A 115,343-nucleotide genomic window follows, 5' to 3' on the forward strand; every position below is an offset into this window, starting at 1 on the left:
TAACAACAATGAGGAAAGCGGTGTGTTCGTGCAGCAGGCTATTGCAATTTTGGATTCCGGCGTGGGGGGACTGACCGTTGTCAAAGAAGTCATGCGTCAGCTTCCGCGCGAGAAAATCATTTACTTCGGAGACACCGCGCGAGCCCCCTACGGCCCACGTCCGGCTGATGAGGTTTTAAAATTCACCGGACAGATCGTTGATTTTCTCATTCAATTTGATCCCAAGGTCATTGTCATTGCCTGTAATACGGCAACGGCAGCGGCGCTTGACGAAATCAGCAGCAGGGTCAGCGTGCCAGTGATCGGAGTCATTCATCCGGGAGCCCGTGCCGCCATCAGCGCTACGAATACAGGCCGTGTGGGAGTCATCGGCACGGTTGGGACCATTCGCAGCGGCGCGTATACCACAGCCTTGAAGCAGCTGTCTCCTTATATTGAGATCGTAAGCTTGGCTTGCCCTTCGCTGGTTCCTATCGTGGAGAGGGGAGAGTTCCGCTCGGAAAACGTTTCTCTGATTGTTCAAGAGTCACTTTCGCCTATGAAAAATTATAATATTGATTGTCTTATTCTCGGGTGTACCCATTATCCTTTTCTGAGGGAGACCATTCAGGAAGTGATGGGGCCTCATGTCAAGCTTATAAGCTCCGCCGATGAGACGGCAAGGGAGACAAGCACAATACTTTATAACAAGGGCAAGCTGGCCTCCGGAGATACATTGCCGATCCATCAGTTTTACTGCTCCGGGGATCCTCTCTTGTTCCGAAGTATTGCGAGACAGTGGCTCGGGGAGCAAATCCGCAACATCCCTGTCTTGTGGCAGGTGACCCGTCTTGGATGACCATAAATGGACGCGCCCGGAAGCTTCAATGCTGCCGTTCCCGCGAGGGGCGGCTTTTTTCACGTTTATAGAAGTAGTTCAAAAAGTCATCTTTTGATCACGAAGGAAGTCAGGAAGTGGACTCGACATCGAATCTTGAATTCAGCCGGGACTAAGCGGATGCTTCCGAAGTATGTTTCCAACGGAAACATTTCAGGTGCTCACGTACCCCAAGTACGCTCCGCTCCTCAGTCCCTAGCTTCATTCAACTCAAGCGTTTTGAAAAAACGCACTTCGGAAGCATAGGCTTCGGTGCTGAAAACCTGACTTTTTGAACACGTACTTATAGAAAAGGTCCCGAATCACGGATTGGGTAGGCTGGCATAAATTGGAGTATAACATCGCATTGAAATTGAAGCAGAGAAACGGAACATGCTGCCGGGAGGAATGGGAATGAAACAGGTTGTTATTCGTTCTGGGAAAACATGGTTGTCCGGGAGTTACGGGTATAAGCATCTAATGCAAGATATCGAGCATTTGCACGAAAAATACAATTTTGTAAAAGTAAGCTGTATAGGTAAAAGTGTGATGGGAAAAAGCATTCCCTGTGTAGAGATTGGTGAAGGGAAACGCAGAATAGCGGTAAATGCGGCGGTCCATGCCAATGAATGGATTACCGCCCCATGTGTGCTGTATTATCTGGAGTGTTATGCCGCGGCAGCGACATCCAGAAGAGCCCTCTATGGACATGATCCGGAGCGCTGGCTGCAGGAGATTACACTAAGCGTAGTGCCTATGGTCAATCCGGACGGTGTGGATCTGGTCCTTGAGGGAGCAGGCGCTTCCCATCTTGAACGGGATAAGGTTCTGGAGTGGAATGAGGGAAACCCTGATTTCAGCTCCTGGAAGGCCAATATTCGCGGAATCGATCTGAACGACCAGTTTCCGGCGTATTGGGAGGATGAATTGCAGCGGCGGGCCACGAAGGGACCGGGTCCGCGCGATTATGGCGGAACAGAGCCGCTCTCCGAGCCTGAAGCGCGTGCCTTGGCCGATTGGACACGCCGTTTGCTGCCGGATATGGTGATCTCTTTTCATACTCAGGGAAGGGAGATTTACTGGAATTACCGGGACAGAGAGCCGGCGGACAGCCTGGCATGGGCGCAGAGGCTGGCCGGTGCCGCGAATTACAGGGCAGTCAGGCTAAGTGACAGTGATGCAGGCTATAAGGATTGGTTCATCCTGGAATTTGGCAGACCGGGCTTTACGGTGGAATTGGGGGAAGGTGTCAATCCGCTGCCGCTGCGTGATTTCGACAGCCTGTGCAGGGATACGGGTCAGGTGCTGTCAGCCGCACTTTCCGGATTGAGCTGCTGAATAGTTGAAACCTTTATGGGAAACAGGCGTAGTTTAACTTGCGGGAAGATCGGCGCTTCCGGAAGGAAGCCTGATTTTTCACCAGCCTTCTTCATTTTCTTGGGAAAAGGGTATGCTATACATGAACAATTATATTTGGCTGCAAAAGATGTGAAATGGAGCTGATATCCATGAAATGGAGAAAATTATGGTCCCTGCGGCAGTGGGCGCATGTACTGCGCCGTCTTCCCCGCCTGCTTGCTTCCTCTCAGGTGCCGCTTGGGGACAAGCTGTTGTTTTTTGTACCTGCACTGCTTTATTGGGTTCTTCCGGACATTATTATTCCGATTCCATTCATGCCTCTTGATGATATCGGTGTAACGATGCTCCTGATGAACTGGTTCGTGACCAGAACGGAGCGCAAGTATCCGCAGCTTGCCGAGCCAGATCGCATCCGGGTAAAATGAACGGTATTCGCATTTTGTCCAAATACCAGTATTGCGATTCTATAAATTATTCATTACAATAGGAATATTGACTTTCAACCATCAGGGATGCGGCAAATCCTGAAATATCATACATTATGCTGCCTAATAGGAGATGAAGCAAATGAAATGCAAAATTACACGCAATGCGGCCAAAGTGCTGAAGCTTGAACTGGATAAACCCGAGAACAGCGGAAAATTGCTGAGAGTGATCGTGACTCACGCGCACGGAGATCATGCGCACTATGGCCTTGACCTCGACACACCGAAAGAAGGAGACATCGTAGTCTCCACAGATAAAGACATCGACGTGATTCTTGAAGAAGGCCAGCCGTTCCTGGACGGTGTCAAAATAGACTATTTGTATTTCCCTGAAGAGGGCTTTGTCATTACGAATCCTTCGATGGGCAACCACGGTGACCATTAAGACCGCATGGAGAGGATGAAATATGGCTAACGATATTCGTGTCTGCGATAAATGTCAGTTCGTCCGGATGAAGTCCATTATTCCGAAGCTGCAGAAAATGGCGCCTGATGCCGAGATCAAAATCGGCTGCAAATCGTATTGCGGACCCTGCGGCAAGCGTGCGTTTGTGTATGTGAACGGACGGTATGTGAGCGCACCGACGGAGGAAGAAGTGCTGGCCAAAGCGGCAGCATTTATCAAACAGCCGAGTGTGAAGGCTTGATCCGGATTTGTAAGATGATAACTTAGGTATATTCAGCCAAAGAACCCCCGGGGCCGCGAAGACGGCAATGGGGGTTCTTTGAATAGTCCTGCCTCCGGCTGTTCATCCTATAGGGCAAATACTTATTAGCACTGCGAAAGGGGAACAGGTAATGTCGCAATACGATTCCAATCTGCAAAACCAGAGTGTTGCCGCCCAAACGCAAAATTCCGTGGACAGGTTTCATAATGCAGTAACACAGGCCATGTCACATCCGAACGAACAGCTGGTGGAGCAGGCTGAGCACTCCCAGGCCCACGCTAGGCACGCCCTTGAACAAGCCAGGGAAAGCCTCGGGGACGATATGGTGGAAGCGGCGGAGGAAATGATGGCTGCCGAGGAACGCAGGCTCGATTCAATTAAAAAGACAGGCCTAAAATAGGAGACGCTCCGAGAACGAACCATTCCTTTAATCGCTGTTGCCCCCAAATTTCCTGTGATTGATTTTTAAGCGGTAGAAATTCGGGGGCAAAGGCGAACGCTCCGCTTTGCCGGAATTGCTTCGTCCTCTCCGCTGCTCCGTGCAAACCCATACTTAAAACACCCAATCGGAAACAGCGAATCTCCTGCGGTTTCTGATTGGGTAAAAAAAGAACGAGAACATGAGCGAAACCCGCCTGTTCTCGTTCTTTTGTGCTTCTTTTAAATAAAAACGGCTGCTTTCTATTTTCCTTTGTTCATGGCGATGAAGATTTCGCGCCGTCAGACGGCTCCGTGCTCATAGCAGCGGGATTCCAACGGCGGATCAGGCCGTAGGTGATAACTTCATCTGATATAGCAATCCGGTTAAGCGTCTCCTGATACCCCGGCCCGCAGGCCTGAATATCGGTCTGTTCTCCCGTCCCCGCGTTGTAGCACGTTCCGTTGACAAAGGTATTGTCCTTGGACGGCATGTAGTATACCTTTCCGTCCGTGAATGCCCCTGAACGAAGGATGACCATCCGCTGCTTGCCGCTGAATAAATTGTTGCCCATAAAATGATAAGGCTCCGAGGAGATGCCCAGCAGATGCAGAACGGAAGGAGCAATATCCAGTTGGCCTGCCGGCTCGTTGTATACGCCCGCGCTTCCTCCATCCGGCAGATGCACAAGCAGGGGCACCTGATTCATGATTTTTTGCATGTCGAGGTCGGACAGGGATTTTCCTAAAAACTTCTCATACATCGCCTTGTCCTGAATGGAATTGTCATGATCCCCGTAGAACATCAGGATGGTGTTGTCCCACATGCCGTTCGATTTCATTTGTGCCATCAGCTCACCGAGAGCCTGATCCACATAATGCACGGATTCCAGATAATCGCCGAACATGGTGCCCTTGAATTCGCCTGTGTCCAGGCCGGTGCCTTCCGGATGAATGTTATACGGATGATGGCTCGACAGGGTGATCATAAAGGCGTAAAACGGATTCCCATTCAGTTCCTCAAGCTTGCTGACAGATTGTCTGAAAAAGGACTTGTCTCCCAGCGACCACCCGAGCGGCTCATCAATGACAAAGTCTTTTTTACTGTAAAAATGGTCATAATTCATAGCCTTGTACATCGTATACCGGTTCCAGAAGCTGCTGTCATAAGCATGAAATACATTGGGGCTGTACCCTTCCCGCTTTAGAATAGTCGGCAGCACATCATAGGCATGATCCGGATAACGAATGAAAACCGATCCCGTCTGCAGCGGGTGCAGAGAGCTCTGTACCGAAAAGTCGGCATCAGAGGTTCGCCCCTGGGCGGTCTGATGATAGAAATTGCTGAAATACATGCTTTCCTTCATCAGCTTGTTGAAATTGGGTGTGATCTCCTGACCGTTAATCTGTTTGCCGATAAAGAAGTTCATAAAGGCCTCGCCCTGAATAATCATGACATTGCTGCCTTTGTATTTGCCATAGGTTTCATTTTCCACATGAATCAGACTCTGATGGTCCTTGAACCAAGCCAGGTCTTTGTCCATTTCTTTCTGACCGAGCACCGGCTGCGGCCCCAAATGATCCATGCCGTAACGATAAATATCGTAGCCGTGAAACCCGAGCAGACCTGTCACATTATAAAGCGCGAGCGACCACCAATTGCCAACAAACAGCCCTTTGGCCCATGTCGAGGTATACATCTTGATCGGCCCGAAGGTCAGGACACAGCCCAAGCCCAAGGCCAGCAAGCCGGTACCAATCCGGAGCATCATTTTTCTGCCTGTCCGGCGTCCATTTTCACTAAAAACGGGGCCTTCAAACCATTGTCCGGGTTGTCTGCGGCGGCGCTTTGTTATCCATATCAAATAAGGAATAAAGAGAATCCAGTCTATAAAGAAGAAGATATCCTGCCAATGAATCAGCGATGCGATGCTTCCTCCAAGCGATTCCACCTGACCGGCCTGAAGCAGCACGGGAATGGTGATAAAATCGCCGAAATACCGGTAATACACCATATCCGAGTAAATCAGCGCAGTCAGCAGCACATTTAATACAGCCAGCGCTGCAAACCGTCCGCGCGAAGGCAGCCAGAAGGTCCAGAAGCTGGCGATCAGCAGTGAACCAAAGGCAATGACATAGTCCAGCGGATTCATATCGATGTTTGGGGCGTGCAGTTGAGAATGGAGCAGCCCCAGCTTATACAGAATCAGTATGGCAAAAATCCAGAACCTTGTATGACGGTTCTGCAGCCAGCTGCCGATCCTTGCTCCGGCGCGAAGAATCATACCGGAATTGTACCTGTTCAATTTACATTTCCCCCTTTGGCAATCTATCCGGTCCCAGAGAATTTAGTATCAGAGAGCTCTATTCTAGAGGTAGTTCAAAAAGTCATCTTTTGATCACGAAGGAAGTCAGGAAGCGGACTCGACATCGAATCTTGAATTCAGCCGGGCCTAAGCATATGCTTTCGAAGCATGTTTCCTGCGGAAACATTTCAGGTGCTCACGTACCCCAAGTACGCTCCGCTCCTCAGTCCCTAGCTTCATCCAACCTTCTCGGTGCTGAAAACCTGACTTTTTGAACACACATTTCTATTGTTTTGTAAACGGAATGTGATCTCTGTGTAAAAACCGGATTTGCCTTTACTTATTATATCCTGCTGGCGTCTCTTTTCAACACGAAGGGGAAATGAAAGAGAGAGCAGGCCCCGCGGGGCCCGCTCTCTCTGCATGATCGAGATTATTTAATTTTCGGTTTGAGCTTCCCTGCGCCGCGGGGGCAGAGGGCCCAGGTATTGATAGTATTGACATTCAATCCGGCCGTTGAACAGCTTGCGCCGTTTGTCTGCCTTGCGGCCCCAATAATGCTCAAACTGCTTGGTAGGGCTGATGGTAAAGAACGACCATGTCGGCATGCCTGCGGCAGTACGTCCCAGGCTGCGGATCAGCTTTTCCACCTCCGGCTCGTCGCTCAGGCGTTCGCCGTAAGGCGGATTGGTGATCAGGCAGCCGTATTCGCCTTCCGGTCTGATTTTGGCGGCAGGCATGACATCAAGCCTGATTTCTCCCGCCAGTCCTGCCGCTTTGACGGCGGCTTGTGCGACCTCAATGGCCTTGGGATCGATGTCGCTGCCTGCGATCTGGAATTCCACATCGTCCCGCACCAGATCCATGGCCTCATTGCGGGCTTCTTCCCACAGATGCTCGCCGATCACGGGCCAATGCTCGGAGTTGAAGGAGCGGCGCAGGCCCGGAGCAAGGTTCCAGGCAAGCATGGCCGCTTCAATCAGCAGCGTCCCCGATCCGCAGCATGGATCGTAGAACGGCCGGTTCGGTGTCCAGCGGCTAAGCTGGATCATGGCCGAAGCCAGCGTCTCCTTCAGCGGTGCTTCGGTAACGAGCTTGCGGTAACCCCTTTTGTGGAGCCCCGGTCCGGTGGTGTCCAATGTAAGCAGGGCCCGGTCCTTCAGTAAAATCACTTCAATGACATAGCGCGGCCCGTTCTCGGGGAACCATTCCGTGTGATAGGTTTCCTTCAGCTTTTCAACAATCGCCTTTTTTACAATTCCCTGGCAGGCAGGCACGCTGCTAAGCTGGGATTTATGTGAGCGTCCTTCCACAGGAAACTCGCCATTGGCAGGAATCCAGTCCTGCCAGGACACGGCTTTGGTGCCTTCAAACAATTCGTCAAAGGTCGTAGCCTCAAATTCGGCCATCTTGACGAGAATACGATCCGAGCTGCGCAGCCATAAATTGCAGCGGCAGATATCGATGAAATCACCGGTGAAAACAACACGGCCGTTCTCAACGATCTGATCGTGGTATCCGAGTTCCTTCAGTTCACGCGCTACGATGGCTTCCAGCCCCATCGGCGCAGTTGCAATCAATTGCAGTTGGGCCATGTAAACAATTCACTCCATCTTGATTGTACGGCACTTGCATAAGGCCGCCTTGTCTAATGCCTTGTGGCAATTCTCCAAAAACAATACAATCTATATTATGGTCTCAGGAAAATAAACCGAACATGCAAGGCAAGGTTCATTCGTATAGTATAGGCGATTATATTCCTGGAGACAAACCGTAAATATACATACCGGGTCACACCGGTTCGGCAAGGATCGCGCTTATGCTGAAGCTGAACATTTTTTGAGGAGGAGTACATTTGAACACAGCACCTGAAGATTATATAGAGCAGCTGTTCCGGGAGGACGAGCTGTTATTGAAGGTCAAGGAAACGATTCGGGAAAAAGGGATGCCCGAGGTATCCGTGGCGGCGGCATACGGACGGCTGTTGACGATGCTCATCCGCATCTCGGGGGCTCGGCACGCTCTGGAAATCGGGGCATTGGGTGGATACAGCGGGATATGCCTGGCCAGAGGGTTAGGGGAGGAAGGAAAACTGACGTCTCTTGAGTTGAAGGAAGAATATGCTGCGCTTGCTGGCAAGCATCTGGCGGAAGCCGGATTTGCCGACCGTGTCGAATACCGTATCGGGCCCGCGTTGGACAGCCTTGAGAAGCTGAAGCGGGAAGGGCGCAAATTTGATTTCTTCTTCATTGACGCGGACAAGGAGAATTACCCGCTGTATCTGGAATATGCAATCGAGCTTGGCAATCCGGGGGCTGTTATCGCAGGAGATAACTGCTTTCTGCGCGGCCGTACACTGAATTCGGAGAAGAACGGTCCATCCGTACAGGCGATGAGACGTTTTAATCAGATGATAGCCGAGGATGAACGGCTGGAGAGCACGCTGCTCCCGTCCTATGACGGCCTGGCGCTGGCCCGTATCCGGTAGCGGCGGGACGCGTTTAAGTCGGAGTTTAAGCGAAGAGGAAGGGAGACACAGGATGGCCTATCAAGTTGAAGTCAGGTTTGCAGAGGTTTATGAGTTTCTAAGCAGCTTACATACATTTATTTGCAGGCCGTCCCACAAGAAAATAGATCTGACTCCTGCATGGGCAGCTGCTGTAGGTGAGACGCTGTCCCCCGAATTGAAGGCCGGTCTTGCACCGCTCGTCATAGGTGCCGAATGGAAGCTGGTATATCTGCTGGCAATCTTATGTCCGAATCCGGATTCTGTGCCTTCATTCCTGCAATGGGTAGAGGATCAAAGCAACGAAGACCTGCGCGAACTGACATCCGGCTATGCTGTAACGATGCCTGAGGACTGGGCTTTTTTTCGCTCTGTCTATCTCTCGGTGCTGCCCGGATGGTATGAGGAGTATTTTCGATTGGTTGATCCAGCCATTCCGGCAGCACTTCAGCAGGAAACCGCTATAAGATTGGAAGAGCAGCCGCTGTGGGATGCTGACGAATTTGTGGATCGAACCACGGGTGGTATGCGGTTCCGCCCGACCGATGCCATGGAGCAGCTGCTCCTTGTGCCGCAATATCATTTTCAGCCGGTGAATGTCGTTTATGACTACGGCGTGTTCATGATATGTCACTACTCGTCCCGGATCGATCTTGCTCCAGCGGAGGTCTTCCCAAATCCAGACTTGCGGCTGATCCGGGCACTGGGGGAACGCAGCAGGCTCAAAATATTGCGCTATTTGCATGAGGGTCCGCGAGCCTTTATCGAAATTGTCAGGCATCTGAAGCTGTCCAAAGGCATTACACATGACCATATCTTCAAGCTGAGGAGTTCGGGGCTGATCTGCGCTCATTTTGAAGGAGAGACGCTGGTGGAATATTCCTTACGAAGCCTATCCATTATGGAACTTCAGCAGACGCTGATGTCGTATATTACAGGCTCGCCCCAGCTGGCTTCGACAACTGAATCCAAATGACAAACCGCTTTATCCAGTAACTTTCGTCCGGATACTCTGGATCGAAAGTTACGTAACCCCGGTCCATGTATTTCGGATCTAAGGTCATGTAACCTTCGTCCCAATACACTGGATCGAAGGTTACATGACCTTCGTCCCGTACAGCGAATCGAGGGTCATAAAACTGGATAAGGCGGTTTTTTTGTGGAATTTTTTGTGGTTCTCCCTTTACAGAACCGGACATGGTTCCTATAATATGAATTGTCGATCAAAAAAACATAGTTAGCGGATCGGAATTATAAATATAACTACGATCTTCAGATCGCTCACATTCAAGGGAGGTTTACCATGAAAAAAAGAACCTATGTATTGTCTGCCCTATTCCTGTCCGGTGCCCTGCTGCTGTCTGCATGCACGGAGGACAATACGGCTGCGCCGACAACAGGCCAAACCGCCGCAAGTGAAAATGCCCAGACAGCGGCAGTTGGAGGCTTGACTGAGCCAATCAAGGCATCCGATTTATCCAAGCTCCCGACTGCAGCCAAGGAACGAACCGATACGGTCATTGTGGGACTCACGGATCCAAGCGGCTCCTTTACTCCTTATTTTGCCCAAAGCGGTTACGACGGGAATGTCACCTCGCTTCTGTTCGCCCCGTTGGTGAGCGTGAATAAGGAGGGCCTCCCGTACGCCGACCTTGCCGAGAAATATGAGGTCTCCGACGACCAGCTTACATACACCTTCCACCTGCGCCCGGATTCGAAATTCAGCGACGGCTCGCCTTTGACGGCGGATGATGTTGCTTTTACATGGACCCTGCTGCATGACAAGTCCTACGACGGCGATTTTGATATCACGGAAGCCCATGTGAAGGGTGGAGAAGCTTATAAGGAAGGCAAGGCTTCGTCGATCGAGGGGATCAAGGTCATTGATCCGCAGACGATTTCCGCTACATTGGAGAAGCCTAACGCAACAGCTCTCCTGCTGTTGGGCAGTGACGTTTTGTCCAAAGCCTACTACGGAAAGGATTACAAATTTGGCCAGCTGGATTATATCAAGAACCTTCACTCCAATCCGCTTGGCAACGGCGCATATAAGCTGGAGAAATTCATCCCTGGACAGGAAGTGCGTTTTATAGCGAACGAGTACTACTATAAAGGCAAACCAAAGCTGGAGCATTTTATCTATAAAACAACGGATGGTGATACATGGCAGTTCCTGGAGACCGGGGAGCAGGACTATGCTTCCTTCCCTGCAACGACGGACAATATCGAGAAGCTGAAAAATCTTGGATTTGTCAATCTTACGCCATACACAGCGAGCAATTACGGCTATCTGCGCCTGAACTTTGAGCATGAGGCCATCAAGGACAAGAGGGTCAGACAGGCGCTGACCTATGGGCTTGACCGTCAGACGATCTATGTGGATTCCAACCAAGGGGCAGCGACGGTAGCCAACATTCCGACTTCGCCAATTTCTTGGACTTATACGGAAGAAGGCATCAATCCTTATAAATACGATCCGGAGAAAGCAAACCAGCTGCTGGATGAAGCTGGCTGGACCATGGGAGCCGACGGCATCCGGGAGAAAGACGGCAAGCCGCTTACCATTCACTTCATTGGCTCCAAAAAACAGGCTACCGACATCTTCATCGCGGTTGCTTCTGAAAACTACAAGGCGATCGGGGTCAAATTCGAACCGGAGCAATTTGCGGATTTCAATTCCCAGCTTGCCAAGCTGGAAAGCGGAGACTATGACATGGCTGCATTCTCGACCTCTCTCATGACCGACCCTGCGGACGGTGTGCGCGACTTCGTCAGCGGTGAAATTTCCGGTTATGATAACCCGGAAGTGAAAAAGCTGTATGAGCAGGCTTTGGCAACATCGGATACGGAGGAGCGCAAAAAGATTTATCATGAGCTCTACAAAGTTGTGAACGATGATCTGCCATACATCTTCACCAGCAATAACAAGTTGGTGGTGGCTACGAACGGCCGGCTTGAAGGGTTAGAGATCAATCCGTTCTGGGGCATTTCCACCAGCCTGCCGAATTGGACCCTGAAGTAAAAAAGACAGCCGCCCGCTGCCCGCATGGGAATCAGCGGGCGGCTCAGTTAAAAGGAGCCGGTCATGAGCACATATCTGCTGCGAAGATTGATATATATGGTTGTCATACTTCTGGCGGCCTCATTGTTTATATTCTGTCTGTACGCACTGACACCGGGAGATTTCATAACAAACAACCTGAAGCTCAGTCCTGAACGCAAAGCGGAGCTGCGGGAGATTTATGGCTTCAACAAGCCGCTGATCGACCGTTATCTGAACTGGATGGGACGGGCGCTGCATGGGGATTTCGGATTCTCGCTAGCCCAGCAGAAGCCTGTGCTGACGCTGTTTAATGAGTATGTCTGGAACTCGTTTCTGCTCGCGATCACCTCGACCTTCTTCACCTGGGTTATTGCCGTCATCATTGGTGTTGTTTCAGCTTACAGGCAGTATTCCTGGTTTGACTCCCTGGTGATGGTGCTGATTTTTGCGGCCATGTCGATCCCGTCCTTCTTCATCGGTCTGTTCCTGATCAAGCTGTTTGCGGTGGATCTCAGATGGCTCCCGCCGGGCGGCATGACAACGACCGGAAGCAATGCGGCCGGGTGGGCTTACGTGCTTGAGGTTCTTCATCACATGACCCTGCCGGTAATCGTCATGGTGCTGCTCGGCGTCGGATCACTGACCCGCTATTTTCGCAGCAACATGCTGGATGTTATCCGTCAGGATTATATCCGCACCGCAAGAGCCAAAGGGATAAAGGAGCGGACGGTGCTGTTTCGCCACGCGTTGCGCAATGCCATGCTCCCGGCAATCACACTGGTCGGTTTCGAGCTGCCGGGTCTATTTGGCGGATCACTCATTATTGAGAAGATTTTCAACTGGCCGGGGATCGGACAGCTGTATATGCAGTCTTTTACCGTCAGGGATTACCCTTTGTTAATGGGATTCACAATGTTCATTGCGGTGCTGACCGTCATCGGTACGCTGCTTTCGGACATTCTCTATCATGTGGCTGACCCGCGGGTCAGACTTTAGGGATCATTCAGTTACAGTAGACATTCTTGTACCGATTATCCTATATGGCAAGGGGGGAGCTCCATGTCTTCCATCGGCGGAGGAGTGGCGGAGATAAAGAAGGCCAAGCGGGAAGCCCCACGCTCATCTTTGTGGAGGCAGTCGTTTCATCGAATCTTGAAGAACAAGCTGGCTGTATTCGGCTTTGGGTATATTGTATTCATGTTTATCATCTGCTTTATCGGCCCAATGCTGTCGCCTTATGCAAGCGGCAAAATCAATATGGCAGTGTCCTACAAAGCACCCGATCTTAATCACTGGCTGGGAACGGACCTGCTGGGAAGAGACGTGCTTACGCGACTGCTGCAGGCCGGACGAATTTCGTTGACCGTGGGGATCGCCTCAATGGCCCTGTCGGTTTTTATCGGTTCTATTTTGGGTGCGATTGCCGGTTATTACCGGGGAATTGTCGACCAGATCATTATGCGTGTCGCGGATTTGCTGTTGACGGTGCCGAGTCTGCCAATCCTGTTTATCATGGGGGCGCTGCTCTCGGACTGGAAGGTGCCGACTTCTTACCGCATGTATATTGTCATGCTGATGCTGAGCTTTGTCGGCTGGCCGGGGCTTGCGCGGCTAGTCAGGGGGCAGATACTCAGTTTGCGTGAACGTGAATTTATGTTGGCTGCAACGGTGCTGGGACTGCGCGATCGCCGCAAGCTGTTCCATCATCTGCTGCCGAATCTGGTGCCGCTGCTGATCGTGGTGGCAACGCTGAATATCGGGGGCGCCATTCTGAGCGAATCGGTGCTCAGCTTCTTCGGGCTAGGCGTAATGCCGCCGACAGCTACCTGGGGCAATATGATTGACTCGGCCAACAACCTGATTGATTTCGAGAAGCATCCGTGGTTATGGATTCCACCGGGAGTTGCTATTTTTACGACGGTTATATCAATTAATATTTTCGGCGATGGACTCCGGGACGCTCTGGATCCCAAACTGAAAAAGTAGGTGGGAAGTACCATGAACAACGTGCTTGAAATTAACGATTTACGCACCCATTTTCAAACCGAAGAAGGTGTAGTCAAGGCGGTGGATGGAGTCAGCTTGCGGGTACGTCAGGGCGAGACAGTCTGTATCGTGGGGGAATCGGGCTCCGGGAAAAGTATTACCGCGATGTCCGTCATGGGACTGGTCGAAGGGCCGGCGGGCCGGATCGTCGGCGGCAGCATTGAGTTTGCCGGCAGAAATTTACCGGATCTGGGCAAAAATGAACTAAGAACGATTCGTGGCCGCGATATCGCGATGATTTTCCAGGAGCCGATGTCTTCCCTGAACCCTGTGCTCAAGATTGGTCAGCAGATTATGGAGCCGCTCATGGAACATCTGAAGCTGAGCAGGAAGGAAGCCTATTCCCGGGCGATCGAGTTGATTGGTCAGGTCGGCATTTCACGACCGGAACAAATTGCAGAGTCCTATCCGCACGAGCTTAGCGGGGGCATGCTGCAGCGCATCATGATTGCCATAGCCATCTCCTGCGATCCGAAGCTGCTGATTGCCGATGAACCGACGACGGCGCTGGATGTGACGATCCAGGCGCAAATTCTCGACATGCTGCGCCAGATCAAGGAGCGGTCGAACATGTCCATCCTGCTGATTACTCATGACCTGGGTGTTGTAGCCGAAATGGCGGATTATGTCATTGTTATGTATGCAGGGAAAGTGGTGGAAGAAGGAGAGGTTGTTGAGCTGTTCCAGAGCCCCAAGCATCCGTATACCCAGGGGCTTCTTCGCTCCAAACCCATTCTTGGTCAGCGTGAGGAGGAGCTGTATTTCATTCCTGGGCAGGTGCCGAATCCGCTGGAGCTGACTGAATCATGTTATTTTCACGAACGGTGTGCTCAATGCATGGATATCTGCCGGACCAGAGAACCGGTGCTCAAGCAGGAAGGTGAGCGGCAGAAGGTGGCTTGCTGGCTGTATGAGGAGGTAGCGTCCCATGCATGAACCATTGGTGGAGGTTAATCACCTCAAAAAGTATTTTCCCGTCAAAGCAGGGCTCCTGAATCGTACCGTCGCTCATGTAAGAGCCGTTGATGATATCAGCTTTGCCATCCAGCCGGGAGAGACCTTCGGGCTGGTTGGGGAATCCGGCAGCGGCAAAAGCACGGTAGGCCGGACGATTCTGCGTCTGACGGACAAGACGGCAGGTGAAATCCGCTTCAAGGGCAAGGACCTCTATCGGGTCTCCAAGGAGGAGATGCGCCGTCTGCGGCCGCAAATGCAGCTGATCTTCCAGGATCCCTACAGCTCATTAAATCCCCGTGTCCGTGTCGGGGATGCCATCGGCGAAGCGTTAATTGACCATGGCATGGCAGCCAAGGACGAGATTCGCGATGTAGTTGAAGAATTGCTTGTGTCCTGCGGACTGTCGTCGTACCATTATTACCGCTTCCCGCATGAATTTTCGGGCGGGCAGCGGCAGCGGATCGGTATCGCGCGGGCCCTGGCGCTGAGACCCGACCTGATTATCGCTGACGAGCCGGTGTCGGCACTGGACGTGTCGATCCAGGCGCAAATCATCAATCTCTTCCGTAAGCTGCAGGATTCTCGCGGCCTGACATATCTGTTTATTTCGCATGATTTGAGTGTGGTTGAACACTTATGCTCCCGCATCGGAGTAATGTATCTGGGCTCCATGATGGAGGTGGCCAGCCGGGACGAGTTGTTCCGGAATCCGCTGCACCCTTATACGAAGGCGCTGCTCTCCGCTGTACCGCTACCCATTCCGAAGCTGAAACGGGAGCGGATTGTGCTGAAGGGAGACATCCCGAATCCGTCCAACCCGCCGCAGGGCTGCAAATTTCACACCAGATGTCCATTCGCGAAGGAGATATGCACACAGCAGGTTCCGGAATTCCGCGATGCTGGAGCCGGACACTACGTGGCTTGTCATTTGGTATGAATATAGCTATAGATAAAAAGACAGCAGGTCTTCTTCCAAGAAGAATCTGCTGTCTTTTTAGATGTTATTGCATTCTACCGGAAATCATGAGCCTGTCCGCTGCGGCGGCCGTACAGCTTGATCCTTACCCATACCATATTGATCAGCAGCATCACGCCTGACATGATAAACAGGCCTTCAATGCCTATAAAGCCTGATAGCAGTCCGCCGATCACGGCACCCAGCATATTGCCGAGCGCAAGGGCGCTTGTGTTGAAACCAAATGCGCGGCTTTCCATGCCCGTGGGTGTATAAGAGCGGATCAGGGCATTCACGCTCGGCAGAAGACCGCCCATGAACACGCCCATCAGGAAGCGCACGATGACAAGCTCCCACACGGTCTGGACAAAGGCCTGCGGAATAAGCGTGAGTGCTGCTCCGACCAGAGCGTAGGTCAATATCCGGTGCGCTCCGACGCGATCGCTGAGCCTGCCCAGAACCGGCGATGAAATCATGTTGGACAAGCCGGTTACAGCGGTGACAAAGCCTGCAATGAGAGCAATGCCTTCAGCAGAGCCGTACAGGTCCTGCACATACAGTGGCAGCAGGGACACCGTGCTGATCATCGCGAACTGGAGCAGGAACGTTACAGTAAACAGCGCGGGCAGCTGCGGCGTATGGCTCAGCTCACGCAGTCCTGCCAGTACGGAGGTCTGGGGAGCCTTGGCGGCTTCAGCGCGGTTGAAGTTCTCTTTGACGAGAAATAGCGCGAGCAGGGTCCCGGAGAAGATCAGCCCTCCCGTAATGAAGAAGATTGGTCTGAAGCCGAGCCAGTCCGCCATAAATCCGCCCATCAACGGGCCCAGAATCGTGCCTGCCATTTGCCCGGACTGCATGATGCCCATTGCAAAGCCCATCCGCTCCTTAGGAGTGGTGCTGGATACGAGCGAGATGGAGGCCGGATTAAATCCGGAGATCGTGCCGTTCAGCAAACGCAGCGCCAGCAGCTGCCACGGGTGATTGACAAAGCCCATGCAGCCGATCACCAGCGCCATACCAAAGCCGGAGCGCAGCAGCATGATTTTGCGTCCATATTGATCCGCCAGCTTGCCCCACAGCGGCTGAAAAATGAAAGAGGTCAAAAAGTTCGCGGCAAAAATCACACCTGCCCATAAGCCGATCTCATGCTCACCCTTGACATGCAAATCCTGTGCAAGATAAAGCGACAGAAAAGGGGTAATCATGGTCATGCCGGCATTGGCCAAAAATTGGCCGAACCAGAGAACGATGAGGTTCACCTGCCACGTTTTCATGGTGCTCACATCCTTTCCGGCCGTGGAGAGGTAATTCGGGTATTCATCTTTAGTCCGGGAAACCAGAAAAAAACAGTTCTTTTTAGTATAGCACACTTCATTGAAACTTTATCCAACTGTCATCGGATTGTCATCGTTCGTCCATGCTGCCCGGTTGTTACACACTTTTAAAAAGGGCATAATGAATGTATAGGTTTTACATTCGAACTGGGGGCTCAAGCCAATGACTTACAATGATAATTTTATCCGCGCCTGCTTCATGGAGGATGTGGATCACATTCCCGTCTGGTACATGAGGCAAGCAGGAAGGTACGATCCCGAGTACCGGAAAATCAAAGAGAAATACTCCCTGCTGGAAATATGCCGCCAACCCGAGCTGGCAGCTGAAGTGTCGATGATGCCTGTCCGGAAGCTGGGTGTCGACGCTGCTATTTTATATTCCGATATTATGAATCCCGTCGCTTCCCTTGGCGTGGACTTTGATATAGTCAAAAACATCGGTCCGGTCATAGACCATCCCATCCGCACGGCAGCCGATGTGGAGCGTCTCAAGCCGATCGACGTGGAGAAAGATCTTTCTCATATTTTAGAGACGATTCGCATTCTTGACCGGCAGCTTGAGGTTCCGCTCATCACGTTTGCAGGAGCGCCGTTTACGATTGCGAGCTATCTGATTGAGGGACGTCCGTCCAAGAGCTATATTCATACCAAAACACTTATGTACAGCGAGCCCCGGGTATGGTTCCAACTGATGGACAAACTGGGCGATATGGTAATAACCTATCTTCGCTCTCATGTGGCCAGCGGCGGCAAGGCGTTCCAGCTGTTTGACAGCTGGGTCGGGGCACTGGCCCCGCGGGATTTTGAGGTATTCGTGCTCCCTACGATCAAACGGATTTTTCATGAGCTGTCCGATCTGAAGGTGCCGAAGATTTATTTCCCGGGGGTCAGCTCAGGCGAATTGCTGCCGCTTTTGCGCACACTGAAGGCTGATGTCGTGGGGCTGGATTGGCGTGTATCCATTCCGGAAGGCCGCCGGCGGCTGAACGGCGGATTTGCAATTCAGGGTAATCTGGATCCTTATGTGCTTACTGCACCTATGGATGTGATTAAACAGCATGCCAAAGAAATCATCGATGCGGGTGTTCAGGAGCCTGGTTATATTTTCAACTTGGGGCATGGACTCTTTCCAGAAGCCTCGCTTGAGAAGCTTAGAGAACTGACCCAATATGTGCATGAATATTCGGCTACAGTGATCAAGCGGCGGGTAAGTCAGCACAACTTGTAATTTGTTATTATAAATATTAACTCGCAGAATCATACAGCAGAATCATATAGAGGTGATTATAAAAGTGAAGGAAACCGTAGGCGTATTGGTCATGTCGTATGGCACCCCGGAAAGCTTGGAGCAGGTAGAGGCGTATTATACGCATATCCGGCGCGGCAGCGCGCCTTCTCCCGAGCAGCTTAAGGAACTGAAGGACAGATATGAAGCCATCGTAGGAGGCGTATTTCCCCTTCGTGAAAATACGGACCGGCAGGTACACAACTTGCAGGAGACATTGAATCGTGAAAACCGGAATCCCGATGTCGAGTTTGTGTGTTATCAGGGATTAAAGCACGCCCGCCCCTTTATCGAGGACGGAGTCGGGCAAATGGCGGCGGACGGCATTAAGAAGGCGATCGGGATTGTGCTCGCTCCGCACTATTCTTCCATGAGCGTGGCAGGTTATATCAAACGGGCACAGGAAAAAGCGGCTGAACTCGGGCTGAAAATGACATTTATCGAAAGCTACCATCTGCACCCGAAATTGATCAAGGCTCTGTCCGAAAGAGTGTCGGCCAAGCTGGATCTGTTCGAGGAAGCAGGCGCCGACCGCGGTTCGGTGCAGGTCCTGTTCAGCGCGCACAGCTTGCCTGAACGTATTCTCTCCATCGGTGATCCTTATGTCGATCAGCTCATGGAAACCTCCAAAGCAGTGGCCGAAAGCGCCGGCGTGACCCGCTGGCAGTTTACCTGGCAAAGCGCGGGTCGCACGTCTGAACCATGGCTTGGGCCCGATATTTTGGACACGCTCCATACGCTGAGCGAGAAACAGGTAAAAGACGTGCTGGTTGCTCCTGTAGGCTTCGTATCCGATCATCTGGAAGTGCTGTACGATCTGGATATTGAAGCTCAGGCGGTGGCAAGGGAGCTGGATATGCGGCTGATGCGCATCGAATCCTTGAACAGTGACCCTCTCTATATGGAGACTTTGAGCGATGTCATTATAGACAAGTGGAAACAGTTTGATTAAAAGATGACTTTTTGAACTACCTCTAAAAGAGCAGCAGGGACCCCCGCCGTGTGAAGTAACCGGCGGGGGTTCTCTTTGCAGAGAGTCCTGATATATAATGAAGAAGTCTGTGAGACAATGAAATAACAAGGAGGAGTTATGCCCCCCTCAAGAGTGGAGGAGCGAAATGCTCTGCAGAAACGGCGGCGACGGAGCCGGATAAGGGCCGTGACCGCAATCAATCTTATACTATTGTTTATGATTTTCGCAATTATTGGTTATTATTACATAACGGAAGGGAATGAACAGATTAGCAGGCAGATGACAGCCGGCTCCGATCCTGGAAAGCCGAGTGACGATACCGATCCCGGAACGTCTGATGACGCTTCAGTTCCCGGGCCAGCAGCGCAGGCGCAGCAGGAGTCGGAAAAGGAAACGGTTCCGGAGGCCGAGCCGGATATAAGTGCTCCGGAGCCGGTCGAGACGGAGACGGCTCCGAATCCGGTCCAGGAGGAGACCGGCTCGGAAGAGGGCGTCGATACGTCAGATGGAGCAGGGGAATCTGCTGCTCAGGCTGAAGATGAAGATACAGAAGGAGCAGCGGCACCTGAAACAAAGGGGCCTGAATTAGAGAAGCCTGAAGCAGAGGACGCTCCTGCTGCGCATACCACCGGATCGGACAGTGTCATTTTAAACTTCGTAGGTGACATGCAATTTTCCGGCAAAGTGGAGCAGCTTCTGCAGGAGCAGGGCTATGACTATCCGTACAAGAGGCTGGGCAGCCTGTTCAAATCGGATGATTTGACGGTAGGCAATCTGGAGACCCCCGTAACAGACGGGGGTACAGGGGCAGCGAATAAAACCTATGTATATAAGTCCTCCCCCGATGCCCTTCCCGAGCTGGCGGCAGCCGGGATGGATGTGGTGAATGTGGCCAATAATCATATTTTGGACCAGGGCGTCTCGGGACTGAAGGATACACTGACTTATCTGCGTCAATACGGGATTTTGTATATGGGGGCTGGCAAGAATGCGGAGGAAGCTTATGCTCCCGTATATGTGAAACGAAACGGAATGACGATCGCCCTGCTGGGATTCAGCCGCGTCATCCCCGAAGTCAGCTGGTATGCCGGTGCGAAAAGCGCCGGGGTGGCGGGAGTCTACGATCCTGCAGCGGCTCTGCAGGCAATCCGGCAGGCAAGCAAAAAGGCGGATCTGGTGATTGTCACGGCGCATTGGGGCAAGGAACGTGCTTCCGTCCTTGAGGACCATCAGACTGAGCTGGCCCATGCATTTATAGACGCGGGAGCGGATATTGTCATTGGAAGCCACCCCCATGTTCTGCAGGGTCTTGAGATGTACAAGGGCAAATGGATAGCTTACAGCACAGGCAATTTTATTTTTTCCAAATCATTGACAGAAGCTACCTGGGATACAGCTGTTTTTCAGGCATCCTGCACAAAAGATGGCGCGTGCGGCATGAAGCTGATTCCGTGCAGGGCAGAGCTTGGGCAGCCTATACCTCTGTCCGGAGAGAAGGCTGCGAACATTCTCAAGAAGGTCGAGAACATGTCTTCTCCCAATGTAAGTATCGACAGCACGGGCAGAGCGGCGGCAGGCTGATAACACTTCAAATAACGATGATGGAGGGCGAGCAGGATGCATAACCTCTGTGTGGCTCACCGCGGCTCTTCCCATGCGGCGCCTGAGAACACGCTGGCTGCGTTCAAGCAGGCGATGGCATTTCCGTTTGTGAAGTGGATAGAGCTGGACGTCCAGCTATCACGGGACGGGGTTCCTGTTGTGATCCATGACTTTCGGCTGGAGCGCACGACCAATGGGTCAGGGCTGGTCAAGGACAGGTCATGGGATGAGCTGCGCAGGCTGGATGCGGGCTCCTGGAAGAGCCCGCGTTACCGCGGTGAACCCATTCCATCGTTAGCTGAGGTGCTTGATCTGTGCCGCGGCAAGGTTCGGCTGAATATTGAGCTAAAAACATCGGGAGACATGTATCCTGGACTGGAAAGTGCGGTGCTCCGTCAGATTGTTGCACGCGGTATGGAGCAGGAGATCGTATTGACATCGTTCGACCAGCAGGCACTGCGCAAAGTGAAGGAGCTTATGCCGGAGGTATGCACGGGCCTGATTACTGATATCAGGCCAGCAGATCTGTCGGGGAGGCTTTCAGCGCTGGGCTGCTCCTTTCTGTCCATGGCCTACCCGAAGATTGATGCCAGGCTGATGGCCGAAATGTCGGAGCAGGGCATAACGGTGATGGCCTGGACTGTGGATCAGGTTGGGATTATACGCAGTCTTGCCTCCCTCCACCCGGACCTGATGATCTGCACCAACCGGCCTGAGGCATGGGAGCAGGCGATGAAGAGGAAAAGCTTGATTGGCAATACCATATTAACCGTAAAGAGGTGGCTGATTCGATGAACAGAGAAATTCGCAATGTTTACTGTGTGGGACGCAATTATAAGCTGCACGCGGAAGAGCTGGGCAATGCCGTGCCTGAAAAGCCGATGATTTTCCTTAAGCCGTCTCATGCGGTTGTGCCCATGAATGGAGAAACCCTTCAGCTGCCTTTGGACCAGGGAGAGCTGCACTATGAAGCCGAGCTCGTTGTGAGATTGGGGCGAAGCTATGAACGGGGCATGAAGGTGGATGAATGCATCGAGGCGTTTGCGTTTGGCATCGACTTTACACTCCGTGACGTGCAGTCTGTCATCAAGCAAAAAGGCCATCCCTGGACGGCGGCCAAAGCCTTCAAAAACTCGGCTCCCCTGACTCCGTTTTTGTCGTTCGCAGGAGAAGCCGCTCTCCTGAACCATGACTTCTCCCTGCGTAAAAATGAGGTGGAGGTACAGCGCGGCAACGTGAAGGACATGATCTTTTCCCTGCAGGAAATTGCGGATTATATTGCCGACCATTACGGCCTGGGCAAGGGGGATCTGATCTTTACCGGAACTCCGGCCGGAGTCGGGCCAGTGGTCAAAGGCGATGTACTGGAGCTCCGCTGGGCGGACGAAATACAGGGAGCATGTACGATCGGTTAAAGGAATCATTCTACAGTCGCAATCCGGGGTATCCCATTAGGTCTGTTGACCTGGGATTCCCTTTTTTTGTGTTCTGGGACGCTTCGTGCATATTCTTAAATCGCTGTTTTCCCCGGGTGACAGGCAGCATGGTATAATCATAAACAGAGCCTGCGAAAGGGTCATGCCAGCAGGCGTGGATGGATTTGACGGGAGGGTATATGGTGGACTGGTTGATTGGAGCGGCGGGAGCCCTTCTTGTGGGCGGTGCCGCATACAGGAGGAAATCGCTGACTTTATCCGGTTTTGCAGCGGCATTTGTAATGGGCACGGTCTATTACGGAGCCGGTGATCTGTTCTGGTTTGGCATTTTGCTGATGTTTTTTATAACATCCACACTGCTTTCGAAGTACAAGCAGGAGCGCAAGGCGGAGCTTGAGAAATCCTATGCCAAAACAGGCAACCGGGATGCCGGCCAGGTATTTGCCAATGGTGGGCTAGGCATGCTGCTGTGTGCAGGTTATGCGGTATGGCCGCATCCGGCATGGGTCTTTCTTTTTATCGGCGTCATGGCGACGGTCACTGCAGATACCTGGGCGACCGAGATTGGCAGCTTGAGCCGTCAGGCTCCGCGTTCCGTGCTGAACGGGCGCCAGCTTCCGCCTGGAACCAGCGGTGGCGTATCCGCTTTAGGGACAAGCGCGGCTGTAGCAGGTGGCGTTCTGATTGGCTTGAGCGCCTGGTTGTTCCAATCCATCCTTGACGGGAGCACGCTCCCATGGTGGGCCTGGATTGTGTCTGGAGGCGTTGCGGGCGCGGCAGGTGCTTTTGCAGACTCCTATCTAGGAGCGACGGTGCAGTACATGAGCCGCTGCCGGGTTTGCGGACGTGAAGTGGAGGTTGGCAGCCATTGCGGTCAGGCGACGGAGAAGGCACGGGGATGGGCCTGGATGAGCAATGACGCAGTGAATCTGATCAGTTCCGCAGCAGGCGGAGTAGTCGCTTTGGCCCTGGGATATCTATGGATGTGAGGAGTATATATAGATGAACATATTAACGGTTGAAAATCTATCAAAAAGCTATGGGGAAAAAATACTGTTCCGGGACGCTTCCTTCGGCATGGATGAACTCGACAAAATCGGTGTCGTGGGTGTCAACGGTACGGGGAAATCGACCTTTTTGCGGGTGATCGCAGGGCTTGAAACGCCGGACAGCGGGCAGGTTGCCGTCAACAATGATGTCCGGATTCAATATTTGGCGCAAAATCCCGATTTTGATCCGGATGTGACGGTGCTGCAGCAGATTTTTCAAGGGACGCTTCCGGAAATGAGGGCGGTAAGGGAGTACATGGAGGTAATGGAGCTGCTGGAGCTGAATCCTGGCAGTGAGGAGCTTCAAAGACGCCTGCTGTCTGCCAATCAGCAGATGGATGCTCTGGGGGTATGGCAGCTGGAGAGCGATGCCAAGAGCGTGCTTACGAAGCTCGGCATTACCCAGTTTGATGCCAAAATGGGGACGCTCTCCGGCGGGCAGCGCAAACGGGTAGCGCTGGCGGCGGCGCTGATTCAGCCCTGCGAGCTGCTGATCCTGGATGAGCCCACCAACCATATCGATAATGATTCTGTTGCATGGCTGGAGCAGTATTTGCAGAAAAGACGCGGTGCCTTGCTGATGATTACCCATGACCGCTATTTTCTGGACAGGGTGGCTACGGTCATGCTGGAGCTGGATCATGGCCGCTTGTACCGTTACGAGGCAAACTACAGCAAATTTCTGGAGCTGAAGGCCGAGCGTGAGGAGAGGGAGGCAGCCTCCGAGCAGAAGCGGCAAAACCTGCTGCGCAATGAGCTTGCCTGGATCCGGCGCGGCGCCAAGGCTCGCACGACAAAGCAGAAGGCAAGAATCGAGCGCTTCGAAAAGCTGATGGAGCAGCAGCCCGAGCAGCGCGGGGGCGCCATGGATGTGTCTGTCGCTTCAACCAGGCTGGGCAAAAAAATACTGGAAATCGACGGCCTGTCCAAATCGGTTGAAGGGCGCACGCTGATTGAGCATCTGGATTACACGGCGGTGCCTGGCGACCGGATCGGCATCGTCGGACCGAATGGAAGCGGCAAATCCACGCTGCTGAATATGATTGCCGGCCAGATTGAGCCAGACCGCGGACAGGTTGTGCTGGGAGCTACAGTGAAGCTGGGTTATTTCACCCAGGAGCATCAGGAGATGAACCCGAATCAGCGGGTGATTGAATATATCAAGGAAGGGGCGGAGGTCATCCGCACCGATGACGGCAGCACCATTACAGCTGCTCAGATGCTGGAGCGTTTCCTGTTCCCGCCGAACATGCAGTGGTCCATGATTTCCCGCTTGTCCGGAGGCGAGAAGCGGCGTTTGTATCTGCTGCGTGTTCTGATGGAAGCGCCGAATGTGCTGCTGCTGGATGAGCCTACGAATGATCTAGATATTCAGACGCTGGGCGTGCTGGAGGATTATCTGGACGATTTTCCGGGTGTGGTTATCACCGTTTCCCATGACCGCTTCTTCCTGGACCGGACGGCAGACAAAATATTTGCTTTTGAGGGCGGCGGACAGGTTCGAGTGCATGTAGGCAACTATACGGAATATGCCGAATGGATCGCCCGCAATGCACCAGCCAAACAGCAGGCTTCTGCACCCTCGGGTGAAAAATCCGGTCAAACGAAAAAAGAGAAGGCTGCGGACACTGCGAAGGCACCGGTGAAAGAGAAGCTGAAATTCAGCTATAAAGAGCAGAGAGAATTTGAGCAAATCGATGAAATGATAGAGAAGGCGGAGCAGCGCCTCGCCCGGATCGCTGCAGACATGGAACAGGCATTTAGCGATTCGGCCCGGCTGCAGGAGCTGATGGTGCAGCAAGCCGAAGCGGAGCAGGAGCTGGAGCATCTGATGGAGCGGTGGGCCTATCTGAACGAACTGGCTGAAAAAATTGAACAAAGCAAGGGCTCATAAATAGAGCGGATACTATAAAGGCCTCCTGGAAGACCGCATGATTGCGATTCCGGGAGGCCTTTTAGCCGTAATGCATTATTGCTTTAAGTCAGGATATATGCAGCGAGCAGACGGGAAGTATTCAGCACAGCCTGCTTATGGGTGCGCTCCATCGCATGGGAGGCATGAACGCCTGGGCCGACCAGTGCAGCGCGGATATTGCTGCCGCCCTTGAGCGCTGCGGACGCATCCGAGCCGTACTGCGGATAGATGTCGACGGCATAAGGGATCTCAAGCTGGCGGGCAAGCTCGATCAGCCTGCTTGTCATGTCATAGTCATACGGACCTGACGAGTCCTTGGCGCAGATGGAAACGTCCGTTTCCTTGCAGCTCAGATCATCACCGATTGCTCCCATATCCACCGCGATCATCTCGCGGATGTCGGCAGGGATATAAGAAGCGCCGTGGCCAACCTCTTCGTAATTGGAAATCAGCAGCTTGACATTGCGCTTTGGCGTCCATTGCTCGCGTCGGCATGATTCCAGCAGCCCGAACAGCGCCGCTACGCTGGCCTTATCATCCAGGTGGCGTGATTTAACATATCCGCTTGGCGTCACGACGGCACGGGCGTCGAAAGAAATAAAATCCCCTACGGCAATACCCAACTTCAGCACATCCTCTTTGGTATCCACCAATTCGTCGATTCGTACCTCCATATTGCTTTCCTTGCGCTCAAAGGTGCGTGCATCCGCATAGACGTGAACGGAAGGATGAGCGGACAGAATGGTGCCTGTATAGATTTTTCCGCTCCGGGTATGTATTTGGCAGTATTCATTCTCGATGCTGTTCATCATGAATCCGCCGACGGAAGTGATGCGCAGTGTCCCGTGGGGCGTTACAGAACGCACCATTGCACCGAGCGTATCCACATGAGCGCTCAGGGCTATCGTGTGATCCGCGTTTTCGCCCTGCAGCGTAATGATGGCGCCGCCTTTGGCATTCCATTCCACGGGAAATCCGAGCTTCTCCGCTTCATCACGCACAATTTCCATTACTTTACGGGTGTACCCGCTTGGGCTGGGGGTGTCCAGCAATTTCTTAAGTAAAGAAATAATGTAATCTTCATTTGGTTGAATATTCACGAAAACAGGTTCCTCCTTATTTAACCGGCAGGTCTGCCCCCTCAACGGAAGAGACTTCGGTCGAAGCGGCCTTCCCGGCATCTCCGGGTGTATGCTCCTCCAGTGGCTCTGCTCCGGAAGCCTGGGGTGGCTGCTGTAGTAGCTCCACCTGGCGCTTGAGGCGTTTAATTTCGCGCTGCAGCTTGAATTGGCGGAATATACCCAGGGAGCCTACGATCAGGCCTCCGAGCAGTGTACAGCCCAAAATCAACAAAATCAGCGGAATTTCGACAACCTGGAACAACAGGTTTACCTTAACCGTATTGACGTTGATGACAGCGAAGATTGCGGTCAGCAAAGCGATAATTAATGCAGAGATCAGAGACCATTGTAATCTCATCAGGGCCACCTCCTTGGCATGATAAGTATAAAATCCCTTGTCTATGAAAGGCAAGGGATTTTATGACAGCACCAATTCGACACCTTTTTGCAGAACTCTGCTCTACAGGAATCAGCTTAGCTCAGGAGAGCTTTTCCATCTCCTCAATCAGTTCCTTGAACACGCTCATAGCCTCGCGAATCGGCTGTGGCGAAGACATGTCTACGCCTGCTTTTTTCAGAATGTTGATGGAGTAATCGCTGCCCCCGCTTTTGAGGAAGCCGAGATAACGGTCCACCGCAGGCTGGCCTTCCTCCAGAATTTGCTTGGAAAAGCTCGTGGCCGCAGAGAAGCCTGTCGCATATTTGTACACATAGAAGCTGTTGTAAAAATGCGGGATACGCGCCCATTCCATAGCAATATCCTTATCCACGTGCATATCCGGTCCATGGTACTTCACATTCAGATCATAATAGATATCCGACAGCACCTGCGGTGTCAGGGATTCACCCTGTTCAGCCCGTTCATGAATGATCTTCTCGAACTCGGCAAACATCGTTTGCCGGAATACCGTCGTACGGAACTGGTCGGCATAATAGGTGAGCAGATACATTTTTTCCTTCGGGTCCTGCGATTTTTTCAGCAGGTAATCCATCAGCAAGGCCTCATTCGTCGTTGAAGCCACTTCCGCGAGGAAAATGGTATACTGGGCGTCACGGTAAGGCAGCGCGTTATCCGAATAATAGGAATGCAGCGCGTGGCCCATTTCATGTGCCAGCGTAAACATGCTGTTCAGATTGTCCTTATGGTTCAGGAGCACATAGGGATGGGTGCCGTAGGCTCCCCAGCTGTAGGCGCCTGTGCGTTTGTTCTCATTCTCATAAACGTCGATCCAGCGATCGGTGTAGCCTTTTTTCAGCGCGGCCAGATAATCCTCGCCGAGAGGTTTGAGTCCTTCCAGCGTAGTGTCCTTGGCTTCGTCATAGGTGATGTCCATCTTGTATTCATCCACCAGCGGGGCGAACAAGTCATACATATGAAGCTCATCTACACCGAGCAGCTTTTTTCTCAGCTTCATATAACGGTGCAGGAGAGGAAGGCTTTCATGGATTGTGTCGACCAGGTTCGTGTACACTTCCTTTGGAATGTTGTCACCATAAAGGGACATTTCCAACACGGAAGGGTACTTGCGGACTCTGGAATAAAAAATATTTTTCGTTACATTGGCGCTCAGCGCGGCAGCGATCGTATTTTTGTTGGCAGCATACGTATCATATACGGCTTTGAAGGCCCGTTCGCGAACTTCACGGTTGGGGTTCTCCAGGAACTGGATGTAGCTGCCGTGCGTCAGTTCAACCTCGTTGCCGTTCTCGTCCTTGATGCGCGGAAATTTCAGATCCGCATTGTTGAGCATGCCGAAGATCGTCTGCGGGGCCTGGGAAAGATTGCCGACTTGGGCAAGCAGTGCTTCTTCGGGTTTGCTCAGAATATGCGCCTTCTCGCGCTTCATCTCCTGCAGCGTGAATTTGTAAGGAGCAAGCTCCGGAGCGGCGATAAACTCATCCAGCTTGCCTTCAGGCAGGGATAAAATTTCAGGAGTAATAAAAGAGAGCGCTTCGCTGACTTCCACGCTGAGCTTTTTCGCTTTTTGCGACAAAGCCTGGTATGTAGGCTCCGCAGTATCTTCATCATGATGGAGATGGGCGTATACGTATACCCGTTCTGTTTTAAGCGATAATTCATCTTCAAGCTTGAAGCAGTCGCGAACTGCTTCGGCACGATCCAGCTTGCCCTGGAAGAAGGAGGCTTTCTTTGTTAATTGCTTGATTTCCTCGTATTCCTTGTCCCAGGCCTGTTGATTCGGGAACAGATCTTCCAGCTTCCAGCTGTTTTCCGATGCTACTTCTTCACGCTTCAATACTTTACTCATAGGGGGCCTCCTTTGTTCTTTCATCTGCGATGTGCGGGTTACGGTTTTGGCGTCTGCAGGCACCAGCGGAGAGAGCAGGCTGATGGCGAGCAGGACGGCTAGTGGTTTGGCAGGCCGCAAACATGCATCCTCCTTTTACCATGACATATAAGTCATAGTATGGCCTCAGGGGGATGCAAATATAATTTGCCGCTTTTAGCCGGAACCACCCAGCATCAAACCGTATACAATAAGGAAAAAGGCAAAACAGATCATAACGACAGCCGCCAGAGCCATCCATTTCTTGAGCTGGGCGGGGATGCTGTCACGCATCATCAGGAGCACGGCTCCCAGAGTAAAGGCCAGGATAATAAAAATAATGGAACTGCTCGTATCCATGGGCGTCTTATACCTGCTTGAAAGCGTTCATGATACGCTCCCATTCTTCCTCGTTGCCTTGAAACTCTTCCTTCGGGAAGCGGTTGTTGGCCCAGTGCATCATGGCTGGGCGGCTCAGAAAAGTATGTGCTTCCTCTCCCCAGTCGTCGGAAATTTCCCGCAGGACGATGTAGCGGCCCTGGACCTCGACTGTCATCATGTTCCATTTGTCTTTTTTGTATATTTCATGCTTTTTCATCATATGCATATCTCCGTAAGTGTTTTGGTCCATAATACCGCAGACGGCAGGGAAAAACAAATCATTCCAGCGACCCAAAACATCAATTGCAATGTTGAAAATGATGGAGTATAATATGGATATTCGCCATAGATGGCGGTATTTTTAGGAGGTTGTTCACTTGAAGGGTACAGTTAAATGGTTTAACGCAGAGAAAGGCTATGGCTTTATCTCCACTGAAGGCGGCGAAGACGTTTTCGTACATTTCTCCGCAATCCAAGGCGAAGGCTTCAAAACTTTGGATGAAGGTCAAGAAGTAGAATTCGAAATCACGGAAGGTAACCGTGGACCTCAAGCAGCTAACGTAACTAAATTGTAAGAATATTTCCGGTAAACGGATCTCTTATAAAGTTCGGCTGAACGTCATAAAAGCGCAGTTTTCCCGTTGGGAGCTGCGCTTTTTTGCTTCCACTGGTTTAACTGGTGTTAAATATACATAATGACCACAACTTTGACTATTAGAGGAGCTGATTGTCATGGCTATGGCCGCTGCGCGGACCGGTCCGTCTCTTACGGAAGGGCCAATTGCGAAAACGCTTTTTTTCTTCTCTCTCCCCATGCTGCTGGGTAATGTGCTGCAGACGCTGAACGGTACCATCAATTCCATTTGGGTGGGCAAATTTCTCGGTGAAGCGGCCCTGACCGCGGCCTCCAACGGCAACATTATTTTATTTTTTCTGATCAGCTCCATTTTCGGCGTCACCATGGCTGCCACGATTCTGATCGGCCAGAGCATCGGGGCAAAGGATATCGCCAAGGCGAAACGGATTGTCGGCACGAGCGCCGTCTTTTTTCTTTTGCTGGCATTGCTGATTGGCGCTGCGGGTATTTTGCTTTCGCCTTCGATTCTGACGGCTTTGAATACGCCTGCGGAATCCCTTGAAATGGCGATCATCTATACAAGGATTATTTTTGCAGGCATCCCGTTTATGTTCGGATTCAACTACATTATGACGGTGCTGCGGGGATCGGGCGACTCGAAAACGCCTTTTTACTTTCTGATTTTATGCGTTGTGCTGGACGTTGCTCTTAATCCGGTGTTCATCTTCGGGCTCGGTCCCGTACCCGAGCTCGGAATCGGCGGTTCGGCGCTGGCAACGGTCATCGCGAATTTGATCAGCTTTCTATGCATGATGATCTATCTGTATCGTATGAAATATTTTTTGCGCATTACTAAGGATGAATTGCACCTGCTGCGGATGGACCTCGGTATCATTTGGACACTCATCCGCAAAGGGGTGCCGATGGGGCTGCAAATGATCGTCGTTACCACCAGTGCAATCATGCTGATGTATCTTGTCAACAGCTTTGGCGTTGATGCGGCTGCAGCCTATACGGCGGCGAACAATTTGTCCAGCTATGTCCAGATGCCGGCGATGGCGCTGGGAGCTGCGGTGTCTTCCTTCGCCGCCCAGAATATCGGCGCCCGGCGCTGGGACCGCGTCCACCGTACAACCTGGATCGGCGTTCTGTTCAATCTGCTCATGACAGGGGGCCTGGTTGTGGTGATCCATATCTTTAACCGGGAGGCGTTGCTGCTGTTTCTGCCGTCCTCCGGCCAGGCGCTGGAGATCGGGATGAGGATTAATGAAATTACACTGTGGAGCTTTGTGCTGTTTGGCGTCATGAATGTAATTACAGGGGTTGTCCGTTCCACGGGAGCCGTCATTGTGCCGCTGCTGATCACTACGCTGGCATTGTGGGGGATACGGATTCCGCTGGCTTATCTGCTGGTGGATGACTTTGGACTGAACGCAGTATGGTGGAGCTTTCCCATTGGCTTTGCCGTCGCGATGACTGCCGGAATCCTGTATTATGTGTCTGGAAAATGGCAGAACGCATCCATGGATGGCGCCCGGGAAAAGCAGCCGGAACCTGTCGAAAAGTGACTTTCTTTATTTGTGCAAACTGGGCGATCATATTATAATAAGCTTGTTTGGATAGGTTGCGAAAAACGTAGACACATTGTGGAGGCACCGTCATTTGAATGATATTGAGCTAAGACAATTTCAGGCTCCGCGCGGTCCCTTCGGGTTGATGAAACGAATGTACAGATACATCATTCCCGAGACACAGCGTACCCTGGAATATTGGCGCCAGACGGCTGAACAAATTCCGGATACCGAATTAAAGAAGCAGGCGCTTGCAAGCATATCAGGCAAGGCGTTTCATTGTATCGGCGGCTCGGTCTATGCGGCGGTTAATCTGCCGGTCCGCCATACGCTGATCCAATTGATCGTCGCTTATCAGACGATCAGCGACTATCTCGATAATTTGTGTGACCGAAGCACGTCTTTGGACCCGGATGATTTCAGACTGCTGCACCAGTCCATGCTCGATGCGGTTAATCCGGCGGCGGAACCTGTTCATTATTATGCTTTACGGGACGAACAGGAAGATGGAGGATACCTGCTTCACCTGGTGGAGACTTGTCAGTCATGCATACGCAAGCTTCCGGGTTATGAAGCCGCCATGCCTTATATTCTTGATCTGGCAAGGCTTTATACCGATCTGCAGGTATACAAGCATATCAAGCCGGAGCTCCGGGAAGCAGCATTAATGGATTGGTGGAACCTTCATAAAGAGCGGACACCGGAATTGCGATGGAATGAATTTGCGGCGGCGACGGGTTCAACGCTGGGCGTGTTTATGCTGTTTCTGGCTGCCAGCGACCCCCATCTGACCGATTCGGGGGCAGCCGCAATTCACCGCTCGTATTTTCCGCATGTCTGCGGTCTGCATATATTGCTGGATTATCTGATCGACCAGAACGAAGACCGTATAGGCGGGGATTTGAACTTTTGCAATGACTATGAAGATACCGAAACCATGGTTGACCGGTTCGTGTTCATTGTAAACAGGGCGCGGGAGGATGTGTCTTCAGTACCTGATAGCTCCTTTCACCGGATGATTATCGAGGGACTGCTTGCATTATATTTATCCGACCCCAAGGTCAGCGAGCAGCAGGAGGTCCGCCTCGTTTCAAAGCGTTTAATGAAGAAAAGCCCGCTCATGCGTTTGTTCTTTTTCGTGAACAGTCGTTGGATTCGAAGGCAATTATGAGAATTTAGGAGGAAATAAAGATGACAGCAGTTAAAAAAATCGCAGTACTAACGAGTGGTGGAGACTCTCAGGGAATGAACGCGGCCGTTCGCGCCGTCGTGCGCAGCGGACTGTATTTCGGCTTGGAAGTATACGGTGTACAGCGCGGTTATCACGGTCTGTTGAACGATGACATTTTCCAGATGGATTTGCGCAGTGTGGGCGATATCATCCATCGGGGCGGAACGGTGTTGCAATCCGCGCGCTGCAAGGAGTTCAGAACGCTGGAAGGGCAGCAGAAGGGTGCACAAATTTTGCGGGACCGCGGCATAGACGGGCTTATTGTCATCGGTGGCGATGGCTCCTATCAGGGAGCGAACAAGCTGAGCCAGCAGGGCATCAAAACGATGGGGCTTCCCGGCACGATTGATAACGATATTTCTTTTACAGACTATACAATCGGTTTTGACACGGCAGTCAGCGTTGTTGTGGATGCCATCAACAAGCTGCGGGACACCATGTCTTCCCATGAACGTTCTTCCATCGTGGAGGTTATGGGCCGTCACTGCGGCGATATTGCCCTTCATGCCGGACTGGCTTCCGGCGCTGAGACCATTCTGGTGCCTGAGGTTGAATTCAATATGGATGAAGTGGCCGAGCGGATGAAGCAAAATTTTGCCCATGGTAAAAGACACAGTATTATTATCGTCGCCGAAGGCGTGGGCAGAGGGGAAGATGTGGCGGCAGAGCTCGTCAAGCGTTTCCCGACGAACGATCCGCGCGTAACCGTACTGGGTCATATCCAGCGCGGTGGCACCCCAACAGCATTTGACCGCAATCTGGCCAGCAGACTCGGCGATTTTGCGGTACGTCAGCTGATTGAAGGACAATCCGATAAAGCGTGCGGTATTATTAAAGGCGAACTTGTTGCCACTGATATCAATACAGTAGTTAATACGAAGAAACCATTTAACATGGATTTGTACGAGCTTGCCATCCGCCTTTCCCAATAATTTCATATAATCCGGGTTGGGCAGGTATGATCCCTTCCGTGTGACTGTGTCAGCAATAAGCACACAGTTTACATGGAAGGGATTTTTTGTGGGCAAAATGTGAAAAAGGAGCGGCGCGTATTTTACATCAGAATCATCTTTGATGTTAAATCAAACTCTGAGTGGTTTAAGAAAGCTTGTATAAATTTTTCATAACATCAACTTTGCAGGAGGTAAGGATGTATAACGATCTCACAGGAAAAACCGTTGTGATTACCGGGGGGGCCACCGGCATCGGCAGAGCGATGGCTTTGCGGTTTGGACAGGAAAAGGCAAATGTTGTGATTAACTATTTCGGAGGCAATCAGGAAGTTGAAGCACTGGTGTCCCGGATCGAATCTTATGGAGGAAAAGCAGTCGGCGTTTATGGCGATGTATCCAAAGAGGAAGACGTCAAAAAAATAGTCACTGCAGCCCATGAGCAATTCGGTTCGCTTGATGTAATGATCAACAATGCAGGGATCGAGAATGAGATACCTTCCGAAAAAATGACCCTTGAGAACTGGAAACGGGTCATTGATGTCAATTTGACCGGGGCCTTTCTGGGCTGCCGGGATGCAATAGATTACATGTTGAAATACAAAATCAAAGGGACTGTTATCAACATTTCGAGCGTTCATGAAGTAATCCCCTGGCCTCATTTTCTGCACTATGCTGCCAGCAAGGGCGGTATTAAAATGATGACGCAAACGCTGGCTCTCGAGTTCGCTCCCCAAGGCATTCGGGTAAATAATATTGCTCCCGGGGCAATCAATACGCCCATTAATGCCGCCAAATTTGCCGATCCTTCGCTGAAAGCGGGCGTCGAATCCTTGATCCCTCTCGGTTATATCGGCAAGCCGGAGGAGATTGCTGCCGTAGCTGCATGGCTGGCTTCCTCCGAGTCCAGTTACGTCACGGGCATTACGTTGTTTGCAGACGGAGGCATGACAAAATTTCCTTCATTCCAGGGAGGTAAAGGGTAGTGACGACATTAGAAAACAAAGAGGCTGTTCTGCTGGAAGCACCGCCAGTGAAAAAACAGTGGTGGAAAGAAGCTGTTGTATATGAAATCTATCCCATCAGCTTTAAGGACTCCAATGGAGATGGCATTGGTGACCTGCGCGGGATTATCTCGAAACTGGATTATTTGAAGGATTTAGGCGTAGACGTGATCTGGATTTGTCCCATTTATCAGTCCCCCGGTCAGGACAACGGTTATGACATCAGTGATTATTACGCGATCAAACCGCAATTCGGTACGATGGAGGATTTCGATAAGCTGCTGAAGCAGGCTCATGACAGGGAAATTAAAATCATGATGGATCTCGTATTGAATCATACTTCCGACGAGCATCCCTGGTTCATTGAATCCAGATCGTCCAAGACCAGTCCGAAGCGGGATTTTTATATTTGGCGTGATGGCAAACACGGGCTTTTCCCAAACAACTGGGAATCATACTTTGGCGGCTCGGTTTGGCAGCTTGATGAAAAAACCGGACAGTATTACATGCATCTGTATTCCAAGTACCAGCCGGATTTGAATTGGCAGAATGACGAAATGATTCATGAAGTGTACAAGATGATCCGCTGGTGGCTGAAAAAAGGTGTCGACGGTTTCCGCTTTGACGCCATTGCACATATCGTCAAGGCCAAAGGACTTCCGGATGCGGAGAATCCCAACCATTTGGAGGTCGTTCAGGCTAATCAGTTTTTTTCGAATTTGGAGCATGTTCACGACTTGCTGCGCAAGCTGAATGAAGAGGTATTGATGGGATCCGATATTATGACCGTAGGGGAGACTTCGGGTCTTGGACCGGAGCAGGCATTGGAATATGTAGGAAACGAGCGGCATGAGCTCAATATGGTATTTCAGTTTGAGCATATGACGCTGGATTCTCCATCAACAGGCACCGCCAGATGGGAAACCCGTTCGTGGACGCTGCCTGAGCTGAAAAAGATTATGACCCACTGGCAGACTGCACTGCATAATAAGGGCTGGAATGCCAACTATTTGGGCAATCATGATCAGCCGCGGCAGGTGTCCCGTTTCGGTAATGACAAAGAATATCGGGTGGAATCCGCGAAGATGCTGGCCACGTTTTTGCTGACTCTTGAGGGTACCCCTTATATTTATCAAGGGGAAGAAATCGGCATGACGAATACTTCCTTCCAGCATATTGAAGATTACAAGGATATCGAAACGCTGAATTTCTATAAGCTGTCACAACTCCAGCAGGTACCCGAGGAAAAAACGATGGCCGCAATCCATAAGAAAAGCCGGGACAACGCCCGTACCCCCATGCAGTGGGATGCCAGTGAGAATGCTGGATTCTCGGACGGCAAGCCCTGGATTAAGGTCAATCACAACTACAAGGAAGTTAATGTCGAAGCAGCTCTTAAGGACCCCAACTCCATATATCACTATTATCGGAAGCTGATTGCTCTGCGCAAACAGCATCAAGTGATGGTTTACGGGGAGTACACGCTTCTGCTGCCGCTGGATCCGGATCTGTACGTGTATACGCGGACACTGGATAAGGAATGCCTGCTTGTTATTTTGAACTTCAGCCGTGACACCGTTGAGTTTGAGTGGCCTGATGAGCTTGCGTATGATTCGGGAGAGCTGTTAATCGCCAATTATGAGCAACAGCCAGGGGAGAATGAAAAGAAAAAAACACTCCGGCCTTATGAAGCCAGGGTGTACAAGCTGGTTCAGCAAAGCAGTCACACGATGATCCATTGACCTTGAAGCTCACGTTGTAATATTCTGAGGCGCTCCGAGAACGAAGCATTCCTCCAATCGCTGTTGACCCTTCGGGCCAAAGGCGACCGCTCCGCTTTTCCGGAATTGCTTCGCCCTCTCCGCTGACTGCTTGCTTATCCCGACTTAAAACGAAAGGAGCAACGGCTGCGGTCAAATTAAGGGGAACCCTCTGTGTTTCCTGCGATAGCAAAAAAGGTCAAGAACAGGTTTGAAAGTCGTCCTAGTTCTTGACCTTTTTTACTCATAAAAAGAAATGAAGGGCTATTCCCGTAGAGTATTCATTTTGCGGAGCCTTCCCGCTGTTCTCATTGTTGTTTCATACTTTGGTCCCTGAACCGGCGCTGCACAACCCAGAGGCGGGCGAGAAGGGTGGCTGCACCGACAGCCAGACCGGTAATGAGCCCGACCCAATAGCCGTAAGGACCGAGTACTGTCCACTTTGCCAATACATAACCGACAGGCAGGCCGATGATCCAGTAAGAGATAAAGGTCAGGAAGAATGCGGGATTGACATCCTTGTAGCCGCGCAGCACCCCCTGCGTTGGAGTCGCAATGGCATCCGAGATCTGAAAAAAGATCGCGTAGAGCAGAAAGTGCTGCGTCATGGCAATAACGTCAGGATCGCGTGAATAGATGCCCGCCACATTTTTTCCCCATAACAGCAGTACAACCGCGGCTGCCAGGGAGAGGGCAACGGCTGTGCCGATACCGATCCGGCTGTAGCTTTGGGCGTCCTTCGAACGGCCTGCGCCTGCTTCATAACCGACAAGTATGGTCAGAGCCGTACAAATACTGAGCGGTATCATATACAGGGTGGAGGCGAAATTGATGGCCGCCTGGTGAGCTGCTATCGTTATCGTATTAAAGCTGCTCATGAAGAGAGTTACCGCAGCAAATACGGCAGTTTCGAAAAAGATGGCAAATCCCATTGGCGTACCGATCCGCGCCAGCTCAAGCCAGCCTTTGCCCGAAATGCCGTGAAAATGGCGGAAAACAGCATATTCAGCAAACGCGCTGCCACGGTGAACGATAATGAGGGCCGTGAGAAACACAATCCAGTAGGTGCAAGCGGTCGCCACTCCTGATCCAACCCCTCCAAGCTCCGGAAATCCCCATTTCCCGTAGATAAGCAAATAATTCAGAAATACGTTGACAGGCAGGGAGATCAGGGTAATCATCATCGATATTCTGGTTTGACCCAGGGCATCGATAAAGCTGCGCAGGGCGGTGTAGCCGAAAAAAGGGATAATGCCGAAGGCGAGGGCAACCAGATAATAAAAGGCGACATTATGAACCCTGGTTTCCAGACTCATCCCCGCCAGAATCGGCTTAAGGAACAAAAAGCCTGCTGCAATCACAACGACGGCAAGCAGCAGCGCGAACCATAAAGCCTGTATTACATAAAATGAAACCTTGTCTTTCTGCTGTCTGCCAATCAGCTGGGACACGATGGGCGTAACAGCGATCAGAATGCCGCTGAGCCCTGTCTGAATGGGATTCCACAGGCTGACGCCTATGGCGGTTCCCGCCAAATCCGCCGGTGCATACCTGCCGGACATGTTGGTATCAAAGAAGGTCATAGCCGATAAAGTAATCTGTGTTACCAGAATGGGTAGCAGAATAACAGCAAACTGCTTCCACTTCTCGGCAGTCGAATAAGTTGTATTCATTGCAGCGCATCCTTTATAAAAATAATGTTCCATCTGATGTCAGAGCTTTATTGTAAGCGATGAACCGAAATCTGAACAGTATATTTTACTAAAGCTAGCAGGGCTTAATATTAAAGACCCGCGGCATTCGCGGGTCTTCTGTAAGGAATATTGATAATGGCTGTAAGATTAATAATTGACACCAGGGGTATACCGGTTCGAGGCGCTCCAGAGCAAATATTCGTCAACGCCTGCTTCCTTCATGGCGCGGATCTGATCGTCGACCTGCTTCTTTCCGTATTTGACATAATGACCGCTGCCGAGCCAGCTGGCTGTGAAATCCTGAATCCAGGGGCGAATGACAGGCTTCAGATGTTTGGTGGCCTCAAGCTTCTTATGCGTGTCTGCCATTGAGCCCTTGATGACCTTGTAAGGATTTTTATCAGGGTCCTTAACACCGTACCAGCCTGTCGAGTAGTGGCTTGGGTAGACCATTGGCGAAATGACATCCACATTCTCCGATATTTTCACAAAATCCTGCCCAATGCCTTCCGCCGCAGGGACAGAAGCCGCGTATCCGAAAATATCCACCGATACTCTGACGCCCAGGGGTGCGAGCTGCTTGCGGGCATATTGGACAAATTCCGCAACGGCATCCACCCGCGACTTGTCGGTCTTGGCATAGGTCAGCTTGCCGGCTTTCTTCTCGAAGCCTTCCGGAAAACGCACATAGTCAAACTGGATTTCCTTAAAGCCCAGCTTGGCGGCTTCCTTGGCAATTTCAATATTGTAGTCCCATACTTCCTTGCTGTACGGGTTTACAAAGCTGTCGCCGCCGCCATTCTTCCACAAGGAGCCGTCCGGATTGCGGAAGGAGAGCTTCGGATTTTTCTTGGCTAGGACCGTGTCCTTAAACACGACGATACGGGCAATGGGGTAGACGTTATGCTTCTTTAGCCGGGCCATCAAAGCTGAAATATCCTTGATAAAAGGCTGAGGTTTGCCCATTTTCTTCAGCTTTGCATTTTGGGTCGGATAGGTTATGTATCCCGCATCATCCTTGATATCAATGACCATGGAGTTCAGATCCGTGTCATCCAGCAGCTTGAGCAGCTTGGCCATGCGTTCTCCGCCGGCGCTGTATGCCGTTACGTAAATTCCTTTTACAAGCGGTGCTCCCGGCTGCGGGTCAACCTTGGCTGGAGGATTGTCTGCGTTCACGGCACCAGCCTCTGCCCCCTGTGAATGGATGATTGCACTGTTAATCGCCGTCTCTACAGACGACTTTATAGACGTGCCGCCTGCTGCCCCTCCCGGATCTGCCGTTCCTCCGAGGGCTCCTAGCATTACCATGATTGCCCAGACGATGTTCATCTTTACGAATTCTCTCCCTTTCTTGCTATGTCTACCTGATTATACTAGAAGTTTTTTGTCGAAAAAGGACATGTTTGTAACCATTCAAATAACGATTCAGGCACTAATAACCTAGACTTTCTATTACCCTATATTGGATGACTGAATCGGCCGGTTATATGCATGTCCAAAAATAAAAAAGCCGCTGTACCCCGGGAACAGCCCGGTGGTGCAGCGGCAGTCATTCATTATTTTAGCTGAGGCCTTGCCAGAAAGTTATTGAAGATAAGAATGGCTCTGATGTTCGCAAATGCTGTACTGAATAATCTCCATAGCATCGTCGGCTTCAAGAATACCGATGCCGTCCCTGAGCACAATCCGGGAATTGAGCTCATTCTCCCTGAGAAAAGGAAGCATTTCAGGAAACCACTTCATCACGATATCGGACAGTTTTACCGTTTCCATTTCCACAAAAATCACCCTTTCCTGTTTCTGCTCGGAATCATTCACAAACGAATCATTCAGTGCGTAAATCGGAAAAGCCGAGGACCTGTGAAAAAGCTGGAAAAGCTGGTCTTAGTGGAACCGTGCAATACAAGTGTAACATAAAACAGTCCATTCGTGCACGGGTACCTGATTATCTTCTCAGAAAAGCACCCATCACGCCTACCGTTTCCACGATATTAACAAACGCTGCGGGGTCGGATTCCTTGATGATCCTTTTCAGTTCAGCTAGCTCATATCTGGTCGTTACCGTCATCAGCATGTCCTTTTCCTTATGGGAAAAGGCGCCTTCAATCTTGATTTTGCTTACCCCGCGGGGAAGCGTGAGCAGGCGGGACAGCATTTCTTCAGTCCGGTCAGTAATAATATACACAGTTACTTTGGTATGACTCACATGAATGATATCGACGGCTTTGCCGCTGATATAAATCGATACCATGGAAGCAAGCGCAGTGTTCCAGTCATCACTTAAATAGCCTGCTGCAAGAACGACCAGTCCATTCAGACCCACGAGGACTGTGCCTACCGGAAAATCACGGTAACGGGTTACAATTGAGCCCACGATATCAAAGCCGCCCGTGGAGCCTCCGACATGAAACGAAATGCCCGCGCCTATGCCGACAAGCACACCTCCGAATACGGAAGCAAGCAGAGCATCGGAGACAAGCGCGTCCACGGGAATGACAGCGATCAGCCAAGTGGTGACGATAACGGACAGGATGCTTAATCCGATGAACCTTCGGCCCAGAATGAATAAACCCGCCAGCAGAATGGGGATGTTGAATATGAAATACATGACGCTAAGATTTGCGCTCGTAAAATACCCGACAAGCATGGATAAGCCGGAGACGCCCCCGCTCAGCAAGTGATGCGGGACCAAAAACAAATTAAAACCGCTTGCGATGGCAGCGGCCCCGAGAATGATAACAAAACTGTTCCAGGCCAGCCTTGGCACGGTAAGTTCACCTCATTTAAAGATGTGTAAACCAGCTTGCTGGTAAAATTGATTTGTTTTGTGCTATAATGCGATGTGGATATTCTTGAGTAGGGAGCTATTTCCAATCTGAACGCTTTAAATTTGAAATGCTTCATTGGCACTTAGACGTATTTTTTGAAAGATGTGATAAGGTCATTCCCCTGTAATACGGTAATACATGGTTCGTACGGATGAAAATGAGCTGCAATCTGCCGCTGCTGCAGGGAAAACCTATACCATAATACCGCTACTTAAGAATACAGACAAGACCGCGGATTGTCCACTATATCCGTTACAAGAAGGAGTATGAATAAATTTGACGACATTTGCAGAATTTGATCTTGAACCCAAGGTACTTCAGGCCATTACGGAGCTTGGATTTGAGGAGGCAACCCCAATCCAGGCCAAATCGATCCCCATCGCATTGACAGGCAGCGACATGATCGGCCAGGCACAGACCGGTACCGGTAAAACCGCAGCATTCGGTATTCCGCTGATCAGCAAAATCTCCAAAACAGACGAAAAAATCAGAGCCCTCATTATGGCGCCTACACGTGAGCTTGCCATCCAGGTAGCCGAAGAAATAGAAAAACTCTCCCGCTTCAAAGGTCTTCGTACACTGCCTATTTACGGTGGACAAGATATTGTGCGCCAGATCCGTGCCCTTAAGAAGAAACCCCAAATTATTATCGGTACGCCAGGACGTTTGCTTGACCATATCAACCGCAAAACCATCAAGCTGGATGACGTGAATACCGTTGTATTGGACGAAGCGGATGAAATGCTGGACATGGGCTTCATGGATGATATTCAATCCATCCTTAAACAGGTTCCGGAAGAGCGCCAGACCATGCTGTTCTCGGCTACGATGCCGCCGAATATTCAAAAGCTTGCACAGCAGTTTCTTAAAAACCCTGAGCATGTATCGGTTATTCCAAAGCAAGTCAGCGCCCCGTTGATCGACCAGGCTTATATTGAGGTGCCTGAGCGTCAAAAGTTTGAGGCCCTCAGCCGTTTGCTGGACATGGAGTCCCCAGAGCTGGCTATCGTATTCGGACGTACCAAGCGCCGTGTCGATGAATTGGCCGAAGCGCTGCAAAAGCGCGGGTATTCCGCTGACGGACTGCATGGTGACCTGTCGCAAAACCAGCGCGATACGGTAATGCGCAAATTCCGCGACGGCAGCATCGATGTATTGGTTGCGACGGATGTTGCCGCACGCGGTCTGGACGTATCCGGTGTAACCCATGTCGTGAACTTCGATCTTCCGCAGGACCCTGAAAGCTATGTGCACCGGATCGGCCGTACCGGACGTGCAGGCAAGGAAGGGGCAGCGTGGTCCTTTGTCACTCCGCGTGAAATCGATCATCTTCATTTCATCGAGCGTGTGACGCGCCATCGTATTCCACGCAAACCGCTGCCTACATTGGCGGAGGCCATCGAAGGCAAACAGCGCATCACAGCTGAGCGTCTGCTTGAAATGGTGGAGCAGGGCGAACTGAACGAATATAAAGGACTTGCCATTCAAATGCTGGAGCAGTATGACTCCGTACAGCTGCTGTCAGCTGCTATGAAGCTCCTGACAGGCGAGAAGCGTGACGCGCAGATCGAGCTGACTCCGGAGGATCCGATTCGTGCGAAGCGCCGCAGACCGGATATCCGTTCAGGCGGTCGCAAGCCTTCCAACTTCGGCGGCGGACGCGGCGGATATAACCGTGACAACCGCGGTGGTGGAAGAGGCGGCTACAACCGCGATAACCGCAGCAGTGGAGGCGGGTATAACCGTGATCGTGGGGATCGCAAGCCGCGTTCTGGAGAAGGCTCGGAGACACGCCGGCCAAGAAGAGAGGATTCGTTTGAATCTTAAGATTCTGCCGCCGGTTTGGCATAGATAACAGGACAGGCATTAGAAGCCGGAGTGGTGACACTCCGGCTTTTTGCTTGTGTGGGTGGCGGAAACGGGTCCAATTAAGTTATAGTATAAATAATAGCTGAAAAGAGACTGGGCAACGCTGAGGGGGAGACTAAATTTGGAATTCAAGGGAGCCATGGGCGGCATTTACCGCCTGACGGAATGGATTACTCGCTTTGCTGCCACAAACCTGCTGTGGGCGCTATGTTCATCGCCCTTTCTGTTTTTTTTAATCATGAAGCTGATCGTCATGAGCCAGCAGATGAATAATGAATCTTTGCAGATGAACTGGGCAATGGCAATTGTGGCACCGCTTACTTTATTTCCGGCAACGGCCGCCATGTTCACGGTTGTGCGCAAATGGGTAATGGGGGATAGCGACGTACCTGTCTTCCGCACCTATTTTGCCGGATTTAAACAAAACTACAAGCAAAGCCTGCTCGGCGGACTGTTTTACACCCTGCTGACCATTGTAATGTATGTGGATTATACCGTGTACATGACGCAGTTTCCGAATTTGCAGATGATCGGCGTAATTATGCTGATCCTGCTCATCATCCTGTTTGTGTCCATGTTCAACTTTTTCTCCATGGTAACGCATTACCATATGACAATTGGGCAAATTATTAAAAACGCGATTCTGCTGACGCTGATCCGGCCATTCCGCGTATTTTCCACACTGTTCGGCAGTGCTGTGCTTGTATATGTAGGGGTTCGCTACCCTGTGCTTTTTATTTTCTTCATTCCGTGTATTATCGCATGGTTTGCTTTTTTCAACTTCTACGGAACCTTTCTGAAAATGCAGGAGCAGCTGCAGAAGCAGCAGACGGACGGCGAATCGGAAGGGAAAGAAGCGGCAGCGGAGGAAACGAAAAATTAAAACATTTCTCGTCAATATTTACTTTTTTAGTGCAGAGGACTATAATAAGCAATAACACTTCCTGCTGTGTACGTTGCGATCATTTGTTGTTTTGAACCAATGACAATGTCTAGGGAGATCTACATGGAAAGCGGCTGAAAAGCCCTGTCACTTGCGACAAGGGGACTTCAAATGTTCTTCCTGCGGTCACCCACCTGCTGATGCAGGTTCAGAAGACACTATGGTCGGACGGCAACGGCGGGGCCAAATATTAAATGAGAAACATCTCTTTTCTTTTCACGAAGAAACAGGGGTGTTTTTTGTTGTGCAACAATGATAAACTGTAAGTAAGCAAAATACCGTCTGCCTGGAGAAAAAGATCTGCAAGCTCCGCATGTTTTAAAGCGTTTGCAACAGAAAAAAATGCATCTGCAGAGCATACCGCAGGGCACGGTGATGGTGAAGGAGGAAATAGGTTGTCGCTGAAAAGGACGCTTGTGGGGATTATCCGCAGTCACGAAGGTACGGGTGACAAGGCGAAGGATCCCCTGCTCAAAACACGATACTATAATTTATCGAAGGATAAGGCATGGGAAGAAGTTTCATCGACATTAAAAAAAATACCCGGATTCAAGGTGCTGCACGAGGTATCCTCGGTAGGGGAAATCACACTGGAGAAGCGTACCGCGTTCGGGCGTGTTATCGATATTACCGTCTCGATTCTTTCGGTCTCTCCCGTGCGCAGCGCAATCGACATTTACTCCGCTTCACGGGGCTCCATGGGGGATTTGGGGGCCAATTACCGCATTATTCTGCAGCTGTATGGCGTTTTGGACAAAAAAATGGGCGCCTACAAAATTCATGAGTAAGGGTAGGGCATTGAGGACATTCCTGTAAAAAATAAAGCGAGAGAAGGACGGGCCTTCCTCGCTTTTTTTGGTTTAAACGAGCTTCTTCACAGCTTCGATTGCTTTCTCGTAATCAGGATGGTCGGCCATTTCCGCCAAATATTCCACATACGCGATGTTGTCATCGGCATCAATGACAAAGATGGAGCGCATATCCAAATGAAACTCCTTGATAAATACGCCGTAGGCTTTGCCGAAGGAATGATTTTTATAATCCGACAGGGTGATGACACGGTCAACTCCGGCAGCCCCGCACCAACGTGCCTGGGCAAACGGCAGGTCCACACTGACGGTAAGCACGACAACCTGATCTCCAAGACCAGCCGCTTCTTCGTTAAAGCGCCGGGTCTGTGCGTCGCAAACTCCGGTGTCCAGAGAAGGCACTACGCTGACGAGCTTGACTTTGCCGGCAAAGTCCTTCAGTGAGGCTTCCTCAAGTAAATTTTTATTCAGTGTAAAATCAGGAGCCTTGTCGCCGACTTTGAGTTCGGGGCCGATGAGCGTGAGCGGATTGCCTTTGAAGGTTGCCACGCCGGTACGTTCCTGTGTCATATGTATTTCCTCCTTATAACATTGGTTATTGGTGCCAAAATCCATTATAATCTTTTATGAAAGACGATGTCCACTTGTTAGAAAACGTAATGCAGAGAGGGGCCTCATTTTGATTTTTTTGCGATATGAAAGCTGGAACAATTACATTCGTTATTATCCCGTAACCTGTCTTATTTTGCTGGCCAATCTGGTTATGGCCGGGCTGGTGCTTCTTAACGGAGGATTTACCACGAACACGCTGGTTGAGCTGGGGGCCCAGCTGAATATGGGAATTTATGATACACAGTACTGGCGTTACGTGACCTCCATCTTTCTGCATGGGGGGTTCAGCCATCTGTTCTTCAACTCCTTTGCCATCCTGGTGTTTGCCCCGCCTTTGGAAAGACTGCTTGGGTCCGTGCGCTATCTTGTTTTGTATTTGGGCGCAGGCATTGTGGGGAACATGATGTCGGATGCCTACTTTACCTCAATCAGTCAAATCACCGTTTCCATCGGTGCTTCCGGGGCAATTTACGGGATATATGGCGCGTTTTTATACATCGCCTTGTTCCAACGCAATATGATGGATGAGGCATCCCGAAAAACGTTGTATTCGCTGCTGATCCTCGGTGTAGTTTTCTCGCTGGCCGTGGCGAATATCAACTGGATGGCGCATTTTGGGGGCTTGATCAGCGGATTCTTCATTTATGGACTCATGATCCGCCTGTTCAAGCGCCGGGCACGAGCCTGAACAGCCATACCGTATAAGGCAAAAGAATGGAGCGAAAATTGAAGTGGAACTAAGACAGTTGCAGTATTTTGTAAAAGTAGCACAAAAAGAACATGTAACGCAAGCCGCAGAAGAGCTTCATGTGGCGCAGTCGGCTGTAAGCAGGCAGATTCATCAGCTGGAAGAGGAGCTGGGCGTCCATTTGTTTATGCAAAAAGGCCGTAATTTGCAGCTTACGCCAGTCGGCCAGCTCTTCTGCAAACGGGTGGAAAGTATTATGAAGGATCTGGATCGGGCCGTCATGGAGGTTCATGAGTTTCTGGATCCGGAAAATGGTGAAATCCGGATTGGATTTCCGCACAGTTTGGGCATTCATTTAATTCCTTCCGTCGTGGCGGAGTTTCGAAACCGTTATCCCAATGTGAAGTTTCGTTTTAAACAGGGGATGTATCCGACACTGATCCGGGATGTGCTGTCAGGGGAGATCGATTTGGCGTTTGTATCACCTTTTCCGCACAGCCACGAACAAATCGGTGGCGATATTGTGCTGACGGAGGAGCTTCAAGCCATACTGCCTCCGAATCACCCGCTTGCCGGGGAGAAGAGTATCCGGCTGGAGCAGTTGAAGGATGAGAAATTTATATTGTTCGGAAGTGGTTACTCGCTGCGGCCTATCGTGTGGGATGCGTGCATTCAGGCAGGCTTTACACCGCATGTTTCATTTGAAGGGGAAGAGACCGATACGATCCGGGGCTTGGTGGCTGCCGGCATGGGGGTCAGCCTGCTGCCTGAAATGGCGTTGTTCCAGACCAACCGGCTTGAGCCGGCCAAAGTGAAAATATCGGAACCGAAGGTAACGCGTACCATTGGCCTGATTCATCGGACAGATGACAAGCTTCCGTTAGTGGCACAGTCATTCAGGAAATTTTTGCTTAATTATTTTGGATTGCAAAAAAATATTGAAGCTGTCTGCAAACCTGACATCTCATAAGAAAAACATCTATCGTAGTAAACTCAAAGAAGACAGGTCGCACTTAGCAGAAGTTTTTCTTGCGATTAATCATAACAACACAACAAAGGGGTGCCCCCTAATCGAGGGCACCCCTTTATTGTGTTAAATTTTCTGTTAATCGCGGTTGTTGAAAATTCCGATGAGACGAATCAGCTCGAGCAGGGAGACCAGGGCGGCAGCCACATAGGTCAGTGCTGCTGCGTTGAGCACTTTGGCTACCCCGCGCTCCTCATCGTTGCGGATATAACCTTCAGAGACCATGATTTCACGTGCGCGGTTCGATGCGTTAAATTCAACCGGCAGTGTAATCAATTGAAAGGCTACTGTAGCCGAGAAGAAGATGATACCCAGACCGATCAGATTAAAAGAACTGAACAACATTCCGGCAATCAGCAGGAACGGCGCGATGCCGGAAGCAAAGTTCACCACCGGGAAAATGCGGTGGCGCAGCGTCAGGAACGAATAATGCTCCTTGTGCTGAATAGCATGACCCACTTCGTGGCAGGCAACGGATATAGCCGAAATAGAGCTTTCATAGTACACTGGCTCCGACAGCCGAACAACCCGGTTGATCGGGTCATAATGGTCAGAGAGTGTTCCTCGCACCGGCTCAATCGGAACGTCGTGCAGCCCGTTGGAATCCAGCATATGCCGGGCGGCGTCGTAGCCGGTCATGCCGCGCTGGTTGCGCTCCTTGGCCCAGCGCTTAAACGTGCCGGAGACACGAAACTGCGCCCACAACGAAAAGATAAAGGCAATGATCACCAATAGATACATGCCGCTCATATTCAATTACCTCCAAAATAAATAAAGTAGAATTGGACAAGAGAACTACATGTGCTCGAGCAGATACTTCAGCGCTTCGATGCAGGCTGCGCTTTGCGGCAGCAGACCAGTCAGTACCTTGCGGGCCTGAACCGGCTTTAACTGCTTGAGAAGGGGCTGCAGCTCATTCACTTCCCGTTCCAGCCGCTGCATATGCATCTCCAGGGTCGTAAGCTTGTCGGTTACCTGGTCCTCGCTGGACAGCTCGCTCCATTTCTCAAGCGATTGCCTGATCTCCTCCAGGCTATATTTCTCTTGTTTCATCTGATTAATACGTTCGAGTCTTTTCAAGGTTTCATCACTGTAAAGTCGATAATTTTTCAAAGAACGTTCTTCAGGAGCAATAAGTCCCAGCTTTGTGTAATAATCGATCGTCCGTTCACTTACGCCGGCCGCTTTGGCAAGTTCGCCGATCCGGTACAGCTTCATATCCCCATTTGCGCTCACCTCGCGATTCCTGATAAATCATTGGCCCCACAAGCAGTGGCTTTACTGTTTTAAAGATTATAGAATTCATAATTTTCAGCGGAGCTGAACAATTCTATAATCTCAAGAAAAACTTCCGCTTAATGCGGTCTGTCTTCTTAGAAAGTACGTCGATAGACGTTTTTCTTAATGATACATGATCCGTAACCGTACAGTCAAACGTCACGCTTTTTCGTGAAAATTAAGGTAAGGATAAAGGACTTATAGGTGTAGGACTAAAGGCTGTTTTTGTTTTTTCTTTCTTTTTGAAAAATTCTCTTGTCAACTTTCTTATCTTCTGCTTATAATGACATTAACGATTTCATGATATGTAAAGATAAGTGACATTAAGGGGAGTGTTCTTGATGAAGAAAAAATGGTTAATTCCACTGCTTAGTTTGCTGGCCATACTGGCTTTTCCGGTCGGGGCTTTCGCAGCAGAAGAGGGGCCTACCAACGTTCAGCTGCAGGCTGGTCTGAACTCTGCATTCACCTTCCTGGCGTTTATTCTCGTCTTTTTCATGCAAGCCGGATTTGCTTTGCTTGAAGCGGGATCGACAAGAATGAAGAACGCCGGTCACGTAGCCGGCAGAACGGTATTGACACTCGGTGTATCCGCCCTTGCGTTTTGGGCGCTGGGCTTTGGTCTTGGTTTCGGCAATGACAACGGCAACGGTTTTATGGGACTTACGGGCTTCTTCGTAAGCGGCACCGATGCGGCGCCGTCGTTTGACTCCTTGTCCGCTTTGGACGTACCTGTAACGATCATGTTCCTGTTCCACTTTGCCTTTGCCGCTATCTCGCTGGCCATTGCTTGCGGGGGTATGGCTGAACGCGCTAAGCTGAGCGTATATATTGTTTTCGGTCTTTTGTTCTCCATTGTTATTTATCCGGTTGTAGCCCACTGGGTATGGGGCGGCGGTTGGCTGGCTCAGCTCGGCATGCAGGACTACGCTGGCTCGACAGTAGTTCACTTGACTGGTGCAACGGCTGCACTGGTGGCCACCATTCTTTTGAAGCCGCGTCTTGGCAAATACAACAAGGACGGCAAACCGAACGTTATTCCAGGTCACAATCAGGTTTACTCCATTCTTGGTGTAATCATCCTCTGGTTCGGCTGGTTCGGATTTAACCCTGGCAGCGCGGTTTCCGCCATGAACGACGGTTTCTTCGGTTATGTGGCCCTGACAACCAACATCGCGGCTGCAGCAGGTGCGGTCTTCGCGCTGGCTGTATCCTGGATGGTATTCGGCAAGGCGGACATTCCAAGCATGCTGAACGGTGTGCTGGCGGCTCTCGTAGCCATTACAGGCTCTTGTGCCTTTGTTGCTCCGTGGGCGGCTGTTATTATCGGTGCGGTTGCAGGTATCATCACTTTCTTTACCGCCCAATGGCTGGAGCGCAGACGTATTGACGATCCGATCTACGCCTTCTCCGTACATGGTGTTGCCGGGATGTGGGGTGCGGTTTCCACGGGTATTTTTGCAAAGCCTGAATTGGTAGAAATCACTGGTGTAGGCAAAGCGGGCCTGGCTTATGGCGGCGGCTTCGGACAACTGGGCGTACAGCTGCTCGGCCTGATCGGTACATTCGCCTTTGTTTTGATCATCTCTTTCATTATCCTTGGTGCCATGAAAGCTGTAATGGGCATTCGTGTTACTGAAGAAGAGGAAACGATGGGTCTGGATATGAGCGAACATGGCACATACGGTTATCCTGAGCAAATGAAATTGATTGCTGATGCTGAGAAACGCACATTGAATTAATAATGACGGTAGGGTCGAGCGAGGGAGGCTGGCGGTATGGGATCGCAGCGCGCAGAAGCGTTCAATATAACATTTGAGGCGATTCTTAACGCCGATTCGCCTGATCGGTTGCGACAGGCAAGGATGGATGCCCAGCATCGCCTGCTGGAAATACGAACCGAAGCCCCTACGGAGGCTTGGCTCAGGCAGGTTAACGAAATGCATGATGTTATTTCCGCAAAGGCTGTACAGTTATGCGAACAAGGGATGGTTGAGGATGGCTTAGGCCCTCCTCCCGTCCCTTATGCCTTTATAGCTTTCGGGAGTATGGGGCGCTCGGAATCCACGCTCTGGAGCGATCAGGATAATGGAATGATTATCAGCGATGAAGCAGATGAGGAGAAAGAAGCTTATTTTGCCGCCTTCGGATCACGCCTTTCGGATATGCTGGAATGGCTCGGCTACCGTAAATGTGAAGGTAAGGTCATGTGCTCTGAGCCATTATGGCGGCAGAAGGCCGCAGCATGGAAGAAACAATTGGAGGAGTGGAGCTCCGATTACAGCTGGGATCCGATCCGGCATTTGATTATTGCCTCCGATATGAGGCATATCGCGGGAGATGAAGGTTTGTCCAGGCAGTGGAAGGAATCCTTCAGCGCCGTGTTTCGCAGGGATTCGGGCCTTGCGGTAGCAGTTCTGCGCAATACCGTAAAGCATAAAGCGACCCTGAACATTTTAGGTCAAATCGTCACCGAGCGCTTTGGGGAGCATGCGGGGGATTTTGATATCAAGTATGGCTGTTATATTCCGCTGGTGAACGCTGTCCGGTTCATGGCCTTGCAAAATGGTGTAACAGAAACATCGACTTTAAGACGGCTGAAAAAGCTGGCTTCGCTTGAAGCAGCCCCTTCTCCGCTATTGGATTCCTGTCAGCGGGCTTTTCTCATCGCGCTCCATTTCCGAAACAGCACGCCTTACAAGGAAGAGGATGGGCTGCTTATCAGCAGCGGTTATATGCCCGTTCAACAGCTGAAGCAGCGTGTGTTGTGGTATGAGCTGCGGGAAAGCCTCACTGTGGTCAGAAGAGTGCACAGGGCGCTGCAGAGACAGCTTCGCTTTTTGGAAAGGAGAAAGTTATGAAAGAGCCGGTTAGGGGCGGCGGCGGATTTTGGAGTGTGTTCCGTCAGGGCGGCATGCCGTCAGCAATTGCTTCCGTGTTGGGGGCCCCGACCGCGCAGCAGATGGCATTTATCCGTTCACTCGCCCGTGAACAGCGCCGGTCGGAGGCCATGCGGACTCCCTTGGAAAGGCTTGAGACTGTGGTATTTGATCTGGAAACGACCGGCTTCTCACCCCAGCATGGGGATGAAATACTGTCCTTCGGTGCTGTGCGTGTGGTGGGCGACACAGTTATGGAAAAGGAACAGTTCTACACGCTGGTCAAACCGACCGTACCGGTACCGGAGCACATATCGGAATTGACGGGTATTACCCAGGAAATGAGCAATGATGCTCCGGCTTTGATTGACGGCTTGCATGACTTTATGTCATTTGTCGGCGGCAGGGTGCTTGTTGCTCATGCAAGCTCTCACGATAAAGCTTTTCTGAACGCGGCGCTTTGGAAAACGTCCAAGGTTCAGCTCACCCATCGGGTGATCGATACGATGATGCTGGCCAAATGGCTGGATCCGCAGCCTGGCAGCTATACTCTGGATGATCTGCTCCTATCCAACGACATACCTGTAACAGTCAGACACCATGCCCTGGAAGACGCCAAGATGACTGCGAAATTATGGGTTTGCTACATGAGCGAAATCATGAAACGCGGCGTAACCAATCTGGCGGATTTATACAATCATTTAAGTCACGCGTAAAGGCACAGGCTCAAGCGTTAATAACGATGGTGGTGCAGCGCCGGGAGCAACCAGATAGGCTGCGGTGAACATGGAACCGGATGGATTGCCGGACCCTGTGATTAAATAGGCCGTTAACCCGGAGCCGAACAACTGCAGCTGCTGCAAATCCTCTTCCGATGGTACAGGGGAGGATGCGGGATGCGAGTGGAATATGCCGATTAAGGCTGTTTCCCGCATTACACAGTTGACCCAAGCCGGCCCGTCGAACTCAAAATGATGGTACGGATCAACAGCAGTATTCGGAATGGGGATAAACGCGGAAATATGTATTTCCGTCCCTTCAATATGACCAAGCAGTGCTCCACACGCCTCCATCGGCTGACAAGAGCGGACATACCGCTCAAGGCGGTGCAGCAGAATGGAAGGGATAATTACTGAAAAATAAACCAATGGAATATCTGCTCCTTAATGAAGAAGCTCCCTGAACGGGAGCTTCTGTCATTTTGTGAAGATTTCAGAAAGTATAAACTTCTTAGTATTATAAGTTCTCAGCGGAGCTGAGCAATTCTGTAATCGCAAGAAAAACCACTGCTAAATGCGGTCTGTCTTCTGTGGAGTACGTCGATAGCCGTTTTTCTTATTACATGTCTAATACTAATGCGTAAGGGTGGTCATGTGCAAGTGGGCTACTGAACCGTTTCCGAAGGTTTGATCAGCTTAAAAGCGAGAAAAAAGGTAAGCAGAGACAGCGCCGCCACGCTGCCGAATACGGCCACATGGGATATCCCCATCAGCCAGCCGAAGAGCGGGGGGCCGAAGGCCACGCCGAAAAAGCGCAGGCTGTTATAGAGGGAGGTAATCATCCCGCGCTGGCTTTTTTCGACTGAACCAGTGATCATCGTATTCAGACATGGCAAAAGCAGACCGGTTCCGATACTGCTTAATGTTAACAGTCCGATTAACCAATAAATGTTCTTATCTGTAAAAATGGCGGCAGTCTGTGATGCGGTCATCATCAGCAGTCCGATAATAATCAATCTGCGGATGACTGTGCCGTTTTTCTTGATTTTTGAACCCGTTATAACCGAGGTGGTTACCATGCCCAGCAGCGGAATGGCCAGTATCAGGCCTTTGACTACACCGTCGATATTATAGGGGGGCTCTTCAAGCGTATCGGATAAATAAAACAGAATGCCGAATAAAATGAACAGTCCTACAGCTCCTGTAAAAAAAGAACTCAGCAGCCATCTGCCTTTTTGCTTGATCACATTGGCTATGTTATGGACATATTTGCCGATGGGAACCGGTTCACGCTTGTTCCCAGGCTCGTGTATGAGAAAAATGACAGCCAGAAGGGAGAGCACGCAAAAAACCGGAAATGCAAAAAAGGAGGCATACCAGACGATTAATGCCAGCAGTGAACCTAATATGGGACTTAATACTTTACCGGCTGCATTGGAGGCTTCGATTAAACCGAGAGCCTGGGATTCAGTCCCTTCTTTGTACATATCCCCTACCAGCGCCATGGCAATGGCGGAAGTGCCCGCCGCCCCCATCCCCTGCAAAATCCGTCCGATAATAAGAACCGTGTAGGAGTTCCAGACTGCACCCATGCCGGCAAGAATGCCTGCACTGCCGTATAAAATAAGACTTGGTATGAGAACGCCTTTGCGGGAAAAACGGTCGGATAAATAACCGGAAACAGGGATGATAACACCCGCGGCGATGGAAAACAGGCTGATGACAAGGCTGCTTTGGAATTGGCTGATTCCCAGCTTGCTTTGCAGCTCCGGCAAAATCGGTACGATCATCGAGTTGCCCAGCACCAGAACGAGGGGGACGCTGGCCAGAGCTGTATATTCCCCCCATTTGCCTCCGCCTTTTGATGATTTCTTTTCATTTTGCTCCTTGTGCCTGGTGTGACTGATGTGCCGGTTTCGATGCTGTCTTGCTTCTGGCATCCATCTGCTTCTGCCTCTTGTTCCGTTCATGGTCCCAGTCCTTTCGCTTTCTGTCGTCAGTAATGTAACCCGTCCGGCCTGAGATCATGCAGAAATAGACAGAACGGAGCTTGGCTATAAAAATGTGGCAAAAGGGGAGACTGTTATTAAAAAAACTCGGAGGTAATTATGTATATAAAAATCAGGATTATGTTGACGGCAGGTTTGGCCATCGGGGCAGTTTTTACGGGAATCGCAGCCATTGACCCGGCATCAGCTTTCGCGGATAAACCGGCAGCGGTCGTGGCAGCTCCTGCCGCGCTATCTATGGCCGAGGAGGGGGCGGCAGCACCTGTTAACACACTGAAGGGGCTAGATGGCAAGACCTACACGGTAGGCCAGGGAAATGGCAAAATACAGCTGCTCAGCTTCTGGGCTTCATGGTGTGATCCATGCAGGATCGAGGCCCCGCTTCTTAATGAGCTGGCAGCCAAATACAGGACAAAGCTTGATGTGTACGGCATCAATGTCACGAAATATGACCGCAAAGAAGATGTAAGAAAATTTGCAAAATCACTGGGATTAGCATATCCAATCCTGCTGGATAAATCAGGAGAAGTATTTGATGTTTATCGCGGAGCGGCTTTTCCCACCAGTGTGCTCATTGACGGAAATGGAACGGTGCGTGAAATGCTGCTGGGTGTGTACAGCAAAGAAGAATTGGAGGGAAAAATCCGCAAGCTGACTGAGGAATTGGATACGAAATGAAAAAGCTCCGGGATCCATAACAGTACACCCGGAGCTATAGCTGAAATATAGACTAATGATTGACAATTCCGTTGGAAGAAGCGGAAGCTCCTGAAGGAGGGAGCTCGATTTTCTCTGAGAGAAGGGCATGGCGAAAGCTGTCAACCAGTGCTTCCCAGCTTGCTTCGATCACGTTGCCGGATACGCCCACCGTATTCCACGTATTTTCATAATTTCTTGATTCGATCAATACCCGAACCTTCGCTGCAGTTGCGTCTTTTTCGTCCAGCACACGCACTTTATAGTCTGACAGATGCATATCCCGCAGAGCAGGGAAGTATTGAGCCAGCGCTTTACGAAGAGCATTGTCAAGCGCATTGACCGGTCCGTTTCCCTCCGCAGCGGTATATACGCTGCTGCCCGCGACGTTCAGCTTGACGAATGCTTCCGATACGACGGATCTGTCGGCGGATTTCTCTACGAGCACTTTGAAGGATTCAAAGGTAAACAGCTCTTTCATTTCGCCGTTGGCCTCACGAATCAGCAGCTCCAGTGACGCATCAGCTCCTTCAAACTGATAGCCCTGGTGCTCCAGATCCTTGATTTTGCCAATGACGGAACGGGCTTCCTCGCTGCTTGGATCGAGATGGATGCCGATGTCCTTGGCCTTGGACAGCACGTTGCTCTGTCCGGCCAGCTCGGATACGAGGATACGCTGCTTGTTGCCGACCTCTTCCGGCACGATATGCTCATATGTGCGGGAGTCGCGCATAATCGCGGAAACGTGAATGCCTCCCTTGTGGGCAAAAGCGGCGTTGCCGACATAAGGCTGGTTTACAGGCATGTTGACATTGGCAACCTCGCTGATATAGCGGGCGGAATTTGTAAGCTGCTTCATCTGTTCCCCGGCAATACACTCATAACCCAGCTTCAGCTGCAGGTTCGGAATGACGGAGCAGAGGTTGGCGTTGCCGCACCGTTCACCGTAACCGTTCATGGTGCCCTGCACCTGTCTCGCTCCGGCCTGAACGGCAGTGAGCGCATTGGCAACAGCCAATTCACAGTCATTATGAGTGTGGATGCCGAGACGGGCCGATTCAACGGATTGACCGAGGCTCGTTACAATCTCATAAATTTCATGAGGCATGGACCCGCCGTTCGTATCACACATGACAAGCCAGTCCGCACCGGCTTCCTGGGCCTTTTTCATGACTGCAACCGCGTATTCCGGGTTATTCTTGTATCCGTCGAAAAAGTGTTCGGCGTCGAATATCACTTCCATGCCGCTTTGCTTCAGGAATGCAATGGAGTCATAAATCATGGCAAGATTTTCTTCAAGGGTTGTCTGCAGTGCGGTATGGACATGAAAATCCCATGACTTGCCAACCAGCGTGGCCGCTTGCGCACCGGACTGGAGAATCCGCTGCAAATTGGCATCCTGCTCCGCAGCGCTGTCTTTGCGGCGGGTGCTGCCGAATGCCGTGATTTTGGCTCTCAGGCTGAGCTGCTGAACTCTTTTGAAAAATTCAATGTCCTTGCTGTTGCTGCCGGGAATGCCACCCTCAATATAATGAACACCAAGATCATCCAGCTTTTTGGCAATTTTCAATTTATCGTCCGCAGACAGGCTGATGCCCTCTCCCTGTGTCCCGTCTCGCAAGGTAGTATCAAAGATGGAGATGGTCTTTGACATGTAGATCCTCCTTTGAAATGGCGTCTCGTAAGCAAATTTTGGGTTGGATAATTTACAGTAAAGCGTTTGTGTAATGAAGAATCTATAATTTATATGATTATAGCAATTTATTGCACGAAGTGTAACCTTAAAACAAATTTTCGCCGGAAAGATAAACCAGGGGCATGAATTTTGCAATGGGCTGATGTAAAATTGGAACTACTGAGATTTTTTCGGATCACCCCGCGATTGTAAATTACTCAGATAGAAGGGTTGCAAGTGAAAAAAGTCAGTGACTATTATCCGGCCGATGGACGAGTCATTCTTCATGTCGACATGAATGCATTTTACTGCTCGGTACATGCCGCCGAAGAGCCGCATAAATATAAAGGACGACCCACCGCTGTTGCGGGAAGCAGCGAACTGCGCAAAGGAGTGATCGTCACCTGCTCTTACGAAGCACGCAAGCTGGGCATATCGACAGGCATGGTCGTAAATCAGGCGCTCCGCATCTGTCCGTCTCTAATCATCATTCAGCCGGACTTCCATTTATACAGGCAATATTCCAGAGCCTTCATGCAAATCGCATATTCCTATACGCCCATGCTTGAAGCCACGTCGATCGATGAATGCTATCTGGACATTACCGGCTCCAAGCAGTTCGGAACCCCGGTGGAAATCGCGGAATCCATTCAGCGGCGCATCGCCGAAGAGTTGTCCCTCCCGTGCTCTATCGGGATTGCGCCCAATAAATTGCTGGCGAAGATGGGCTCTGACATGAAAAAGCCGAACGGGATTTCCATTCTCCGGCTGCGTGACGTGCCGAAGGTGTTATGGCCGCTGCCTTGTGCCCAGCTGTTCGGGATCGGCCGCAAAACGGCCGCCAGGCTGCAGCAGCTCAACATCCGGACAATAGGCCAGCTGGCTAAGGCAGACGAGCAGCATCTTATCGAGCATTTTGGGGTGAATGGCTCATGGATGAAGCTTGCGGCTAACGGGATCAGCCATTCTCCTGTCCATACGGAAAGAGAGCCGAACAAATCCATCGGACACACGACGACTCTTCCGCAGGACGTGAATAAGGCAGAGGACGTTCGGCGAATACTGCTTAATATCAGCGATCAAGTGGCGCGAAGGCTGCGTCGGCAGAAGATGCTGGCAGGTGGAGTGCAGATCACGATCCGAACACCTGAGATGAAGACATTTACCCGTTCCCAAATGCTAAAGAATCCGACGGAGGATGCCGAATTAATATATAAGGAAGCCTGTGAGCTTTACCGGCGGCATTGGAGTGAGGAGAAACCGGTTCGACTGCTTGGCATTACATTACAGCAGCTCGTGCCGAAGGAAGAAGCGGCTGTACAGCTGGACTTGTTTGATTATGAGAAGCAGCCTAAAAAAGAAAGCCTCATCAAGGCGATGGATGCGCTGCGTGATAAATTTGGCGAAAATGCGGTGCTGACGGCAGGCATGCTGGGTGATGATCCATCCGTCCTGCTCCGCAACAGCAAGCTGCGGGGAACCTCGCTGCAAAAGGATAATTTGCCGTCCCTGGACTAAAAATTGGAGTTCCGTATGCTTAAAATCATTTGTATTCACAATATTTTTGTATTAATATGTTTCTATGACGGAAAGACAGGTTGGTTTTATCGTATAGGAGGAAGAGAATACTATGGCTAAATATACTTGGGTAGAGAAAGATACGTGCATCGCTTGCGGCGCTTGCGGAGCAACTGCACCTGATATTTATGATTACGATGATGAGGGCCTTGCTGAAGTCATCTATGAAGGGGATAACAACCGCGGTATTATGGCGATCAGCGAAGATCTGTATGATGATATGCAGGATGCCTGCGACGGATGCCCGACGGATTCCATCAAGATAGCCGATGAGCCTTTTAACAAAAATTAACTTATATTAACACTGCCGTAGCATCGAAAATGGCATCTTTTACCGTAATGGCGGTGGGAGATGCCATTTTTTCTTGCGGATCTATTTAAAGCATAACAATTCATGCCGAAAAATATACATAGATGGGTTTGCATGACAAAACAACTGGGGGTTTCCGTGAGCGATACGTCACATCTTAAAACATATGTAAAACAGCATCCTGATAATAAAATGGGCTGGTATTTGCTCGGCAAGGAATATCAGAATAGCGGACAGCAGGGAAAAGCAAACTACTGCTTCAATAAAGCCGGCGAAGTGTTTGAAGCGTTTGAGAAAAAACAGATTCCACAGGATGTATGGGAGGAATATCAGAACAAGCTCGTTGAGATCGCACGTACGAAGGAGAAAAGGAACGCCCGCATTCGCAAGCTGCTGGTGGGCTGTCTTTTTTTGCTGCTCATCTTGATGCCGCCCGCTCATGCGCCAGGGAAAGCTGGTCCGGGGACTGAAACGGCAAGCGAGGAGCCGGCAGGCGAGCAGGATTTAGCCGAAATAGATGAGACCAGAGAGCAGGGATCGCGGGGGGAGACGAGTACGGCTGCGGGCGGCTCCAAACCGGATATAAAATTTACGGCAGGTGTTGGGAGCCCCGGGCCGATGTCTGTGAAGATTGGCTCTCTCCTCACCCGCCAAGATACTCTTCCTGCGAGCACTGCCATTCTCGGAATGGAGAAGGACGGGAAATGGCTCTTGTGGGACGAACAGCTTAAAGCTGTATACCGGCTGGACAAAGAAGGCGGCGGCAAGGTGCTGGTTCAGTCCCTTGATCCGGAACAATGCCATTGCGAGCCTGCAGGCGCCTCAGCCATTAAAGCTCAGGCGGCGGCATGGACTTCCGGACAGGTTGAGCTGGCTGTGCTTAACAGCTCTCTCTCTGCCTACCGCAAGCGTTACGGTAAACTTCCGGGCAGCCTGAACAACCTGACTGGGGCATTTCCCGACAATATAATGGACGGAATATCGGAGAGCATGAAGCCGGCCTTTCCGTTGCTGAAAAAACGCCTGGCCGGCTCTAAGAGCGGAGATGCTTCGGTGGAGAAGATGCCGTCGGCCGAGGGAACCGCGCTGGCCTCTTCATTGGACGGAGCTCCCTTTTTCACCGAGCCGCTGCGGATTATTGTGGACAAATCCAATTATCGGCTTGCTGTTGTAAGCGGGAACGTCATGATCCGCAACTATAAAGTGGGGCTTGGCGGAAATAGAACCCCCGAAGGTACCTATGAGATTTCAGATAAGGTTGTGAATCCGAACGGCAAACCGGATGGAGATTTTGGCAGCCGCGGCATGCAGCTATCCGATACCAATTACGCCATCCACGGAACGAATGAACCGGACAGCATCGGCAAGGATGAGTCCCTGGGATGTGTCCGTATGAGCAAGGAGGATGTCGAAGAGCTGTTCGCTCTGGCTCCTTCAGGCACTCAGGTTACGATTCAGGCAGGCGGTCTGCCTGATCAGCTGCTTGTCCCTGATGTCCGGTTCACAAGCGAGCAGGTCAGCGATCAGACTAATCCGCGCAAGACCTACCACTGGCTTTATTGATTGCCGGCATTGGCCAGCACAATTACGGCCACGATAATCAGAATCAGCACAACCAGACTGGCGGCAGTCCAGGCAATTGCTTTTTTATTTACCTCTTCCTTTTTCTGCTGCAGGACAGGAGGTTTGCGTTTGACTGACATGGAAATCACTCCTTCTTGTGATATCATTTGCACTTCCTATGCAATGGATTCGCTGAGACGCTTCCGCTCTCCTGCCTGTCCCATAATAGTGATCCTTATTACTTTCTTTTTCGGGAAGAAAAAGCTAAACTATTTCAGAGTGGTCAGTAGAGGCTTCGCTGAAGCGAAGACGGTAGAGAACGGAGTGGATTGAGTGTTATACCGCAATTTTGCCAAACCTGTTTTTTTTAAAATGGACCCTGAAAAAGCGCATCATCTTGTTATTGACGGCATGAAGCAGGCGGCCGGAATACCCGGCGGGACCGGCTTGCTGCGCGGCATGTACGGTGTGCGGGAAACAGCCGATCTGGCTGTGGACTTATTTGGATTGCATTTTCCCAACCCGGTCGGCCTGGCTGCGGGACTAGACAAAAATGCGGAAGCGGTGGAAGGCTTCTCTGCCATCGGCTTCGGATTTATAGAGGTCGGAACCGTTACGCCACTGGCTCAGCCGGGGAACGAACAGCCCCGCTTGTTCAGGCTTCCGCCTGATCAGGCGCTGGTCAACCGGATGGGCTTTAACAATAAAGGTACAGCGGAAATGGTGGAGCGACTTGCTTCCTTGAAGAACAGAGCGATTCCGATCGCCGTGAATATAGGCAAGAATAAGGCAACGCCCAATGAAGAGGCTTATACGGATTACGAGAAGTGCATAGCCGCTTTATATCCGCATGCGGATCTGTTTGTGGTGAATATCAGCTCCCCGAATACGCCGGATCTCCGTAAGCTCCAGCACGGGAGCGAGCTGAAGGAACTGCTCGCTGCGGTTAAGGCGGAAATGGAGGCTCAAGCGGCGAAATCAGGGCAGTCCAAAGCGGTTCTTGTCAAAATTGCGCCTGATGTAACGGACGCGGAGCTTGAATATATGACGGAGGCTATTGCAGCCAGCGGCGTAGATGGCATCATCGCCACCAATACGACGATTTCGCGCGACGGGCTGACGCATGGAAATGCCGGGGAAACCGGCGGCCTCAGCGGAAGGCCTCTGCGTGAGCGGTCTACGGAGGTCATCCGCAGCGTATACCGCCAAACGGGTGGGAAATTACCCATTATCGGGGTAGGCGGCATCTTCGACAGCCGCGATGCTTACGACAAAATCAGGGCCGGAGCCAGCCTGGTTGAAATATACACGGCCCTCATTTATGAGGGGCCGGAGATAAACGGAAAAATTCATGTCGGCTTGCGCGAGCTGCTGCGGCGGGACGGCTTTAAACACATCAGCGAGGCGGTGGGTGCTGACCACCGGTAAGCAGACGAACGGACAGGAGGCACGAGATATGGACGGAAGAGATTGGGGAACATTTTTGCTTCCATACGAACAGACGGTTGAAGAACTGAAGGTCAAATTCAAAACGATGCGTGCGGAACTGAAAAAACGCGAGGAATACGCGCCGATCGAATTTGTTACCGGCCGTGTCAAAAAAATATCCAGCATTCTGGATAAAGCAAAACGGCTTTCAGTGCCGATGGACCAATTGGAGACCGGGATCGAGGATATCGCCGGCATCCGCATTATGTGCCAATTCGTTGAAGATATCCGCCGTGTGGCCGAGTATATCCGGAGACGGAAGGATTTAACCGTATTATACGAGAAGGACTATATCACCAATTTTAAAGAAAGCGGGTACCGCAGCTTTCATATGATCGTGAAGTACCCCGTGCAAACAGCCCTCGGTCAGAAAATCGTGCTGGCCGAGATTCAAATCCGGACCCTTGCGATGAATTTCTGGGCAACCATCGAGCATTCCCTGAGCTATAAATACCGGGAGAGCCTGCCCGAGGAAATCAAAGAGCGTCTTAAAAAAGCGGCGGAAGCAGCTTCTGTGCTTGATAATGAAATGTCCGCGATCCGTTTGGAAATCTTGGATGCGCAAAAAACATTTGAGGATCAGTCCAACATCGTATCCAAGACGTTAACAGCGATGCATAAGCTTTATTTCTACCATAAGGTGAGTGAAGCGATCGAAGCCCAGCACCGGTTTAATGAGCTGTGGGAGCAGCATGATATGGAAGGCATCAAGGAACTGTTTGACGAGATCAAGAGACTGCTGGACAGCTCCAAAACGGATGAGGACAGGGATGAAGTTTAAGCATGGCAGCTAACTATCCACCGCTGTATATATCGTATCTCGTATATTTTAACCGGGACCGGGATTACTTCGAGTGTCACGAGGTACTGGAGGAGCTGTGGTTGGAAACTGGGCGGAATCCGCTGTATAAAGGCTTGCTCCAGCTTGCCGTCGGCCTGTTTCATTTTCGCAACGGCAACGTGCGCGGGTCAAGGATGATGCTGGACAGTGCACTGCAGAAGCTCAAGGCTGCGCAGAAGGAGACGCTCGGCATTGATATGGGCCGTTTGGTAAGCGAGACGGCTCAGTACACAGAGCGGCTGGCAGCCTATGAACAGGCTCCTTTCGACTTCTATGATCTGACGATCCGCATCACCGATCCGGAGCTGCAGCGGGAAGTGCATCAGGCGTCGGTCTTAATCAGCCCCAACATTCCGCAGCAGGTTAAACCGCAGAGAGGGGCCAAGCACAAGGAAAGGGAGAACATCCTTGCAGGCCGCCGGAAAAAGGCCGCTGAACGGAATGAATAAGCAAAAGAACCTTCAATGCCACGAATCCGTGCTATTGGAGGTTCTTTCGTTCTATCTTTAATATGGATTCCGCCGGAAGTCAGGAGGCGTTTGTTTTGTATTTTTCAAACAAGGTCTTGTATTGCTCCAGCGTGTTGCCATTGTCTCCGGCCGTTTCGCTCAGACCGCCAACGAGTCTTTCTTTTTCCACGCCATTTTCATAGTACACCAGTGTAGGTGTAAATTCGATGTTGTATTGGTTCCAGCCATCTTCAAATTCCCGCAGATTGAATTGATGCAGGGTAATGCCTTCCTGCTTCGCAAGCGGCATAAGCTGAGGAGTGGTAGCCCGGCAGTGAGGGCAATCGGAAGCGAAATAGTAGACGAAGAAGCTTTCCTTGTTTTTAATCTTTTGCTGAAGGGCATCCGGCAAAATGATTTGCTGATAGTTGGGATCATTCAGCAGCTCTCGGGTAGCGGGATTAAGAGAGGAAACGGATTTGTTGTACAGCTCGCTCCGGTTGCCAGCATTGATGGCAATCAGAACGCCGATCAGCACGGCAAGCACTACAAAAAAGCCGATAATCGGAATAAGCTTTTTGTTCTTTGCTTTCAAAATAATCTCTCCTATCAAAGTATAAATAGTATGGCGGCTGCCTATCATTATACAGCATTACAGCGTGTAGTGAAACAACGGGAAACCTATAAACCTGATATGCTTTCTTAAGCATGCGGGATAACCCGTCCGGCATTTGTGTTAAAATATAGAGCGGCTGTTATAATGAAGAGCGAATGATTGATTTTTCGACAGAACAGGATGATCAGATAACATGGCTGTACAATTACCGGCACTTTTTTTAGAGAGAATGCGCGGGCTGCTGGGTTCGGAGTTTGATGCATTTTTGGCGGCTTATGATGCGGTGCCGCATACGGGAATACGTGTGAATACGCTGAAAATATCCGTTGAGGATTTTGTGAACATATCGCCTTTTGAGCTGCGGCCTGTTCCCTGGTGTCCAACCGGCTTCTACGTTCCTTACGGGTCCAAGCCAGGGCTGCACCCTTATTATCATGCGGGTCTGTATTACATTCAGGAACCGAGCGCCATGGCTCCCGTGGAGCTGCTTGATGTTCTGCCCGGGGACCGGGTCCTGGACCTGTGTGCAGCGCCGGGCGGAAAATCCACGCAAATCGCGGCCAAGCTCAAGGACAGCGGTATCCTGGTCACCAATGATATTCATGGGGAGCGCACCAAGGCTTTGGCCAAAAATATCGAGCTCTACGGGGTGCGCAACGCGGTGGTGCTGAATGAATCTCCGGACCGGATTGCGGAAGCATTTCCGCATTATTTTAACAAGGTGCTGATTGACGCCCCCTGCTCCGGTGAAGGCATGTTCAGAAAGGACGAGGACATGGCCAGACAGTGGGAAACGCATTCGGTTGAGAAATGTACGGTGATGCAAAGGGATATCCTGCGTATCGCTTCACGTCTGCTCGCTCCGGGTGGTATCATCGTTTATTCGACCTGTACGTTTGCCCCGGAGGAGAATGAAGAGATGATCGCGGAATTTCTGAAGGCAAATCCGGGATTCCGTGTAGTGCCGTTAACAGGCCGGCCCGGATTTTCCCCGGGGCGGCCGGAATGGGTTCCGTCCAAAGAGCGTTATAAAGGTATTGAGCAGTTGGCAGGGACCGGCAGGCTGTGGCCGCACCGGATTGAGGGAGAAGGTCATTTCGCTGCTGTGCTGCAATGGGAAGGGAATGCCGGGGAGGAGACGGCTTCCGATAGAACGCTGTCCATATCTGAGCGGCCAGCGGGAGAAGAGGCGGGCGGGCGCGGCCGGGCCAAGGCGCAACGGCACAAGAGCGGCCGCGGGCGGGCCGGCGGAGAGGGCCGCCGCAGCGGCAGAGCGGGGGAAGAGCGTACCGCTGCAGAGGCGCTGGCTTCCTTCGCCGCAGAGCAGCTTACGCTGCAGCTCCCGGGCCGCACTGTTGAATACGGAGACCGCATCTACCAGTCGCCGCTGGACCCGGACATGCTGAACGGCCTGAAGGTTGTACGGCCGGGCTGGTTCATGGGAACGGTCAAAAATGGACGTTTCACTCCATCCCACCCGATGGCAACGGCCCTGCACAGGAATGACTCCGTCAGATCCATTGTGCTGGACGGGAGCAGCCCGGAGGCTGTCCGCTATCTTAAAGGCGAAACACTGCCCATTGAGCAGGACAGGGTCCTGCTTGCCAAAGGAGCCTCCGCAAAGGGATATGCCTTGATCTGTATTGACGGCTATGCGGCTGGATGGGGGAAATGGCAGGACGGCATGCTGAAAAACGAATATCCGGCAGGATGGAGGTGGACTTCCGTATGAAGGGACAGGGCAAGCAGACACAGCGGCTGGACAAGCTGCTTACCCACATGGGATATGGTTCACGTAGCGATATCAAAAGACATGTCAAGCAGGGCAGCGTTACCGTTAACGGTACGGTTGTCAAAGACAGCGGCATGCAGGTTCATCCCTATCGAGACCGGATTGAAGTAGATGGGGAGAACGTAAGCTACAAGGAATTCATTTATCTCATGCTGCACAAGCCTCCAGGAGTAATATCCGCGACAGAAGATCTGCGTGAGCGGACGGTGATTGATCTTTTGGATGAAGAGTACCGTCATTTTGAGCCTTTTCCCGTCGGCAGGCTGGACAAGGATACCGAGGGTCTGCTGCTGCTGACGAATGACGGCAAGCTCGCCCATGAGCTGCTTTCTCCGCGCCGCCACGTTCCCAAAACCTATGAAGCGAGGGTGGCAGGTGATGTTGGAATGGAGGATGCAGCCCGTTTCGCGGAGGGAGTCGAACTGGATGACGGGTATGTAACGCTGCCCGCGCAGCTCACGCTTTTATCCAAAGAACAAACGGAGGACGGACCACTCTCCTATATATCACTTGTCATTCATGAGGGAAAGTTTCATCAGGTGAAGCGAATGTTTGAGGCTGTCGGCAAAAAGGTGCTGTATTTAAAAAGAACGGAGATGGGCCCCCTGCGCCTTGATCCGGAACTTCCGCTCGGAGCCTATCGTGAGCTGAATGAAGAGGAGCTTGCGATGCTGAACCGGGGCATGCAGGAGCAGTAAAAGAGGCCTGCTGATTATATAGATAAAAGATAAGGATGGGATATGGATGAGGTACCGACTAATTGCGCTTGACGTGGACGGCACGCTGCTGAATGACCGGCACGAGCTTGTTCCTGAAACGGTGGACACGATCCGGGAGGTAGTTGCTCAAGGCGCCGAAATCGTGCTCTGTACGGGACGCGCCCCGCTCAGCACGATCCCGCTGATGGAGCAAATGGGCCTGACGGGGTACGTTATTTCCCATAACGGGGCAGCTACGGTGGATGCGGCAACCCGGGAGATCGTGCACCAATACCAGATGGATAAACGAAGCCTGGAACCATACATAAGCTACTGCAGGGAAAACGGGGTTCATTTTGACGTCAATACGGCATTTGAACTGTATGTGGATCAGCTTGAGGGACTGAAGCTGGAGGTGCAGAGCATGTATGAGGCATTTCTGATGGAGCCGCTGCAGCTGCCGCAGTGGGCTGATTGGTCGGAGCCGCTCGTCAAGTTTACAGCGTTTGGCTCCATGCAACGCCTGGACGAAGTGTACCGGGATTGGGGCAGATGGGAGCAGCCGTTTAATATGCTGCGCAGCGGAGACTTTTTTATCGATCTGATGCACAAGCATGCGTCCAAAGGAGAAGCCCTGCACCAGCTGGCGCAGCAGCGGGGAATAGCTCCCGATGAGATCATGGCGATCGGCAACTATTACAATGATCTCAGCATGCTGACTTATGCCGGCAAAGGCATTGCCATGGCCAATTCTCCTGAAGAGGTTAAGCTGGCGGCTGACGAGGTCACTTTGTCCAACAATGAGCAGGGGGTGAGACATGCCCTCATCAAATACTGCTTAAACTGAAGAGAGAGCCCTTTAAAATTCAACAGCCTCCATCTGCGTTAGTCGCAGCATGGAGGCTGTTTTTAGCGGAGTTGAACAATTCTGTATTCGCAGGAAAAGCTTCCTCTAAATACAGTTTGAAAGTACGCTGATAGATGTTTTTCTTACTGGAGCTGGCGCAGCCCTTTGGGGAGATGGTTTTTTAACTGGCCTGAGCTTGCTTTGCCCCAGCCAACAGGAAGCCCATCTGCCGCAACAAGGACCCAGCCTTTAAGCGCCGTATCCACCGCCAGCGTCTCTCCGCGCAGAAATGAGCGGATCTCCTCCGATTCCGCAGGAGCATTGAATACACCGCGAGCTTCATCGGGCTTTGCAGCCATGGCCAGCGCATGGGCAGGCTCAAAGCGGTTTTTCTTCCACTCCCCAAGATGAAGCCCTGCCCGCGGCAGCTTTAATCCAGCCATATGTTCGTCCTGAATGGCAAAATCGCCGTTTTCAGGCAGCCAGTAGAGGGATTCGCCGAATAAAAGCGGACGTCCGTCCCCCAGCTTGTGTCCCGGGAGGTCGTTTTTCCGCCAGGCATTATACCCTTCCCAGGCATTGTCCAGCTCTCTGGATGGGCGCTTGCGGCTGTTTTTACCTTTGCTGGTCTCTTTACCCCGGGCTGTTTCGTTTGTTGCAGCTCCTTCTTTGCGAAGCAGGGCGACGAAATGTCCCTCTCCCCGCTGCAAATGGGGCCATATGCGTTCAATAGACACCAGGCTCATATCCGGAAATTCGGAGGTAAACCATTCCATAACCTCTTCGTTCTCTGTTTTATTAAACGTACACGTCGAATAGGCCAGCCAGCCGCCTGGCTTCAGCAGCTTGTATACATCCCTGAGAATATCCTGCTGTCTTGAAGCGCACATCGCTACAAGATCGGGGGTCCATTCGCGGACTGCCTCCGGGTCCTTCCGAAACATGCCTTCGCCAGAGCAGGGGGCGTCAAGCATAATTCTGTCGAAGCAAGCGGGAAACCGCTCTGATAGTCCCGTGGGTGTGCTGTTCGTCACAATCACATTGCTCAGCCCCATACGTTCAACGTTCTCAGCCAGTATCTTCGCTCTTCCGGCGTGGATCTCATTAGATACGAGCAGCCCCTGTCCTCTTAATTTGGAGGCAATATGTGTTGTTTTGCCGCCCGGGGCAGCAGCCATATCCAGAACCGTATCACCGGGACGGGGATCAAGAAGCTCCACCGCCGACATGGCCGAGGGCTCCTGGATGTAATAAAGTCCGGCTGCATGGTAAGGATGCTTGCCGGGACGGTGAGGTTCTTCATAATAATAGCCTTCGGAGCACCACGGAACAGCTTTAAGGTTCCATTCGCTGATGATCGTTTCCCGCAGCTCCGGGGTGGCTTTCATCGGGTTGATGCGCAGTCCCTGTACTCTGTGTTGGTTGTAGGACGCCAGGAAGGCCCCAGCTTCCGGTCCGAGCAGGTCGGAAATTTGTTCAGTGTATGTAGGTGGCAGTGTTGGTTTGTCCATATAGATGAAGCTCCTTTAGTGCTAAAATTACATTACAGTTATGCTTTGCTGCTTGCCGCGCCGCATGCGATAATATGAGAAGACCATATTTATTTCCGCCCGCCGCGCTTCTGACACCCGCGAGACACAGGGAATATAATAAACAGAGATATTCGCGCTTCACAAGGAAATCCATTCCATTACTATCTGTTGAATGAAGCCTCTTAATCCGCTACAATATATTGTATTTGCATCGTTCGGATGTCTTCGCAACAGTTCATCAGAAATTTAATATATCATACAAATCAATCAACTGCATTCTGATGATTGGCAAGTAGCAATACGGCCTTGCTTGAAAGGGGAAGCAACATATATGAGACTGCTGCAGGCTTTGTTTTTCCCTCCGGAACAGCCGGGGGGCGTATCGTCGATGATTCCTTATTTGCAGGAACGGTTTACCTCGCCGCGCTGGGAGATGGAAATGTTCTCTCTGCCCAAGCGAATTCGCAACAAGGGAAAAGAAGACATCAAGTTCCATACCTTTGACTGGACCCAATACGGTGACAGCCCGGTCGTGCAGAAATATATTCAGACCTACCGTGACTACCTGTGGTGGACGAGGCTGCGCATTCATAAACCGTTTGATCTTATTCATGCTCATCATCCCATTGCCGGTCTGGCTATGAAAACCGTCTTTCCCGATACCCCGTTGATTCAGACTGTTCACTCTTCCTATGAACGCGAGCTGATCCTTAATGGCAAAATTGCAGAAGGGGGGCCTGAGCATCGGTTTCTGGCATCCATGTACCGGGAGCTTGAATATCGTACGGACCGGCTGTTGACGGTCTCCGAATCGTTCCGCAAGTATATGGCTCCCTATGTGGACCGTCATGAGGAGATCAAAGTTCTTCCGAACGGCTACGATGAACGGAGATTTAAACCGATCCCGCATGAAAACGAGGTTGCCCAACTGATTACCGTATGCCGTCTCGTTCCTGCCAAGGGGCTGGATGTGCTGCTGCGGGCCTGTGCGGAATTGAAAAAGCAAGGGATTGAATACGTGCTGCACATTATCGGGGACGGTCCGATTCGCCCTGACCTTGAGGAGATGGCACGGCAGCTCGGCATTTATAATGAAACGATCTTTTACGGCTATACGCTCCACCCGGAAGAATTCATGCCCTTTTTCGATATTTTCGTGCTGCCTTCCCGGGCAGAGGCATTTGGTTCAGTATTTGCGGAAGCGGCGCTCAGCTGTCTTGCTTTGGTCGGGACGGAGGTTGGCGGCATCGCCGAGCAGATTGAGAACGGAGTTAACGGCCTGCTTGTTCCGCCGGAAGACCCTGTGGCTCTGGCAGAGGCGCTTGGTGCGGTGATCGCCGATCCGATGTACAGATATGAGCTTGCGCGTTCAGCCTGTGATCGGGCGAAAGCCAATTATTCACTCAGCAGGGCAGTTCATGAGCTGAAGAAGATGTATCTGGAATACGCCAATAAGTGATTTTCACCTTTTGTATGTAGTTTGTTTGAGCCTATTTGGAATGATACGATTTCTACGGTTGAACGGAGTGAGGGGATGCCCTTTATGCCCGGAATAAATGAGCATCCCTGCCCAAAACAGGCTGATCAGGCCAAAGATGGGATATAAAAGGGACAGCAGCGAGCTGAACCCGAATTGACTGATCAAAAAGCAGACGAGCATGATGGACAGTGTGATGATCCGGGGGGAAACGGACACATACTGCTGCAACTGCAGGGTCAACCCATAGATATCGGCCACAAAAGTGCTGAAGATTTCCAGGAAAATCATAATCATATAGACGGTTTGCACGGCCATTCCAAGCTGGACAGCGACATTTCCCATAGGAATTTCAAACTGCTGGATGCCCGGCATCTGGGCCGACATGGCGAAATGGGCCGCCATCAGCATAATTCCGACCCCGACTCCGCCGAGTATGCCTCCCCAGCGAATGGTGCTTTTGGAGTCTGTCTGGCTTCCGAGTGGGACAAGCACGGCCTGCGCCATGCTGAGATTAAAGGAAGTGTACAGAATGGGAGCCAGCCAGACAAGCATCGGGTGATGATCTGTTTTGATTACGATAAAATTGTCATAATTGGGCGTGTTCAGTGTGCTTATGATCATCAAAAGGGACAGGAGCATCATTACCGGCACCAGGATGGAGTTCATTTGCAGAATGGCATGCATTCCTTTGCTGAGCAGCAAGTATGTACAGAGCAGCGTTAGAAGCAGGCCGGTCTGGTAGTTTAAATGCAGGTGCTCCATAAATACCGAACCGGAGCCAGCCAGCATGACGCTGTTCACACCGAGCAGAATGAACAGTGTAACCCAGCTGATCCATTTCCCCGCTTTCGGACCGAACAGGTGCAGGTTCACATCCTCGTAGGAATGTGCGGAGATTTCATGAGCGATAAGCATGAGTCTTGTTCCCAGCCAAATGAAAATAACGGTGGCCAGCATGATTGTAGCTGTCGCCAGGCTGCCGAAGCGGGTGAAAAACTGTAAAATTTCCTGTCCTGTAGCAAAGCCGGCCCCAACAATCGTCCCTATGTATGTAAAAGCGATCTGAAGTACGTGAATATTGCGTCCCATGTTCTTCTCCCCCGTCCTTGTACCAATAAGAACTACGCATAATACAAGGTATGTCCTGCCGGTGATGGACATGACTTCGGAGCTAAAAAGTATTACCCACACTATCGTCGGACAGGAGCGTTTTAGAATATGGCTCATTTGACTGCAATTATTTTAAAATACGGATATATGGCGCTTTTCAGCCTGCTGGCGCTGGGGGTGGCGGGGCTCCCGGTTCCGGATGAGGTGCTGCTCTTCTTCTTCGGCAGCCTTGTGGCGCAGGGACATTATCAATTCCCGGTCGCTTTGGCTGTTTCTTACTTTGGAAGTATGACGGGGATGCTGTTTAGCTATTCTATCGGGAGATGGATGGGCAAGCCGCTTCTTGAACGGTACGGCAAATGGATGCGGCTGACACCTCCCCGGATCGCCCGTTCGGAGCAATGGTTTGAGAAATACGGAACATGGGGGATTATATTCGGATATTTTGTCCCAGGGCTGCGTCAAATCCTTTCTTACCTGGCTGGAACGGCGAGGCTTCATGTAGGGAGATATTTATTATTTTCGTCCATCGGATCTCTCATCTGGTGTGTAACTTTTTTGGCTGTCGGGCATGCACTCGGCATGCGCTGGGAGGAGGGAGTCCGCCGCATGGAGCATTTTAGCCACAAATTGGGCATTGTAATTTTAACGGCGATGGTGCTCTCCGTATTCGCGACATGGTTCTGGAAAAAGCGGCGCAATTCAACAGATTGAGCACTTTAGCTTGAAAGCCGAAGCCCTCTGTGGTAATTTTACGGCAGTAGGATCGGCATGGGAGGTTAAAATTATGGAAGTTTTAAAAAGACGTATACTGGAAGAAGGCGTAGTGGCTTCGGATCAGGTGCTTAAGCTGGACGCTTTGTTGAATCATCAGGTGGATCCTGTGCTGACGATGCAGATGGGCAAAGAATTTGCCGAACGGTTTCGCGATGAGAATATTACGAGAGTGGTCACGGTGGAATCCTCGGGCATTGCTGTAGCATTCGCCACGGCGTATGAGCTGGGGGTTCCGCTTGTATTTGCCCGGCGCAAGAAGACGCTGCTGGCGGATCCTGATGCGCTCTCCGAGCGGGTGCCTTCCTTTACGAAGGGGATCGTAACAGACATCATGCTGTCCCGGCAATTTATTCATGAGAACGACCGGGTGCTGTTTATTGACGATATTATAGCCAACGGTGATGCGGCCAGGGGAATGGTAAAAATTATTCAGCGTTCCGGCGCGCATCTGGCCGGCTTCGGCGTGGTTGTCGAGAAATGCTTTCAGGCAGGGGCACGCACCATTCGCGAGCAGGGAATCCGGATTGAATCGCTTGTGCGGATTGCATCATTATCTGATGGAACGGTTCAGTTTGCCGAATAGTAACATTTCTCCGATTTCCCGACCTAATTTATGGCAATACCTTTGCAACGAAGGGGATATCGCTTATAATGTAGTTAAGGTTTTTAGGGAGAGGAGGCAGCAACATGGGGAAAGAACAATTGACGGAGCAATACTTTCTGGAAAAGTTGGCGGCGGCAAAAACTCATTTTGAACGTGCCCTGGATTGTAAGCATACAGAGTTTGATGATCTGTATCCCTATATGATCGAGCATCCTCAGTTTTTCTGGTATAAGCGTTATGTAGCCTGGTCTGAATTACTGACACTCGTTAACTTGTGCGAGGATCTGTCATTTCCTTGGAAGGAACAGTTTACTCCTCATCAGGTATCGTATGTAGAACAACGTGTGTTGTCTGCAAAAGTGCTTGATTTCTGGTTTGAGAAGAACGACAGCAAAGAGCATGCACAGCGTTAACCGTTAATCATTCAGGACAATTGTTGCTTAGTCGGCATTCCATATATCACAAAAGTGAGGCCTAAATGATTGAACATTTAGGTCTCTTTTTCATAGGACTTGATGTAGCAAAGAGAGAGAAGGTGAGTCAATGATCAGTGATGAACTGTTGGATTCCTACCGGGTTTCGGGAGAGAAGGTGCGGGTGATCCGGGACGCCCTGAAGGAAAATGATGTAGTTGGTATCGTGCTTGCATGGGATGAAGAGCATGTGCTGATTCGCAGACCGAATCGGAGAATCGTGAAGCTCAGTAGAAGTTATAAAGTGCAGCCGTTCAAGGAACCCCGTCCGGATACCCTGGACCTGGAACAGAATGATGCCTCCTTGTAGAAGCATGCTAAAAGAGCAGGAAATCTCTTAGGGTTTCCTGCTCTTGATATATTAACCTCTTGCCACTGCAGCGGCAGGGCGGCGAAAAGGTCTACGCTGTGGTGAGGCGGACACGGCTGCAGCCTGCCGGGAACGGCGTCCGATATAGCGGGATGGCTCGATGCGTCTGTATGGTTCAACTCCCGTGGACACCGAAGTGACCGGCAGGGAGGTTGACAATCCCAGGTAGGCCCGCATTCGTTCATACATTTCCTGACGGAATTCAGGCATCGGGATACTGATTTCACCTTCGGAGTCACCGCAAATGTATGACGCTTGCACAGCGGATTCGTTCTGCCGGATATGATGAACAGCGATACCGCGTTTCCTGAACTCATGCTTGACCTCGGACATCAGAATACCGGTTCGGTCTGCTCCGGAGTTGACGAGTTCTACATATAAATCCGGTGTTTTCAGCACACCGCTGTCTTCCAATATATGACTATCCCGCTCAAAAACCTTCTGAATAAACAGCAGGAGCAAGTAATTTTTAATTAAAGCCAAATCTTCTTTCGTAACGACTGCAGTAATCATATCTAGTCACCGCCTTCGATTATTTGAGTTTTTATCATAGTCACACTGACAGGAACCTATGTTCTTGTTTGTTCTTATTTTAACCGAACATATGAGCGGTAATCAAGACGAATATGGAAAAAACACCGCTTTTCGCAAAAAAAATTCCGAATCAAAAAGCCGATTCCCAGGTTAATCCTGAGTAACCGGCTTTACATTTTTCCAGGTATTCGTTTAAGGAGAGGTTTAAAGATAATCACACTTAAATTTTGAAAACTCAGCCATAGAGCCTTCCCCAGAGGCATATAGACCGATGAGCACGCCTGTAAATCCTCCCGCAACTTCAGATGAAAGGTATCTGGTTTGAGCCGTGCCTAAGAGGATGTCTTTCCCGTTTGCGTGAATGAGGAAGCTATAGCGCTCATGACTTGCCCGTATCATCAGAGCAGCATGGTTCTCACTTCCCAAGTCCACTTCATGTTCAACGGATTTAATATCGCCGATATTTAGGCGCTCGATCACTTTATAACCATTCTCATCTTTACGTACTGCTAAATCATAATGATGATTTTCATCCATATAGAGCGTGATGCCGGCTTCTCCGCTTGCAAGCTGTACATCGCAAGAGATTTCCGCGTTGAAGTCCCTTTGGCGAATGCCTATAAATGTCGGGGATTCCGGCATATCCAGGGTAACTCCGGTCCCTCTAAGCTTTACCTTATCGAACTCTAACATATAATTCTCCGCAACAGGATGACGGAGATAACACCAGTCCAGATTCCATTCCGTGTTTTCGAAAGTAAAGGTCTTTTTTTCTTGCTGCACGACATGGCTTGGGATGCGGTCGGTCTCAAAGCTGGTAAGGGTGGTGCCGTTATGTCCTGCCGTAAACCAGTCATCCTCCCCGAAAGTAACCGGTGTCAGGAAAACTTCGCGGCCAAGGTGATGATAGGTAAGCCAGCGGCCGATTTGACGGAAGCCCAGATGCAGCATCCACCAATTTCCATCATGATCTTGAATCAGATCGCCATGGCCAGCCCCCTGTACCTCATAACCGCCCAGATTTCGATTGGTCAGTACCGGATTGTTCGGATAGGCTTCGAACGGATCTGAGATCGAATCTGCCCGTGCATAAGTGACCATATGGCCATATTCCGTTCCGCCTTCAGACACCATTAGATAATAACGGCCATTTATTTTATACATATGTGGGCTTTCCAAATATCGTCCGCCTGTTCCGCGCCAAATCGAACGGCTTGGCGATAGCTTGCCGCCTGTTTCAATGTCAATTTCACACTGAGCAATCCCGCCAATCCCGTAATCGTCTTTCCCGTTGCTCATAAAGAATGCCTTTCCGTCTTCAAAATACAAATCAGGATCGATTCCTCCCTGATCCACATAGATCGGTTCAGACCATTCACCATAAATATCGTCAGTCCATACATAGAAATTTTGATGAGTGGTGTCGTTGGTCGTGGTCATGTAGAATCTCCCGTTGTTGTACCGGATCGTGGGAGCGAAAACTCCGCCGGAACTGCCCACCTTGCCGAGTTGAATCTGACTCTCTCTGGTTAGACAATGACCGATCTGCTTCCAGTTAATGAGGTCTTTGCTCTCAAAAATCGGAACGCCGGGGAAGTAATGAAAGGAACTGCAGACCAGATAATAGGTATCTTTTACTTTGCATACACTGGGATCAGGATAAAATCCTTTGATGACCGGGTTATTGTACTTCATAGTTCCACCTCTTTCATAAATTCATAATTATATAAATCTAATGCGATCGGTAACTAAGGAAATTAAACACCATCGTTTAAAGCCTTGCAATGGATTAGGCTTGATGGTTCATGTTAAATCTTTTAAATTTATATATATGTGATTTCAATAAATGCGGTCAGGAGACTATGATGATCATAAAAGCGAATGGGGAATCCCAATTTATGCCGTTATACGAAGCGTTGGCGAGCGAAGTCAGATGGAAAATTATGAGTCTCATTGCCGATAACGAGATGAATGTGAAGGATATTGCGGATAGGCTGGAGCTCAGTCCCTCTATCGTCACCATGCACATCCGAAAACTCGAAAAAGCCGGGCTCATCGGAAGCCGCAGGGTGCGGCTGGGCGGGGGAACACACAAAATGTGTTTCCTCAAACAAAAAAACATCGAGATTGAGCTGCCGTCTGCCAGCCACACCACGAAGATCAGCGAGCAGAGTATTTCAGTCGGTCACTACACCGCTTTTGAAGTCCATCCTACTTGCGGACTCGGTACGCGCGAGAAAGAAATCGGAGTTTGGGATGACCCGCGCTACTTTCTCGATCCCGAGCGGGTTCATGCCGCCATTCTGTGGTTTGGGTGGGGTTATGTTGAATACAAAATGCCTAACTATTTGCTTGCCGATCAAACCGCGAACGCTATCGAAATCTCAATGGAGATTGCTTCGGAAGCTCCTGGCTTAAGAGATTATTGGCCTTCGGATATTGAGTTCACATTCAACGGCATCTCTCTTGGCACATGGACAAGCCCGGCTGACTTTGGAAGAGCTGCGCGGGGGAGATTTACACCCGCATGGTGGCATCGAAATGTGAATCAATACGGGTTATTAAAGACGATCCGCATTGATGCATCGGGTACATTTATAGATGGTGAGAAGATGTCGGAGGTGACTCTTGCGAATATAAAGCTGCGAGAACCGTTCTGGACACTTCGATTCGCGGTTGATGAGCAGGCAGTTAATGTAGGAGGATTGACACTCTATGGTTCCGGATTCGGCAATCACAATCAAGATATTGTAATCCGCACGTATCTTAAATAGCAGTCAGGACCAAGACGCTGGTAGGTGATAGAGATCAATACTCGTTGCCGGATGCCTTGCACGATTATCCCGTTTGATCAGCCCTCAACCCTGCTCCCTGAACGAAAGGGATAATCGTGCAAAGGCAGTACGCAGGGACACCAAGACACGGACGTCCATTGTAATCTTGCAAGTAGGTTAAATCAGTACGATCCGGCTGAAAGAGATGATGATTCACGCAAAATATGCGCTAAAAGGGTGCAGAAGAGCTTAAAAATTAAAATGGTTGGCAGCGTATGATTGCCTGTTATCCAGCATGAACCTATGATGTGAAATGTAAGCGCTTTAAAAAGACATCATCAGGTTAGGAGGATCAGGAGATGGACCAGCAATACGCTGCCGAGGCGTCGCTAGAAATGAAGAGGAAATGGATTCAATCGCAGTTTGTCAAAGACATCGTAAGAGACCGTTGGATGTACGTTCTGCTCCTTCCGGGCGTCTTGTATTTCGTTATATTCAAATACTTTCCGATGGCCGGTCTGGTCATGGCCTTTCAGGACTACAAACCGCATTTGGGTTTTTGGGAAAGCCCTTGGGTTGGCCTGAAGCATTTTGAACGTTTTTTTACGGAGCCGCAATTTTGGATGCTGTTCCGCAACACGTTCCTGCTTGCCGTGTACAACCTGGTTTTCTTTTTTCCGCTACCCATCATTCTGGCGCTGATGCTTAATGAAGTGCGTGTGAAGATGTTCCAGCGATTCGTGCAGACGGTCGTATATTTGCCGCACTTCGTATCATGGGTTGTCGCTGTCGGGATCTTTTACGTGCTGTTTACGACCGAAGGGGGAGTTGTTAATGAATTCATTGCCAGACTGGGCATGGAAAAAATCCCGTTTCTGTTAAGCGAGGAATGGTTCAGGACGATGATCGTCAGCCAGTCAATCTGGAAGGAAGCGGGCTGGGGGACAATCATTTTCCTGGCGGCCTTATCCGGCGTTGATCTTCAGCTCTATGAAGCTGCCCGCATCGACGGAGCCGGACGCTGGCGCCAGCTGTGGCATATTACGCTGCCAGCTATCCGAAGCACAATTGTGATCCTGTTTATTTTGAGGCTGGGCAGCTTCCTGGATACGGGCTTCGAGCATATTTTCCTGATGTTAAATTCCATGAACCGGGAAGTCGGCGAGGTGTTCGACACCTACGTGTACATGAAAGGCTTGACGCAGGCGCAGTACAGCTACAGCGCGGCCGTCGGCATGTTCAAGTCGCTGGTTGGTCTGGTGCTCGTCATCGGGGCGAACAGGCTGGCCAAAAAAATGGGCGAAGAAGGCGTTTATTAAGCGGAAGGAGGCGATCAAGCAATGCCTTTGGCGGACAAATCGGTCAGCAGCCGTTTTTTCACAGTCCTCAACTATTCGCTGCTGACGCTCAGTGCTATCATTACCATCATTCCTTTTCTTTACATCGTGGCCGTATCGTTCGCGACCCCCGAGGAAGTGGCGAAGGGAGGGCTTATGCTGTTTCCAACGAAGTTTACTCTCGGCGCGTACGAGTACATCTTTTCCACCGAAACGCTGGTCCGCAGCATCCTGGTATCGATCTATGTGACTGTGCTCGGCACACTGATCAATCTGCTGCTGACCTCATTTATGGCCTATCCCCTGGCCAGACCGACATTGCGGGGAAGAGGCGTCGTACTGTTCATGGTGCTGTTCACGATGCTGTTCAGCGGCGGGATTATTCCGACCTATTTCGTCGTCAAAGCGTTTGGCATGATCGACACCTACTGGTCTCTGATCATCCCCACTGCAATCAGCGCCTTCAACCTGATCGTGCTCAAAAACTTTTTCCAACAGATTCCGGAAGGGCTGGAGGAAGCGGCGAAAATCGACGGCTGCCATGACCTCGGCATCCTGTTCCGAATCGTGCTGCCCTTGTCGATGCCTGCGATGGCAACGTTTGGACTCTTTTACGCGGTCGCTCATTGGAATTCGTATTTCAATGCGGTGATGTACATCAATGATTCCGAAAAATGGCCGGTGCAGATCGTGTTAAGACAAATTGTGCTGCTGTCCCAGGATATGATCGGCGATTCTACTGCACAGACGGAGCCTATGGAGTATTTGCCCCAGACGATTCGCATGGCGTCGATCGTGATTGCGACGATTCCGATCATCATCGTATATCCTTTCCTGCAAAAATATTTTGCGAAAGGTGTCATGCTGGGCTCGGTTAAAGGTTAAGCGTCTTCATCCCACATCCATCATACAGGAGGTTTTGCATATGAAAAAAAAGCATGTCATATCCGCACTCTGCGTCCTGGTCGCCGCAGCTAGTATTCTCGCCGCTTGTGGAGGGAAGAACGGTCAAGAAGGACAGGACGGCGCGCAGGCGGAGAACGGGCCCCTGGAAGTGACCATCGCCACACCACAGGTCGGGGAAGCTCCAGGCAAAGACACGGAGGTCGAGCAGGCCATCGAAAAATACACGAATACGGAAATCGATTTTCAATGGATTCCGGCGGCCGCGTTTGAAGACAAGAAAAACATTATGATCGCCTCCGACGAAATGCCGAAAGCATTCAAGATTACGTATAACGCTTCAACGCTGAACGCAATTCAGTCCGGCCTGTTTTGGGAGATTGGTCCGTACCTGCAGGACTACAAAAACTTAGCAGAAATCAACCCCATGCATTACGACAATATCAAAGTGGATGGCAAGCTGTACGGACTGCCGCTGTACCGGGATATCGGCCGTGCGGGCATCGTTTACCGCAAGGACTGGTTCGACGAGCTGGGACTGAAGATTCCGGTTACGCTGGATGACTGGTACCAGGCGGCGAAGACCGTAGCTGAGAAGGACCCGGATAAAAACGGACAGAGGGATTCGTATCTGCTGTTCCTTGACAAATCGTACAATGATCCGGCTGCCAGCAGCGCATTTCTGACACGGCTTGCCGTATCGCAAGGCGCCCCGAACAAGTGGGGAGTTGTGGACGGCAAAGTCATTCCGGAGTTCATGACCAAGCCTTATATGGACGTCATGAAGCTGTTCCGCAGACTCTATGAGGAAAAATTGATCAATCAGGATTTCTCCGTTGTGCAGACGGCTGATGCGGACAACAAATGGAATGCGGGTCAAGCCGCCATCCGGAATACGGTGGCGTCCGCAGCGGCCACTTCATACAACAATGTATCCAAGGCGGTGCCTCATGCGGTTGTCGATGTTGTGCAGTTCGAAGGGCCGTCGGGTCATCGTGTGCCGGCGGAACCGGGCAATAACGGCTTCTTCGTGTTCCCGAAATCGTTCGTGAAATCCGAAGCGGAATTGAAGCGGCTGCTCGGCTTCTTCGACAAGCTGCTGGAGCCCGAAATGTCCACACTGCTGAGCCGGGGGATCGAAGGCAAGCACTTCAAAAAAACAGAGGACGGAAAAGCGGAAATTACCGATTTGACACTGTTCAATCTCGAGGTGAAGCCGTACCGCGACAGCTTGCCGTCGTTCGAGGTGGGGGGACAAGGGCTTCCGCTCAAGATGAACGAACTGCAGGCTAAAGGCTGGGATATCGTTGCTGCGAACCTGGAGAATGTCGTTCCGAATGTGGCGCTGACCCTGCTGTCGCCGACCTATACGGAAAGAGGCAGCGAGCTGGATACGATGATCCGCGACGCCCAAACCAAATTCATCATGGGCAAACTGGACGAAGCAGGCTGGGAAGCGGAAGTGGCCAATTGGCGAAAGGCCGGAGGCGACAAAGTCATGGAAGAGTTCACAGCCGCGTACAACGAGCAGAAGAAATAAACGGCGAGCCGGAAATCCACTGTTGGAAACGGATTATTGGTATAATGGGTGTCGGTATAACCTTGCACGCCCGATACTGTAGTCAAAGGGGGAGGATATCCGATGCCCAGATATTTAGTCCGTTTATTCGTCTTTACCCTGCTGCTGGTTGCCGTTCCGGTCGTTTCCACCGGGACGATCTCCTACTTCATTGCCAAACAGGATATCGAGAAGAAAGTTAACGACAGCAACGAGCAAATTTTACTGCAAAACAAAACGCGAATCGAGCAAATATTCAAAAATGTGGAAATGGGCGCGGTGCAGTACATCAACTCTCCCCTGGCGGCCAGCTTGTACGACCGCGCCTTGACGGCCAACGATTTTCAGAACATAACGGCTTTGTCCAAGGGGTTATACAATCTTCATTCCATTGCGGGCGTGACCGACACCTTTCTGATCAATCTTGAGCACGACTGGATGATCAGCGAGCTTGGCTTTACCCCTTCCGGGACATTCCCCGACCGCGACCGGATGAGCGAGTATGCTCTGCAAACGAAGAAGATGTATTGGCGCGCGGAGGCTGCGGACCGGAAGGAACAACCGGATGACGAAGCGGTAGATCCTTATAAAATCCGACTGATTGTCAAGCTGCCCATGATCGCCTCCTCTTCTCAGCCAAAAGCGATGCTGATCGTCGACTTGTCTTACAATGAGCTTGAACAAGAGTTGCGCCAAAATACGGAATGGAGAAACATCTATGTGCTTAACAGCGAACGCGAGCCGTTTTTGTCCAACCCGGGCTCACCCAAGATCGATGGGGCGGTTTCGACAAAATTGAAAGCGGATTCACAAGCGGAGACGGGATATTTTGAGGAGCAGGGCCTGGCCGTCAATGTTCTCGGGTCCGACCATCATAACTGGACTTACGTATCGATCGTATCCATCCAGGAGATTACCAAGGAATCGCGAAAAATCGCCCTCGTTACGGTCAACGCCTGTGTGCTTATTTTTTCCGTGATTGCGGTATTCGCTTATTTCGGAAGCAGGCGGATGTACGAGCCGATCCGGCGGATGTTTGCGATCATGCAGCAGTTTGGCGGAGAATCAGATGATGCTGGCAAGAAGGATGAGTTCGCTTATGTCGAGGAGCGTCTGCACATCCTGTTCAGCTCGCGCAAGCAGCTTCAGCAGCAGCTGCAAGGGCAGCGTGGACAGATCAAGGAGTTTTTCCTGCATAAGCTGTTCATGGGACAGGTGACGGAGAGCGAGTTTGTCTACAAAAGCGGCGTGTATGGGATTACGGACAATAGCAACTCGCTCGGTGTGCTCGTCATTCAGATCGACACACTGCAGGACACGAGATATACGGAGAAGGACAAGGAGCTGCTGCTCTTTGCGATACACAATATCGTCGGGGAATTGATTCCGCCTCACAACCTGATCGGCTCGCTGCTGCTGGACCAGTCCCAGGTATCGCTGATTACAAGCGATTTGGACCGTTCTGATGAGCTGAAAGCGCTGTTTCATCAGCTGGGCGGGCAAATTCAAAACAAGGTGCGCGAGCTGCTTCAGCTTCAGGTCAGCATTGGCATTAGCCGAGCGTTTCACCGGTATGCAGGGGCTATGAACGCTTATTCGGAAGCGCTGGAGGCGTTGAAGCGGAGAATTAGCCTAGGCTATCACGTGATTGTGAGCTATGACGATATTGAATCGTCCGCCACGGCCAGTGTTCAGCCGGACGCTTCCTGGGCTTATCTGGAGAACGGTCTGGTCCATGCGCTGCAGGCAGGCGATGAGGCTTCGGTCCTCGAGCATTTCGACAAATACGTGAAATCGATTATGGAACAGAACGTTCCCTTCAACGATTTTCAGATTTTGGTGCTGGAACTGATCACGCGGATATATCGGCTGGTTCAGCAGCACGGAGGGGTTCTGGATAGCCTGCTTGGCACCAACTCGGCGGTTCAGCAATTTCTGAAGCTGAGCACGGCGGCGGACATCGTGTCCTGGTTCAAGACAAAGCTGCTTCCTCCGACCTTGTCCTTTTTGAAGGAGCAGATCGACTCGCAATATATGAGCATCGCCCGCCAAATGGTGCAGATGATTCATGATGCGTACGATCAGGACATCACGCTGGAAGCGTGCTCGGAGAAGCTGAATTTCCATCCGGTCTACTTAAGCCGGGTGTTCAAAAAGGAAATGGGCGTGACGTTCAGCGAATATTTGATGGAATACCGGATCAACATAGCGAAGCTGTGGCTGAAGGACAGCTCGCTGAAGATCAACGAAATCGCCGAACGGCTGAGCTACACGAATGCTACGGGTTTTATTCGCACTTTTCGTAAAATGACGGGCATGACCCCGGGACAATATCGAGAAGAGCATTCCAAATCATCATGACGGTGGAAACAATCGTGGATCTGGAAATGATCATGACTCAATGTGGAGGTGCTGGTTGCCTTGTCTTATGCGTTAGTTGATCGGCTCAAAGCGCAATACATGGCTGAGCCCAAATGGTACTCACTGAGATGGCATTATATCGAAGGATGCATCCTGAAGGCGTATTTGGACAGCTATATGCTGACAGGCGATGAGGCAGAATACGCTTTCGTCAAAGGTTTCGTCGACGCTCTGTACGACGCGGAAGGGCAGATTCCCGCCATCGACCCGGCAAATTACAATATCGATCAGATTCGGATGGCGACCGTCCTGTTCGCCTTATACGACAAAGAGCGAGATCCGAAATACAAACAGGTCCTGGACCTGCTTTACAAGCAGCTGGCTGTTTATCCCCGAACAGGCGCAGGCTCCTTCTGGCATAAGCAGAACTACCCTTATCAGGTATGGCTTGACGGTCTGTACATGGGGCAGCCGTTCCATGCTCAATATATCAAGCGGTTTGTGGAGGAGAAAGACTACAGCGATCCGCTTGCCCAGTTCCGCAATGCGCGCCGTTTTCTCTTTGACGAGGCAAAGCAGCTGTACCGGCATGCGTATGACGAGAGCCGGCACATGTTCTGGTCCGACCCGGCGACAGGTCATTCGCCGCACGTATGGGGGCGGGGTGCCGGCTGGTACGCCATGGCGCTGGTTGATATGCTGGAAATTTTGCAAGGGGAGCCGGCCGATAGCGGCTTCCTGAAGCAGCACCTGCAGGAGCTTGTGGACGGCATGCTGCCGCATCAGCACAGTGAGGGCATGTGGTATCAGGTGGTGGATCAGGGAGCACGGGCAGGCAATTATTTGGAAACGAGCGGAACGCTGATGCTCGCGTACGCCATTCTGAAGGGGGCCCGGCTCGGTTACCTGCCGCAAGCGTACGCCGTCTATGGCCAAAAAGCGTTCGACGGAACGATCAGCCGTTATATGCGTGAAGAAGGTGGGGAAGTGCTGCTGGGAGGCATTTGCCGCAGCGCCGGCCTCGGCAGGAAACCGGAAACGGGAGAGCTGCGCGACGGCACTTACGAGTATTATGTTTTCGGCGAGAAAATCGTCGAGAACAACGGGCACGGCGTGGCGCCGCTGCTTATGGCCTATAATGAAATCAAACGGCTGAAGCCGTGAATATCTAAGCTCCCAAATTGCTCTGATAGCGATTTAGGAGCTTTGTTGCATTTTCAGGGTTTGCAGCGCAGCATCATGTGGCCGGGGAAATAGCATTCCAATTACTTGCATAAATTGGAATCGTTTTGGGATTTATATAAATAATCTATTGCAGCCGAAAGGGTTTATCTCTATGAGTGATCGCCGCATATTCAGAAGCTTGCTCAAGGAGACGGGAGCAAACCAAAACAAAAATGATGGCGTACATCAAAGCACGCAGAATTCAGAGCCTCTCCCGTTATATCCGGATTTGCTGCAAAACGAGACCCGCCTTCGTTTGCTTTATGATAATTGTGCGGATGTCGTTTACCGGTCATTTCCGATCGGAGGAAGGACAGAGGCCTTTTTGATGTACATTGAAGGACTGGCGGATTCCGAGGGGATTGAGCAATATGTTATTTCTCCTCTCATTCAGGAGGAAGCTGGGGAAATCGATGATATCCGGCAGCTTATCGAACGAAAAATATCGGTAACGAAAGCGAAGGAATTCACGACCTATGCCGAGTGTATTGAATATCTTTCGAACGGATATACCATTCTGGTGGTTGACAGCCAGGCCGTGGGTTTTGGTTTTGGCTTGACGAAATGGAAGGAACGTCCCATTGAAGAACCTACGGCAGAAGTGGGGATCAGGGGGCCGCGTGAAGGATTTACTGAAACCTTGCGTGTCAATACTTCGCAAATACGGCGCATTATTAAGACCCCGCTGCTTAAAATGGAATCCGTAAAAATCGGCGAATATACCCGGACAAAGATTATTCTGGCTTATATTGAAGGGATTGTGGACAAGACGCTGGTGGAGGAGGTACGAAACCGGCTTTTGCGCATTCGGATCGATGGAATTCTGGAGAGCGGTTATATCGAGGAAATGATTGAGGATCAGCCTAACTCTCCTTTTCCGCAATTGCTCAATACGGAGCGTCCCGACGTAGTCGCCGCCAATCTGTTGGAAGGCAGGGTGGCGATTTTTACGGAGGGAACGCCGTTTGTCCTGATCGCCCCTGTCACTTTCTTTTCGTTAATTCAGTCGCAGGAAGATTATTATCAGCGGTTTCTGATCTCGACCGCTATTCGTTGGCTGCGTTATTTCTTTTTATTGCTCTCTCTCTTGCTCCCTTCGCTATATGTTGCGGTGCTTACCTTCCATCAAGAGATGGTGCCTGGCTCCCTGCTGATTAGTATGGCAAGTTCCAGGGAAGCGGTGCCTTTTCCGGCGTTAATTGAGGCATTGATGATGGAGGTTACCTTTGAAGCGCTGCGGGAAGCAGGCGTGCGGCTGCCCAAGCAGGTTGGCGCCGCCGTCAGCATCGTGGGTGCGCTTGTTATCGGGCAGGCGTCAGTTCAGGCCGGACTGGTGTCCGCGCCTATGGTGATTGTGGTGGCCATTACGGGAATCGCTTCTTTTATGATTCCGCGTTACGTCGTCGGAATTGCCGTGAGGCTCCTGCGTTTTCCGCTCATATTTCTTGCCGGGAGCCTGGGGCTTGTCGGTATCGTGATGGGGCTTATCGCCATTGTTCTGCATATGTGCAGCTTGCGTTCATTCGGAGTTCCCTACTTGTCCGAAGCGGTCACTCCCAATCTGAATGAATGGAAAGATGTATTCGTGAGGAGCCATTGGTGGAAGATGAACACACGCCCGCATTTTACGGGAAGATATAACAAATACCGGCAGGCAAAGGGTCAAAACCCCGATCCCGACCGCGGGAACAGCGAGTAATCACAACAACCCCGGAAAAGGAGAGTCGGGTGGATGAAGACATGGACAAGAACATTGATGATGACAGCTGTCTGCATCCTGGTGCTGCTTTTGCTGGGAGGCTGTTGGGACCGTACGGAGCTTAATGATTTGACACTCATTTCCGCGCTCGCTTTTGACACGGCGGAGAATCATCAGATTCGGGCGACCGTGCAATTCATCATTCCACAGAATCAGACTGGAGGAGGAGCGGCAGGAGGCGGCCCTTCAGGGGGTGGAATGGCGAAACGGACGTCCATCCGCTCGGAAACGGGGATTAATATCTCTGACGCCCTGTCCAAGCTGCAGCGGAAACTCCCCAGGAAAATGTTTTGGGGGCAATGCAAAATTTTTGTATTCAGCGAAGCCGTTGCCAGGAAGGGGATCGAGAAGCATCTTGATTACCTCATCCGTTTTCCGCAGACAAGAGAGAGGTCCTATGTATTCGTAAGCAAAGGAGATGCGGCGAAGGCGCTTGAGTTATTTCCGCTAATTGAAAATTCATCAGCTCAGGTGCTGTATGAGCTGGCTGATTTGCAGGTTGGGATGCGGGTAACAGTGCTTCAGCTAAGTCTTATGTTAAAAGGGGATTCCCGCGCGGCTGTTCTGCCAATGATCCACATCCTTCCGGAAATCAAATCAGGCGAACCATTTCAAACGATTCCTTATATGAAGGGGAGCGCTGTGTTCAAAAACGACAAAATGGTAGGGGAAATATCCGAAAAGGTCACAAGGGGCGTCATGTGGCTCAGAAATGAAATTGGAGAATATACGGCGGTGTTCGAATCGGAGGGGGCAGAGGGCAGGGTGTCGTTAAAACCGTTGAAGGCAAACATAAGACTGATTCCGGAGATTGAAGGCGATACATGGAAGATGACGGTTTGGATTAAGACGGAAGGAGACATCATCGAGAACGATACTGTGATAGACCCCATGAATCCGAAATTGCTTGCTCTTATGAGCAGGGGATTTGAGAATGCTGTAAGGGAACGAGTCAATCTTGCGCTGCACGAGATACAGCACCGGCATAAGACAGACATTTTAGATTTTGCGAAGGCTTTCCATCGAAAGTATCCCAAGCAATGGGAAAAAGTGAAACATCATTGGGATGAACAATTCACCAAAGTTCAGGTGATTACGAAAATTGATGCCAAGATTATTGAACCAGGACTAATCAGCTCTCCGGGAGGGCTGCCTGAGGAAGAGGTAAGAAAGAAATGAAATGGTTCTTATTCTGGGGGGTTACGATCTCTGTGCTGTTTATCACCCGTTTCGAGTGGCCGAAACTCAAAGCAAGACCGGTAAGAGATAAAGCCGTATTCATCTCATTGCTGCTCCTGGTCTGGATCCTGTCCATGCTGGATCTGCCCAGTACGCCCGGGCCGACTACGGTGCTTCTGTTCATCTTCAAGCCCTTTCGGGGGCTGGTGGAACCGTAGCGATCTTTGCAAGAGGGGATAGGACTACCCAAGGAGGTGAAGGATCATGTTGGAAAAAGGGAAAATTTCAGCTTTTCAAATGGGTCTTATGATGTATCCGGCCGTGTTGGCATCCGGTTATCTTGTACTTCCGACCGTAACGGCCCAATACGCCCAAAACGATCTTTGGCTTACGGGAGTTTTGGCCGCTTTGACAGGGATAATTACGGTATTTACTGTGACCCGCCTGCATGAGCTTTTTCCGGGGCAGACTGTCGTCCAGTATAGCGAACAGATCGTTGGCAAAATCCCCGCAAAAATGATCGGTCTCGTCTTTATTACCACCAATCTGCATGCTACAGGTGGGATTACCCGGCAATATGCAGAATTTGTCACGGGAAATTATTTATATAAAACACCTATGTTTATCATTATGGCATCCATGATTTTGCTGTGCGCTTTCGCCGTACGCGGCGGGGTCGAGACGATGACCAGGAGCACTGTCATTTTTTTGCCGATTTTTCTTTCCCCTGTCTTGTTTCTGGTGCTTCTGATTCCCGATCTGGATTTCAAAGCCATACTGCCGGTCCTGAGTCACGGGGTAACTCCGGTCATCAAAGGATCTTTCGCGATGATGGGCTGGTGCAGCGAATTGTTCCTGATGACTTTTTTCCTGCCCACTCTGACAGACCCGGAGAAGGGGAGAAAATGGGGTTATATTTCTCTGATCAGTATCGTGTTGTTTCTGACGTATTCCAACATAATGGCATTATTGTTACTAGGGCCGGCCCTAAGGGATAAAGTGTACCCTCTTCTGATCGCATTTCGGTATGTGAACGTTGGCACTTTCCTTGAAAACTTGGAAGCATTGCTGCTGGCGATGTGGGTCGTCGGAGCTTTTCTGCAAGTCAGCATATTTCTTTACGCTGCCACGATCTCAGTGGCACAATGTTTTCGGCTTGCGGACTACCGTTCGATTGTATTCCCGCTTGGCCTGTTCAGTCTGCTCATAAGCATTTGGGATATCCCCAATTTTCCGGTCTTCGCGTTTATGGTAAGAATGGCCGTCCCGTTTCATATTTTATCTACGAATCTGTTCATACCATTGCTATTGCTGGCAGTTGCTGTCTTGCGAAAGCAAGGTATAAGCGGGAAAGGAGGCTGATCAAAACGCTGAGTGCTTATTTTAAGTAAACGAGTCAAATTGAGAAATTCGATGGCTATATCTAAGATAATTTCTATTTTTGTTGACTGCATATTGGAGTATATGATACAATCTATCTTGTCGCTGCGAAAAATATTTCAAAGCTGACAAGTTCATTTGCGGTCGTGGCGGAATTGGCAGACGCGCACGGTTCAGGTCCGTGTGGGCTAACCCCCCGTGGAGGTTCGAGTCCTCTCGACCGCACCAACTTAACAATTAACGAGCTCTTGAGTTTCCTCTTGTGGAGATTCAGGAGCTTTTTGCATACTCGGAAAATTTGCAAGGTATGGCTCATCACATGAGCTGAAGAAAGCTTTGAGCTGTATTCCAGATGAACATAGATTTGCTTTTCTCTCAATCTAAAGTGGGGCATAACGTAGAACGGTGGGGTATGTGACTTCTGTCATGTGCTGTTTCTGGAACTATATGGATTACATCGGGATAAAAGGCTCAATTCGATTGACAAAATATCCCTGTTGTCTTATGATGATATTGGAAATGAAAGCGCATACTTAGTATATTTTACATTAGCTGTACTTATTTTTTCCCTCGCAGCTCTATCAACCGCTAAGGAGAGTGATGCTATCGGTAGATATCTCCGGAGATCGGGCGCATTCACCCGTCAGAGATGCTTGGAGTCATGATGGAATATGAAAAAAGAAGGGAGCAGTGAAATGAGATGAAAAGGAAGTTTTTTCCTAAAATGAGGACCTTCCTCGCGGCCTGTCTGATTGCGGCATTAGCCGTTCCGTTGTCTTCGCCGGCCGGGACAGGGGAGGCGGCCCCCGCTCATGTGGACAATCCGTTTATCGGCGCTACGGCGTATCTGAATCCGGATTACGCAAAATCCGTCGATATGTCGATTGCTAGCGCAGGAGACGATGAGCTGGCGGCCAAGATGGAGACCGTCAAGTCGTATCCGACAGCGGTTTGGCTGGACCGGATTGCGGCGATTCATGGCGGCGAAGCCGCCGGCGGGCGCCTCAGTCTGGAAGAGCATTTGGACAATGCGCTGGCGCAACAGCAGGGCAACACGCCGATCACGGCCAGCTTCGTTATCTACAATTTGCCTGGTCGCGACTGTCATGCCTTGGCTTCGAACGGCGAACTGCCACTCACGCAGGCAGCGCTGCAAAGATACAAAACGGAATATATCGATGTGATCGCAAATCTTTTCGCCAACCCGAAATACGAAGATATCCGCATTATTGCGGTGATCGAACCGGACTCGCTGCCGAACCTGGTGACGAACCTGAACACCCCGGCCTGTGCGGCAGCGAACTCAACTAATATCTACCGGGATGCGGTCCGCTATACGCTGGATCAACTGGCTGATATCCCGAACGTCTACAAATATTTGGACATTGGCCACTCCGGTTGGCTAGGATGGGATTCCAACCTCCAGCCGGCGGTCGATCTGTATACTTCTGTAGTTCAAGGAACGGAGGCGGGGTTGGACAGCGTTGACGGCTTCATTACCAATACGGCCAATACGACGCCGCTCGTTGAACCGAATTTGCCGGATTCGAATCTGACGATCAACGGCCAGCCGATCCGTTCGGCGAAGTTCTATGAATGGAACCCGTATTTCGATGAGGCCGACTTTACGGCGGCGCTCTACTCCGGGTTTGTGGCCAAAGGCTGGCCGTCCGACATCGGCTTCCTGATCGACACTTCGCGCAACGGATGGGGCGGGCCCGACCGGCCGACCGGCGCATCCGGCTCGGATATCAATACCTATGTGAACTCCGGCCGTATCGATAAGCGCCTGCATCGCGGCAACTGGTGCAACGCTGCGGGCGCGGGGATGGGGGTGCGGCCTGAGGCGGATCCGCAGGGTTATCCGCATATCGATGCGTTCGTCTGGGTGAAGCCGCCCGGAGAATCGGACGGCTCAAGCACGCAAATTCCGAATAACGAAGGCAAAGGCTTCGACCGGATGTGCGATCCGACCTACACAACGTCCAATGGCACGTTGACCGGGGCTTTACCGAACGCCCCAATTTCAGGTCACTGGTTCCACGACCAGTTTGTCGAGCTCGTGAAGAACGCCTATCCGGCCATTCCGCTAACCGATAACGGCGGCGGGAACACGCCTCCGGCCGCTCCGGCGCGGGTGACCGCAACGGCGGGCGACCAGCAAATAAAGCTGGATTGGAACGCGGTCCGCGGTGCGGAGAACTATATCGTCAAACGCGCGGCAAGTGCGTCCGGCCCGTTTGTGCCTATTGCCGAGACGGGGATTGCGACCACCTATACGGATACGAACGTCATGAACGGTACGGCTTATTTTTACGTGATCAGTGCCGTCAACGCTGTCGGGACAGGCCCGGATTCGGCCGTCGCCAGCGCAACTCCCGCCGTCCTGCCGGTTCCGGCTGCGCCTGCGGGCCTCGCGGCGGAGGCCGGGGACGCGCAGGTGAAACTGACCTGGAACGCGGAGTCCGGCGCGGACAGCTACAACGTCAAGCGTGCGCTGAGCGCGTCCGGCCCGTTTGAGACGATCGCGGAATCCATCGCGGGAACGGCTTATACGGATAACGACGTAGAGAACGGCACGACGTATTACTATGTCGTCAGCGCCGTCAATTTGTCTGGCGAAAGTGCGGACTCGGGCGTCGTCAGCGCGGCTCCGCAGGAAGCGCCTAAGGGCGATCTGGCGGTGCAGTACCGCAACGGCGATTCCAGCGCAACCGACAACCAAATCCGGCCGCACTTCAATATTAAGAACAACGGCCAGGACGGCGTCCGGCTAAGCGATTTGAAGCTGCGCTACTACTTCACCAAAGACGGAAGTGAAGCGATGCAAGCCTGGGTCGACTGGGCGCAAATCGGCTCTGCTAACGTGACGGTCACGTTCACGGACAGTTATATGGAGGTCGGTTTCACCAGCGGCGCGGGGACGCTCGCTCCGGGCGGCCAAACCGGCGAAATCCAGATGCGAATGGCCAAGTCGGATTGGAGCAATTTTGACGAGACCGACGATTACTCGTACGACGCGACCAAAACCTCCTTCGCCGACTGGGAAAAAGTGACGCTATTCCAAGACGGAGTTCTGGTGTGGGGAATCGAGCCTTAACCCGGGTGAATCGGTCAAGAGAGGAGGGAGAAGTGCAGCTGGAATTGGGGAAACCGGGCTGCAAAATATCAAGGCGCTGCCACTGTGGCAGCGCCTTGAGTGATTTTCCGCGGCTATTTGGCCAAGCTGTGCTTTTCGTTCAATACTGATCACAGTTGCAGGTTTTGTTCTTTCCATATACTCTTTGATAAAATATAATCCACGAGGTATTAGCAAGAGTCGATTTTGTACACAATTTCTTTGCAAGCAACCATGGAAACACTATAAGAAAAACGCCTATCGATGTACATTCATTGTTCAGCTCCGCTGAAAACTTGTAAATTCTATAACCATCAAAAAGGGAGGGATTGAAATGGGAGGATTATCATTTCTGAAACAATATATCATCAAGCCAAGAACGGTAGGAGCCCTGCTTCCAAGCTCGAAATATCTTGCAAGCAAGATGGTTGGCAATATCGATTTTAACCAAGCAAGCTACATTGTGGAGTACGGTCCGGGTACGGGAATATTTACGGAAAATATAATAAAAAACAGAAAAGAAGGCACCATAGTATTGCTTTTCGAAAGCAACAAAGTGTTTTACAACCTGTTAAAAGAGAAATTTGAACATGAACCTAACCTTCATATTATTAATGATTCTGCAGAGCATCTAGAGAAATATATGGTTAAGTATGAGATTCCATGGGTAGATTATTTTGTTTCAGGACTTCCCTTTGCAAGTTTACCGTTTAGTGTATCCTCAAACATTCTATGGCTGACACAAATGCATTTGAGACAAGGAGGCAGGTTTATTACTTTTCAGTACACTTTATTAAAGAAAGATTTAATTGGCAATTATTTTGATACAATCAATATTAAAAAAGAATTAAGGAATATACCTCCTGCCTATGTATTTTGCTGCAGCCAATAGACGCGTTCATGTATGGGGATTAACATTGAACGGTGATCTAAGGGTAAAAAATATTTAAGCCCGTAAATTTGCTCTTTTTCGATTTACGGGCTTTTTTGCATATTCGGGATTTTTGTAAATAGCTTCAATGTTAAAATAAGCTATGCAATGATTCCTATATTTTTTATGGAGGGTACACATGATCCATCATTTCGGATCGGAGTGGGCAGAGTCCTATTTCCAGTCATACTCTATCGAGGCCGTGCAATCGCTATATACCACTTCAAACATGCCCACACTCGCGATAAATGAACATCATCCCATTCTGGTTGCCGTATCCAGCGGTCAAGGGATTCTTGAAGCCGGGGGAAGCAGCTATGAATTTGACGCTGGCAGCGTATTTCTTATACCTGCAAATCATCAGGCTGTACTGTCGGCCGAACCGTTGCGCCAGATCCACGCATACATAGCCGTGATCGGTATTCGCGAACCCGCAGCAGGGCTGCCCGGTGGAACCGTCATACGGGAAAGCAGGCTGGTATCCGGGGCGGCAGTTCATTTTTTTGCGGAAGCATCACTGATCGCATTGCAGCTGGAAGAGCTGTACATCCACCGTCTGCCGAATAGCGAATCCCGTCATATCCAGAACCAGATTCTTTTTCACCAAATTCTGTTGGGGTTGCTGGAACGGATGGAGGCCAGAAACGGGGGAAACGAGCAGCCTTCCCTGGAGCGCAGCATCGTCTATCTTGAAGATCATTTCCATGAAAAATTGACGTCTGAAAAATTGTCTGTGATCGCCGGCGTGAGCCGTTCTCATTACTCAATCTTGTTCAAGCAGTTGACCGGGTTCTCGCCCAATAAGTACCTGTCCCGTCTGCGCGTCCACCGCTCCAAGGAGATGATGATGGAAGGAGTCTTCTCGCTCAGGGAGATTGCCCTGAAGGTGGGGTATAAAGATGAGTTTTATTTAAGCCGGCGCTTCAAGCAGGAGACAGGGGAAACACCCTCCGCCTACAACCGAAGACCCGTTCAGCGGGTTGCCGTGTGGCTTGCGCCGTACGCCAGTCATTTGCTGCTGCTTGGTCTCGAACCTGCAGCGATGGTATCGGACAGCAGCGAATACATTCGCAGCGAAGAAGTGCCACTGCCGCAGAATACCCGGTTCATTGATGCGGACAGGTCTCTCGAACAGGTGAAATCTGCATTTCTGGATGCCGATATCGAATTGATTATCGCAGCCGGTCAGCATTTGCACCAGATGGGTTTGAGTTCTGAGCGGTTGCGCTCCGTGGCGCCGGTGATCGAGATTCCATGGATGGAGCTGGGGTGGAAGGAGCATCTGCGGCTTGTTGGGCAGGCCGTGCGGAGGAGAGCGCAAGCGGAACGGTGGCTGGCCGGGTTCGAGCAGGAAGAGGAACAGGCGCTTCTGCGGATTCAGAGAAGCCGGGCCGCTTCCGAAGTTATAACGATACTGGTCATCAAACCCGACATGCTGCAGGTATACGGTGCCAGAAACGCAGGATATGTCATTTACCGCTCGCTGGGTTTGAAAGGGCCGCCCAGGATCGAACGGGAAATTCAGCAATCCGGCGACCGGTTTCATTCCATTGCCATCGATGCAAGCGAACTGGCGGAATACGATTGTGACAGGCTGCTCGTTATTATATTTCCGGATGAGAAAGGGGCGACGCTGCACGCCGAATCCATTTTCAGATCGGTCTACTGGAACAGGCTTGAGGCGGTAAAGCACAATAACGTGCATATGCTGAACGTGGATGAATGGATTCCGTATAATCCCGTTTCGATCCGTCTGCAGTTTCAGCGTGCCATCGAATTGTTGGCGGATAACAATAATCCAAGCTGATTCTCGAACAAATAGGCATGGTTCAACAACGAAGGGGTCCATATAATTAGGATGTAAATGAGAATGATTTTCAATTCAGGATTAATGATTATTCTTATTTCCGTACAGTTGAAACATAGCCAAAAGGGGAGAGTCACCAGATGAGAAAACTGTTTTTGCCCGTGATATGTATTGCCATTTTAATATTAAGCGCCTGTGGAGCAGGAGGGGGTACGGACACGGCCGGCACAACGGGCGGGTCCTCTGCCGAATCTGCTTCCGCCGCGCAGGATAAAGGCGCGTCCTCTGCGGACTCCGGTTCAGGCACCTTCATATATCAATCCGAGAACGGCCCTGTGGAGGTTCCCAGCCACCCGCAGCGTGTCGTGGTGCTCACCCGTTTTCTGACGGGCAATGTGATGGCGCTGGGCGTACCGCTGGTTGGCGTGGATGAGATGTCCAAGGAGAATCCGAATTTTGCGGACAAGCTGGCCGGGGCAGAGGCGGTGACGGACGAAAGCCTCGAAAAGATCATCGAGCTGAATCCGGACCTGATCATTGGGACGGATGGCGTTAAAAATATCGACAAGCTGAAGCAAATCGCGCCGACAGTTATATATACCTACGGCAAGGTTGGTTTCTTTGAGCAGCAATTGGAGATCGGCAAGCTGCTGAACAAAGAGGAGGAAGCGCAGGCCTGGATTGATGATTTCAATGCAAGAAGCAAGAAAGCCGGGGAAGAGATCAAGGACAAGATCGGTACGGACGCAACGGTATCGGTGATCGAAACTTTTAATAAACAGCTGTATGTTTATGGAGACAATTTTGGCCGCGGGACCGAAATCCTCTATCAGCAATTCGGCCTCAAGATGCCGGAGAAAGTCAAGGAAGCAACGCAGAAGGACGGTTATCTTGCCTTGTCAACAGAGGTGCTGAAGGACTATGCCGGAGACTATGTCATTTTCAGCAAAAATGCGGACGAGGACAATTCGTTCCAGGATACCGAAACGTACAAAAATTTGCCTGCTGTCAAGAATCAACATGTGTATGAAGCCAATGCCAAAGCCTTTTATTTTAATGATCCGCTCAGCATGGAATACCAGCTCCAATTTTTCATCGACAGTTTTCTTGGCAAGTAAGGGTTGATGCCTGATGAATAATAATCAAAGTGGACACCGCAGGCTTCCGTTTGTCTGGAAGCTCGTTGGCGGCATGCTGCTGCTCATACTATGCTTTATCGCTTCAATGAAGCTGGGGGCGGAGGCGACGTCATTCCGCAATGTGTGGCTTGCGCTGACGGGGGGCGCACAGAATGACCAAACCCTGATTTTGCGGGAGCTTCGGCTTCCCCGGGAGCTGGCTGCGATGCTGATCGGTGCAGCCCTGTCCGTATCCGGAGCGGTTATGCAGGGGATTACACGCAATCCGCTGGCCGATCCGGGGCTGCTTGGACTGACTTCGGGAGCCAATATGATGCTTGCGCTGGCCTTTGTGTTCATACCTTCTTTGAGCGTGCTTGGCATTATGACCGCCTGCTTTGTGGGCGCTGCGCTGGGGGCGGCTCTTGTCATTGGGCTTGGGTCCGTACGCGGAGGCAGACTGTCGCCTCTTCGCATTGTGCTGGCCGGTGCGGCCGCTTCGGCATTTATGTACGCCATCTCGGAAGGGATCAGCATCATGTTCAAAATATCCAAGGATGTGTCCATGTGGACAGCGGGCGGATTCATCGGAACGAACTGGGTGCAGCTCCAGACGATCGCTCCGTTCATCGCGGTCGGCCTTGTCGCCGTTCCCCTGCTGTCGAGCCATTTGAACATCCTGGGTCTTGGCGAGGAAGTGGCGGCCGGGCTAGGACAGAGACTTGTATGGATGAAAGCAATTCTGTATGTTCTGGTCATTATGCTGACCGGCGCATCCGTAGCGCTTGTGGGTAATCTGGCTTTTGTCGGATTAATGGTACCGCATATGGTGCGGACATTTGTCGGAACGGACTACCGGCATATTATTCCGATGTCCATTGTTCTTGGCGCGTCCTTTATGCTGCTTGCCGAGACCTTGGGACGAACCATCAACGCGCCTTACGAGACACCGGTTGTAGCGATTACGGCCATGCTGGGCCTGCCTTTCTTTCTGTTCGTTGTGCATAAGGGAGGTCGAAGCTTCTCATGATTGGTTCCGCCCTTGTCCGCAAACAGCGGCTGTTATTGCTTGGTTGTCTGATTCTTATGGTGGTTACGGCGGTTGCCGGCATGAGCTGGGGTTATTCCTCCCTGTCGCTGGACAGGCTGATTCCGGTATTGCTGGGGGATGGCAGCTTCAAGGAGGAGTTTGTTCTGTTCTCCGTGAGACTGCCGAGAGTTGTCATTACGATCTTGTCCGGTATGTGTCTGGCCTTGTCCGGCTCTATTTTGCAGAGCATAACCCGCAATGATTTGGCTGATCCGGGCATCATCGGCATCAATTCGGGAGCCGGGGTTGCGGTTGCCGTGTATTTTCTGTATTTTCCCATTGACGTAGGTTCGTTTGTCTACATGTTGCCTGTGGCGGCGTTTCTCGGGGCTTTGGTAACGGCAGCTTTTATTTACGGTTTTGCCTTCAACCGGAGACGGGGGCTGAATCCGATCCGCATGGTACTGGTCGGGGTAGGCTTTTCATTGGCGCTGTCGGGAATGATGATGGTGATTATTTCTTCGGCGGAGCGGTCCAAGGTGGATTTTATCGCTAAATGGCTTGCCGGGAACATATGGGGGGCTGATTGGCCGTTTATTTGGGCATTGCTTCCCTGGCTGCTTGTCTTGGCACCGCTGACCTTCATGAAGGCAGGTTCCCTGAATCTGCTGGGGCTCAACGAAGAGACTGCAACAGGTGTAGGGCTGAGGATTGAGCGGGAACGGCTGGTATTGATCTTGATTGCAGTGGCCGCCGCCGCTTCGGCTGTATCCGTGACAGGCGGCATTGCCTTTATCGGACTAATGGCCCCGCATATCGCGAAGGCGCTGGTTGGACCGCGCAATCAGCTGTTCATCCCGCTTGCCGTACTGATCGGGGGCTGGCTGCTGTTAGCCGCTGATACGCTGGGGCGCAATCTGGCGGACCCGGACGGAATTCCTGCGGGAATTATGGTGTCACTGATCGGAGTGCCTTATTATATTTATTTGCTGTTGAAAAAATAACGTTCTGATGCTGCGGTATCGCATCAACTTAACCATGAGCAAGCTCCTGATTTTGTCCTTGCGGCAATGCAGGAGCTTTTTTAGCTGTAGGTCAAGATAAGCAAGCGATTTTTTCGGACATTTGCTTTCTATTACCGGAGTATATACGGCATTTTCTCCAAGGGTATTGACAATGATAATCATTATCAAATAAAATGTTTACTAGTTAACAAAAAGAAATTAGAACAGCACATATGAAAAGGAGTGGCGATGAGATGACAGTGAGCCTGCGTATTCACCAATTAAAGGCAGCCGTAGAAGGGAAAGAAATCTTGAAAGGTCTGAGCCTTGCGGTAAATGGCGGAGAAATTCATGTGGTCATGGGGCCGAACGGAACAGGGAAGAGTACGTTAGCCTCAGCTCTAATGGGGCATCCGAAGTATGAAGTGACGGATGGGGCAGTAACGCTGAACGGAGAAGATCTGCTGGAAATGGATGTGGATGAACGGGCACGGGCGGGCTTGTTTCTCGCCATGCAATATCCGAGTGAGATCGCTGGAGTTACGAATGCCGATTTTATGCGAAGTGCGATCAATGCCAGACGTGAAGAAGGCCAGGAAATCTCGTTGATGAAGTTTGTGCGGATGATGGAAGCAAGCATGCAGACGCTGGAGATGAACCCGGAGTTTATGCATCGTTACTTGAATGAGGGCTTTTCCGGAGGGGAGAAAAAACGGAATGAAATTTTGCAAATGATGATGCTCCAGCCTTCGATGGTCATTCTGGATGAAATCGACTCCGGTCTGGATATTGATGCGCTGCGCATTGTTGCTGAAGGGGTCAATGCTTTGCGCAGTGCAGACCGTGGATTTTTAATTATTACGCACTATCAGAGACTGCTTAATTATATCAAGCCGGACTTCGTACATGTGATGATGCAAGGCACAATCGTAAAGTCTGGGGGGCCGGAATTGGCAGAGCGGTTGGAAGCAGACGGATATGAGTGGATCAAAGAGGAACTGGGTATTACAGAGGAAGCTGTGACGCCGGAGGAAGAAGAATCGTATCAAATTCCGATGCAAACCAAGGCACCGCGTATCTGAGGGGAGGGAACCGTAACATGACAATGAACAGTGCAGAGAACCGGGGATTAGGGCAGCTTCAATATGAAGCGGAACCGGCTTGGCTGACCGTATTGAGGAAGAGAGGTTTGGATGCCGCCGACACCCTGCAGCTGCCCAAGCTGGAAAAGACGAATCTGCAGCGCTGGCCTTTACAGCAGCAAGGTGTTCACCGTAAGCCTGAACTGGTGTCTTCTCTCGATGAACTGCCGGATTCGATCAGGGGATGGGTGCACGCTGACAATGTGCTGGTACAGCGGAATTCGGGTCCATTAATCAGCCATCTGACAGAAGCGCTGCAGCAGCATGGGGTTATTCTGACCGATCTGGAAGCAGCAGCACGGTTGTACCCGGAACTTGTAAAGCCTTATTTCATGCAAGCTGTGCAGACAGAAGAGAATCTGCTGACCGCACAGCATGCCGCACACTGGAGCGGTGGAGCCTTTATTTACATTCCTGAGGGGGTTCATGTGGAGACTCCGCTGCAGACGCTATTCTTTGTAGACGAACCCGATACGCTCTTTATGCCGCATGTTTTAGTGGTAGCCGAGGAGCGCAGTTCCGTAACACTGGTGGAGAATACAATGTCCTCATTGCAAAAGAGTGCGGGGATGAATCAAGCGATCATGGAAGTATTCGTGGGCAAAGGCGCAAAAGTCAACGTCGTGTCATTGCACCAACTGGAAAGAGACTTGATCGACCTGACTTATCGGCGCGCAATTGTTAAACACGACGGAACGGTGAACTGGTTGATTGGCGAAATGAATCAGGGTGAGACGATGAGCGATACGGCATCCATTCTCAAGGGGGAAGGGGCCGGTTCGGATATGAAGACAATCCTGGTGGGATCCGGCAGTCAGAGGATGAACATCACAGCCCGGACAGTGCATTTTGGTAAGAATTCGTCAAGCGATATGGTGATGAGAGCGGTGATGAGAGAGCAGTCAACCGCAATATTAAATGGAATCACCAAAATCGAGAAGGGAGCAAGCGGGACGAACGGACAGCAGACGGAGAAAATATTGATGCTGCATCCCAAAGCGCGCGGTGATGCGAATCCGATCCTGTTGATCGATGAAGACGATGTGAAAGCCGGACACGCCGCCAGCGTCGGACAAGTCAATCCGGAACAGCTGTACTACATGATGTCCAGGGGAATTAGCCGCACAGAGGCCGAGCGGTTGATCGTGTATGGTTTCCTCGCTCCCGTCATAGCCGAGGTGCCGCTGGAAGGAGCAGCCGTGCAGATGCAAACGCTCGTGGAACAAAAGCTGGGGCAAGTCAAGGAATAGATCAAGCAAGCATATCTGAATAAGGAGGCTGACAACATATGGCTAAGGAATTGGTAGAGCTGGGAGAGTATCAGTATGGCTTTAGGGATGCGCATCAAGCGGTGTTTCAGTCCGGCAAGGGGCTGACTCGTGAGATTGTTGCCACCATATCGGAGATGAAGGGTGAACCCGGCTGGATGCTCGATTTTCGTCTGAAGTCGCTGGAACTGTTCCAAAGTATGCCGATGCCCGCATGGGGAGGCGATCTGGGAGCACTGGATTTCAATGATATCCAATATTATGTCAAGCCTTCCGAGAAGCAGGGGAAAACCTGGGAGGAAGTGCCGATTGAGATTAAGCAAACCTTTGACAAGCTTGGCATACCGGAAGCGGAACAGAAGTTTCTTGCCGGTGTGTCGGCCCAGTATGAGTCCGAAGTTGTCTATCACAGCATCCAGAAAGAGCTGGAGGAACAAGGGGTCATCTTCACAGACACGGATACGGCGCTGCGAGAGCATCCGGAGCTGCTGCGCAAATATTTTGGCACCATTATTCCGCCAAGCGACAACAAATTTGCCGCACTGAACAGCGCGGTATGGTCAGGAGGAAGCTTTGTCTATGTTCCTAGGGGGATAAAATGTGAAGTGCCTTTGCAGGCTTACTTCCGCATCAATTCCGAGAACATGGGGCAATTCGAAAGGACGCTCATAATTACGGAAGAAGACAGCTTTGTGCATTATGTAGAAGGCTGCACGGCACCGATCTACAGCACGAACTCGCTTCATAGCGCTGTTGTGGAAATCATCTGCAAGAAAAATTCCCGTGCGCGATATACCACCATTCAAAACTGGGCACCCAACATTTACAACATGGTGACAAAACGTGCGGTAGCGGAAGAAAATGCAACGATGGAATGGGTGGACGGCAATATCGGCTCCAAACTGACGATGAAATACCCTTCCGTAGTGTTAAAAGGCCGTGGAGCCAAGGGTTCGGTGCTCTCGATTGCGGTTGCCGGCAAAGGGCAGCATCAGGATGCCGGGGCTAAAATGATTCACCTGGCTCCGGATACGACTTCGACGATCATATCGAAATCGATCAGCAAGCACGGGGGGAAAGTCACATACCGCGGTCTGGCTTCCTTCGGACGCAAAGCTTTTGGCGCCAAGTCGAACGTCAAATGCGACACGCTCATTCTCGATAATGAGTCCACATCTGATACGATCCCCTATAACGAGATCATGAACGACAATGTCACGCTCGAGCACGAAGCGACCGTATCCAAGGTATCTGAGGAACAGCTCTTCTACTTGATGAGCCGCGGCCTGTCCGAAGACGAAGCAACCCAGATGATCGTGATGGGCTTCATCGAGCCGTTCACGAAAGAATTGCCCATGGAATATGCGGTTGAGATGAACAGACTCATCAAGCTGGAGATGGAGGGCAGCATAGGATAGTTTCAGGGTTTAGCAGAAAGGCGCAGCGGGTAGATTAGATATTACGGCAACTGACAATTTGTTATTGTCCGGAATCCGATCGGTGTTTCGATCCAAAAGCAGATGGTGAGTTTTTTTGATATTTTAAATGGAAAAAATTCTGCAGCAAGGGACGGTAGAGAGATGTATAAGTTGGTTTTGATTAGACATGGAGAAAGCCAGTGGAACAAAGCCAATTTATTTACAGGCTGGATGGATGTAGACTTGTCGGATAAAGGCATTCAAGAGGCTTTGCACGCCGGCAGACTGCTCAAGGAAGAACAGTTCGTATTCGATGTCGCCTACACCTCATATTTGAAGCGGGCGATTAAAACACTGGATTATGTGCTTGAAGAAATGGATTTGCTGTGGATCCCCGTATACAAGACCTGGCAGCTTAATGAGCGTCATTATGGAGCGCTTCAAGGTTTAAGCAAAACAGCCACCGCTGAGAAATATGGGGAAGAGCAGGTGAGATTATGGCGCAGAAGCTATGATGTGCTGCCTCCTGCTTTGACAAAGGACGATAACCGTTATCCAAAAAACGATGTTAAATATCGCGGTATTGATGACGAGTTTATCCCGTTAACGGAAAGCCTCAAAGAAACGGTTGTTCGGGTTAAAGATTATTGGGATAAGGAAATTGCGCCACAGATCAAAGCGGGTAAAAATGTAATTATCGCCGCACATGGCAATAGCTTGCGGGCATTAATCAAGTTTCTGGACAATCTCAGTTCGGATGAAATTATTGATGTGAATGTGCCAACTGGTACTCCGCTAGTATATACGTTAGATGATCAATTACATCCCGTAGGGAAATATTATCTTGGAAGCGAGCAGCATATAGAGAGCAAGATTCAGGAGGTTGCCGAGCCGGACAAGATTATGGAATAAGTGCGCACGTTGCTCCCTGCACCGGAACGTGATACGATTGTTTATCAGTTAACTATAATTGTATTACGGAGGTCCGAGATGATGAATACATTGGAAACGCTCAAATGGCTGGTCCATGATCAGGCTGTTCATTTTATGCATCTGAGCGAACAAATCATCGAAACGGAGCAGGACAAGATGTTTCGTTATGCACAAGAGCAGCAATTGGAAGCGATCCCGCGTCATTTGACCAGTGTGCACGTGATCGACTGCATCGGCAACAACGAGCCAATTAACAATACGGCGCTTGCAGAGAAGATGGATTTGTCCAAAGCCGGTATTACGAAAATCAGCGCGAAGCTGTTGGAGGAAGGATATATAAAGCGCAGGCAGCTGAATGACAATAAGAAGGAAGTCTACTTCAGTCTGACGGCAAAGGGCAGACAGGTCTTTGAGCTGCATCAGCAGCTTCACAAACTGGAGGAAAAACGGTTTATGCAGTTGCTCGAGCCGTTTACGGAAGCGGAGTTACACGTTATTCTGCGATTTCTGCAGAACGTATCCGCGCATTGGGCTGAGAAAGAGCAGGAGTAAACAGGAGGTTTGGCGCTGACAGGCGCTAATCGCGGCGAAGGCTTCGGACGGACGAGACGCCTGGGACTGGGACGTCTTCTGCATACAATCACAGACCCGTTCAGCGGGTTGCTTCGTGAGAAGATAGCACTCTGATGCTACGGCATCGCATGAATTTAACAATGAGCGGGCTCCTGAATTTGTCCTTGCGGCAATTCAGGAGTTTTTTTAGTTGTAGTCAAGATGGTCTGACTTGATATATGAATTCGACCCGATTTAAACTATGACACATAGTGCAGAAAATAGTCGTCGAAAAAATAGTAAAGAGATGGGTTTCTAGAAAAAGGTTGTGAGGTTGTCATATGCCAAGAACGATATTGATTGTGGAAGATGAGCCTATTTTACGGGAAGTTATGAAGGATTATCTGCTCGAAGAAGGTTATAGTGTGCTTGAAGCTGCCGATGGGAAAGAAGCACTCTCGTTATTTCAAGAGCATGAGGTGGACTTGATCATATTGGACATCATGCTGCCTGAACTGGACGGCTGGTCTGTATGCAGGCGTATTCGCAAAACGTCGAATGTCCCGATCATCATGCTGACCGCCCGTTCGGACGAAGACGACACGCTTCTTGGCTTCGAGCTCGGGGCTGACGACTATGTCGTCAAACCGTACAGTCCGCCCATCCTGCTCGCTCGGGCGAAGCGGCTGCTGGAGCGCAGATATGTTCGCGAAGAAGAAAACGGCATGCTGAGCAGCAGCGGCATTACAATACATTTTCCGTCCCGTACTGTATCGGCTGACGGGAAAAACTGCAGCTTAACGCATACCGAATTCGAAATATTGGCCTATTTGATGAAAAACAAAGGCATCATTATTAACAGGGAACAGCTGATCACAAAAATTTGGGGTTATGATTTCGCCGGTGATGACCGCACGGTCAACAGTCATATCCGTAACCTGCGTTCCAAGCTGGGGGAGCATGCCAGGCATATCGTCACGGTTGTGCGCTCAGGGTATAAATTTGAGGAGCAGCCATGAAAAAGGGTATCGTACTCAAGCTGTTTCTGATGACGGCCGGGTTATGCCTTTTCCTGATCGCAGCTATTTTTGTCGGGCAAACCGTGTTTTTTGAGCGGTTTTACGTTCATCAGAAAGTGAAGGATGTAGAGGCGGCACTCGTTGCTTACGAGCAAGGCCCACTGCAACAGGCGATTGACGGAGAGCAGGCGGCCAAACAGGAACAGGAGTTTTATGAACGTTATAACACTTGGATCGCTCCCCTTGATGAAAAGGGTTATTTGAAATACACCGATGATTTTTTCATGGAAATTAAGCTGGACCAGGTTGACGGTGATTCCGCCCTTTCCGGTCGCACAATCAAGGTCCCGTTGTACGGCTTCATAAACGTGGAGGATTTTTATAACCCCAATCCGTTTAAGGAACCATGGATCAAGGAAGGGCAGGGCATCGCTATTGAAGGTCTGCTCATGAATAATGAGCTGGTTATTCAGCGGATGGGGAGAAGTACGTCTAATCTGCATGAGGAAAACCAACTCGAAAATCAGCAGATGGTGAACAAAGAATACGAAGTCGTCACCAGATATGCTAATCCAACGCAGTATCACGAAAAGTATCCCAGCATTCTGGTAAAAGGAACGATTACGAAGCTGCGTATACCGGAAGGGACGGCGGTTTCGCGTTATACGAACCGGCTGCTTCTGGATCGAATTCAGGCTTTCCAAGCGAATCTGTTGTATGGAGATAATCAGCAGGCGGACGCGGGCCGGGTCGTTGATTATGAGGAAAATCATGTGAATTACAAAATATTTATCGATCCGGTTCAGAATGCAGGCGGGGATTCCGGTTATCTGCTTGCGGTTACGTCGCTGCAGCCGGTGAATGAAGCAGCTGGCATGATCAAGAATTATTATGGCTATATTATGGCAGCCGCGGTGCTGCTCGTCGTGCTCGTCTCGTTTTATTATTCCCGTCAAATCACCAGACCGCTGCTGCGTATCAATCGAACGGCACAGCAAATGGCTTCGCTCGACTTTTCCGAAAAAATCCCGGTCAGGACAAACGATGAGATCGGCGATTTATCACGGAGCATTAATGAGCTTTCAGAACGGCTGCATACCCATATCGTGAGGCTGGAGCAGGACATTGAGAAGGAAAAGCAGCTTGAGCATACAAGAAAGGAGTTTATTTCCACTGCATCTCATGAACTCAAGACCCCGTTAAGTGTCATTCAAAGCTGTCTTTCCGTACTGAAGGATGGGGTTGCAAGCCATAAGCGGGAGCACTATTTTGCGGCGATGGAGGATGAAGTGAACCGTATGAGTCTGCTCATCGGGGATATGCTGGAGCTGGCGAAGTATGAATCGGGAACGTACAACATGGAGATGGATGCATTTTATATCGATACGCTCATCGAGCGCATTTGTGCAAAGTTGGCTGTGGACATGGAGAAAAAACAGCTCCGTCTGCACTCTTTGCTTCAGCCTGTGGAAGTGATCGGCAATGAGCTCCGGATTGAGCAGGTCATTGTCAATTTTCTCACCAACGCGATTCGTTATACGCCGGAGCAAGAGTCTATTTTCATAACTACCGTGCAAGAACAGGATCGGGTGAAAATAGGTGTTGAAAATAAAGGAGCCCGCATTCCGGACGAGCAGCTGGAGAAAATTTGGGACCGGTTTTATCGCGGAGAGCCTTCCCGACAGCGGTCGACCGGTGGGACGGGACTCGGCCTTGCCATTTCCAAAAAAATATTGGAGCTGCACGGCGTTCCTTATGGCGTGATGAACACCCGGGACGGAGTCCTGTTTTATTTTTATTTGCATAAAAGCGTAGGATGACGAGTTTTTTGGAAGATGGAGCTGTCTCTGAGGACCATTCGGTTCTTGGATGACCAGCTCCTTTTTTGTTTCTGTGACGACCCTTGCAATCTATAAATCATTTTGATTGAATCTGCACTTTATCTTGATCTCGTGCAGTTAAACTTTTTTTCGAAAGGAAGGTAGATCACATGAACAAAAAAATCGTGATGACATTACTGACGGGAAGCATTGCGCTGGCACTGGCAGCGTGTGGAAGCAATACGCCTGACGGGACATCTCAACAGGCGGCATCCCAAGCGCAGGAACAGGGAGGAGCCGCTGCACCGGAGCCGGCCGCCAATACGTATCAACAGATTTTTCAGGACAGTGTATTTCTGGGGGACTCCATTACGGAGGGGCTGTCCTTTCATGATGTGCTGGACGAGAAAAATGTGCTCGCCGGGGCGGGAAAAACGGCGCAATTTGCGCTTGATGATATCGACGAGCTTGCGAGGCGAAATTCGAAGCAGGTCTTTATCCAACTGGGCTCGGACGATATTTTATGGCCAACAGATGATCCAACGACTTACTCCATGAACAACTACGCCAAGCTGATCGGCTTGATCAAGGAAAAGCTGCCGCAAGCCCGGATCACACTGCTGACGGTAACCCCGGTAAGCGAAGAAGCGCTGAAGAAGGAGCCGCGTTACGAGAATATCGCTGATTACAATAAGGCTGTAGAAGAACTGGCGGACAAGGAGCAGGTTGAGTTTACCGACTTATCCCCGATTTTTGCCAGCGGCGCTGACTTGTACGATTCGGACGGCATTCATTTTAAGCCTGAATTTTATGTGCAGATGCTGGAGCTGCTGAAGGAGCAAGTGAAATAACATGCGAGCGGGTTCTTTGGAGGTGACAAGGGTTGGTCTTTAGCAGTCTTATCTTTTTGTACATTTTCCTTCCTGTCACCGTTCTGGTGTATTATGCATCGCCAAGGAAGCTGCGAAATGCCATTTTGCTCGTTGCAAGCTTGATTTTTTACGCATGGGGCGAGCCGGTATATATTGTGATTATGGTATTCTCGACGGTGTTTGACTACTTTAATGGGATTATGATCGATAAGTGCAGGCATCGGAAGGCGATTGCCAGGCTGTTTTTTTTCGGTTCGATGGCAGGCAGCCTGGGGATTCTCGGCTTTTTTAAATACGGCGGGTTTGTCGTTGATAATATCAATCAGCTGTTTCATTTGCATATCCAAATGGCGGATCTGCCATTGCCCGTCGGCATTTCCTTTTATACGTTCCAAACGATGTCTTATGTCGTGGACGTATATCTGGGCAAGGTGCCGGCACAGAGGAATATCATTGCGTTCGGTACGTATGTGGCCATGTTTCCCCAGCTTGTCGCGGGTCCGATCGTGAAATACGGCGATATCGCGGGACAGCTTGCTTCACGTAACGTAACGATGGATCGTTTTGGCGAAGGGGCGGAGCTGTTCATCAGAGGTCTGGCGAAAAAGGTGCTGCTTGCCAACAATATCGGATTGCTGTGGACAAGCGTCAAAGCGGAGCCAGTCGCTGAGCTGTCCGTCCTGTCCGCCTGGCTTGGCATTATCGCGTTCACCCTGCAAATCTATTTCGATTTCAGCGGCTATTCCGATATGGCCCGTGGTCTCGGCAAAATGTTCGGGTTCGATTTCATGGAAAACTTCCGTTACCCGTATATATCCAGAACCGTGACGGAGTTTTGGCGCAGATGGCATATATCGCTCGGCACCTGGTTCCGGGAGTATGTTTATATCCCGCTTGGCGGCAGCCGGCAGGGAATGGCAAAGCAGCTTCGGAATGTGCTTGTCGTGTGGTTTTTAACCGGCCTGTGGCATGGCGCCAGCTGGAATTTTATCGTATGGGGATTGTATTTCGGCTTTTTCGTCATGATCGAAAAGCTGTTTCTGCTGCGGTGGCTTGGGCGTTTGCCCGTTCTTGCCGGCCATATTTACACACTGCTGATCGTAATTGTCGGCTGGGTGCTGTTTGAGATGGAGCAGTTGGCTTCCGCCTGGCGTTTCATCGGCGTGATGTTTGGTTTTGGCGGACACGGATTTGCGGATCGGCAGGCGCTCTACGATCTGTCCGTGAATGCCGTATTGCTGATCGTATTGGCCTTTTGCGTTACTCCGCTCCCCGGGAAGGCCTTAACGTACATGAAGACAAGATGGAGAATTGCCGGTGCATTGGCCACACCGCTCATTTACCTTCTCTTCATGGTGCTGTCGACGGCATACCTGGTGGATGAAACCTACAATCCGTTTTTATACTTTCGCTTCTAAGGAGGGCGGCTATGAACGGAAATGACAAAATCAACGGAAAATGTCTGGCCGTACTGCTGCTCTTGTTCACAGGTATGATCGCTGTACTCAATTGGGCTGCTCCGGATCGCGCCTTTTCGGAAGCGGAGAACCGGATGCTGAAGCAGCTGCCCCATTTTTCACGGCATACATTGCTGTCGGGTGACTTTACTTCCGATTTCGAGGCCTACCTGTCCGATCAGTTTGTGTTTCGCGACCTGTGGATCGGGGCGAAAACGGATATGGACCGTATGCTGGGGAAAAAGGAGAGCAATGGGGTTTACCTCGGAAAAGACGGGTACCTCATTCAAAAGTTTGTCCCTCCGTCGGAAGGGGATGTGGAGGCGAAGATGGACGCCATCCATGCGTTTGACGCTGCCACGCCCGGCCTGCGCAAATATGTGATGATCGTGCCCACGGCAGCGGCTGTGCTTCAGGCCAAGCTTCCGAAATACGCCGACACCGGCGTTGAAGAAGCGTATCTGGACAGAATCCGGCGATCGCTGTCTCCCGGTATTCATTTTGTCGATGTATTTCCCGCGTTGTATGCGAAGAGGGAGCAGCCTATTTTTTATAAAACCGATCACCATTGGACAACCCAAGGCGCTTATACGGCTTACCTTGAGCTGTGCAAGCAGATGGGACTGAACCCGCAAAAGGACGAGGACTTTATTGTTCGGCAGGCGACTAATGAATTTTACGGATCGCTTTATTCGAAGAGCGGTTTCAGGCATGTGCAGCCCGACAGCATCGAGCTGTATCGGCCAAAGGATCAAGAGAAATATACCGTAATGTATGTCGACGAAGGCAAGACCTCGCATTCGCTATATGCGCCGGAGCAGCTGGAGAAGAAGGATAAATACGCGGTATTTCTTAACGGCAACCATGGACTGATCCGCATCGAAACGGCCCAAACGAACGGAAAAAAGCTGCTGGTCGTCAAAGATTCGTACGCGAACAGCTTCATTCCCTTTCTGCTGAAGCATTTCAGCGAAATCGACGTGGTGGATCTTCGTTATTACGAGGGGGATCTGACGGCGTTTGTAAATGAGCATGGCATCCGGGAGATGCTGCTGCTCTACAATGCAAGCACGTTTTCTGAAGATCCATCCATTCAATATTTATCGGAGTGATTTCAATGGAAAAACATTGGACAAGAAAAATAAATATCTTTGCTGTTATTCTCGCAATGGCTGTTGCTGTCTGGCTTCTGTCCGGATGCTCCGGCAGGGGCGGCATGGTTGCGGAAAAAATTTCGGCCAGTGAAGTGGGCAAGAAAATCGAACAGACTGTTGATCTGAAAGAGATGAAACAGGGGGACAGTCAAAAGCTGCAAAAATTATATAGGCTTGATGCAGATATTGTGGAAGACTTTATTCTTTATACCTCCGTATCGAATGTGAAAGCGGACGAATTGGCCGTGATCAAAGTAAAGAAACAGACTCAGGCGGAAATCGTCAAAGAGAAGGTTGAAGAGAGAATAGCCGCGCAAAAAATAAAATTTGCAGATTATCGTCCCGATGAATATTTTTTGGTCGAAAATCATGTGTTAAAAACGGAGGGGCGATTTGTTTTCTTCGCGGTTTCCGATGAGGCAAACCAAATGGAGCAAGCATTTGACAATGCAATTAAGCAGTTCCAATAGATTTTGTGTAAATAGCTCAAACAAGGCACAACGGCTCGTAAATTTGCTTATATGGCGATTTGCGGGCTTTTTTATTGAATATGACAGCAACCGACATGGCCGTGTTGAGGGGCAAGCAGCGTAGAGCTGTTCTTAATTACAAAATATTGATAACAAATACGCTTTCATGTAATATTGTTGTAATTAATATACTAGAGGAGACACCCACATGCTGGAATTAAGCTTTGATGATCCGGATAAACTTGTAGCCGTTGCTCATGCTTTGTCAACCCGTGCCCGTGTCGATATGCTGCAGCTGCTGAGTACGAGGAATATGAATATTATGGAGATTGCGGACACGCTGAAGCTGCCGGTATCGACGGTTGCCAACAATGTGAAAATACTGGAGGCGGCCAAGCTGATTAATACCGAGCTGCTTCCGGCTACACGGGGGGCAATGAAGGTATGCAGCCGCAATTATGATGACATTCGCATAGCGTTCAATGTGGAGAAGACGGTTCCAAGACCGGTCCTGAACACCTACGAAATGGAGATGCCCATCGGCCACTACAGTGATTGTGAGGTTCATCCCACCTGCGGGATGGCAAACACCGACGGCATGCTCGTTCGCGAGGACGAGCCGGCAAGCTTTTATCATCCGAAGCATGTTGGAGCACAGCTGATTTGGCTGCGGAAAGGGTATTTGGAATATTTGCTGCCGCTTGAGGTACCACCGAAGGCCCGAATTGATGCTTTGGAACTGTCCATGGAAATGTGCTCCGAAGCGCCGAACTATGACAATAACTGGCCATCGGATATTACAGTTTGGATGAATGGTGTTGAGATTGGCACATGGACAAGTCCGGGAGATTTTGGCGACCGGCGCGGCAGGCTGAATCCATCCTGGTGGGCGGATTGGTCAACCCAATACGGGCTGCTGAAGACATGGCGTATCGACAGGAAATGGACCACGCTCGACATGGAGAAGATTTCAGATGTTACCATAGGCGACTTGAAGCTTTTGCAGCGTCCCAACATCAGACTCCGGGTCGGCGTAAAACCGGACGCGGTTCACCAGGGGGGCATGAACCTGTTTGGCAGACAGTTCGGCGATTATGAGCAGGATATTGTCCTGAAAGTTTATTATGCGGCGGATCAACAAGAATCAGAAAACGAAGCAGCAGGCTCTTGATTACATAATTTTTGTAATCAAGAGTTTTTTATAGGCATTAATTACAAAATTATAAAATGAATACGTTGACAAAACCGTGATTCACGAATATTATGAGCTCAAAACTACATGAAATTTGTACCAAATCGTGCCGGGATTCATGTTCATTGATTTTGCGTCCACTTCAGACGGGTGAGAGGAGATGGAAGGTAGAATGATGAGAAGATTGACGAGTACAGGTTTGGCATTGCTGGTGATGCTTTTGCTTGCACCGCAGATTTTTGCCGAAGGCGGACCCGCCACCGTTCAGAGTGAGGTTACGGTAAATAACTTTCCCACCTTCACGGATGCAGGGACAGATGCAAGGGGGATTCGTCCCGGCACATTTGGTTCGGAATACGGGCGCATGCTTCAACTTGCCAATGGCCAATGGCTTGCCGTATATACGATTTATGACAATAACGGATACACTCGCGATCCGAACGGCGGCACGAAGCTTCAAGTGGCGAGAAGCACGGATAATGCCCGCACGTGGACCGTTCTTAGCACGATCAGCGACCCGGGCAGCGACCTCGATAACGGTCAAATGCTGCAATTGCCCAATGGGGATATTCTTCTGGCGGCCCGCTCAGTGCGCTGGGCAGAGTCCTTTTATCTTCCCGTTTACAAAAGTACGAATGGCGGTGCAACGTGGACTTATCTAAGCAATATCGACAGCAATGCCGGAGCGCCCGGAACGCTTGGGGCGAGGGGAGTCTATGAGCCTCATTTGGGATTTTTGGCCGATGGGCGATTGGCGGTCTTCTATGCCAGCGAGAAACATGCGGACAGTTCACCCGCATACAGCCAAATCATTTCGTTGAAGGTATCGACAGACAGCGGCACTACCTGGGGCAATGAAATATTCGCCGCCTGGAATCCGGGGAATTCCGCATCAAGACCGGGGATGCCGGTCTGGACGAAAATGAATAACGGAAAGTATATTTTGACCTACGAGGTTTGCGGTCCGCAGAACTGCGATATTTATTATAAAATATCGGATGATGGTGTAACCTGGTCCAGCGGAATCGGAAATCCCATTCCGGATCAGAGCGGTGCTCCTTATGTACTTTCACTGAGCGACGGACGATTGGCTTTAACAAGCAACAACAGCAAGCTGTCGTTCAGCAACGATTACGGTGCAACCTGGTATACCAATGATCAGGCGTTATGGCCGGGCGGCTTCCCGGATTATTACTGGGCAAGCTTGTACCAAACGGGAACGAATGAAATTGCGGCCATGACATCCGCAGTTCGTTCCGAGGGAGGGCATAATGTCAAAATAAAGTTTCTTACGCTACCAACCAGCTTTTCGGATGATTATTCCGACGGGAACGATACGGGCTGGATAAAGTACGATGGCACCTGGAACGTCTCGGGCGGAGGATACAATGTAAGCTCCACCAATGCAGCGAAAGCAATCGTAAATCCTTATATTTCTTTGGTCAATTACGCGGCCGAGACGGAAATTACACTGAACAACGCCGGTCAGGGCAGCTTGATCTTTGATGTAACGGGACCCGCCAACGGTGTGGATAGCTTCAAGGGATACGGTGCAGGGATTGATACGAATGGAACATTGTGGCTTGGAAAATTCAACAACAATTACACGGAACTGGCGAGTGCTCCTGTTACCATATCCACCGGCGTTGCTTATAAATTGAAGGTCGTCAAAAATTTCGGCAGAATTCAAGTGTTTCTTGACAATGCGCTGAAGCTGGATTATACAGATACGATGTATAACAGAGGTACGGTAGGTTTGCGCGGGGGCTTCGGAAATACCGTGAAGTTCGATAACGTAAAGGTAACTCCACATACGTACTGGAATAGCTTTGACAGCAATTCGGATAACGGATGGACCCGTTATGGAGGTACGTGGTCCTTTAAGGACGGGGTGTATACGGTTGCTTCTCCGGCCGCATTTGCCAAATCCGTGCTCAATCAACGCACAACAGGTATAAATTATACGATCGAAGGTGACATCCGCATCAATGATAGCGGGGAAGGAAGTCTGATATGGAATACTACGAATACGGCTGTCGGAACGGATAGCTTTAAAGGATATGGCGCCGGAATCAAAGCGGACGGATCTGTGTGGCTCGGGAAATTCAACAACAATTTCACAAGCCTTGGCAGTGCTGCTTTTACGGTGAATCCGGGAACATGGTATAAATTGAAGGTCGTTGTAACGGGTCCCCGTATGCAGGTATATGTGAACAATTCTCTGTTGATCAACAAAACCGATAACACTTACACGAACGGCTCTTTAGGTGTACGGGCGGGATATAATAACAATGTGAGCTTCGATAATATTAAAATGTATTAAAGTCTATTTTACGAAAGCGGGCTTTTTTGCGGGTTCAAAGATGAGAAATGGACCGGCAAGGGGATATCCTTGTCCGGTCCGATTGTTTTTTTCGCTGATCTAATGATGGAGAACATCTCCCAGTTCAGCACGCTCCTGGAACCTGCCTTTAGCAAAAGGGCATAAGGGCAAAATCTTAATTTCGTTTTCTCTTGCATATTTCACCATTGCTTCGAGTAGGAGATCTCCAAGTCCATGTCCACGGTAAGCAGGATCTACGAAGGTATGATCGATAATATACAGGCTTGGGCTTGAGACCACATATGTCATTTCAGCGATCATAGAGTCATGGTCCGAGATTTGAAACCGTTTGTTGGCTGTATCATGAACAGCATTATGCATGGTTATGCGCCCTCTTTTTTGTCCGATTTTCCGTCAACATGCTCGTATTCCAGGGCCCCGCTCGGACATTTATCAATATGCCGGGCTATAGCCTCCGCCGTGGCAGCATCAGGGTCTACCCAAGGGCGCTTACTTAGATTGAAAACCGAGGGGAAGCCTTTAACGCAAACACCGGAATGTATGCATTTCTCTGGCTGAAACGTCACCGTTATTTTTTCTCCGTAATACAGCTTCTTTGCGTTCTGCATACGCTCACACCCTTCAGATTGGTATTCGGTCATGTAATGACTATACCATAACTCCTATTGAATCACTACGAATCCATATCACTCTCGACATAGCTTTTGAGCAGATCCAGCTTCTCATCCCAATAGGCTTCAAAGAAAGAGAGCCATTTACTGACTTCGGCAAGAGGTTCAGGCTGAAGCTTATATCGTGTCTCTCTGCCAATTTTCTCACGGCTGACAAGGCCTGCATCGGATAAAATGTGCAAATGCTTGTTAATCGCCGTCCGCGACAGGGGAAAGCATCTCGATATCGCTACAATGGGCATATCCTGATCTGCAAGCAGCTTTAACACTTTGCGGCGGGTGGGGTCGGCAATGGCCTGAAACACATCATGCTTTAATGCGGGTTCGCCCAATTTTATCCCTCAACATATTCAACAAGCTTGTTTTTGACAATATTCTCCCAGCCGCCGTCCATGATTCCGCGCACAACCGGATGAGGTTGTCCAAATTCGGTAACCTGAGCTTCGTCCCAGCCCGAATGGATGAGCGTGAATTCTGTTTTACCATTGTCTAGCTCGGATAATTCAAAAGTGAGCTGCCAGTCCTTTCCCCATTTGAATGAAACACGGCGGTAGGGATTAATCTCGGTGACTTTGCAGGGAGAATCGCCAAATGGGCCGGCATACAGAATAAATTCATGGCCTTCTACCGGTTCAAACGTATTGGGCATCCACCATGCGGCTATGCCTTCCGATGTGGCAACGGCTTTCCATACCTTTTCAATGGGAGCATTCAGAATGACGGTTTTACGAATTTCGGGTAAAGCTCCTTGAGTTGACATGATTGACCTCCTGGATTTATAACACCTTTTGGTTTCGCTTTTTAATAGTAACACCATATGGTGTTGTATTTCAAGAACAAGCCATTTATTCTAACCAGGGATTAATTGGGTTCCATTTCTTGTAGTGCAAATACATACATATTTGCGCCTCCTTTCTCAAACAATGAAAGCAAGCTTAGAGGAGGGGTAAAGGACATGAAGATGTTGAAAAGACTTGCAAAGCATCTTAAGTATTATATTGCCGCCTGTTCAGCAGGCTTGCGCTTCAAAAATCTTTATTTAGCCCTTGGGATATTTCTTTGCGTCGGGATGGTTATGAACGCCGTTTCCCCCATATTTGCAGCAGACTATACGAATTCCGTTGCCCCTGATCCTGTGCATGCCGGTCAAAAGGAAGGAAATAAGGGAAGCGCTGAACACTATCCGGGACAGTCTCGTAAGCTGACGGCGATTATTGTGGACGACTTTGGCAACGGAATGAAGGGGACCAAGGAGATGCTGGATCTGCCTGCGCACATTACTGTTGCCGTCATGCCGTTTCTGCCCACTACTAAGCAGGATGCCGAGGAAGCTCACCGCAAAGGACATGACGTGCTTGTTCATCTGCCCATGGAGCCAAACAAGGGTAAGAAGGAATGGCTGGGACCCGGCGCCATTATGTCGGGCATGACGGACGAGGAGGTACGCACCAGGGTGGAGGCTGCCATTGATGAGGTACCGCATGCCGTCGGCATCAACAACCATATGGGCTCCAAGATTACGGCTGACCGCCGGATTATGTCTGTCATCCTGGATGTGTGCAAGGAGAGAGGCATGTTCTTTGTCGACAGCCGCACGAACCATAAATCGGTGGTGGATGAGCTTGCTTCGGAAAAAGGGCTGCCTCCCGTTCATAACGATATCTTCCTGGACGATGTATATACGCTGACTCATGTATCCAGGCAGATGAACGCTGTCTCCAATTGGCTGAATTCCCATGATACCTGCGTCATGATCGGCCATGTCGGAATGCCTGGATTGTATACCTCTTCCGTGCTGCGCCAGTCCATACCCGAGCTGCAGAAAAAAACGGAGCTGGTCGGAATCAGACGGCTTGTGAGCACAGTCTGGGGCTGGACACCGGAGCCTACCATGCCGTTAAGTGCGCCATAATTCCATCCGCTATGGCGGATGCAATCTGCTTCTGGGCGGCAGAATCGCACAGCAGCTTCCGGTCACGCTCATTGCTGATAAAACCCGTCTCCACAATGACGGCAGGCTGTTTGATCTGGTTCAGCAGGTAAAACGGCTTGCCGTACATGGGCAGGCGGGAAGAACGGTAGAGGCTGTTTAGATGTTGCTGGATCGAATCCGCGAGCAGAAAGCTTTCGGCAACGTTCTGGTACAGAACGACAGGCCCGCTTTTGTTGCTGTTCCTGTTCCAGTTGACATGAAGGCTGACAAGCATCGTGGTCGGCAGCTCATCGGCCAGACTTTTCCGCTGTGCCAAATCCCTGCGGTGCCTTGAGGACTTGAGCCAACGGTTATCGTCACTGAGAGCGTAATCCCCGCTACGGTTGAGAACGGCCTCATAACCGCTGCTGCGGAGGAAAAGATATAATTTTTGGGCGATTTTCAGGTTAATATCCTTTTCAAGAATACCCTTGTAGCTTGTGCCCCCGTCAATTCCTCCATGGCCTGCATCAATAATGACTACCGGTCTGCTGAAAAACAGATGGGGAAGCTGCTCATCACGCTCATTGGATGGGGAAGCTGCCGCGGCAGAACAGGACTCACCGGCCGAAAGTATGGCCAAGACGGCCAGCAATATCACAGACAGTCTTTTTTTGTATACAAAAGGAGTCGGAAGCTGCATCTTGATTTCCTCCCGGGGAACAAATTGGTCTGATAGTAGCATGTGTTATTTATGTCAATCCATGCATGTT

The 115,343-nt window shown here is 50.6% G+C and carries 109 protein-coding genes, 1 tRNA gene and 1 other RNA gene; 82 read left to right on the forward strand and 29 right to left on the reverse strand.

All coding sequences use genetic code 11. From position 1 onward, the window contains the following. The first annotated feature begins 28 nt into the window (after nucleotides 1-28). From racE to ACE5KN_RS00300, 6 genes are all read left to right on the forward strand, one after another. Nucleotides 29-838: a glutamate racemase gene (gene racE / locus ACE5KN_RS00275; RefSeq protein WP_375528897.1), complete on the forward strand. Its 810-nt coding sequence runs from the start codon at nucleotides 29-31 to the stop codon at nucleotides 836-838. 432 nt (nucleotides 839-1,270) lie between these two features. After that, nucleotides 1,271-2,194 carry a M14 family metallopeptidase gene (locus ACE5KN_RS00280; RefSeq protein WP_375524957.1) on the forward strand — a complete coding sequence of 308 codons (924 nt, stop codon included), beginning with the start codon at nucleotides 1,271-1,273 and terminating at the stop codon, nucleotides 2,192-2,194. A 170-nt stretch (nucleotides 2,195-2,364) separates the two neighbouring features. Beyond that, entirely contained in the window at nucleotides 2,365-2,640 is a 276-nt protein-coding gene (locus ACE5KN_RS00285) for a hypothetical protein (protein WP_375524958.1), read from the forward strand. A gap of 142 nt (nucleotides 2,641-2,782) precedes the next feature. After that, nucleotides 2,783-3,085 (forward strand): iron-sulfur cluster assembly accessory protein, encoded by a 303-nt coding sequence (locus ACE5KN_RS00290; protein ID WP_375524959.1) that lies wholly within the window; start codon nucleotides 2,783-2,785, stop codon nucleotides 3,083-3,085. Nucleotides 3,086-3,107: 22 nt separating this feature from the next. Then, entirely contained in the window at nucleotides 3,108-3,347 is a 240-nt protein-coding gene (locus tag ACE5KN_RS00295) for a YuzB family protein (protein ID WP_375524960.1), read from the forward strand. A gap of 151 nt (nucleotides 3,348-3,498) precedes the next feature. Further along, nucleotides 3,499-3,768, forward strand: coding sequence for a hypothetical protein (locus tag ACE5KN_RS00300; protein ID WP_375524961.1), 270 nt, complete (start codon nucleotides 3,499-3,501; stop codon nucleotides 3,766-3,768). Between the two features lie 295 nt (nucleotides 3,769-4,063). On the opposite strand, the gene ACE5KN_RS00305 is transcribed toward ACE5KN_RS00300, so the two are convergent. Then, nucleotides 4,064-6,070 (reverse strand): LTA synthase family protein, encoded by a 2,007-nt coding sequence (locus ACE5KN_RS00305; protein WP_375525123.1) that lies wholly within the window; start codon nucleotides 6,068-6,070, stop codon nucleotides 4,064-4,066. Nucleotides 6,071-6,528: 458 nt separating this feature from the next. After that, nucleotides 6,529-7,686: a THUMP domain-containing class I SAM-dependent RNA methyltransferase gene (locus tag ACE5KN_RS00310; RefSeq protein WP_375524962.1), complete on the reverse strand. Its 1,158-nt coding sequence runs from the start codon at nucleotides 7,684-7,686 to the stop codon at nucleotides 6,529-6,531. Nucleotides 7,687-7,946: 260 nt separating this feature from the next. On the opposite strand from ACE5KN_RS00310, the gene ACE5KN_RS00315 reads away from it, so the two are divergent. The 7 genes from ACE5KN_RS00315 (at nucleotide 7,947) to ACE5KN_RS00345 (ending at nucleotide 15,580) form a co-directional block, all read left to right on the forward strand. After that, a complete protein-coding gene (locus tag ACE5KN_RS00315) occupies nucleotides 7,947-8,579 on the forward strand; it encodes an O-methyltransferase (RefSeq protein ID WP_375524963.1) in 633 nt (210 codons plus the stop codon). A 52-nt stretch (nucleotides 8,580-8,631) separates the two neighbouring features. Next, nucleotides 8,632-9,573 (forward strand): ArsR/SmtB family transcription factor, encoded by a 942-nt coding sequence (locus tag ACE5KN_RS00320; protein ID WP_375524964.1) that lies wholly within the window; start codon nucleotides 8,632-8,634, stop codon nucleotides 9,571-9,573. 327 nt (nucleotides 9,574-9,900) lie between these two features. Further along, nucleotides 9,901-11,619: an ABC transporter substrate-binding protein gene (locus tag ACE5KN_RS00325; RefSeq protein ID WP_375524965.1), complete on the forward strand. Its 1,719-nt coding sequence runs from the start codon at nucleotides 9,901-9,903 to the stop codon at nucleotides 11,617-11,619. A gap of 63 nt (nucleotides 11,620-11,682) precedes the next feature. Beyond that, nucleotides 11,683-12,636 (forward strand): ABC transporter permease, encoded by a 954-nt coding sequence (locus ACE5KN_RS00330; RefSeq protein ID WP_375524966.1) that lies wholly within the window; start codon nucleotides 11,683-11,685, stop codon nucleotides 12,634-12,636. A 63-nt stretch (nucleotides 12,637-12,699) separates the two neighbouring features. Continuing rightward, entirely contained in the window at nucleotides 12,700-13,626 is a 927-nt protein-coding gene (gene opp4C / locus ACE5KN_RS00335) for an oligopeptide ABC transporter permease (RefSeq protein WP_375524967.1), read from the forward strand. Nucleotides 13,627-13,638: 12 nt separating this feature from the next. After that, the gene (locus ACE5KN_RS00340) at nucleotides 13,639-14,622 is read left to right on the forward strand and encodes an ABC transporter ATP-binding protein (RefSeq protein ID WP_375524968.1); all 984 of its coding nucleotides are present in this window, start codon (nucleotides 13,639-13,641) and stop codon (nucleotides 14,620-14,622) included. Further along, complete coding sequence (locus ACE5KN_RS00345) at nucleotides 14,615-15,580, forward strand: ABC transporter ATP-binding protein (RefSeq protein ID WP_375524969.1); 966 nt, start codon at nucleotides 14,615-14,617, stop codon at nucleotides 15,578-15,580. The genes ACE5KN_RS00340 and ACE5KN_RS00345 overlap by 8 nt, the downstream gene beginning before the upstream one ends. A gap of 74 nt (nucleotides 15,581-15,654) precedes the next feature. On the opposite strand, the gene ACE5KN_RS00350 is transcribed toward ACE5KN_RS00345, so the two are convergent. Continuing rightward, nucleotides 15,655-16,881, reverse strand: coding sequence for an MFS transporter (locus ACE5KN_RS00350; RefSeq protein WP_511215697.1), 1,227 nt, complete (start codon nucleotides 16,879-16,881; stop codon nucleotides 15,655-15,657). A gap of 214 nt (nucleotides 16,882-17,095) precedes the next feature. On the opposite strand from ACE5KN_RS00350, the gene hemE reads away from it, so the two are divergent. The 7 genes from hemE to ACE5KN_RS00385 all read left to right on the forward strand — a co-directional run bounded on the left by hemE (nucleotide 17,096) and on the right by ACE5KN_RS00385 (nucleotide 25,171). Then, nucleotides 17,096-18,160: a uroporphyrinogen decarboxylase gene (hemE, locus tag ACE5KN_RS00355; RefSeq protein ID WP_375524971.1), complete on the forward strand. Its 1,065-nt coding sequence runs from the start codon at nucleotides 17,096-17,098 to the stop codon at nucleotides 18,158-18,160. Between the two features lie 64 nt (nucleotides 18,161-18,224). After that, nucleotides 18,225-19,169 carry a ferrochelatase gene (gene hemH, locus ACE5KN_RS00360; RefSeq protein WP_375524972.1) on the forward strand — a complete coding sequence of 315 codons (945 nt, stop codon included), beginning with the start codon at nucleotides 18,225-18,227 and terminating at the stop codon, nucleotides 19,167-19,169. 138 nt (nucleotides 19,170-19,307) lie between these two features. Then, nucleotides 19,308-20,771 carry a CapA family protein gene (locus tag ACE5KN_RS00365; RefSeq protein ID WP_445993922.1) on the forward strand — a complete coding sequence of 488 codons (1,464 nt, stop codon included), beginning with the start codon at nucleotides 19,308-19,310 and terminating at the stop codon, nucleotides 20,769-20,771. A gap of 36 nt (nucleotides 20,772-20,807) precedes the next feature. Continuing rightward, nucleotides 20,808-21,587 (forward strand): glycerophosphodiester phosphodiesterase, encoded by a 780-nt coding sequence (locus tag ACE5KN_RS00370; protein ID WP_375524974.1) that lies wholly within the window; start codon nucleotides 20,808-20,810, stop codon nucleotides 21,585-21,587. Further along, nucleotides 21,584-22,207 carry a fumarylacetoacetate hydrolase family protein gene (locus tag ACE5KN_RS00375; protein WP_375524975.1) on the forward strand — a complete coding sequence of 208 codons (624 nt, stop codon included), beginning with the start codon at nucleotides 21,584-21,586 and terminating at the stop codon, nucleotides 22,205-22,207. Before ACE5KN_RS00370 ends, ACE5KN_RS00375 begins: the two co-directional genes overlap by 4 nt. A gap of 203 nt (nucleotides 22,208-22,410) precedes the next feature. Beyond that, complete coding sequence (locus ACE5KN_RS00380) at nucleotides 22,411-23,217, forward strand: DUF92 domain-containing protein (protein WP_375524976.1); 807 nt, start codon at nucleotides 22,411-22,413, stop codon at nucleotides 23,215-23,217. Nucleotides 23,218-23,230: 13 nt separating this feature from the next. Then, entirely contained in the window at nucleotides 23,231-25,171 is a 1,941-nt protein-coding gene (locus ACE5KN_RS00385) for an ABC-F family ATP-binding cassette domain-containing protein (protein WP_375524977.1), read from the forward strand. A gap of 83 nt (nucleotides 25,172-25,254) precedes the next feature. Here the strand turns inward: ACE5KN_RS00385 and ACE5KN_RS00390 are convergent, their stop codons facing one another. From ACE5KN_RS00390 to ACE5KN_RS00410, 5 genes are all read right to left on the reverse strand, one after another. Beyond that, nucleotides 25,255-26,292 carry a M42 family metallopeptidase gene (locus tag ACE5KN_RS00390; RefSeq protein WP_375524978.1) on the reverse strand — a complete coding sequence of 346 codons (1,038 nt, stop codon included), beginning with the start codon at nucleotides 26,290-26,292 and terminating at the stop codon, nucleotides 25,255-25,257. 16 nt (nucleotides 26,293-26,308) lie between these two features. Further along, complete coding sequence (locus tag ACE5KN_RS00395) at nucleotides 26,309-26,671, reverse strand: LapA family protein (RefSeq protein ID WP_375524979.1); 363 nt, start codon at nucleotides 26,669-26,671, stop codon at nucleotides 26,309-26,311. A 121-nt stretch (nucleotides 26,672-26,792) separates the two neighbouring features. Beyond that, on the reverse strand, nucleotides 26,793-28,580 hold the full coding sequence (pepF, locus tag ACE5KN_RS00400; protein WP_375525124.1) for an oligoendopeptidase F: 1,788 nt from the start codon (nucleotides 28,578-28,580) through the stop codon (nucleotides 26,793-26,795). Nucleotides 28,581-28,775: 195 nt separating this feature from the next. Then, on the reverse strand, nucleotides 28,776-28,958 hold the full coding sequence (locus tag ACE5KN_RS00405) for a hypothetical protein (RefSeq protein ID WP_375524980.1): 183 nt from the start codon (nucleotides 28,956-28,958) through the stop codon (nucleotides 28,776-28,778). Nucleotides 28,959-28,965: 7 nt separating this feature from the next. Beyond that, entirely contained in the window at nucleotides 28,966-29,199 is a 234-nt protein-coding gene (locus tag ACE5KN_RS00410) for a hypothetical protein (protein WP_375524981.1), read from the reverse strand. 157 nt (nucleotides 29,200-29,356) lie between these two features. Here ACE5KN_RS00410 and ACE5KN_RS00415 point away from each other — a divergent pair, with 157 nt between their 5' ends. The 6 genes from ACE5KN_RS00415 (at nucleotide 29,357) to ACE5KN_RS00440 (ending at nucleotide 36,054) form a co-directional block, all read left to right on the forward strand. Then, nucleotides 29,357-29,554 carry a cold shock domain-containing protein gene (locus ACE5KN_RS00415; protein WP_355318431.1) on the forward strand — a complete coding sequence of 66 codons (198 nt, stop codon included), beginning with the start codon at nucleotides 29,357-29,359 and terminating at the stop codon, nucleotides 29,552-29,554. Nucleotides 29,555-29,711: 157 nt separating this feature from the next. Continuing rightward, nucleotides 29,712-31,124, forward strand: a complete 1,413-nt coding sequence (locus tag ACE5KN_RS00420) for an MATE family efflux transporter (RefSeq protein WP_375524982.1) — start codon at nucleotides 29,712-29,714, stop codon at nucleotides 31,122-31,124. A gap of 94 nt (nucleotides 31,125-31,218) precedes the next feature. Further along, nucleotides 31,219-32,298: a tetraprenyl-beta-curcumene synthase family protein gene (locus ACE5KN_RS00425; RefSeq protein WP_375524983.1), complete on the forward strand. Its 1,080-nt coding sequence runs from the start codon at nucleotides 31,219-31,221 to the stop codon at nucleotides 32,296-32,298. A gap of 20 nt (nucleotides 32,299-32,318) precedes the next feature. Continuing rightward, the gene (pfkA, locus tag ACE5KN_RS00430) at nucleotides 32,319-33,290 is read left to right on the forward strand and encodes a 6-phosphofructokinase (protein ID WP_375524984.1); all 972 of its coding nucleotides are present in this window, start codon (nucleotides 32,319-32,321) and stop codon (nucleotides 33,288-33,290) included. Nucleotides 33,291-33,508: 218 nt separating this feature from the next. Then, a complete protein-coding gene (locus tag ACE5KN_RS00435; protein WP_375524985.1) occupies nucleotides 33,509-34,294 on the forward strand; it encodes a glucose-1-dehydrogenase in 786 nt (261 codons plus the stop codon). Between the two features lie 47 nt (nucleotides 34,295-34,341). Next, entirely contained in the window at nucleotides 34,342-36,054 is a 1,713-nt protein-coding gene (locus tag ACE5KN_RS00440; RefSeq protein WP_375525125.1) for a glycoside hydrolase family 13 protein, read from the forward strand. 326 nt (nucleotides 36,055-36,380) lie between these two features. On the opposite strand, the gene ACE5KN_RS00445 is transcribed toward ACE5KN_RS00440, so the two are convergent. From ACE5KN_RS00445 to ACE5KN_RS00460, 4 genes are all read right to left on the reverse strand, one after another. After that, on the reverse strand, nucleotides 36,381-37,745 hold the full coding sequence (locus tag ACE5KN_RS00445) for an MATE family efflux transporter (RefSeq protein ID WP_375524986.1): 1,365 nt from the start codon (nucleotides 37,743-37,745) through the stop codon (nucleotides 36,381-36,383). Between the two features lie 168 nt (nucleotides 37,746-37,913). After that, nucleotides 37,914-39,098, reverse strand: a complete 1,185-nt coding sequence (locus ACE5KN_RS00450; protein WP_375524987.1) for a putative glycoside hydrolase — start codon at nucleotides 39,096-39,098, stop codon at nucleotides 37,914-37,916. A 255-nt stretch (nucleotides 39,099-39,353) separates the two neighbouring features. Continuing rightward, on the reverse strand, nucleotides 39,354-39,542 hold the full coding sequence (locus ACE5KN_RS00455; protein WP_375524988.1) for a hypothetical protein: 189 nt from the start codon (nucleotides 39,540-39,542) through the stop codon (nucleotides 39,354-39,356). A gap of 172 nt (nucleotides 39,543-39,714) precedes the next feature. After that, nucleotides 39,715-40,536, reverse strand: a complete 822-nt coding sequence (locus ACE5KN_RS00460; protein ID WP_375524989.1) for a YitT family protein — start codon at nucleotides 40,534-40,536, stop codon at nucleotides 39,715-39,717. A 337-nt stretch (nucleotides 40,537-40,873) separates the two neighbouring features. On the opposite strand from ACE5KN_RS00460, the gene cshA reads away from it, so the two are divergent. The 4 genes from cshA (at nucleotide 40,874) to ACE5KN_RS00480 (ending at nucleotide 44,197) form a co-directional block, all read left to right on the forward strand. Continuing rightward, nucleotides 40,874-42,424, forward strand: coding sequence for a degradosome RNA helicase CshA (cshA, locus tag ACE5KN_RS00465; RefSeq protein ID WP_375524990.1), 1,551 nt, complete (start codon nucleotides 40,874-40,876; stop codon nucleotides 42,422-42,424). 163 nt (nucleotides 42,425-42,587) lie between these two features. Then, nucleotides 42,588-43,349, forward strand: a complete 762-nt coding sequence (locus ACE5KN_RS00470; RefSeq protein ID WP_375524991.1) for a YesL family protein — start codon at nucleotides 42,588-42,590, stop codon at nucleotides 43,347-43,349. A 55-nt stretch (nucleotides 43,350-43,404) separates the two neighbouring features. Then, nucleotides 43,405-43,597: non-coding RNA, 6S RNA (gene ssrS, locus ACE5KN_RS00475), on the forward strand. A gap of 207 nt (nucleotides 43,598-43,804) precedes the next feature. After that, nucleotides 43,805-44,197 carry a DUF1499 domain-containing protein gene (locus tag ACE5KN_RS00480; RefSeq protein ID WP_375524992.1) on the forward strand — a complete coding sequence of 131 codons (393 nt, stop codon included), beginning with the start codon at nucleotides 43,805-43,807 and terminating at the stop codon, nucleotides 44,195-44,197. A gap of 72 nt (nucleotides 44,198-44,269) precedes the next feature. Here ACE5KN_RS00480 and tpx read toward each other — a convergent pair whose 3' ends face one another. Next, nucleotides 44,270-44,788, reverse strand: a complete 519-nt coding sequence (gene tpx / locus ACE5KN_RS00485) for a thiol peroxidase (RefSeq protein ID WP_375524993.1) — start codon at nucleotides 44,786-44,788, stop codon at nucleotides 44,270-44,272. Between the two features lie 109 nt (nucleotides 44,789-44,897). Between tpx and ACE5KN_RS00490 the strand changes: the two genes are divergently transcribed. Further along, a complete protein-coding gene (locus tag ACE5KN_RS00490) occupies nucleotides 44,898-45,518 on the forward strand; it encodes a rhomboid family intramembrane serine protease (protein WP_375524994.1) in 621 nt (206 codons plus the stop codon). A 43-nt stretch (nucleotides 45,519-45,561) separates the two neighbouring features. Next, a complete protein-coding gene (gene gltC, locus ACE5KN_RS00495) occupies nucleotides 45,562-46,488 on the forward strand; it encodes a glutamate biosynthesis transcriptional regulator GltC (protein ID WP_375524995.1) in 927 nt (308 codons plus the stop codon). Nucleotides 46,489-46,623: 135 nt separating this feature from the next. Here gltC and ACE5KN_RS00500 read toward each other — a convergent pair whose 3' ends face one another. Together ACE5KN_RS00500 and ACE5KN_RS00505 are read right to left on the reverse strand one after the other, a co-directional pair. Then, complete coding sequence (locus tag ACE5KN_RS00500) at nucleotides 46,624-47,295, reverse strand: zinc metallopeptidase (RefSeq protein ID WP_375524996.1); 672 nt, start codon at nucleotides 47,293-47,295, stop codon at nucleotides 46,624-46,626. Between the two features lie 45 nt (nucleotides 47,296-47,340). Beyond that, nucleotides 47,341-47,763, reverse strand: a complete 423-nt coding sequence (locus ACE5KN_RS00505) for a MerR family transcriptional regulator (protein WP_375525126.1) — start codon at nucleotides 47,761-47,763, stop codon at nucleotides 47,341-47,343. A 401-nt stretch (nucleotides 47,764-48,164) separates the two neighbouring features. Here ACE5KN_RS00505 and ACE5KN_RS00510 point away from each other — a divergent pair, with 401 nt between their 5' ends. From ACE5KN_RS00510 to ACE5KN_RS00520, 3 genes are read left to right on the forward strand one after another with little or no spacing between them, the layout of a single operon-like run. Beyond that, complete coding sequence (locus ACE5KN_RS00510) at nucleotides 48,165-49,565, forward strand: ammonium transporter (RefSeq protein ID WP_375524997.1); 1,401 nt, start codon at nucleotides 48,165-48,167, stop codon at nucleotides 49,563-49,565. Nucleotides 49,566-49,601: 36 nt separating this feature from the next. Next, the gene (locus ACE5KN_RS00515; RefSeq protein ID WP_375524998.1) at nucleotides 49,602-50,684 is read left to right on the forward strand and encodes a DUF294 nucleotidyltransferase-like domain-containing protein; all 1,083 of its coding nucleotides are present in this window, start codon (nucleotides 49,602-49,604) and stop codon (nucleotides 50,682-50,684) included. Beyond that, on the forward strand, nucleotides 50,681-51,418 hold the full coding sequence (locus tag ACE5KN_RS00520; RefSeq protein ID WP_375524999.1) for an exonuclease domain-containing protein: 738 nt from the start codon (nucleotides 50,681-50,683) through the stop codon (nucleotides 51,416-51,418). The genes ACE5KN_RS00515 and ACE5KN_RS00520 overlap by 4 nt, the downstream gene beginning before the upstream one ends. On the opposite strand, the gene ACE5KN_RS00525 is transcribed toward ACE5KN_RS00520, so the two are convergent. Both ACE5KN_RS00525 and ACE5KN_RS00530 read right to left on the reverse strand, forming a co-directional pair. Further along, a complete protein-coding gene (locus ACE5KN_RS00525) occupies nucleotides 51,404-51,850 on the reverse strand; it encodes a M67 family metallopeptidase (protein ID WP_375525000.1) in 447 nt (148 codons plus the stop codon). The two genes, ACE5KN_RS00520 and ACE5KN_RS00525, sit on opposite strands and share 15 nt — an antisense overlap. 236 nt (nucleotides 51,851-52,086) lie before the next feature. After that, on the reverse strand, nucleotides 52,087-53,361 hold the full coding sequence (locus tag ACE5KN_RS00530; RefSeq protein WP_375525127.1) for an MFS transporter: 1,275 nt from the start codon (nucleotides 53,359-53,361) through the stop codon (nucleotides 52,087-52,089). Nucleotides 53,362-53,529: 168 nt separating this feature from the next. Between ACE5KN_RS00530 and ACE5KN_RS00535 the strand changes: the two genes are divergently transcribed. Continuing rightward, nucleotides 53,530-54,108, forward strand: a complete 579-nt coding sequence (locus tag ACE5KN_RS00535) for a TlpA family protein disulfide reductase (protein WP_375525001.1) — start codon at nucleotides 53,530-53,532, stop codon at nucleotides 54,106-54,108. Nucleotides 54,109-54,160: 52 nt separating this feature from the next. Here the strand turns inward: ACE5KN_RS00535 and cimA are convergent, their stop codons facing one another. Then, a complete protein-coding gene (gene cimA, locus ACE5KN_RS00540) occupies nucleotides 54,161-55,780 on the reverse strand; it encodes a citramalate synthase (RefSeq protein ID WP_375525002.1) in 1,620 nt (539 codons plus the stop codon). A gap of 258 nt (nucleotides 55,781-56,038) precedes the next feature. Here cimA and ACE5KN_RS00545 point away from each other — a divergent pair, with 258 nt between their 5' ends. From ACE5KN_RS00545 to ACE5KN_RS00555, 3 genes are all read left to right on the forward strand, one after another. Beyond that, a complete protein-coding gene (locus ACE5KN_RS00545; RefSeq protein WP_375525003.1) occupies nucleotides 56,039-57,319 on the forward strand; it encodes a DNA polymerase IV in 1,281 nt (426 codons plus the stop codon). A 112-nt stretch (nucleotides 57,320-57,431) separates the two neighbouring features. Beyond that, a complete protein-coding gene (locus tag ACE5KN_RS00550) occupies nucleotides 57,432-57,671 on the forward strand; it encodes a ferredoxin (protein ID WP_375525004.1) in 240 nt (79 codons plus the stop codon). 132 nt (nucleotides 57,672-57,803) lie between these two features. After that, the gene (locus ACE5KN_RS00555; RefSeq protein ID WP_375525005.1) at nucleotides 57,804-59,252 is read left to right on the forward strand and encodes a L,D-transpeptidase; all 1,449 of its coding nucleotides are present in this window, start codon (nucleotides 57,804-57,806) and stop codon (nucleotides 59,250-59,252) included. Here the strand turns inward: ACE5KN_RS00555 and ACE5KN_RS00560 are convergent. After that, complete coding sequence (locus ACE5KN_RS00560; RefSeq protein WP_375525006.1) at nucleotides 59,246-59,392, reverse strand: hypothetical protein; 147 nt, start codon at nucleotides 59,390-59,392, stop codon at nucleotides 59,246-59,248. The genes ACE5KN_RS00555 and ACE5KN_RS00560 overlap by 7 nt on opposite strands. 193 nt (nucleotides 59,393-59,585) lie before the next feature. On the opposite strand from ACE5KN_RS00560, the gene ACE5KN_RS00565 reads away from it, so the two are divergent. Genes ACE5KN_RS00565 through ACE5KN_RS00575 form a run of 3 tightly spaced genes read left to right on the forward strand, consistent with a single transcriptional unit; the run spans nucleotide 59,586 to nucleotide 62,030 of the window. After that, nucleotides 59,586-60,680, forward strand: a complete 1,095-nt coding sequence (locus ACE5KN_RS00565; protein ID WP_375525007.1) for a quinone-dependent dihydroorotate dehydrogenase — start codon at nucleotides 59,586-59,588, stop codon at nucleotides 60,678-60,680. Nucleotides 60,681-60,708: 28 nt separating this feature from the next. Beyond that, complete coding sequence (gene yjbM / locus ACE5KN_RS00570) at nucleotides 60,709-61,521, forward strand: GTP diphosphokinase (RefSeq protein WP_375525008.1); 813 nt, start codon at nucleotides 60,709-60,711, stop codon at nucleotides 61,519-61,521. A 2-nt stretch (nucleotides 61,522-61,523) separates the two neighbouring features. Further along, entirely contained in the window at nucleotides 61,524-62,030 is a 507-nt protein-coding gene (locus tag ACE5KN_RS00575) for a DUF309 domain-containing protein (RefSeq protein WP_375525009.1), read from the forward strand. 79 nt (nucleotides 62,031-62,109) lie between these two features. Here ACE5KN_RS00575 and ACE5KN_RS00580 read toward each other — a convergent pair whose 3' ends face one another. After that, on the reverse strand, nucleotides 62,110-62,673 hold the full coding sequence (locus ACE5KN_RS00580) for a thioredoxin family protein (protein WP_375525010.1): 564 nt from the start codon (nucleotides 62,671-62,673) through the stop codon (nucleotides 62,110-62,112). A 166-nt stretch (nucleotides 62,674-62,839) separates the two neighbouring features. Between ACE5KN_RS00580 and ACE5KN_RS00585 the strand changes: the two genes are divergently transcribed. Genes ACE5KN_RS00585 through ACE5KN_RS00595 form a run of 3 tightly spaced genes read left to right on the forward strand, consistent with a single transcriptional unit; the run spans nucleotide 62,840 to nucleotide 65,983 of the window. Then, nucleotides 62,840-64,378, forward strand: a complete 1,539-nt coding sequence (locus tag ACE5KN_RS00585; RefSeq protein WP_375525011.1) for an RsmB/NOP family class I SAM-dependent RNA methyltransferase — start codon at nucleotides 62,840-62,842, stop codon at nucleotides 64,376-64,378. Then, a complete protein-coding gene (locus ACE5KN_RS00590; protein WP_375525012.1) occupies nucleotides 64,375-65,136 on the forward strand; it encodes a pseudouridine synthase in 762 nt (253 codons plus the stop codon). Before ACE5KN_RS00585 ends, ACE5KN_RS00590 begins: the two co-directional genes overlap by 4 nt. A 46-nt stretch (nucleotides 65,137-65,182) precedes the next feature. Continuing rightward, nucleotides 65,183-65,983 (forward strand): Cof-type HAD-IIB family hydrolase, encoded by an 801-nt coding sequence (locus ACE5KN_RS00595; RefSeq protein WP_375525013.1) that lies wholly within the window; start codon nucleotides 65,183-65,185, stop codon nucleotides 65,981-65,983. 143 nt (nucleotides 65,984-66,126) lie between these two features. On the opposite strand, the gene ACE5KN_RS00600 is transcribed toward ACE5KN_RS00595, so the two are convergent. Then, nucleotides 66,127-67,494 (reverse strand): RsmB/NOP family class I SAM-dependent RNA methyltransferase, encoded by a 1,368-nt coding sequence (locus tag ACE5KN_RS00600; protein WP_375525014.1) that lies wholly within the window; start codon nucleotides 67,492-67,494, stop codon nucleotides 66,127-66,129. Between the two features lie 352 nt (nucleotides 67,495-67,846). Here ACE5KN_RS00600 and ACE5KN_RS00605 point away from each other — a divergent pair, with 352 nt between their 5' ends. Beyond that, nucleotides 67,847-68,974 (forward strand): glycosyltransferase family 4 protein, encoded by a 1,128-nt coding sequence (locus ACE5KN_RS00605; protein ID WP_375525015.1) that lies wholly within the window; start codon nucleotides 67,847-67,849, stop codon nucleotides 68,972-68,974. Nucleotides 68,975-68,977: 3 nt separating this feature from the next. On the opposite strand, the gene ACE5KN_RS00610 is transcribed toward ACE5KN_RS00605, so the two are convergent. After that, nucleotides 68,978-70,084, reverse strand: a complete 1,107-nt coding sequence (locus ACE5KN_RS00610) for a YkvI family membrane protein (protein ID WP_375525016.1) — start codon at nucleotides 70,082-70,084, stop codon at nucleotides 68,978-68,980. 129 nt (nucleotides 70,085-70,213) lie between these two features. Here ACE5KN_RS00610 and ACE5KN_RS00615 point away from each other — a divergent pair, with 129 nt between their 5' ends. The 4 genes from ACE5KN_RS00615 (at nucleotide 70,214) to ACE5KN_RS00630 (ending at nucleotide 72,269) form a co-directional block, all read left to right on the forward strand. Further along, the gene (locus ACE5KN_RS00615; protein ID WP_375525017.1) at nucleotides 70,214-70,819 is read left to right on the forward strand and encodes a DedA family protein; all 606 of its coding nucleotides are present in this window, start codon (nucleotides 70,214-70,216) and stop codon (nucleotides 70,817-70,819) included. A gap of 73 nt (nucleotides 70,820-70,892) precedes the next feature. Beyond that, nucleotides 70,893-71,465 carry a xanthine phosphoribosyltransferase gene (locus tag ACE5KN_RS00620; RefSeq protein WP_375525018.1) on the forward strand — a complete coding sequence of 191 codons (573 nt, stop codon included), beginning with the start codon at nucleotides 70,893-70,895 and terminating at the stop codon, nucleotides 71,463-71,465. 104 nt (nucleotides 71,466-71,569) lie between these two features. Beyond that, complete coding sequence (locus ACE5KN_RS00625) at nucleotides 71,570-71,899, forward strand: hypothetical protein (protein ID WP_375525019.1); 330 nt, start codon at nucleotides 71,570-71,572, stop codon at nucleotides 71,897-71,899. 130 nt (nucleotides 71,900-72,029) lie between these two features. Beyond that, on the forward strand, nucleotides 72,030-72,269 hold the full coding sequence (locus ACE5KN_RS00630; protein ID WP_375525020.1) for a hypothetical protein: 240 nt from the start codon (nucleotides 72,030-72,032) through the stop codon (nucleotides 72,267-72,269). Nucleotides 72,270-72,320: 51 nt separating this feature from the next. Here the strand turns inward: ACE5KN_RS00630 and ACE5KN_RS00635 are convergent, their stop codons facing one another. Together ACE5KN_RS00635 and ACE5KN_RS00640 are read right to left on the reverse strand one after the other, a co-directional pair. Next, entirely contained in the window at nucleotides 72,321-72,842 is a 522-nt protein-coding gene (locus ACE5KN_RS00635) for a YhjD family protein (RefSeq protein WP_375525021.1), read from the reverse strand. A 225-nt stretch (nucleotides 72,843-73,067) separates the two neighbouring features. Then, nucleotides 73,068-74,558, reverse strand: coding sequence for a glycoside hydrolase family 43 protein (locus tag ACE5KN_RS00640; protein WP_375525022.1), 1,491 nt, complete (start codon nucleotides 74,556-74,558; stop codon nucleotides 73,068-73,070). A 173-nt stretch (nucleotides 74,559-74,731) separates the two neighbouring features. On the opposite strand from ACE5KN_RS00640, the gene ACE5KN_RS00645 reads away from it, so the two are divergent. From ACE5KN_RS00645 to ACE5KN_RS00795, 31 genes are all read left to right on the forward strand, one after another. Next, nucleotides 74,732-75,637, forward strand: a complete 906-nt coding sequence (locus tag ACE5KN_RS00645) for an ArsR/SmtB family transcription factor (protein ID WP_375525128.1) — start codon at nucleotides 74,732-74,734, stop codon at nucleotides 75,635-75,637. A 395-nt stretch (nucleotides 75,638-76,032) separates the two neighbouring features. Beyond that, a complete protein-coding gene (locus ACE5KN_RS00650) occupies nucleotides 76,033-76,956 on the forward strand; it encodes an ABC transporter permease (RefSeq protein WP_375525129.1) in 924 nt (307 codons plus the stop codon). A gap of 21 nt (nucleotides 76,957-76,977) precedes the next feature. Next, nucleotides 76,978-77,859, forward strand: a complete 882-nt coding sequence (locus tag ACE5KN_RS00655) for a carbohydrate ABC transporter permease (RefSeq protein ID WP_375525023.1) — start codon at nucleotides 76,978-76,980, stop codon at nucleotides 77,857-77,859. Nucleotides 77,860-77,899: 40 nt separating this feature from the next. Beyond that, complete coding sequence (locus ACE5KN_RS00660) at nucleotides 77,900-79,417, forward strand: extracellular solute-binding protein (RefSeq protein WP_375525024.1); 1,518 nt, start codon at nucleotides 77,900-77,902, stop codon at nucleotides 79,415-79,417. 102 nt (nucleotides 79,418-79,519) lie between these two features. Beyond that, nucleotides 79,520-81,796 carry a helix-turn-helix transcriptional regulator gene (locus ACE5KN_RS00665; protein ID WP_375525025.1) on the forward strand — a complete coding sequence of 759 codons (2,277 nt, stop codon included), beginning with the start codon at nucleotides 79,520-79,522 and terminating at the stop codon, nucleotides 81,794-81,796. 42 nt (nucleotides 81,797-81,838) lie between these two features. Beyond that, nucleotides 81,839-82,960 carry a glycoside hydrolase family 88/105 protein gene (locus tag ACE5KN_RS00670; protein WP_375525026.1) on the forward strand — a complete coding sequence of 374 codons (1,122 nt, stop codon included), beginning with the start codon at nucleotides 81,839-81,841 and terminating at the stop codon, nucleotides 82,958-82,960. 172 nt (nucleotides 82,961-83,132) lie between these two features. Next, nucleotides 83,133-84,719: a spore germination protein gene (locus ACE5KN_RS00675; protein WP_375525027.1), complete on the forward strand. Its 1,587-nt coding sequence runs from the start codon at nucleotides 83,133-83,135 to the stop codon at nucleotides 84,717-84,719. A gap of 33 nt (nucleotides 84,720-84,752) precedes the next feature. Continuing rightward, nucleotides 84,753-85,958, forward strand: a complete 1,206-nt coding sequence (locus ACE5KN_RS00680; RefSeq protein ID WP_375525028.1) for a Ger(x)C family spore germination protein — start codon at nucleotides 84,753-84,755, stop codon at nucleotides 85,956-85,958. Then, nucleotides 85,955-86,176 (forward strand): hypothetical protein, encoded by a 222-nt coding sequence (locus tag ACE5KN_RS00685; protein ID WP_375525029.1) that lies wholly within the window; start codon nucleotides 85,955-85,957, stop codon nucleotides 86,174-86,176. Before ACE5KN_RS00680 ends, ACE5KN_RS00685 begins: the two co-directional genes overlap by 4 nt. Nucleotides 86,177-86,222: 46 nt before the next feature. Continuing rightward, the gene (locus ACE5KN_RS00690) at nucleotides 86,223-87,320 is read left to right on the forward strand and encodes a GerAB/ArcD/ProY family transporter (RefSeq protein WP_375525030.1); all 1,098 of its coding nucleotides are present in this window, start codon (nucleotides 86,223-86,225) and stop codon (nucleotides 87,318-87,320) included. Nucleotides 87,321-87,478: 158 nt separating this feature from the next. After that, a tRNA-Leu gene (locus ACE5KN_RS00695) sits at nucleotides 87,479-87,566 on the forward strand. 472 nt (nucleotides 87,567-88,038) lie between these two features. Beyond that, nucleotides 88,039-90,438, forward strand: a complete 2,400-nt coding sequence (locus tag ACE5KN_RS00700; protein WP_375525031.1) for a glycoside hydrolase family 6 protein — start codon at nucleotides 88,039-88,041, stop codon at nucleotides 90,436-90,438. Nucleotides 90,439-90,790: 352 nt separating this feature from the next. Then, nucleotides 90,791-91,348, forward strand: coding sequence for a class I SAM-dependent methyltransferase (locus tag ACE5KN_RS00705; protein WP_375525032.1), 558 nt, complete (start codon nucleotides 90,791-90,793; stop codon nucleotides 91,346-91,348). Nucleotides 91,349-91,526: 178 nt separating this feature from the next. Further along, complete coding sequence (locus ACE5KN_RS00710; RefSeq protein WP_375525033.1) at nucleotides 91,527-93,194, forward strand: helix-turn-helix domain-containing protein; 1,668 nt, start codon at nucleotides 91,527-91,529, stop codon at nucleotides 93,192-93,194. 140 nt (nucleotides 93,195-93,334) lie between these two features. Then, nucleotides 93,335-94,312 (forward strand): iron-hydroxamate ABC transporter substrate-binding protein, encoded by a 978-nt coding sequence (locus tag ACE5KN_RS00715; RefSeq protein WP_375525034.1) that lies wholly within the window; start codon nucleotides 93,335-93,337, stop codon nucleotides 94,310-94,312. Nucleotides 94,313-94,325: 13 nt separating this feature from the next. Then, nucleotides 94,326-95,342, forward strand: a complete 1,017-nt coding sequence (locus tag ACE5KN_RS00720; RefSeq protein ID WP_375525035.1) for a FecCD family ABC transporter permease — start codon at nucleotides 94,326-94,328, stop codon at nucleotides 95,340-95,342. Further along, complete coding sequence (locus ACE5KN_RS00725) at nucleotides 95,339-96,346, forward strand: FecCD family ABC transporter permease (RefSeq protein WP_375525036.1); 1,008 nt, start codon at nucleotides 95,339-95,341, stop codon at nucleotides 96,344-96,346. The genes ACE5KN_RS00720 and ACE5KN_RS00725 overlap by 4 nt, the downstream gene beginning before the upstream one ends. 254 nt (nucleotides 96,347-96,600) lie before the next feature. Continuing rightward, on the forward strand, nucleotides 96,601-97,428 hold the full coding sequence (sufC, locus tag ACE5KN_RS00730; RefSeq protein ID WP_375525037.1) for a Fe-S cluster assembly ATPase SufC: 828 nt from the start codon (nucleotides 96,601-96,603) through the stop codon (nucleotides 97,426-97,428). 17 nt (nucleotides 97,429-97,445) lie between these two features. Beyond that, nucleotides 97,446-98,738, forward strand: a complete 1,293-nt coding sequence (sufD, locus tag ACE5KN_RS00735) for a Fe-S cluster assembly protein SufD (protein WP_375525038.1) — start codon at nucleotides 97,446-97,448, stop codon at nucleotides 98,736-98,738. A 38-nt stretch (nucleotides 98,739-98,776) separates the two neighbouring features. Next, nucleotides 98,777-100,174 (forward strand): Fe-S cluster assembly protein SufB, encoded by a 1,398-nt coding sequence (gene sufB / locus ACE5KN_RS00740; protein WP_375525039.1) that lies wholly within the window; start codon nucleotides 98,777-98,779, stop codon nucleotides 100,172-100,174. 162 nt (nucleotides 100,175-100,336) lie between these two features. Next, nucleotides 100,337-101,086, forward strand: coding sequence for a 2,3-diphosphoglycerate-dependent phosphoglycerate mutase (gene gpmA, locus ACE5KN_RS00745; protein ID WP_375525040.1), 750 nt, complete (start codon nucleotides 100,337-100,339; stop codon nucleotides 101,084-101,086). Nucleotides 101,087-101,167: 81 nt separating this feature from the next. Further along, nucleotides 101,168-101,659 carry a MarR family transcriptional regulator gene (locus tag ACE5KN_RS00750; RefSeq protein ID WP_375525041.1) on the forward strand — a complete coding sequence of 164 codons (492 nt, stop codon included), beginning with the start codon at nucleotides 101,168-101,170 and terminating at the stop codon, nucleotides 101,657-101,659. Between the two features lie 9 nt (nucleotides 101,660-101,668). Beyond that, nucleotides 101,669-101,794 (forward strand): hypothetical protein, encoded by a 126-nt coding sequence (locus ACE5KN_RS00755; protein WP_375525042.1) that lies wholly within the window; start codon nucleotides 101,669-101,671, stop codon nucleotides 101,792-101,794. Between the two features lie 206 nt (nucleotides 101,795-102,000). Further along, the gene (locus tag ACE5KN_RS00760; protein ID WP_375525043.1) at nucleotides 102,001-102,678 is read left to right on the forward strand and encodes a response regulator transcription factor; all 678 of its coding nucleotides are present in this window, start codon (nucleotides 102,001-102,003) and stop codon (nucleotides 102,676-102,678) included. Next, nucleotides 102,675-104,498, forward strand: a complete 1,824-nt coding sequence (locus tag ACE5KN_RS00765) for a sensor histidine kinase (RefSeq protein WP_375525044.1) — start codon at nucleotides 102,675-102,677, stop codon at nucleotides 104,496-104,498. Before ACE5KN_RS00760 ends, ACE5KN_RS00765 begins: the two co-directional genes overlap by 4 nt. 170 nt (nucleotides 104,499-104,668) lie before the next feature. After that, complete coding sequence (locus tag ACE5KN_RS00770; protein WP_375525045.1) at nucleotides 104,669-105,349, forward strand: GDSL-type esterase/lipase family protein; 681 nt, start codon at nucleotides 104,669-104,671, stop codon at nucleotides 105,347-105,349. A gap of 32 nt (nucleotides 105,350-105,381) precedes the next feature. After that, nucleotides 105,382-106,788 (forward strand): MBOAT family O-acyltransferase, encoded by a 1,407-nt coding sequence (locus ACE5KN_RS00775; protein ID WP_375525046.1) that lies wholly within the window; start codon nucleotides 105,382-105,384, stop codon nucleotides 106,786-106,788. A gap of 11 nt (nucleotides 106,789-106,799) precedes the next feature. Further along, a complete protein-coding gene (locus ACE5KN_RS00780; protein ID WP_375525047.1) occupies nucleotides 106,800-107,939 on the forward strand; it encodes a DHHW family protein in 1,140 nt (379 codons plus the stop codon). A 5-nt stretch (nucleotides 107,940-107,944) separates the two neighbouring features. Further along, nucleotides 107,945-108,451 (forward strand): DUF4358 domain-containing protein, encoded by a 507-nt coding sequence (locus ACE5KN_RS00785; protein WP_375525048.1) that lies wholly within the window; start codon nucleotides 107,945-107,947, stop codon nucleotides 108,449-108,451. A gap of 208 nt (nucleotides 108,452-108,659) precedes the next feature. Then, nucleotides 108,660-109,622, forward strand: coding sequence for an ArsR/SmtB family transcription factor (locus ACE5KN_RS00790; protein WP_375525049.1), 963 nt, complete (start codon nucleotides 108,660-108,662; stop codon nucleotides 109,620-109,622). Nucleotides 109,623-109,815: 193 nt separating this feature from the next. Beyond that, nucleotides 109,816-111,966: a 3-keto-alpha-glucoside-1,2-lyase-like domain-containing protein gene (locus tag ACE5KN_RS00795; RefSeq protein WP_375525050.1), complete on the forward strand. Its 2,151-nt coding sequence runs from the start codon at nucleotides 109,816-109,818 to the stop codon at nucleotides 111,964-111,966. 99 nt (nucleotides 111,967-112,065) lie between these two features. On the opposite strand, the gene ACE5KN_RS00800 is transcribed toward ACE5KN_RS00795, so the two are convergent. The 4 genes from ACE5KN_RS00800 to ACE5KN_RS00815 all read right to left on the reverse strand — a co-directional run bounded on the left by ACE5KN_RS00800 (nucleotide 112,066) and on the right by ACE5KN_RS00815 (nucleotide 113,418). Then, nucleotides 112,066-112,347, reverse strand: coding sequence for a GNAT family N-acetyltransferase (locus tag ACE5KN_RS00800; RefSeq protein WP_375525051.1), 282 nt, complete (start codon nucleotides 112,345-112,347; stop codon nucleotides 112,066-112,068). A gap of 2 nt (nucleotides 112,348-112,349) precedes the next feature. After that, the gene (locus ACE5KN_RS00805) at nucleotides 112,350-112,595 is read right to left on the reverse strand and encodes a (4Fe-4S)-binding protein (RefSeq protein WP_375525052.1); all 246 of its coding nucleotides are present in this window, start codon (nucleotides 112,593-112,595) and stop codon (nucleotides 112,350-112,352) included. Nucleotides 112,596-112,660: 65 nt separating this feature from the next. Continuing rightward, nucleotides 112,661-112,990 (reverse strand): ArsR/SmtB family transcription factor, encoded by a 330-nt coding sequence (locus tag ACE5KN_RS00810; protein WP_375525053.1) that lies wholly within the window; start codon nucleotides 112,988-112,990, stop codon nucleotides 112,661-112,663. Between the two features lie 2 nt (nucleotides 112,991-112,992). Further along, nucleotides 112,993-113,418, reverse strand: coding sequence for an SRPBCC family protein (locus ACE5KN_RS00815; RefSeq protein WP_375525054.1), 426 nt, complete (start codon nucleotides 113,416-113,418; stop codon nucleotides 112,993-112,995). Between the two features lie 195 nt (nucleotides 113,419-113,613). On the opposite strand from ACE5KN_RS00815, the gene ACE5KN_RS00820 reads away from it, so the two are divergent. Beyond that, the gene (locus ACE5KN_RS00820) at nucleotides 113,614-114,570 is read left to right on the forward strand and encodes a divergent polysaccharide deacetylase family protein (RefSeq protein ID WP_375525055.1); all 957 of its coding nucleotides are present in this window, start codon (nucleotides 113,614-113,616) and stop codon (nucleotides 114,568-114,570) included. On the opposite strand, the gene ACE5KN_RS00825 is transcribed toward ACE5KN_RS00820, so the two are convergent. Beyond that, nucleotides 114,545-115,273 carry an N-acetylmuramoyl-L-alanine amidase gene (locus tag ACE5KN_RS00825; protein ID WP_375525056.1) on the reverse strand — a complete coding sequence of 243 codons (729 nt, stop codon included), beginning with the start codon at nucleotides 115,271-115,273 and terminating at the stop codon, nucleotides 114,545-114,547. The two genes, ACE5KN_RS00820 and ACE5KN_RS00825, sit on opposite strands and share 26 nt — an antisense overlap. Between the last annotated feature and the right edge of the window lie 70 nt (nucleotides 115,274-115,343).

The organism is Paenibacillus terreus, from assembly GCF_042138595.1.
In the GTDB taxonomy this organism is placed as follows: domain Bacteria; phylum Bacillota; class Bacilli; order Paenibacillales; family Paenibacillaceae; genus Paenibacillus; species Paenibacillus terreus.

Excerpts from the sequence above, each read along its gene's own strand:
- ACE5KN_RS00300 (WP_375524961.1), top strand. The coding sequence starts at position 3,499 with ATGTCGCAATACGATTCCAATCTGCAAAACCAGAGTGTTGCCGCCCAA.
- ACE5KN_RS00780 (WP_375525047.1), top strand. The coding sequence starts at position 106,800 with ATGAACGGAAATGACAAAATCAACGGAAAATGTCTGGCCGTACTGCTG.
- sufD (WP_375525038.1), top strand. The coding sequence starts at position 97,446 with ATGACAATGAACAGTGCAGAGAACCGGGGATTAGGGCAGCTTCAATAT.
- ACE5KN_RS00610 (WP_375525016.1), bottom strand. The coding sequence starts at position 70,084 with ATGGGACGCAATATTCACGTACTTCAGATCGCTTTTACATACATAGGG.
- ACE5KN_RS00290 (WP_375524959.1), top strand. The coding sequence starts at position 2,783 with ATGAAATGCAAAATTACACGCAATGCGGCCAAAGTGCTGAAGCTTGAA.
- ACE5KN_RS00510 (WP_375524997.1), top strand. The coding sequence starts at position 48,165 with ATGAAGAAAAAATGGTTAATTCCACTGCTTAGTTTGCTGGCCATACTG.
- ACE5KN_RS00340 (WP_375524968.1), top strand. The coding sequence starts at position 13,639 with ATGAACAACGTGCTTGAAATTAACGATTTACGCACCCATTTTCAAACC.
- tpx (WP_375524993.1), bottom strand. The coding sequence starts at position 44,788 with ATGACACAGGAACGTACCGGCGTGGCAACCTTCAAAGGCAATCCGCTC.
- ACE5KN_RS00555 (WP_375525005.1), top strand. The coding sequence starts at position 57,804 with ATGACAAAACAACTGGGGGTTTCCGTGAGCGATACGTCACATCTTAAA.
- ACE5KN_RS00640 (WP_375525022.1), bottom strand. The coding sequence starts at position 74,558 with ATGAAGTACAATAACCCGGTCATCAAAGGATTTTATCCTGATCCCAGT.
- ACE5KN_RS00635 (WP_375525021.1), bottom strand. The coding sequence starts at position 72,842 with ATGATTACTGCAGTCGTTACGAAAGAAGATTTGGCTTTAATTAAAAAT.
- ACE5KN_RS00325 (WP_375524965.1), top strand. The coding sequence starts at position 9,901 with ATGAAAAAAAGAACCTATGTATTGTCTGCCCTATTCCTGTCCGGTGCC.
- pfkA (WP_375524984.1), top strand. The coding sequence starts at position 32,319 with ATGACAGCAGTTAAAAAAATCGCAGTACTAACGAGTGGTGGAGACTCT.
- ACE5KN_RS00500 (WP_375524996.1), bottom strand. The coding sequence starts at position 47,295 with ATGAGCGGCATGTATCTATTGGTGATCATTGCCTTTATCTTTTCGTTG.
- yjbM (WP_375525008.1), top strand. The coding sequence starts at position 60,709 with ATGGACGGAAGAGATTGGGGAACATTTTTGCTTCCATACGAACAGACG.
- ACE5KN_RS00665 (WP_375525025.1), top strand. The coding sequence starts at position 79,520 with ATGCCCAGATATTTAGTCCGTTTATTCGTCTTTACCCTGCTGCTGGTT.
- ACE5KN_RS00395 (WP_375524979.1), bottom strand. The coding sequence starts at position 26,671 with ATGAGATTACAATGGTCTCTGATCTCTGCATTAATTATCGCTTTGCTG.
- ACE5KN_RS00370 (WP_375524974.1), top strand. The coding sequence starts at position 20,808 with ATGCATAACCTCTGTGTGGCTCACCGCGGCTCTTCCCATGCGGCGCCT.
- ACE5KN_RS00620 (WP_375525018.1), top strand. The coding sequence starts at position 70,893 with ATGGAAGTTTTAAAAAGACGTATACTGGAAGAAGGCGTAGTGGCTTCG.
- ACE5KN_RS00710 (WP_375525033.1), top strand. The coding sequence starts at position 91,527 with ATGATCCATCATTTCGGATCGGAGTGGGCAGAGTCCTATTTCCAGTCA.
- ACE5KN_RS00820 (WP_375525055.1), top strand. The coding sequence starts at position 113,614 with ATGAAGATGTTGAAAAGACTTGCAAAGCATCTTAAGTATTATATTGCC.
- ACE5KN_RS00520 (WP_375524999.1), top strand. The coding sequence starts at position 50,681 with ATGAAAGAGCCGGTTAGGGGCGGCGGCGGATTTTGGAGTGTGTTCCGT.
- ACE5KN_RS00410 (WP_375524981.1), bottom strand. The coding sequence starts at position 29,199 with ATGATGAAAAAGCATGAAATATACAAAAAAGACAAATGGAACATGATG.
- ACE5KN_RS00450 (WP_375524987.1), bottom strand. The coding sequence starts at position 39,098 with ATGAACATCGTCTGGGCAATCATGGTAATGCTAGGAGCCCTCGGAGGA.
- ACE5KN_RS00795 (WP_375525050.1), top strand. The coding sequence starts at position 109,816 with ATGATGAGAAGATTGACGAGTACAGGTTTGGCATTGCTGGTGATGCTT.
- ACE5KN_RS00530 (WP_375525127.1), bottom strand. The coding sequence starts at position 53,361 with ATGCCAGAAGCAAGACAGCATCGAAACCGGCACATCAGTCACACCAGG.
- ACE5KN_RS00700 (WP_375525031.1), top strand. The coding sequence starts at position 88,039 with ATGAAAAGGAAGTTTTTTCCTAAAATGAGGACCTTCCTCGCGGCCTGT.
- ACE5KN_RS00750 (WP_375525041.1), top strand. The coding sequence starts at position 101,168 with ATGAATACATTGGAAACGCTCAAATGGCTGGTCCATGATCAGGCTGTT.
- ACE5KN_RS00435 (WP_375524985.1), top strand. The coding sequence starts at position 33,509 with ATGTATAACGATCTCACAGGAAAAACCGTTGTGATTACCGGGGGGGCC.
- ACE5KN_RS00630 (WP_375525020.1), top strand. The coding sequence starts at position 72,030 with ATGATCAGTGATGAACTGTTGGATTCCTACCGGGTTTCGGGAGAGAAG.
- ACE5KN_RS00515 (WP_375524998.1), top strand. The coding sequence starts at position 49,602 with ATGGGATCGCAGCGCGCAGAAGCGTTCAATATAACATTTGAGGCGATT.
- opp4C (WP_375524967.1), top strand. The coding sequence starts at position 12,700 with ATGTCTTCCATCGGCGGAGGAGTGGCGGAGATAAAGAAGGCCAAGCGG.
- ACE5KN_RS00825 (WP_375525056.1), bottom strand. The coding sequence starts at position 115,273 with ATGCAGCTTCCGACTCCTTTTGTATACAAAAAAAGACTGTCTGTGATA.
- ACE5KN_RS00535 (WP_375525001.1), top strand. The coding sequence starts at position 53,530 with ATGTATATAAAAATCAGGATTATGTTGACGGCAGGTTTGGCCATCGGG.
- ACE5KN_RS00785 (WP_375525048.1), top strand. The coding sequence starts at position 107,945 with ATGGAAAAACATTGGACAAGAAAAATAAATATCTTTGCTGTTATTCTC.
- ACE5KN_RS00505 (WP_375525126.1), bottom strand. The coding sequence starts at position 47,763 with ATGAAGCTGTACCGGATCGGCGAACTTGCCAAAGCGGCCGGCGTAAGT.
- ACE5KN_RS00815 (WP_375525054.1), bottom strand. The coding sequence starts at position 113,418 with ATGTCAACTCAAGGAGCTTTACCCGAAATTCGTAAAACCGTCATTCTG.
- ACE5KN_RS00445 (WP_375524986.1), bottom strand. The coding sequence starts at position 37,745 with ATGAATACAACTTATTCGACTGCCGAGAAGTGGAAGCAGTTTGCTGTT.
- ACE5KN_RS00585 (WP_375525011.1), top strand. The coding sequence starts at position 62,840 with ATGGCTGTACAATTACCGGCACTTTTTTTAGAGAGAATGCGCGGGCTG.
- ACE5KN_RS00285 (WP_375524958.1), top strand. The coding sequence starts at position 2,365 with ATGAAATGGAGAAAATTATGGTCCCTGCGGCAGTGGGCGCATGTACTG.
- ACE5KN_RS00590 (WP_375525012.1), top strand. The coding sequence starts at position 64,375 with ATGAAGGGACAGGGCAAGCAGACACAGCGGCTGGACAAGCTGCTTACC.
- ACE5KN_RS00660 (WP_375525024.1), top strand. The coding sequence starts at position 77,900 with ATGAAAAAAAAGCATGTCATATCCGCACTCTGCGTCCTGGTCGCCGCA.
- ACE5KN_RS00770 (WP_375525045.1), top strand. The coding sequence starts at position 104,669 with ATGAACAAAAAAATCGTGATGACATTACTGACGGGAAGCATTGCGCTG.
- ACE5KN_RS00365 (WP_445993922.1), top strand. The coding sequence starts at position 19,308 with ATGCCCCCCTCAAGAGTGGAGGAGCGAAATGCTCTGCAGAAACGGCGG.
- ACE5KN_RS00675 (WP_375525027.1), top strand. The coding sequence starts at position 83,133 with ATGAGTGATCGCCGCATATTCAGAAGCTTGCTCAAGGAGACGGGAGCA.
- sufB (WP_375525039.1), top strand. The coding sequence starts at position 98,777 with ATGGCTAAGGAATTGGTAGAGCTGGGAGAGTATCAGTATGGCTTTAGG.
- ACE5KN_RS00615 (WP_375525017.1), top strand. The coding sequence starts at position 70,214 with ATGGCTCATTTGACTGCAATTATTTTAAAATACGGATATATGGCGCTT.
- ACE5KN_RS00345 (WP_375524969.1), top strand. The coding sequence starts at position 14,615 with ATGCATGAACCATTGGTGGAGGTTAATCACCTCAAAAAGTATTTTCCC.
- ACE5KN_RS00595 (WP_375525013.1), top strand. The coding sequence starts at position 65,183 with ATGAGGTACCGACTAATTGCGCTTGACGTGGACGGCACGCTGCTGAAT.
- ACE5KN_RS00680 (WP_375525028.1), top strand. The coding sequence starts at position 84,753 with ATGAAGACATGGACAAGAACATTGATGATGACAGCTGTCTGCATCCTG.
- ACE5KN_RS00330 (WP_375524966.1), top strand. The coding sequence starts at position 11,683 with ATGAGCACATATCTGCTGCGAAGATTGATATATATGGTTGTCATACTT.
- ACE5KN_RS00720 (WP_375525035.1), top strand. The coding sequence starts at position 94,326 with ATGAATAATAATCAAAGTGGACACCGCAGGCTTCCGTTTGTCTGGAAG.
- gpmA (WP_375525040.1), top strand. The coding sequence starts at position 100,337 with ATGTATAAGTTGGTTTTGATTAGACATGGAGAAAGCCAGTGGAACAAA.
- ACE5KN_RS00375 (WP_375524975.1), top strand. The coding sequence starts at position 21,584 with ATGAACAGAGAAATTCGCAATGTTTACTGTGTGGGACGCAATTATAAG.
- cimA (WP_375525002.1), bottom strand. The coding sequence starts at position 55,780 with ATGTCAAAGACCATCTCCATCTTTGATACTACCTTGCGAGACGGGACA.
- ACE5KN_RS00790 (WP_375525049.1), top strand. The coding sequence starts at position 108,660 with ATGCTGGAATTAAGCTTTGATGATCCGGATAAACTTGTAGCCGTTGCT.
- ACE5KN_RS00320 (WP_375524964.1), top strand. The coding sequence starts at position 8,632 with ATGGCCTATCAAGTTGAAGTCAGGTTTGCAGAGGTTTATGAGTTTCTA.
- ACE5KN_RS00280 (WP_375524957.1), top strand. The coding sequence starts at position 1,271 with ATGAAACAGGTTGTTATTCGTTCTGGGAAAACATGGTTGTCCGGGAGT.
- ACE5KN_RS00715 (WP_375525034.1), top strand. The coding sequence starts at position 93,335 with ATGAGAAAACTGTTTTTGCCCGTGATATGTATTGCCATTTTAATATTA.
- ACE5KN_RS00800 (WP_375525051.1), bottom strand. The coding sequence starts at position 112,347 with ATGCATAATGCTGTTCATGATACAGCCAACAAACGGTTTCAAATCTCG.
- ACE5KN_RS00575 (WP_375525009.1), top strand. The coding sequence starts at position 61,524 with ATGGCAGCTAACTATCCACCGCTGTATATATCGTATCTCGTATATTTT.
- hemE (WP_375524971.1), top strand. The coding sequence starts at position 17,096 with ATGACTTACAATGATAATTTTATCCGCGCCTGCTTCATGGAGGATGTG.
- ACE5KN_RS00305 (WP_375525123.1), bottom strand. The coding sequence starts at position 6,070 with ATGATTCTTCGCGCCGGAGCAAGGATCGGCAGCTGGCTGCAGAACCGT.
- ACE5KN_RS00405 (WP_375524980.1), bottom strand. The coding sequence starts at position 28,958 with ATGGATACGAGCAGTTCCATTATTTTTATTATCCTGGCCTTTACTCTG.
- ACE5KN_RS00760 (WP_375525043.1), top strand. The coding sequence starts at position 102,001 with ATGCCAAGAACGATATTGATTGTGGAAGATGAGCCTATTTTACGGGAA.
- ACE5KN_RS00805 (WP_375525052.1), bottom strand. The coding sequence starts at position 112,595 with ATGCAGAACGCAAAGAAGCTGTATTACGGAGAAAAAATAACGGTGACG.
- ACE5KN_RS00420 (WP_375524982.1), top strand. The coding sequence starts at position 29,712 with ATGGCTATGGCCGCTGCGCGGACCGGTCCGTCTCTTACGGAAGGGCCA.
- ACE5KN_RS00690 (WP_375525030.1), top strand. The coding sequence starts at position 86,223 with ATGTTGGAAAAAGGGAAAATTTCAGCTTTTCAAATGGGTCTTATGATG.
- ACE5KN_RS00725 (WP_375525036.1), top strand. The coding sequence starts at position 95,339 with ATGATTGGTTCCGCCCTTGTCCGCAAACAGCGGCTGTTATTGCTTGGT.
- ACE5KN_RS00605 (WP_375525015.1), top strand. The coding sequence starts at position 67,847 with ATGAGACTGCTGCAGGCTTTGTTTTTCCCTCCGGAACAGCCGGGGGGC.
- ACE5KN_RS00655 (WP_375525023.1), top strand. The coding sequence starts at position 76,978 with ATGCCTTTGGCGGACAAATCGGTCAGCAGCCGTTTTTTCACAGTCCTC.
- ACE5KN_RS00385 (WP_375524977.1), top strand. The coding sequence starts at position 23,231 with ATGAACATATTAACGGTTGAAAATCTATCAAAAAGCTATGGGGAAAAA.
- ACE5KN_RS00455 (WP_375524988.1), bottom strand. The coding sequence starts at position 39,542 with ATGGAAACGGTAAAACTGTCCGATATCGTGATGAAGTGGTTTCCTGAA.
- ACE5KN_RS00310 (WP_375524962.1), bottom strand. The coding sequence starts at position 7,686 with ATGGCCCAACTGCAATTGATTGCAACTGCGCCGATGGGGCTGGAAGCC.
- ACE5KN_RS00625 (WP_375525019.1), top strand. The coding sequence starts at position 71,570 with ATGGGGAAAGAACAATTGACGGAGCAATACTTTCTGGAAAAGTTGGCG.
- ACE5KN_RS00685 (WP_375525029.1), top strand. The coding sequence starts at position 85,955 with ATGAAATGGTTCTTATTCTGGGGGGTTACGATCTCTGTGCTGTTTATC.
- ACE5KN_RS00295 (WP_375524960.1), top strand. The coding sequence starts at position 3,108 with ATGGCTAACGATATTCGTGTCTGCGATAAATGTCAGTTCGTCCGGATG.
- ACE5KN_RS00550 (WP_375525004.1), top strand. The coding sequence starts at position 57,432 with ATGGCTAAATATACTTGGGTAGAGAAAGATACGTGCATCGCTTGCGGC.
- ACE5KN_RS00600 (WP_375525014.1), bottom strand. The coding sequence starts at position 67,494 with ATGGACAAACCAACACTGCCACCTACATACACTGAACAAATTTCCGAC.
- ACE5KN_RS00705 (WP_375525032.1), top strand. The coding sequence starts at position 90,791 with ATGGGAGGATTATCATTTCTGAAACAATATATCATCAAGCCAAGAACG.
- ACE5KN_RS00580 (WP_375525010.1), bottom strand. The coding sequence starts at position 62,673 with ATGATAGGCAGCCGCCATACTATTTATACTTTGATAGGAGAGATTATT.
- sufC (WP_375525037.1), top strand. The coding sequence starts at position 96,601 with ATGACAGTGAGCCTGCGTATTCACCAATTAAAGGCAGCCGTAGAAGGG.
- ACE5KN_RS00765 (WP_375525044.1), top strand. The coding sequence starts at position 102,675 with ATGAAAAAGGGTATCGTACTCAAGCTGTTTCTGATGACGGCCGGGTTA.
- ACE5KN_RS00650 (WP_375525129.1), top strand. The coding sequence starts at position 76,033 with ATGAAGAGGAAATGGATTCAATCGCAGTTTGTCAAAGACATCGTAAGA.
- pepF (WP_375525124.1), bottom strand. The coding sequence starts at position 28,580 with ATGAGTAAAGTATTGAAGCGTGAAGAAGTAGCATCGGAAAACAGCTGG.
- ACE5KN_RS00560 (WP_375525006.1), bottom strand. The coding sequence starts at position 59,392 with ATGTCAGTCAAACGCAAACCTCCTGTCCTGCAGCAGAAAAAGGAAGAG.